General features: G+C 70.3%; 99 protein-coding genes and 5 pseudogenes. 52 read left to right on the plus strand and 52 right to left on the minus strand.

Annotation, left to right across the window (positions count from 1 at the left end):
- On the plus strand, positions 1-512 hold a 512-nt coding region (locus ACFVV1_RS10110; protein ID WP_389987348.1), incomplete at its 5' end, for a transposase.
- Here ACFVV1_RS10110 and ACFVV1_RS10115 read toward each other — a convergent pair.
- Positions 513-812 (minus strand): hypothetical protein, encoded by a 300-nt coding sequence (locus ACFVV1_RS10115; protein ID WP_389987350.1) that lies wholly within the window; start codon positions 810-812, stop codon positions 513-515.
- Between the two features lie 468 nt (positions 813-1280).
- On the opposite strand from ACFVV1_RS10115, the gene ACFVV1_RS10120 reads away from it, so the two are divergent.
- A complete protein-coding gene (locus ACFVV1_RS10120; RefSeq protein ID WP_389987352.1) occupies positions 1281-1688 on the plus strand; it encodes a molybdopterin-binding protein in 408 nt (135 codons plus the stop codon).
- A 261-nt stretch (positions 1689-1949) separates the two neighbouring features.
- On the opposite strand, the pseudogene ACFVV1_RS10125 reads toward ACFVV1_RS10120, so the two are convergent.
- A pseudogene (locus ACFVV1_RS10125) lies at positions 1950-2207 on the minus strand (hypothetical protein); the annotation flags it as partial.
- Between the two features lie 173 nt (positions 2208-2380).
- Here ACFVV1_RS10125 and ACFVV1_RS10130 point away from each other — a divergent pair.
- Positions 2381-4009: an IS200/IS605 family accessory protein TnpB-related protein gene (locus ACFVV1_RS10130; RefSeq protein ID WP_389987355.1), complete on the plus strand. Its 1629-nt coding sequence runs from the start codon at positions 2381-2383 to the stop codon at positions 4007-4009.
- Between the two features lie 5 nt (positions 4010-4014).
- Here ACFVV1_RS10130 and ACFVV1_RS10135 read toward each other — a convergent pair.
- Positions 4015-4230 (minus strand): annotated as a pseudogene (locus ACFVV1_RS10135) (molybdopterin-dependent oxidoreductase); the annotation flags it as partial.
- 138 nt (positions 4231-4368) lie between these two features.
- Here ACFVV1_RS10135 and ACFVV1_RS10140 point away from each other — a divergent pair.
- The 5 genes from ACFVV1_RS10140 to ACFVV1_RS10160 all read left to right on the plus strand — a co-directional run bounded on the left by ACFVV1_RS10140 (position 4369) and on the right by ACFVV1_RS10160 (position 8126).
- Entirely contained in the window at positions 4369-4755 is a 387-nt protein-coding gene (locus ACFVV1_RS10140; protein ID WP_389987358.1) for a molybdopterin-binding protein, read from the plus strand.
- Positions 4756-4787: 32 nt separating this feature from the next.
- The gene (gene modA, locus ACFVV1_RS10145) at positions 4788-5609 is read left to right on the plus strand and encodes a molybdate ABC transporter substrate-binding protein (RefSeq protein ID WP_389987361.1); all 822 of its coding nucleotides are present in this window, start codon (positions 4788-4790) and stop codon (positions 5607-5609) included.
- On the plus strand, positions 5606-6466 hold the full coding sequence (gene modB, locus ACFVV1_RS10150; RefSeq protein ID WP_389987364.1) for a molybdate ABC transporter permease subunit: 861 nt from the start codon (positions 5606-5608) through the stop codon (positions 6464-6466). Before modA ends, modB begins: the two co-directional genes overlap by 4 nt.
- Positions 6463-7539, plus strand: coding sequence for an ABC transporter ATP-binding protein (locus ACFVV1_RS10155; RefSeq protein ID WP_389987367.1), 1077 nt, complete (start codon positions 6463-6465; stop codon positions 7537-7539). The genes modB and ACFVV1_RS10155 overlap by 4 nt, the downstream gene beginning before the upstream one ends.
- A gap of 167 nt (positions 7540-7706) precedes the next feature.
- Entirely contained in the window at positions 7707-8126 is a 420-nt protein-coding gene (locus ACFVV1_RS10160; RefSeq protein ID WP_389987370.1) for a molybdopterin-binding protein, read from the plus strand.
- A gap of 240 nt (positions 8127-8366) precedes the next feature.
- Here the strand turns inward: ACFVV1_RS10160 and ACFVV1_RS10165 are convergent, their stop codons facing one another.
- Positions 8367-9872 carry a VCBS repeat-containing protein gene (locus ACFVV1_RS10165; protein ID WP_389987373.1) on the minus strand — a complete coding sequence of 502 codons (1506 nt, stop codon included), beginning with the start codon at positions 9870-9872 and terminating at the stop codon, positions 8367-8369.
- A 239-nt stretch (positions 9873-10111) separates the two neighbouring features.
- On the opposite strand from ACFVV1_RS10165, the gene ACFVV1_RS10170 reads away from it, so the two are divergent.
- The 5 genes from ACFVV1_RS10170 (at position 10112) to rhaS (ending at position 15332) form a co-directional block, all read left to right on the plus strand.
- On the plus strand, positions 10112-10366 hold the full coding sequence (locus ACFVV1_RS10170) for a hypothetical protein (protein WP_389987376.1): 255 nt from the start codon (positions 10112-10114) through the stop codon (positions 10364-10366).
- Positions 10367-10568: 202 nt separating this feature from the next.
- A complete protein-coding gene (locus ACFVV1_RS10175) occupies positions 10569-12080 on the plus strand; it encodes a sugar ABC transporter ATP-binding protein (RefSeq protein WP_389987378.1) in 1512 nt (503 codons plus the stop codon).
- On the plus strand, positions 12077-13132 hold the full coding sequence (locus tag ACFVV1_RS10180; protein ID WP_389987381.1) for an ABC transporter permease: 1056 nt from the start codon (positions 12077-12079) through the stop codon (positions 13130-13132). Before ACFVV1_RS10175 ends, ACFVV1_RS10180 begins: the two co-directional genes overlap by 4 nt.
- On the plus strand, positions 13116-14177 hold the full coding sequence (locus ACFVV1_RS10185) for an ABC transporter permease (RefSeq protein ID WP_389987384.1): 1062 nt from the start codon (positions 13116-13118) through the stop codon (positions 14175-14177). Before ACFVV1_RS10180 ends, ACFVV1_RS10185 begins: the two co-directional genes overlap by 17 nt.
- Before the next feature lie 69 nt (positions 14178-14246).
- Positions 14247-15332 (plus strand): rhamnose ABC transporter substrate-binding protein, encoded by a 1086-nt coding sequence (rhaS, locus tag ACFVV1_RS10190; RefSeq protein ID WP_389987387.1) that lies wholly within the window; start codon positions 14247-14249, stop codon positions 15330-15332.
- Between the two features lie 87 nt (positions 15333-15419).
- On the opposite strand, the gene ACFVV1_RS10195 is transcribed toward rhaS, so the two are convergent.
- From ACFVV1_RS10195 to ACFVV1_RS10225, 7 genes are all read right to left on the minus strand, one after another.
- Positions 15420-15878, minus strand: coding sequence for a DUF1772 domain-containing protein (locus tag ACFVV1_RS10195; protein WP_389987390.1), 459 nt, complete (start codon positions 15876-15878; stop codon positions 15420-15422).
- A 186-nt stretch (positions 15879-16064) separates the two neighbouring features.
- Entirely contained in the window at positions 16065-17663 is a 1599-nt protein-coding gene (locus ACFVV1_RS10200; protein ID WP_389987393.1) for a von Willebrand factor type A domain-containing protein, read from the minus strand.
- Between the two features lie 129 nt (positions 17664-17792).
- Entirely contained in the window at positions 17793-18668 is an 876-nt protein-coding gene (locus ACFVV1_RS10205; RefSeq protein WP_389987396.1) for an ABC transporter permease, read from the minus strand.
- Positions 18665-21334 (minus strand): alpha/beta fold hydrolase, encoded by a 2670-nt coding sequence (locus ACFVV1_RS10210; protein WP_389987399.1) that lies wholly within the window; start codon positions 21332-21334, stop codon positions 18665-18667. The genes ACFVV1_RS10205 and ACFVV1_RS10210 overlap by 4 nt, the downstream gene beginning before the upstream one ends.
- A gap of 150 nt (positions 21335-21484) precedes the next feature.
- On the minus strand, positions 21485-22207 hold the full coding sequence (locus ACFVV1_RS10215; protein ID WP_389987402.1) for a DUF981 domain-containing protein: 723 nt from the start codon (positions 22205-22207) through the stop codon (positions 21485-21487).
- Between the two features lie 122 nt (positions 22208-22329).
- Positions 22330-22908 carry a DUF4291 domain-containing protein gene (locus tag ACFVV1_RS10220; protein ID WP_389987405.1) on the minus strand — a complete coding sequence of 193 codons (579 nt, stop codon included), beginning with the start codon at positions 22906-22908 and terminating at the stop codon, positions 22330-22332.
- Positions 22909-23277: 369 nt separating this feature from the next.
- Positions 23278-23748 carry a transglycosylase SLT domain-containing protein gene (locus tag ACFVV1_RS10225; RefSeq protein WP_389987408.1) on the minus strand — a complete coding sequence of 157 codons (471 nt, stop codon included), beginning with the start codon at positions 23746-23748 and terminating at the stop codon, positions 23278-23280.
- A 546-nt stretch (positions 23749-24294) separates the two neighbouring features.
- Here ACFVV1_RS10225 and ACFVV1_RS10230 point away from each other — a divergent pair.
- A complete protein-coding gene (locus tag ACFVV1_RS10230) occupies positions 24295-24714 on the plus strand; it encodes a hypothetical protein (protein WP_389987412.1) in 420 nt (139 codons plus the stop codon).
- A gap of 88 nt (positions 24715-24802) precedes the next feature.
- Here ACFVV1_RS10230 and mmsA read toward each other — a convergent pair whose 3' ends face one another.
- Genes mmsA through iolC form a run of 5 tightly spaced genes read right to left on the minus strand, consistent with a single transcriptional unit; the run spans position 24803 to position 31033 of the window.
- Positions 24803-26302, minus strand: a complete 1500-nt coding sequence (mmsA, locus tag ACFVV1_RS10235) for a CoA-acylating methylmalonate-semialdehyde dehydrogenase (RefSeq protein ID WP_389987415.1) — start codon at positions 26300-26302, stop codon at positions 24803-24805.
- A 24-nt stretch (positions 26303-26326) separates the two neighbouring features.
- Positions 26327-28207, minus strand: a complete 1881-nt coding sequence (gene iolD / locus ACFVV1_RS10240; protein ID WP_389987418.1) for a 3D-(3,5/4)-trihydroxycyclohexane-1,2-dione acylhydrolase (decyclizing) — start codon at positions 28205-28207, stop codon at positions 26327-26329.
- A complete protein-coding gene (iolB, locus tag ACFVV1_RS10245; protein ID WP_389987421.1) occupies positions 28204-29085 on the minus strand; it encodes a 5-deoxy-glucuronate isomerase in 882 nt (293 codons plus the stop codon). The genes iolD and iolB overlap by 4 nt, the downstream gene beginning before the upstream one ends.
- Positions 29082-30017 carry a deoxyribose-phosphate aldolase gene (locus ACFVV1_RS10250; RefSeq protein ID WP_389987424.1) on the minus strand — a complete coding sequence of 312 codons (936 nt, stop codon included), beginning with the start codon at positions 30015-30017 and terminating at the stop codon, positions 29082-29084. Before ACFVV1_RS10250 ends, iolB begins: the two co-directional genes overlap by 4 nt.
- Complete coding sequence (gene iolC, locus ACFVV1_RS10255) at positions 30014-31033, minus strand: 5-dehydro-2-deoxygluconokinase (RefSeq protein WP_389987427.1); 1020 nt, start codon at positions 31031-31033, stop codon at positions 30014-30016. The genes ACFVV1_RS10250 and iolC overlap by 4 nt, the downstream gene beginning before the upstream one ends.
- A gap of 131 nt (positions 31034-31164) precedes the next feature.
- On the opposite strand from iolC, the gene ACFVV1_RS10260 reads away from it, so the two are divergent.
- From ACFVV1_RS10260 to ACFVV1_RS10280, 5 genes are all read left to right on the plus strand, one after another.
- Positions 31165-32091, plus strand: a complete 927-nt coding sequence (locus ACFVV1_RS10260; RefSeq protein WP_389987430.1) for a sugar phosphate isomerase/epimerase family protein — start codon at positions 31165-31167, stop codon at positions 32089-32091.
- A 118-nt stretch (positions 32092-32209) separates the two neighbouring features.
- The gene (locus tag ACFVV1_RS10265; protein WP_389987433.1) at positions 32210-32632 is read left to right on the plus strand and encodes a peptidoglycan-binding protein; all 423 of its coding nucleotides are present in this window, start codon (positions 32210-32212) and stop codon (positions 32630-32632) included.
- 216 nt (positions 32633-32848) lie between these two features.
- Positions 32849-33046, plus strand: coding sequence for a helix-turn-helix transcriptional regulator (locus tag ACFVV1_RS10270; protein ID WP_389987435.1), 198 nt, complete (start codon positions 32849-32851; stop codon positions 33044-33046).
- Positions 33047-33628: 582 nt separating this feature from the next.
- Positions 33629-33937 carry a heavy-metal-associated domain-containing protein gene (locus ACFVV1_RS10275; RefSeq protein WP_389987438.1) on the plus strand — a complete coding sequence of 103 codons (309 nt, stop codon included), beginning with the start codon at positions 33629-33631 and terminating at the stop codon, positions 33935-33937.
- A gap of 130 nt (positions 33938-34067) precedes the next feature.
- Entirely contained in the window at positions 34068-36485 is a 2418-nt protein-coding gene (locus ACFVV1_RS10280; protein WP_389987441.1) for a heavy metal translocating P-type ATPase, read from the plus strand.
- Between the two features lie 471 nt (positions 36486-36956).
- Here ACFVV1_RS10280 and ACFVV1_RS10285 read toward each other — a convergent pair whose 3' ends face one another.
- Positions 36957-38246, minus strand: a complete 1290-nt coding sequence (locus tag ACFVV1_RS10285; RefSeq protein WP_389987444.1) for a citrate synthase — start codon at positions 38244-38246, stop codon at positions 36957-36959.
- A gap of 129 nt (positions 38247-38375) precedes the next feature.
- Entirely contained in the window at positions 38376-40676 is a 2301-nt protein-coding gene (locus ACFVV1_RS10290) for an ATP-dependent RecD-like DNA helicase (RefSeq protein ID WP_389987447.1), read from the minus strand.
- A 179-nt stretch (positions 40677-40855) separates the two neighbouring features.
- Between ACFVV1_RS10290 and ACFVV1_RS10295 the strand changes: the two genes are divergently transcribed.
- On the plus strand, positions 40856-41026 hold the full coding sequence (locus ACFVV1_RS10295) for a hypothetical protein (protein ID WP_389987450.1): 171 nt from the start codon (positions 40856-40858) through the stop codon (positions 41024-41026).
- A 104-nt stretch (positions 41027-41130) separates the two neighbouring features.
- On the opposite strand, the pseudogene ACFVV1_RS10300 reads toward ACFVV1_RS10295, so the two are convergent.
- Positions 41131-42006, minus strand: a pseudogene (locus tag ACFVV1_RS10300) (RNA repair domain-containing protein); the annotation flags it as partial.
- Positions 42007-42416: 410 nt separating this feature from the next.
- Here ACFVV1_RS10300 and ACFVV1_RS10305 point away from each other — a divergent pair.
- From ACFVV1_RS10305 to ACFVV1_RS10315, 3 genes are all read left to right on the plus strand, one after another.
- Entirely contained in the window at positions 42417-42923 is a 507-nt protein-coding gene (locus ACFVV1_RS10305) for a DUF6584 family protein (protein ID WP_389987453.1), read from the plus strand.
- 183 nt (positions 42924-43106) lie between these two features.
- On the plus strand, positions 43107-43406 hold the full coding sequence (locus tag ACFVV1_RS10310) for a hypothetical protein (RefSeq protein WP_351784582.1): 300 nt from the start codon (positions 43107-43109) through the stop codon (positions 43404-43406).
- Complete coding sequence (locus ACFVV1_RS10315; RefSeq protein WP_389987459.1) at positions 43403-43873, plus strand: hypothetical protein; 471 nt, start codon at positions 43403-43405, stop codon at positions 43871-43873. The genes ACFVV1_RS10310 and ACFVV1_RS10315 overlap by 4 nt, the downstream gene beginning before the upstream one ends.
- 281 nt (positions 43874-44154) lie before the next feature.
- Here the strand turns inward: ACFVV1_RS10315 and ACFVV1_RS10320 are convergent, their stop codons facing one another.
- Entirely contained in the window at positions 44155-44430 is a 276-nt protein-coding gene (locus tag ACFVV1_RS10320) for a hypothetical protein (RefSeq protein ID WP_389987462.1), read from the minus strand.
- Between ACFVV1_RS10320 and ACFVV1_RS10325 the strand changes: the two genes are divergently transcribed.
- Positions 44403-45227 carry a Scr1 family TA system antitoxin-like transcriptional regulator gene (locus ACFVV1_RS10325; RefSeq protein WP_389987465.1) on the plus strand — a complete coding sequence of 275 codons (825 nt, stop codon included), beginning with the start codon at positions 44403-44405 and terminating at the stop codon, positions 45225-45227. The genes ACFVV1_RS10320 and ACFVV1_RS10325 overlap by 28 nt on opposite strands.
- Entirely contained in the window at positions 45214-45438 is a 225-nt protein-coding gene (locus ACFVV1_RS10330) for a DUF397 domain-containing protein (protein ID WP_389987468.1), read from the plus strand. The genes ACFVV1_RS10325 and ACFVV1_RS10330 overlap by 14 nt, the downstream gene beginning before the upstream one ends.
- 53 nt (positions 45439-45491) lie before the next feature.
- Here ACFVV1_RS10330 and ACFVV1_RS10335 read toward each other — a convergent pair whose 3' ends face one another.
- From ACFVV1_RS10335 to ACFVV1_RS10355, 5 genes and pseudogenes are all read right to left on the minus strand, one after another.
- A complete protein-coding gene (locus tag ACFVV1_RS10335) occupies positions 45492-45821 on the minus strand; it encodes a hypothetical protein (protein ID WP_389987471.1) in 330 nt (109 codons plus the stop codon).
- Between the two features lie 29 nt (positions 45822-45850).
- Positions 45851-46060: a hypothetical protein gene (locus tag ACFVV1_RS10340; protein ID WP_389987474.1), complete on the minus strand. Its 210-nt coding sequence runs from the start codon at positions 46058-46060 to the stop codon at positions 45851-45853.
- A gap of 151 nt (positions 46061-46211) precedes the next feature.
- Positions 46212-46472, minus strand: a pseudogene (locus tag ACFVV1_RS10345) (ATP-dependent RecD-like DNA helicase); the annotation flags it as partial.
- 88 nt (positions 46473-46560) lie between these two features.
- Complete coding sequence (locus ACFVV1_RS10350) at positions 46561-47652, minus strand: CU044_5270 family protein (RefSeq protein WP_389987477.1); 1092 nt, start codon at positions 47650-47652, stop codon at positions 46561-46563.
- Complete coding sequence (locus ACFVV1_RS10355; protein WP_389987480.1) at positions 47649-48401, minus strand: RNA polymerase sigma factor; 753 nt, start codon at positions 48399-48401, stop codon at positions 47649-47651. The genes ACFVV1_RS10350 and ACFVV1_RS10355 overlap by 4 nt, the downstream gene beginning before the upstream one ends.
- 142 nt (positions 48402-48543) lie before the next feature.
- On the opposite strand from ACFVV1_RS10355, the gene ACFVV1_RS10360 reads away from it, so the two are divergent.
- Complete coding sequence (locus ACFVV1_RS10360; RefSeq protein WP_389987483.1) at positions 48544-50109, plus strand: serine protease; 1566 nt, start codon at positions 48544-48546, stop codon at positions 50107-50109.
- Positions 50110-50344: 235 nt separating this feature from the next.
- Here the strand turns inward: ACFVV1_RS10360 and ACFVV1_RS10365 are convergent, their stop codons facing one another.
- Entirely contained in the window at positions 50345-50671 is a 327-nt protein-coding gene (locus tag ACFVV1_RS10365; RefSeq protein WP_389987485.1) for a hypothetical protein, read from the minus strand.
- Complete coding sequence (locus tag ACFVV1_RS10370; RefSeq protein ID WP_389987488.1) at positions 50668-50955, minus strand: hypothetical protein; 288 nt, start codon at positions 50953-50955, stop codon at positions 50668-50670. Before ACFVV1_RS10370 ends, ACFVV1_RS10365 begins: the two co-directional genes overlap by 4 nt.
- 144 nt (positions 50956-51099) lie before the next feature.
- On the opposite strand from ACFVV1_RS10370, the gene ACFVV1_RS10375 reads away from it, so the two are divergent.
- Together ACFVV1_RS10375 and ACFVV1_RS10380 are read left to right on the plus strand one after the other, a co-directional pair.
- On the plus strand, positions 51100-51939 hold the full coding sequence (locus ACFVV1_RS10375) for a Scr1 family TA system antitoxin-like transcriptional regulator (protein WP_389987491.1): 840 nt from the start codon (positions 51100-51102) through the stop codon (positions 51937-51939).
- A complete protein-coding gene (locus tag ACFVV1_RS10380; protein ID WP_389987494.1) occupies positions 51911-52135 on the plus strand; it encodes a DUF397 domain-containing protein in 225 nt (74 codons plus the stop codon). Before ACFVV1_RS10375 ends, ACFVV1_RS10380 begins: the two co-directional genes overlap by 29 nt.
- A gap of 382 nt (positions 52136-52517) precedes the next feature.
- Here the strand turns inward: ACFVV1_RS10380 and ACFVV1_RS10385 are convergent, their stop codons facing one another.
- From ACFVV1_RS10385 to ACFVV1_RS10430, 10 genes and pseudogenes are all read right to left on the minus strand, one after another.
- On the minus strand, positions 52518-52751 hold the full coding sequence (locus ACFVV1_RS10385; protein WP_389987496.1) for a hypothetical protein: 234 nt from the start codon (positions 52749-52751) through the stop codon (positions 52518-52520).
- Between the two features lie 69 nt (positions 52752-52820).
- Positions 52821-53209 (minus strand): annotated as a pseudogene (locus ACFVV1_RS10390) (hypothetical protein); the annotation flags it as partial.
- Positions 53158-53490 carry a hypothetical protein gene (locus tag ACFVV1_RS10395; protein WP_389987499.1) on the minus strand — a complete coding sequence of 111 codons (333 nt, stop codon included), beginning with the start codon at positions 53488-53490 and terminating at the stop codon, positions 53158-53160. The pseudogene ACFVV1_RS10390 and the gene ACFVV1_RS10395, both read right to left, overlap by 52 nt.
- 12 nt (positions 53491-53502) lie before the next feature.
- Positions 53503-58161, minus strand: coding sequence for a putative T7SS-secreted protein (locus ACFVV1_RS10400; RefSeq protein ID WP_389987502.1), 4659 nt, complete (start codon positions 58159-58161; stop codon positions 53503-53505).
- The gene (locus tag ACFVV1_RS10405; RefSeq protein ID WP_389987505.1) at positions 58161-58808 is read right to left on the minus strand and encodes a hypothetical protein; all 648 of its coding nucleotides are present in this window, start codon (positions 58806-58808) and stop codon (positions 58161-58163) included. The genes ACFVV1_RS10400 and ACFVV1_RS10405 overlap by 1 nt, the downstream gene beginning before the upstream one ends.
- Positions 58805-59302 (minus strand): SseB family protein, encoded by a 498-nt coding sequence (locus tag ACFVV1_RS10410; RefSeq protein ID WP_389988243.1) that lies wholly within the window; start codon positions 59300-59302, stop codon positions 58805-58807. Before ACFVV1_RS10410 ends, ACFVV1_RS10405 begins: the two co-directional genes overlap by 4 nt.
- Positions 59303-59689: 387 nt before the next feature.
- On the minus strand, positions 59690-60517 hold the full coding sequence (locus ACFVV1_RS10415; RefSeq protein ID WP_389987508.1) for a sugar phosphate isomerase/epimerase family protein: 828 nt from the start codon (positions 60515-60517) through the stop codon (positions 59690-59692).
- The gene (locus ACFVV1_RS10420) at positions 60514-61662 is read right to left on the minus strand and encodes a dihydrodipicolinate synthase family protein (RefSeq protein ID WP_389987511.1); all 1149 of its coding nucleotides are present in this window, start codon (positions 61660-61662) and stop codon (positions 60514-60516) included. Before ACFVV1_RS10420 ends, ACFVV1_RS10415 begins: the two co-directional genes overlap by 4 nt.
- Entirely contained in the window at positions 61659-61781 is a 123-nt protein-coding gene (locus ACFVV1_RS10425; protein ID WP_389987514.1) for a hypothetical protein, read from the minus strand. The genes ACFVV1_RS10420 and ACFVV1_RS10425 overlap by 4 nt, the downstream gene beginning before the upstream one ends.
- A gap of 34 nt (positions 61782-61815) precedes the next feature.
- Positions 61816-62967 carry a Gfo/Idh/MocA family protein gene (locus ACFVV1_RS10430; protein ID WP_389987516.1) on the minus strand — a complete coding sequence of 384 codons (1152 nt, stop codon included), beginning with the start codon at positions 62965-62967 and terminating at the stop codon, positions 61816-61818.
- A 129-nt stretch (positions 62968-63096) separates the two neighbouring features.
- Here ACFVV1_RS10430 and ACFVV1_RS10435 point away from each other — a divergent pair, with 129 nt between their 5' ends.
- Together ACFVV1_RS10435 and ACFVV1_RS10440 are read left to right on the plus strand one after the other, a co-directional pair.
- Positions 63097-64179: a LacI family DNA-binding transcriptional regulator gene (locus tag ACFVV1_RS10435; protein ID WP_389987519.1), complete on the plus strand. Its 1083-nt coding sequence runs from the start codon at positions 63097-63099 to the stop codon at positions 64177-64179.
- A 112-nt stretch (positions 64180-64291) separates the two neighbouring features.
- On the plus strand, positions 64292-65080 hold the full coding sequence (locus tag ACFVV1_RS10440) for a sugar phosphate isomerase/epimerase family protein (RefSeq protein WP_389987522.1): 789 nt from the start codon (positions 64292-64294) through the stop codon (positions 65078-65080).
- A 54-nt stretch (positions 65081-65134) separates the two neighbouring features.
- Here the strand turns inward: ACFVV1_RS10440 and ACFVV1_RS10445 are convergent, their stop codons facing one another.
- Complete coding sequence (locus ACFVV1_RS10445) at positions 65135-66046, minus strand: EamA family transporter (protein ID WP_389987525.1); 912 nt, start codon at positions 66044-66046, stop codon at positions 65135-65137.
- 99 nt (positions 66047-66145) lie between these two features.
- Here ACFVV1_RS10445 and ACFVV1_RS10450 point away from each other — a divergent pair, with 99 nt between their 5' ends.
- Complete coding sequence (locus ACFVV1_RS10450; RefSeq protein WP_389987528.1) at positions 66146-67057, plus strand: LysR family transcriptional regulator; 912 nt, start codon at positions 66146-66148, stop codon at positions 67055-67057.
- 187 nt (positions 67058-67244) lie between these two features.
- The gene (locus ACFVV1_RS10455) at positions 67245-69110 is read left to right on the plus strand and encodes a glycoside hydrolase family 3 protein (RefSeq protein ID WP_389987531.1); all 1866 of its coding nucleotides are present in this window, start codon (positions 67245-67247) and stop codon (positions 69108-69110) included.
- A gap of 72 nt (positions 69111-69182) precedes the next feature.
- On the opposite strand, the gene ACFVV1_RS10460 is transcribed toward ACFVV1_RS10455, so the two are convergent.
- Together ACFVV1_RS10460 and ACFVV1_RS10465 are read right to left on the minus strand one after the other, a co-directional pair.
- Positions 69183-70652 carry a S28 family serine protease gene (locus ACFVV1_RS10460; RefSeq protein ID WP_389987534.1) on the minus strand — a complete coding sequence of 490 codons (1470 nt, stop codon included), beginning with the start codon at positions 70650-70652 and terminating at the stop codon, positions 69183-69185.
- A gap of 99 nt (positions 70653-70751) precedes the next feature.
- The gene (locus ACFVV1_RS10465; protein ID WP_389988246.1) at positions 70752-71189 is read right to left on the minus strand and encodes a hypothetical protein; all 438 of its coding nucleotides are present in this window, start codon (positions 71187-71189) and stop codon (positions 70752-70754) included.
- A gap of 163 nt (positions 71190-71352) precedes the next feature.
- On the opposite strand from ACFVV1_RS10465, the gene ACFVV1_RS10470 reads away from it, so the two are divergent.
- Positions 71353-71859 carry a hypothetical protein gene (locus tag ACFVV1_RS10470; RefSeq protein ID WP_389987537.1) on the plus strand — a complete coding sequence of 169 codons (507 nt, stop codon included), beginning with the start codon at positions 71353-71355 and terminating at the stop codon, positions 71857-71859.
- Between the two features lie 21 nt (positions 71860-71880).
- Here ACFVV1_RS10470 and ACFVV1_RS10475 read toward each other — a convergent pair whose 3' ends face one another.
- Both ACFVV1_RS10475 and ACFVV1_RS10480 read right to left on the minus strand, forming a co-directional pair.
- Positions 71881-75654, minus strand: coding sequence for an ABC transporter ATP-binding protein (locus ACFVV1_RS10475; protein WP_389987540.1), 3774 nt, complete (start codon positions 75652-75654; stop codon positions 71881-71883).
- A 341-nt stretch (positions 75655-75995) separates the two neighbouring features.
- The gene (locus ACFVV1_RS10480; protein WP_389987543.1) at positions 75996-76958 is read right to left on the minus strand and encodes a serine hydrolase; all 963 of its coding nucleotides are present in this window, start codon (positions 76956-76958) and stop codon (positions 75996-75998) included.
- A gap of 217 nt (positions 76959-77175) precedes the next feature.
- Between ACFVV1_RS10480 and ACFVV1_RS10485 the strand changes: the two genes are divergently transcribed.
- Positions 77176-77547, plus strand: a complete 372-nt coding sequence (locus ACFVV1_RS10485; protein ID WP_389987546.1) for a hypothetical protein — start codon at positions 77176-77178, stop codon at positions 77545-77547.
- A 19-nt stretch (positions 77548-77566) separates the two neighbouring features.
- On the opposite strand, the gene ACFVV1_RS10490 is transcribed toward ACFVV1_RS10485, so the two are convergent.
- From ACFVV1_RS10490 to ACFVV1_RS10500, 3 genes are all read right to left on the minus strand, one after another.
- Positions 77567-79252, minus strand: a complete 1686-nt coding sequence (locus ACFVV1_RS10490; RefSeq protein WP_389987549.1) for a thiamine pyrophosphate-binding protein — start codon at positions 79250-79252, stop codon at positions 77567-77569.
- Positions 79249-80217: an agmatinase gene (speB, locus tag ACFVV1_RS10495; protein WP_389987552.1), complete on the minus strand. Its 969-nt coding sequence runs from the start codon at positions 80215-80217 to the stop codon at positions 79249-79251. The genes ACFVV1_RS10490 and speB overlap by 4 nt, the downstream gene beginning before the upstream one ends.
- A gap of 167 nt (positions 80218-80384) precedes the next feature.
- Positions 80385-81851 carry a sodium:solute symporter gene (locus ACFVV1_RS10500; protein WP_389987555.1) on the minus strand — a complete coding sequence of 489 codons (1467 nt, stop codon included), beginning with the start codon at positions 81849-81851 and terminating at the stop codon, positions 80385-80387.
- 132 nt (positions 81852-81983) lie between these two features.
- On the opposite strand from ACFVV1_RS10500, the gene ACFVV1_RS10505 reads away from it, so the two are divergent.
- The 6 genes from ACFVV1_RS10505 to ACFVV1_RS10530 all read left to right on the plus strand — a co-directional run bounded on the left by ACFVV1_RS10505 (position 81984) and on the right by ACFVV1_RS10530 (position 89776).
- Positions 81984-83483 (plus strand): PucR family transcriptional regulator ligand-binding domain-containing protein, encoded by a 1500-nt coding sequence (locus ACFVV1_RS10505; RefSeq protein ID WP_389987558.1) that lies wholly within the window; start codon positions 81984-81986, stop codon positions 83481-83483.
- Between the two features lie 293 nt (positions 83484-83776).
- A complete protein-coding gene (locus ACFVV1_RS10510; protein ID WP_389987561.1) occupies positions 83777-85516 on the plus strand; it encodes an Imm49 family immunity protein in 1740 nt (579 codons plus the stop codon).
- Positions 85517-85674: 158 nt separating this feature from the next.
- A complete protein-coding gene (locus ACFVV1_RS10515; RefSeq protein WP_389987564.1) occupies positions 85675-86079 on the plus strand; it encodes a peptidase inhibitor family I36 protein in 405 nt (134 codons plus the stop codon).
- A gap of 394 nt (positions 86080-86473) precedes the next feature.
- On the plus strand, positions 86474-87256 hold the full coding sequence (locus tag ACFVV1_RS10520; protein WP_389987567.1) for an alpha/beta fold hydrolase: 783 nt from the start codon (positions 86474-86476) through the stop codon (positions 87254-87256).
- A gap of 428 nt (positions 87257-87684) precedes the next feature.
- Entirely contained in the window at positions 87685-88842 is a 1158-nt protein-coding gene (locus ACFVV1_RS10525; protein WP_389987570.1) for an acyl-CoA dehydrogenase family protein, read from the plus strand.
- A gap of 19 nt (positions 88843-88861) precedes the next feature.
- Entirely contained in the window at positions 88862-89776 is a 915-nt protein-coding gene (locus tag ACFVV1_RS10530; RefSeq protein WP_389987573.1) for an acyl-CoA thioesterase, read from the plus strand.
- 112 nt (positions 89777-89888) lie between these two features.
- Here the strand turns inward: ACFVV1_RS10530 and ACFVV1_RS10535 are convergent, their stop codons facing one another.
- The 4 genes from ACFVV1_RS10535 to ACFVV1_RS10550 all read right to left on the minus strand — a co-directional run bounded on the left by ACFVV1_RS10535 (position 89889) and on the right by ACFVV1_RS10550 (position 94636).
- Positions 89889-90668: a phosphatase gene (locus tag ACFVV1_RS10535; RefSeq protein ID WP_389987576.1), complete on the minus strand. Its 780-nt coding sequence runs from the start codon at positions 90666-90668 to the stop codon at positions 89889-89891.
- A gap of 79 nt (positions 90669-90747) precedes the next feature.
- Positions 90748-92301, minus strand: a complete 1554-nt coding sequence (locus tag ACFVV1_RS10540) for a DUF6056 family protein (protein WP_389987579.1) — start codon at positions 92299-92301, stop codon at positions 90748-90750.
- Positions 92302-92366: 65 nt separating this feature from the next.
- Positions 92367-93836 (minus strand): glycosyltransferase, encoded by a 1470-nt coding sequence (locus ACFVV1_RS10545; protein ID WP_389987582.1) that lies wholly within the window; start codon positions 93834-93836, stop codon positions 92367-92369.
- A 194-nt stretch (positions 93837-94030) separates the two neighbouring features.
- On the minus strand, positions 94031-94636 hold the full coding sequence (locus ACFVV1_RS10550) for a TetR/AcrR family transcriptional regulator (protein WP_389987585.1): 606 nt from the start codon (positions 94634-94636) through the stop codon (positions 94031-94033).
- Between the two features lie 97 nt (positions 94637-94733).
- Between ACFVV1_RS10550 and ACFVV1_RS10555 the strand changes: the two genes are divergently transcribed.
- Genes ACFVV1_RS10555 through ACFVV1_RS10570 form a run of 4 tightly spaced genes read left to right on the plus strand, consistent with a single transcriptional unit; the run spans position 94734 to position 100573 of the window.
- Positions 94734-96341 (plus strand): carboxyl transferase domain-containing protein, encoded by a 1608-nt coding sequence (locus tag ACFVV1_RS10555; protein WP_389987588.1) that lies wholly within the window; start codon positions 94734-94736, stop codon positions 96339-96341.
- Positions 96342-96354: 13 nt separating this feature from the next.
- Entirely contained in the window at positions 96355-98442 is a 2088-nt protein-coding gene (locus ACFVV1_RS10560; protein ID WP_389988249.1) for an acetyl-CoA carboxylase biotin carboxylase subunit, read from the plus strand.
- Positions 98439-99377 (plus strand): hydroxymethylglutaryl-CoA lyase, encoded by a 939-nt coding sequence (locus tag ACFVV1_RS10565; RefSeq protein ID WP_389987591.1) that lies wholly within the window; start codon positions 98439-98441, stop codon positions 99375-99377. Before ACFVV1_RS10560 ends, ACFVV1_RS10565 begins: the two co-directional genes overlap by 4 nt.
- A gap of 29 nt (positions 99378-99406) precedes the next feature.
- Positions 99407-100573: an acyl-CoA dehydrogenase family protein gene (locus tag ACFVV1_RS10570; protein ID WP_389987594.1), complete on the plus strand. Its 1167-nt coding sequence runs from the start codon at positions 99407-99409 to the stop codon at positions 100571-100573.
- A gap of 29 nt (positions 100574-100602) precedes the next feature.
- Here ACFVV1_RS10570 and ACFVV1_RS10575 read toward each other — a convergent pair whose 3' ends face one another.
- Positions 100603-101154, minus strand: coding sequence for a GNAT family N-acetyltransferase (locus ACFVV1_RS10575; protein WP_389987597.1), 552 nt, complete (start codon positions 101152-101154; stop codon positions 100603-100605).
- A gap of 238 nt (positions 101155-101392) precedes the next feature.
- Entirely contained in the window at positions 101393-102154 is a 762-nt protein-coding gene (locus ACFVV1_RS10580) for a hypothetical protein (protein ID WP_389987600.1), read from the minus strand.
- A gap of 171 nt (positions 102155-102325) precedes the next feature.
- Between ACFVV1_RS10580 and ACFVV1_RS10585 the strand changes: the two genes are divergently transcribed.
- The 5 genes from ACFVV1_RS10585 (at position 102326) to ACFVV1_RS10605 (ending at position 108444) form a co-directional block, all read left to right on the plus strand.
- Positions 102326-103180: a siderophore-interacting protein gene (locus tag ACFVV1_RS10585; RefSeq protein WP_389987603.1), complete on the plus strand. Its 855-nt coding sequence runs from the start codon at positions 102326-102328 to the stop codon at positions 103178-103180.
- Between the two features lie 216 nt (positions 103181-103396).
- Positions 103397-104845, plus strand: a complete 1449-nt coding sequence (locus tag ACFVV1_RS10590) for a pyridoxal phosphate-dependent decarboxylase family protein (RefSeq protein WP_389987606.1) — start codon at positions 103397-103399, stop codon at positions 104843-104845.
- Positions 104829-106124, plus strand: a complete 1296-nt coding sequence (locus ACFVV1_RS10595; protein WP_389987609.1) for a lysine N(6)-hydroxylase/L-ornithine N(5)-oxygenase family protein — start codon at positions 104829-104831, stop codon at positions 106122-106124. Before ACFVV1_RS10590 ends, ACFVV1_RS10595 begins: the two co-directional genes overlap by 17 nt.
- Positions 106121-106666, plus strand: a complete 546-nt coding sequence (locus ACFVV1_RS10600; RefSeq protein ID WP_389987612.1) for a GNAT family N-acetyltransferase — start codon at positions 106121-106123, stop codon at positions 106664-106666. Before ACFVV1_RS10595 ends, ACFVV1_RS10600 begins: the two co-directional genes overlap by 4 nt.
- Positions 106666-108444: an IucA/IucC family protein gene (locus tag ACFVV1_RS10605; protein ID WP_389987614.1), complete on the plus strand. Its 1779-nt coding sequence runs from the start codon at positions 106666-106668 to the stop codon at positions 108442-108444. The genes ACFVV1_RS10600 and ACFVV1_RS10605 overlap by 1 nt, the downstream gene beginning before the upstream one ends.
- A 103-nt stretch (positions 108445-108547) precedes the next feature.
- On the opposite strand, the gene ACFVV1_RS10610 is transcribed toward ACFVV1_RS10605, so the two are convergent.
- The gene (locus ACFVV1_RS10610) at positions 108548-110182 is read right to left on the minus strand and encodes a beta-N-acetylhexosaminidase (RefSeq protein ID WP_389987617.1); all 1635 of its coding nucleotides are present in this window, start codon (positions 110180-110182) and stop codon (positions 108548-108550) included.
- Positions 110183-110313: 131 nt separating this feature from the next.
- Here ACFVV1_RS10610 and ACFVV1_RS10615 point away from each other — a divergent pair, with 131 nt between their 5' ends.
- The 3 genes from ACFVV1_RS10615 to glmS all read left to right on the plus strand — a co-directional run bounded on the left by ACFVV1_RS10615 (position 110314) and on the right by glmS (position 113532).
- Positions 110314-111267, plus strand: coding sequence for a DUF4429 domain-containing protein (locus ACFVV1_RS10615; protein ID WP_389987620.1), 954 nt, complete (start codon positions 110314-110316; stop codon positions 111265-111267).
- A gap of 116 nt (positions 111268-111383) precedes the next feature.
- Entirely contained in the window at positions 111384-111659 is a 276-nt protein-coding gene (locus ACFVV1_RS10620) for a hypothetical protein (RefSeq protein ID WP_389987623.1), read from the plus strand.
- A 43-nt stretch (positions 111660-111702) separates the two neighbouring features.
- Positions 111703-113532, plus strand: a complete 1830-nt coding sequence (gene glmS / locus ACFVV1_RS10625) for a glutamine--fructose-6-phosphate transaminase (isomerizing) (RefSeq protein ID WP_389987626.1) — start codon at positions 111703-111705, stop codon at positions 113530-113532.
- Positions 113533-113701 lie beyond the last annotated feature (169 nt).

Below are 113701 nucleotides of genomic sequence, written 5' to 3' on the forward strand. Positions count from 1 at the left end.
GGTTCGATGCGGGCAAGCGAACGACAGGGCGAAAGAGACACGTGATCGTGGACACGATGGGCCTGCTGCTGGTCGTCGCGGTCACCTCCGCGTCCATGCAGGACCGGGCCGGAGGCCGCATCGTCCTGGCCCGTCTCGCGAAGGGATTCCGCACGGTCAGTCTGGTGTGGGCCGACGGCGGATACGCCAACTCCGTTGATTCCAAGCTTCTTTCATGGGCCCGGGATGCGTTGAACATCGTTGTCGAGATCGTGAAGCGGACCGACGACGTCAAGGGCTTCAAGGTCCTGCCCCGCCGCTGGGTGGTGGAGCGAAGTTTCGGCTGGCTGGTCCGAAACCGTCGGCTGGCCCGCGACTACGAACGGCTGACCGCGACCTCCGAGGCCATGATCAAGGTGGCAATGATCCGCTTGATGCTCGTCCGGCTCGCCGGGCAGTCCCTGCGGTGGAGCCATGAATCCCACCGCAAGACCGCACGAGCCAACACCGTCGAGGACTACATCGCAGCGTAATCAACCGGCCACCCGACAGGCTCTAAGGCCCAGCGATTCACTGAGTCGTGCGATGGGCCCTCCGGTAGCGCCTTCGAGGACCTGGGTCGCGGGTAGGGCACCGCAGTCGACGGTCAACACCACGCCGGTTGGGATCGCGTCCATCGCACGGTCGCTAAAGGTCTCAAGCTGATCCCTGACCAGCTCGGGATCAGGCACGAGCTCAAGGACTGGACGCATGCGGGAGCGGACCCCCGGTGTTGCATGCTCAAGTGCCTGAAACTCGCCTGCCTTGGCCTTCAGTATTGGGACGTAAGCCACCGGCCACCCCCTAGTGCCGTGTGTACCCAGTCAACTGACTTACTGGTCGCTCTCCGACAGAGTGACCAGATGTCCTCAACACGGGTAGAGCACCAAACAAGCCAAGAGTCCGAAATCCGGCATTGGCCGCATGTTGCGGCAACCCGCGGACAACGGAATGACTACTTCCGGTGGGCTGGCGGGTGCGTACGGAGCTCAGGCAGGGCTACAACCGACCCGTCGCAGGTCAGAGCTACGACTGGGGGAACTAGATCAGTCTCTTCTAAGCGCTTGGCCGCAGGTTCGAGTCCTGCCGGGGGCGCTCTGCCCGCACCATCATGAGGCCCTCCGTGTCGGAGGGCCTTTTCGCTGGTCGCAGACACGTTGGCGAGCGCGCCGTAGAGACGGCGCAAGACCGGCGGATGCGCCGGCCCGACCGGACCGGTGCGGTGGGCACCGGCGTCCGTGGATGGGCCTATCTTGGCGCGTATGCAGTTCTACACAATCGGCCAGGCCGCCCGGCTCCTCGGTGTGAGCCCCGACACCGCACGGCGCTGGGCCGACGCCGGCCGGGTGGTCACCCATCGGGACGAGGGCGGGCGGCGGCTCATCGAGGGTAAGGACCTTGCCGTCTTCTCCGTGGAGCTGGCCAAGGGCGGTGGCAGTGGCAGTGGCGGTGAGGAGGACGCTTCGTACACCTCGGTCCGCAATGCCTTCCCTGGGATCGTCACCGCGGTGAAGCTCGGTGACGTCGCCGCCCAGGTGGAGATCCAGGCCGGCCCGCACCGGCTGGTGTCGCTGCTGACGCGGGAGGCCGTGGAGGAGCTGGGGCTGGAGGTCGGGATGGAGGCCACTGCCCGGGTGAAGTCGACGAATGTGCACATCGACCGCGTCTGACCGGGAAACGGTGGCCTCTTTGGGCCTCACCCACGAGGGCCGGGCCCTCGTAGCGCCGTCCGCGGCGGATGATCGGGACGTCCAGGTGAATGCCTTGCGCACGGAGGCCGGGCGAGGCGGACGTTCGGGTCGGGGGCGGACCCTCGTGCGGCACATGCCGGACGATCAGGACGCCCGTGGGTTCCGCTCGGCTCACAGGTCGCTCTTCGCCGTTGCCGTACGGGTATTGCTCGGTGTCACGCCCACGGGTATGGCCCGGTGTCACGCCCAAGGGGCGTAGCCACCGTCCACGCGAATCGCGTTGATGCCGCGGATGTGCCGGGCCCCGCAGCGGTCCTGGGGCAGGACGAGCTGGGCGCCGGCGCGGTCGAGCGACGTGCCGTCGATCGTGGCGGCGGGCAGTACGGGCGTGCGGCCGAAGTCGGGGTCGATCTCCGCCCAGGACAGCAGGGCATGGTGGCCGTCCGCGCCGGACACCGCGATCAGGAATCGCAGGCGGTCCTTGCGGCGGGCGGGGTTGTGAGCTGTTGTCGGTTTGCTCGTTGAAGTGCTTTGTAGTGAGCAGGAGTGAGTCCTGTCGGCGGGTTCGTTGGAGCGGGAACGGGGGTTCTGGGGCCGAATGGGTGACCTTGGTGGCTGCTGCTCGTTGGACTGGGTAGTGGGTGGCCGGTCGTGGGGGAGGGGGTGTTGTGGTGGGTGGTGTGCGGAAGCTGGCGGCACCCTTCGTGGCACCCGGGCCGTGCGGGGTGGCGATCCGGGACCGTCTCAAGCACCTCACACCCCAGGACGAGAAGGTCCTCCGCCTGGTCGGTGAGCATCAGGGACGTCTGGCATCGCGCGATCTGAAGGCCCGTTGTGCGGATGGTCTGAAGCACAGCGCGGACACCTGGGCATCGCGCAAGAGGGACCTGACCGCGCAGTCGTCGTCGCGGATCGCGGGTGCGATCACCAAGGCCACGCACGATCAGTGGGCGCTGGCGCGCCGTTGCCAGGCGGCGCACATCCGGAATCTTGAGGCCGGGATCGGAACGCTGCGGCACCGCATGTCCCTCCCCATCGGTGCGCCGGGTACGAAGCGGGCCGGGGGCGGCTACCGCTCCAAGGGTGAGTGGTTTCGCAAGTCCCGCCGTCTCGCGGCACTGGAAGCGCGGCACGCTGCCGCGGTCCGTGACCGGCAGGCCGGACGCGTCCGGGTCGTGCGGGGCGGCAAACGCCTCCTCAACATCCGCCACCACCTCACCCAGGCCCGGCTCACCGAGGAGCAGTGGCGGGAACGCTGGGAAGCGGAACGCTGGTTCATCGCCGCCGACGGCGAGTCCGGGAAACGGTTCGGGAACGAGACGATCCGCGTCACCCCGGACGGCGAAGTGTCGATCAAGCTGCCTGCCCCGCTCGCGCACCTGGCCAACACCCGGCACGGCCGGTACACCCTCACCTCGACCGTGGCGTTCGCGCACCGGGGCCAGGAATGGGCCGACCGCATCGAAGCGAACCGGGCCGTCGCCTACCGCATCCACCTCGACACCGACCGTCGCCGCTGGTACCTCACCGCCTCCTGGCAACGCCCCGTCGTGCAGACCGTGCCGCTGGAGGCCGCCCGGGCCCGGGGCGTGGTCGGCGTGGACACCAATGCCGACCACTTCGCCGCCTACCACCTCGACCCGCACGGCAACCCCATCGGCGAGCCCCGGCGGTTCTTCTACGACCTGTCCGGCACCGCCACCCACCGCGACGCCCAGATCCGCCACGCCCTGACCCGCCTCATCAACTGGACCAAGCAGGCCGGTGTCACCGCGATCGCCATCGAAGACCTCGACTTCACCACCGAGAAGACCCGCGAGAAGCACGGCCGCAAGACGCGGTTCCGCCAGCTCATCTCCGGCATCCCGACCGGCAAACTCAAGGCCCGGCTCGTCTCCATGGCCGCCGAACACGGCCTGAGTATCGTCGCGGTCGACCCCGCCTACACCTCGATGTGGGGTGCCCAGCACTGGCAGAAACCACTGGCCACCCCGCACCGCAGAATGTCCCGTCATGATGCCGCTGGCATCGCGATCGGACGACGCGCCCTCGGACACCAGGTCCGGCGTCGGACGGCACCGCCCCCACACGACCGGAGTGATCGTGCGGGGCATCGGACCGCCCAGGCCCCACCGGGCACCCAAGGATGCGACGGAATCCGCCCACCCGCAACGGACCACGCCCCTGGAGACGTGCTGCCGAGCAGGAAGAGAAAGCGGGGACCGAGTGCATCCAACACCGTTCGGGATGCGCCCAGTACACATCAGTGGGTCCAGGACCCACTCATGCACACTGGCTAGGAACGGTCGAAGACGGGACCGGCCGACGACAGGACGTCGTGCAGGAGCGGCCCGGTGAAGCGGTGGTGCTGGACGCCGCTGGTGGCGCACTCGAAACTGACGTCGGCCTCGTGCTGCGGCCAGGCGAGCAGGTCGGGCACCGTCAGGCGCGCCGGACGGGTCAGATCGCCGGCGAGGGCGAGTTCCGCCACCGTGTCCGCCACTGCGGGGGACTGACTCACGGGCTACCACCTCCTGGATATCCCTACCCGGACACCCATCCTGTACAAACGCACATGCCATCCAGAAGGATCAGCGATCCGGCTCATGCAAAGCCACAGAAGACTTTCCCCTCGCATCTGCGGCATTATGATCACAGCATGCACGCCTACCGGATCGGAGACGCGGCCGCCTTGCTCGGCGTCAGTGCCGACACCGTGAGGCGTCTGGTCGACGGCGGGAAACTCACCGCCGAACGCGACGGGATCGGCCGCCGGATCATCCCCGGGCCGGCCCTTGCGGCCTACGCCCGGCATTTGCACCGTGCGGAGCGGGAATCCACCGGCTCCTCGGCCCGCAACCGCTTCTCCGGCATCGTCACCGAAGTGATCCTCGGGGACGTGTCGGCGCAGGTGGAAATCCAGGCCGGGCCGTTCCGGGTGCCGGCGATGGTCAGCCGCGAGTCGGCTGAGGAACTGAGGCTGGAGCCCGGTGTTCCGGCGGTTGCCGTGATCAAGTCGACCAACGTGGTCGTCGACAGACCGTAGATGTGTCCGCCAGGACCAGAGGGAGTGGACCCGTGACAACCCGTACCGCACGCCGGACCCTGCAGGTGACCGGTGCAGGCACCGCCGCGCTGCTGGCCCTGAGCGCCTGCTCCTCGTCCGACGATTCCTCGTCGGCGAAGTCGGACTCCTCCGCCTCGGCCTCCTCGTCGGACAAGCTGTCCGGCACGGTGACCGTGTTCGCCGCGGCCTCGCTGAAGGAGAGCTTCACGACCCTGGGCAAGGAGTTCGAGAAGCAACACCCGGGTACGAAGGTGACGTTCAGCTTCGGCGGCAGCGACTCTCTCGCCGCGAGCATCACCGGCGGCGCGCCGGCCGACGTGTTCGCCGCGGCCAGCCCCAAGACAATGAAGATCGTCACCGACGCGGGCGACGCCTCCGGCACGCCCGCCACCTTCGTTCGCAACCAGCTGGAGATCGCCACCCTGCCGGGCAACCCCGACAAGATCTCCTCCCTCAAGGACCTCACCAGGTCGAGCCTGAAGGTCGTGCTCTGCGACAAGGAGGTGCCGTGCGGCGCCGCCGCCCAGAAGGCCCTCGACGCCGGCGGTCTCAAGCTCACTCCGGTGTCGTACGAGCAGGACGTCAGGAGCGCCCTGACCAAGGTCGGGCTGAAGGAGGCCGACGCGGCGGTCGTGTACAAGACCGACGTGAAGGCGGCCGGTGACAAGGTGACGGGCGTGGAGTTCCCCGAGTCGGCCAACGCCGTCAACGACTACCCGATCGCCCTGCTCAAGGACGCCCCCAACGCCGATGCCTCCAAGGCGTTCATCGCGCTGGTGCAGTCCGCCGAGGGCCAGAAGGTCCTGACCGGGGCCGGGTTCCTGAAGCCGTGACGTCGACCGTCAAGTCCAACCCCGCGACCGGCGCCCTCCGGGGTGGGCCGCGGCGTCGGCGTGTCCGGGCGGGGGGCGGCCGCGGCGTACCGCTGCCTCTGCTCGTGCCCGCGCTGATCGGCCTGGCGTTCCTGATCGTGCCGCTGATCGCCCTGCTCGTACGGGCCCCGTGGCGCAGCATGCCCGAGCAGCTGACCAGCGCCGAGGTGTGGCAGGCGCTCCAGCTGTCCCTGGTCTGCGCCACGGCGGCGACCGCGGTGAGCCTGGTCATCGGGGTGCCGCTGGCCTGGCTGCTGGCCCGGGTCGAGTTCCCCGGACGCGGCCTCGTCCGCGCACTCGTCACGCTCCCGCTCGTCCTGCCGCCGGTCGTGGGCGGCGTGGCGCTGCTGACGGCGCTCGGCCGCAACGGCATCGTCGGGAAGTGGCTGGACTCCTGGTTCGGCGTCACATTGCCGTTCACCACGGCGGGGGTCGTGGTCGCGGAGGCGTTCGTGGCGATGCCGTTCCTCGTCATCAGCGTCGAGGGCACCCTGCGGGCCGCCGACCCACGCTACGAGGAGGCGGCAACCACCCTGGGCGCGTCCCGCTTCACCGCGTTCCGCCGGGTCACGCTCCCGCTGATCGCGCCGGGCATCGCGGCCGGCGCGGTCCTGGCGTGGGCCCGCGCGCTCGGCGAGTTCGGCGCGACCATCACCTTCGCCGGCAACTTCCCCGGCCGTACCCAGACCATGCCCCTCGCCGTCTACCTCGCCCTGCAGAGCGACCCGGAGGCGGCGATCGCCCTCAGCCTGGTGCTGCTGGCCGTGTCCATCGCGGTGCTGGCCGGACTGCGCGACCGTTGGATGACCGCCGGATGACCAAGACTCACGACCTCCGCACCGGCACTGCCCCGGACGGGCTCGACGCCCGCCTCGTGGTGGACCGCGGCGCCTTCCGCCTCGACGTGGCGCTGACCGTGGCGCCCGGCGAGGTAGTCGCCCTGCTCGGCCCGAACGGCGCCGGCAAGACCACGGCCCTGCGCGCGCTCGCCGGCCTGACACCGCTCACCGGCGGTCACCTACGGCTGGACGGCGCGACGCTGGAGCGTACGCCGCCGGAGTCCCGCCCGGTCGGCGTCGTCTTCCAGGACTACCTGCTCTTCCCCCACCTGACCGCCCTGGACAACGTGGCGTTCGGGCCGCGCTGCCACGGGGCGACCAAGGCGGAGGCACGTGCGCAGGCCGCCGACTGGCTCGACCGCCTGGGTCTCGCGGATCACACCGGCGCCAAGCCTCGGCGGCTCTCCGGCGGCCAGGCGCAGCGCGTCGCCCTCGCCCGCGCCCTCGCCACCCGCCCACGCCTGCTCCTCCTCGACGAGCCCCTCGCCGCCCTCGACGCCCGTACCCGCCTGGAGGTCCGTGCCCAACTCCGGCGCCACCTGGCCGAGTTCGAAGCAGTCGCCGTACTCGTCACGCACGACCCGCTCGACGCCATGGTCCTCGCCGACCGCCTGGTCGTCGTCGAGCACGGCGAAGTCGTCCAGGAGGGCAGCCCGTCCGACATCGCCCGTCACCCTCGTACGGACTACATCGCGCAACTCGTCGGCCTCAACCTCTACCGAGGTCACTCGGACGGCCACACAGTCCGCCTCGACACCGGCCCCGCCATCACCACCACGGAGGCCCTGTCCGGGCCGGTCTTCGTGGCGTTCCCCCCGAGCGCCGTCACCCTCCACCGCAGCCGGCCCACCAACTCCAGCGCCCGCAACCTCTGGCGCTGCAAGGTCGCCGGCCTGGAGACCCACGGCGACCAGATCCGTGCCGCCCTCACCGGCGATCTCCCCCTCGCCGCCGATCTCACCACGGTCGCCGCTGCCGAGCTCGACCTGCACCCGGGTGCGGAGGTCTGGGCGACGGTGAAGGCGACGCAGACCCACGCGTACCCCGTCTGAGGACGCGCAGAGACCGGAGAGCGACCACGACCTGCGAGGCATCGCCCACCTCATCCACCGCAGATGCGACGGGTCCGACGCCCGCCCCGCCCGGCCCCGACTACGGTGGGGCCACAGCAGGACCGAAGCGTGACAAATCAACCCTTGTCTTCGTGAGGCGTTCCGCCATGAGCCTGAGCATCCGCAATCAGATCGCCGGCACCGTCACCTCCATCTCGCCGGGCGAGGTGATGGCGACAGTCAAGGTCCGCCTCGACGGCGGCCAGGACCTCACCGCGGCCATCACGCTGGAATCCGTCAAGGACCTCGGCCTCGCCGAGGGCTCCGCCGTCCGCGCGCTGGTGAAGTCGACGGAGGTATCGCTGGCCACCGGCCCGGTGACGGGCCTGTCCATCCGCAACCAGTTGCCCGGCACGGTGACCGCCGTCGCCACGGGCGGCGCCATGGCCTCCGTCAAGATCGCGGTCGACGGCGGCGAGCTGACCGCCGCGATCACCAAGGACGCGGTCACCGAGCTCGGCCTGGAGGCCGGCTCTCCCGTGGTCGCGCTGATGAAGTCGACCGAGGTCGCGCTCGCGACTGTGTGAGACGGCGCCGGAGACCCAGGCACCGCGAGTGAGTGCCGTCAACATACCCCCGGGGGTAATCGGTGCCAGTGGTTCGGCACAGAAGAAGCCCGGCTCCACGGTCGTCGTGGAGCCGGGCTTCTTCCGCCACCTGCCAGGGAGGACGGTCGGGCGCGCTGGGCCACGAGGGCGAGCACCTCGCGTTCTCCTACGCCGCAGGTGGCACCTGTCCTGCCCCCTGCCCCCGGAATTCGGAACGGGTCAGCGGTTGAACGATGAACCCAGTTGTGCGTCCGTTCCCACCGTGCCCAGCGTTCCGTGGCCGAACGTGAACGAGCCCTTGGCCGTCACGCCGGAGGCCGTGGCCGGGAAGACCCACAGGGAGCCTGCGTCGGCGTTCTCGCCGGGGGCGCCGACGGCCAGTTCGGTGCGGCCGTCGCGGTTGGCGTCGACCAGCCTGACGGCGGCGCCGAACCTGTCGTTCGCCTCGGCCACCCCGGGGACGTTCGCCGTGTCCTGGTTGAAGCCCACCGTGCCCGTCCCGGTCGGGCCGGACGCGGTGCCGGGAAGGACCAGGACCGAACCCGCGTTCTTCGTCGTACCGAGGTCCTCGTAGGGCACGCCGACGGCGATGTCGCCGTAGCCGTCACCGTTCATGTCACCGATCGACAGCGACGCGCCGAATCCGTCGTGCACTTCGGCGACACCAGGGACACCGGCGCTGTCCTGGTTGAAGACCTTGGCCCGGTCGCCCCGCGGGCCGGTGGCGCTGCCCGGTACGTAGGTGATCATGCCGCCCAGGGCGAGCGGATAGTCCAGATCGCTGTCGTAGCCCTCGATCGTGCGGCCCACGACGAGGTCGGCGTACTTGTCACCGTTGATGTGGCCGGCCGCGACGGTCTCGCCGCCCTGGAGGCGGTAGCCGTCCGCCCGGTTGACAACGGTGTACTTCTCGCTGAGGCCGGTGGCACCGCCGTTACGGACGAGGATGCGCCGGGCGTCGAACTCGTCGCCGTCGTGGACGACGGCGGCCAGGTCGTCGCGGCCGTCGCCGTTGAAGTCGCCCGCGGCGAGGTCCAGGTACCGCAGATCGTCCATGTCGCGGATCACCCTGACGGCCGCCGCGCTGCCGTCGCGCTCGAACGGGCCGGACAGGATGTGCATGCCGTTCATTCCGAGGGTGACGACGTCCATGGCTCCGCCGCCGTCGAAGTCTCCGACGGCGGCCTTGCCGCCGATCCCGTCGTACAGTTGACTGCCCGTCAGGCGGGTCGCGCCACCCGACAGTCCGTGCGCGCCGCCCCAGATGACGGTGAGCGAACCGGCCGACTTGAATGAGCCGATCGCCTCCTTCGGCGCGCCGACCACGAGGTCGCTGTACCCGTCCCGGTCCAGATCGGCGGAGACCATCGAGCTGCCGAACGCGTCACCTGCCTCGGCGGTGTCCGGGATTCCGGGCGAGTCCTGGGTGAAGACCTGCCTGGTGGAGGTCTGCAGACCGCTCTTGGAGCCGTACACCACACCCACGTACCCGGCCTTGGCCTTGCCCCCGACGGTGGCACCGGGCGCGGTGAACGCCAGGTCCGGGTAGCCGTCCCCGTTGAAGTCGTCGCGTCGCGGGGTCGGGGCGGGCACGGCCCGCGTGGGGGTCGCGGAGGCTGTCGCGGGGGCGGACGTCGACGCCTGGGCGGCGGCGGGGAAGGTGATCACGGCGGTCGCCACGGTGATGGCGAGAACCACGGTGATTCCTGGAGCGCGGATTGCCACGTGGGCTCCTTCGTTCGATCAGCGATGAGGGGGCGGTGCGGGACTCGGCGGGTTTCCGGGATGTACGGGAGTGCGGGGCCATGCGCCGCACCGGCACTTTGCAGACTCAGACCAGTGGTGTCGCCCGAGGGTTGCGTTCCCCCTGGACTGTCACAGCTCTTCCACCCCGAATCCCGGCGGAGGCCTGATCCGATCGTCCGTCATTTCGGCGCCCCGGCACCCGTGCCACAGTCGGAGCCATGCACGCCGACGAGGCGCAGCCCACCCCGCTCCTCCTGGACCGCTTCATCGTCGACGCCGGTGACGCCGTGCCCCTGGAAGCGGTCTGGGCGCACGGCTCCCTCGCACCGGGTGCGCCCGCCGAGGTGGTCGCCGACGTACGCGGCCGCCGGTACGACAACGATCCGCGCCGGGCCTCGCTGCCCTGGCGCACCAGGCGGGGACACCTCGCGCGCACCTTCGTCCGGGCGGGCATCGAGCGGACGTTGTCGTGACGGCCGCGATCCCGACGCGTGGCACCCACCGGCCCCGCGAAGTGCCGTAGCAACATGAATCGATTCATATTTTACCCTCGCCCCGGCCGTTCCGGCCCTCCATGTGTGTGAAGTTCCCTTCGCCGATCCATTGACTGTGCCCGTGATCGCCGTCTAGCTTCCGAGCTACCTCGTTGAAACCTTTCACGGCGTGGAGCGCAGCATGAACGAACCCGCCCCGATCCTGGCGCTGAAGAACGTGAGCAAGTCCTTCGGTGCCGTACGTGCCCTGCAGGACGTGTCCCTGTCCCTGTACGCCGGCGAGGTCCACGCGCTCGCCGGGGAGAACGGTGCGGGCAAATCCACCCTCATCAAAGCGCTCGCCGGAGTCCATCGCCCGGACAGCGGGCAGGTGTTGCTCGACGGCGCGCCCATCGTCTTCCACGGGCCCGCCGATGCCCGCGATGCCGGGATCGCCGTCATCTACCAGGAACCGACGCTCTTTCCCGACCTGTCGATCGCCGAGAACATCTTCATGGGCCGCCAGCCCCGGCGCGCCCTCGGCCGGATCGACCGCCGTGCCGTGCTCGAGTCCACCGCGGGACTGCTGCGCCGGCTCGGTGTCGACCTGGCGCCCGAGCGGCCGGCCCGGGGGCTCTCCATCGCCGACCAGCAGATCGTCGAGATCGCCAAGGCACTCTCCTTCGACGCCCGGGTCCTGATCATGGACGAGCCGACGGCCGCGCTCACCGGCAGCGAGACGGCCCGGCTCTTCTCCGTCGTGCGGACACTGCGCGCCGAGGGCGCGGCCGTGCTGTTCATCTCGCACCGGCTCGACGAGATCTTCGAGCTGTGCGGACGGGTCACGACGCTGCGCGACGGCCGCCACATCTCCTCCGAGCCGCTGGCCGGGCTCACCGAGGACGATCTGGTGCGCCGGATGGTCGGCCGCGATCTCGACGACCTCTATCCGAAGCAGGACGCGGCGGTCGGCGAAGTCGCCCTGTCGGTCACCAGGTTGACCCGCGAGGGCGTCTTTCGCGATGTGTCGTTCGAGGTCCGGCGCGGCGAGATCGTCGCGCTCGCCGGGCTGGTCGGAGCCGGCCGGACCGAGGTTGCCCAGGCCGTCTTCGGCGTCGACCGCGCGGACGCCGGGGAGGTGCGGGTGGGCGGCACCGTGCTGCGACCGGGGTCGCCGACCGCCGCGATGGCCGCCGGGCTCGCGCTCGTACCCGAGGACCGCCGTCAGCGCGGTCTGGTCATGGAGCTGTCCATCGAACGCAACATCGGCCTCACCGGCCTCGGCGAGGTCCGCAGGGCCGGGCTCGTCCGCCGGGCGCTGGAGCGCGAGAGGGCCGCCGACTGGGCCGTACGGCTCCAGCTCAAGTACAACCGGCTGGCCGACGCCGTCGGCGTGCTGTCCGGCGGCAACCAGCAGAAGGTCGTGCTCGCCAAGTGGCTCGCGACCGAACCGTCCGTACTCATCGTCGACGAGCCGACCCGCGGCATCGACGTCGGCACCAAGGCCGAAGTGCACCGGCTGCTCTCCTCGTTGGCGGCCGAAGGGCTCGCGGTGCTGATGATCTCCTCCGATCTGCCCGAGGTCATCGGGATGGCCGACCGGGTGCTCGTCATGCGCGAGGGCCGGCTCGTCGCCGAACTCCCGCGCGAGAGCGCCACCGAGGAGACGGTCATGGCCGCGGCGACCGGACTCGGCGAAAGGACCGCGGCATGACCACCACCGCCGAAACCCCGCCGGGCATCCGCGCCGAGGCGCCGGCCCGCAGCGCCGCCTCGCTCGTGGACGCGGTCTTCCGGGCCCGGGAGATCTCCATCGCCGGGGCGCTCGTCCTGCTGGTCCTCGGCACCTACCTCGCCAACCCGCGGTTCCTGTCCGCCCAGGGCATCAAGGATCTGCTGCTCAACGCCTCGATCCTGGTGCTGCTCGCGGTCGGCCAGTCGGCCGTCGTCATCACCCGCAACATCGACCTGTCGGTCGGTTCCGTCGTCGGTCTCTCCGCCTTCGCCTGCGGCAAGTTCGTCGCCGGGACGGACCACGGTGTCCTCACCGTGACCCTGCTCGGCCTGTCCATCGGGGTGGTCTGCGGGCTCGTCTCCGGCGCCCTGGTCAGCTTCGGCAAGGTCCCGGCGCTCGTCGTGACACTGGGCATGCTCTACATCATTCAGGGCGTCGACTACTGGTGGGCGCAGGGCGACCAGATCGGCGCCGCCGACGTTCCGGACCAGATCCTGGGGCTCGGCAGCGGCAGCGTCCTCGGCGTGCCGTATCTGCCGCTGATCGCGCTGGTCCTGCTGGCCGCGACCGCGTACTTCCTGCGCGGCTACCGCTCGGGCCGGGAGCTGTACGCGATCGGGTCGAGCCCGGAGGCCGCCCTGCTGGCCGGGGTGCCGATCCGGCGCCGGATCCTCGCCGCGTACGCCTTCTCCGGGGCCGTCGCCGGTTTCGCGGGCGCCCTGTGGCTGGCGCGCTTCGGCACGGTCGTCGCGGACAACGCGCACGGCTGGGAACTGACCGTCGTCAGCGCCGTCGTCGTCGGCGGTGTCGCCATCACCGGCGGTACGGGGACGGTCTGGGGCGCGGCCCTGGGGGCTCTGCTGCTCACCACCATCGGCAGCGTCCTGGTCGTCCTGAAGGTCGACTCCTTCTGGCAGGGCGCCATCACCGGTGCACTGCTCCTGCTGGCCATCAGTGTCGACCGGATCGTGAACCTGCGGATGACCGCCGCCCTGAGGAAGAGGAGCGCCCGGCATGGGAATGGCGCCTGAGACACGGAAAGCGGTGCCCGGTGTGCGGGGGGCCACGGGGGCGACCGGGGCCGGTGGCGGTCCGGTGCGGAGCCCGGCACTGCGCTGGGACACCGCGGTCGGGGCGCTGCTGGTGGCGGTCTTCGTCATCGGGCTCGGCACCACGGACGGCTTCGGCTCCGCCGAGAACCTCGCCTTCGCCTTCAACGACATCGCCGAAGTCGCCCTCATCGCCCTGCCGATGACGCTGCTCGTCGTCGCCGGTCAGGTCGATCTGTCGGTCGCCTCGATGCTGGGCCTGGGCAGCGCGCTGACCGGTGCGCTGTGGGACGCGGGCTGGGCGTTCGAGACGATCGTGCCGGTGGTGCTGGTGGCCGGGGTCGCGGGAGGGCTGCTCAACGGGTGGCTGGTCACCCGGGTGGGGCTGCCGTCGCTGGCCGTCACCATCGGCACCCTGGCCCTCTACCGCGGTCTGGCGTCGGTGGCGCTCGGCAGCGACGCGGTGACCGACTTCCCGCAGACGTACGCCGATTGGGCCGTCGACACCACCACCGTGCCCGGCACCTTCCTCACCTACCCGGTCCTGCTGTTCATCGTCCTCGCGGTGATCACCGCGATCGTGCTGCACGCCACGGGCCTGGGGCGTTCGCTGTTCGCGATCGGTGCCCAGGAGGAGGCGGCGTACTTCGCGGGCATCCGGGTCAAGCGGATCAAGCTGCTGCTGTTCGTCGTGACCGGGCTGTTCGCCTCGTTCACCGGTGTCGTCTTCACGCTCCGGTACGGCAGTGCCCGCGCCGACAACGGACTCGGCTTCGAAATGCTCGTCATCGCCTCCGTGCTGCTCGGCGGCATCGACTTCGACGGCGGAAAGGGCACGCTCTTCGGCGCGGTCGCCGGGGTGCTGCTGATCGGGGTGCTGAAGAACCTGCTGACGCTCAATGACATCGCCAACGAGGTGCAGGTGATCGTGACCGGTCTGCTGCTCGTGGCGTCCGTCCTCACACCTCGGGTGATCGCCACCGTCGTCGAACGACGACACCGGCGCGCCGCGAACGCCCGGACCTGACCCGCGTCTCCTCCCCCGTACCCCGTCGGACCCTCCTCCTCGTACCTCTCCGAAAGGCATACCGCCGCCATGATGCTCCGCAACGCCGCCGGGCGCCGCGCCGCCGCGACCGCCGCCACCGCCGTATCGCTCGCTCTCGCCCTCTCCGCCTGTTCCGGCACCACGAAGGACAACGCCGACAAGGGATCCGCAAAGGCCGGCACCACGACGAAGGCGGACCCGGGCGCACCGCTGAAGAAGGGGCTGAAGCTCGCCTTCCTGCCCAAGCAGATCAACAACCCGTACGAGAAGATCGTCGACGACGCGGGCATCAGGGCCACCGGGGAGTTCGGCGGCACGGGCAAGGAGGTCGGCCCGTCCGACGCCAGCGCCTCCTCGCAGGTCAGCTACATCAACACACTGATCCAGCAACGCCAGGACGCGATCCTCGTCGCGGCCAACGACCCCAACGCGGTGTGCGGCCCGCTGAAGCAGGCCATGAAGAAGAACATCAAGGTCGTCGCGTACGACTCCGACACCGCGAAGGACTGCCGCCAGCTCTTCATCAACCAGGCGAGCTCCGAGGAGATCGGCCGCAGCCTGGTCCAGCACCTCGGTGAGCAGATCGGCTACAAGGGCAGGATCGCGATCCTCTCGGCCACGCAGAACGCCACGAACCAGAACACCTGGATCGAGTTCATGAAGGACGAACTGAAGCTGCCGAAGTACCAGAACATGCGGCTGGTGAAGGTGGCGTACGGGGACGACGCGGACCAGAAGTCGTTCCAGCAGACGCAGGGCCTGATGCAGGCGTACCCGGACCTCAAGGGCATCATCTCGCCCACCACCGTCGGCATCGCGGCGGCCGCCCGGTACCTGAGCTCCTCCTCGTACAAGGGCAAGGTCGTCCTGAACGGCCTGGGCACCCCGAACCAGATGCGCACGTACGTGAAGGACGGCACCGTCGAGCAGTTCTCGCTGTGGAACCCGGAGGAGCTCGGCCGCCTCGGCGCGTACGCGGCCGCCGCGCTGGCGTCGGGGCAGATCAGCGGCGCGGAGGGCGAGAAGTTCAAGGCGGGAGAGCTGGGTGAGTACACGGTCGGCAAGGACGGCGAGGTCATCCTCGGCGAGCCGACCGTCTTCGACAGGAAGAACATCGACACGTTCAACTTCTGAGCGAGCACGGGCGGCCGAGGTCTTCCACCCCGTGCGACGCGCGGCCGGGCCTGCCCCGCCGGTACGGGACGGGGCCGGCCCGTTCGCCTACCCGGCGGCCACGGCCAGCAGGGCGAACGCGGCGAGGGACAGGGTCGTCCGGACCCGGTGGAGGGCGTTCCAGCGGGACTCGAACGCCTCGCGGGCCGCGCCGTCGTCACCGCCCTCGGACGCCGCGAGCGCCTTGTTCAGCGGGATGTTCCCGGCGATCGTGACCAGGTGGCTGCCGACCGCGCAGACCAGCGCCGCCACGGCGAGCACCCGGTCCGTGTCGTCGTCGGCTCCGGCGACCGCGGCGGCCGGGAAGGCGATCACGCCGAGGAAGAGGACCAGGAAGACCGGTCCGGGCACCTTCTCGTTGAAGCGGCGCATCGCGGCCGCGAACCGCTCGTCCGGCAGTGCGGCGATGCCGGGCATGACCGCTAGCAGGAAGGTCAGCAGGAAGCCCGCGTAGAGGCCGGTCGTGATGACGCCGAGCGCCAGGAGCAGGGCGGGGAGAGAGGACATGGTGCACATCATGGCGTCGGCGGGCGGGCCGCACAGCCGACTTTCGCAGGATCGCGCGGCCGACGGCCGACGGCGGGCGGCGGGTGGTGGGTGGTGGGCGGCCGCCGGCGGGTGGTGGGCGGCGGGCCGCGGGGCGGTGCGGGCCGTTGCCCCTCCTCCCTCGGCCCCCGGCCCCTCGGCCCCCGGTCAGTCGATCTCGCCCTCCGGCGCTCCCCCGGTCCCGTTGTCGTCCCCGCCGCCCTTGAGCCGGTCCGCCTGTCCGATCGCGGTCGCCAGCTTCCGTACCGAATCGTCCTCGGTCTGCGATGCCACCTTCTCGGCCTGCCTTGCGAGTTCGGCGAGGCCAGGTGCGCCCGGCAGCCGGCCGCCGCGCAACGCGTCGGCGAAGTAGGCGGCGACCGCGGTCACTTGGAGCCGCTTGCTGTCGCCGCCCCACAGCGGACCGTCGATCGCGTTCGTCGCGACCGACCCCGTCCGCTCGTGCGGCGCCCGGGTCTTCGGGTCCAGCCAGCGTACGGTCGCGGTCGCCACATGCCCGGCGGCGCCGTCCTTGAGGTGGACGGCGTAGAGCGCCGTCACCGTGTGGCCGGGGCCGACCTCGCCGCCGTCGACGCGGTCGTTGCGGAAGTCCTCGTCGGCGACCTTGCGGTCCTCGTAACCGATCAGCTTGAACTGCTTGACGGTCTCGGGGTCGAAGGCGACCTGGGCCTTGGCGTCGCGCGCGGTGAGTTCGAGGTGTGCGGGCAGCTGGTCGACGAAGACCTTCCGGGCCTGGGTCTCGTCGGCGATGTACGTGGTGTGGCCGTCGCCCTTGTTGGTGAGCTGTTCCATCAGCGCGTCGCCGTAGTCGCTGCCGACGCCGACGCCGAAGAGGGTGATGCCGTACTCGCGGCGGGCGGAGCCGATGCGTTCGAGGATGGCTTCGGCGTCGGTCGCGCCGGTGTTGGCGAGGGCGTCGGAGAGCAGGACGACCCGGTTGCTGGCGCCCTTGACGCGGCCGTCGACCGCCTCGTCGTATCCGCGGCGGATGCCCGCTTCCAGGTTGGTGGAGTCGGTGGGTTCCATGGAGTCGACCCGGTCGCGGATCGTGCCGCGGTGGTCTCGCAGCCGGGTCATCGGCAGCAGCGTCTTCGCCTTGTCGCTGAAGGTGACCAGGGAGACCGAGTCGTCGTCGCGGAGTTCGTCGGTGAGGATGCCCAGGGACTTCTTCACCAGGTCGAGGCGGCCCGTTTCGGCCATCGAGCCGGAGATGTCGACGACGAAGGTGAGCGCGGCGGGCGGGCGTTCGTCGCGGGCGGGGGCGGCCCGGGTGGCCAGGCCAACCCGCACCAGCGACCAGCCGTCCGCCCCGCCGCGGGCCCCGTCGATGTTCACGGTGAAGCCGTTGCCGGCCGGGCGCCGGTAGCCCTGGCGGAAGCTGTTGACGAACTCCTCGGGCCGCACGGTGGACGGTTCCGGCAGGGTGCCGTAGGCGAGGGTGCGGCGCGCGTATCCGTACGAGGCGGTGTCGACGTCCAGCGCGAAGGTGGACAGGTAGTCGGGCGGCGCGGACTCCCGGAGCCCGTCCTGCTTTTTCGCGCCCTTCGCGCCGTCGCCGTCGCCGTCGGCGACACCGCCCGCCACGGGGGCGGGGCCGGGTGCGCCCCCGCGGTCCATGGCGGAGTTCTCCTTGGTCGTCGTGGACGAGCAACCGGTGAGCAGCACCCCGCCCGCCAGCAGCACCCCGAGTGCCGCGTGCCATGTCCGCGCGCACCTCGCTCCGTACTTTCCTGTCCGGCGTTCCATCCCCAGCCCCCAACGTCGTGTCAGCACTTGTCAATGTGACGTGCGAGACGGTGCCGAGGAGCAGACGAAGACGTTGCGGATGGATCTCGATGCGGCAACGGAGGCCGGGAAACCGGCGGAACATCAGGCTCAGGACACGATGTCCTTACGGCTGAACCCCCGGAAGGCGAGGGCGAACAGGATCAGGGCATACGTCACCGAGATCGCCGCGCCCTTCACCATGCCGCCCCATTCCAGTTCGGGCTGGAGCGCGTCCGCCCAGGCGAACTGCCAATGTGCGGGCAGGAATTCGCGCCAGGAACCGAGCGCGGTGACGGCGTCCAGCACATTGCCGACGATGGTCAGCCCGACCGCCCCGCCGACCGCGCCCAGCGGGGCGTCGGTCTTCGTCGACAGCCAGAACGCCAGCCCGGCGGTGACCAGTTGGGAGACGAAGACGAACGCGACGACGAGCGCCAGCCGGGGCACGGTGTCCGAGGTCGCGAGCGCCCCGCCGGTGGGGAGTTCGAGCGGCCCCCAGCCGTACGCGGCGGCTCCCGCGGCCAGCGCGACGAGCGGCAGCAGCACCATCGCGGCCAGGCTGAAGCCGAGCGCCACGACAAGCTTGCTCCACAGCAGCCTGGCCCGCGGCACCGGCGCCGCCAGCAGATAGCGCAGTGAGGACCAACTGGCCTCGGAGGCGACTGTGTCCCCGCAGAACAGTGCCACCGGGACGACGAGCAGGAACCCGGCGGACACGAAGAGGCACGTCGCGGCGAAGTTCGCGGCGGACGCGGTCGCGGTGTCCATCAGGGTGAGCCGGTCGCCGCCGCCCCGCGAGGACGGTGTGCCGCCGATCGCGAACGCGGCGATCAGGATGAACGGCAGCGCGGCCAGCACCCCGCCCATGAGCAGTGTGCGGCGCCTGCGCAGCTGGCGTACCGCCTCGACGCGCAGCGGCAGGGTGTGCCGGGCGCGGTAGCCGGGGGCCCCGGCGGCTTCCGTGACATCGACTGCGGCACTCATGCGGAGCCTCCGGAGATCAGGGTGAGGAACGCGTCCTCCAGGCGGCGGTGCGGCCCGACGCCGGTCAACGGCACGTCCAGCCGGACGAGTTCGGCGATCAGCTCGGGCGAGGTGGCGCCGTCGAGCCGTACGAGCAGGCCGCGGCCGTCGTCCGTACGGGCCGCCGAGCCGATCCCCGGCAGTGCGGCGATCTTCTCCACGAGGGGTTCGGCGAGCTCGCGCGCGCTGGTGACGAGCAGCATGTCGCCGGAGCCGGTGATCTCGGCGACCGGGCCGGCCTGGACGAGCCGGCCGCGGTCCATGACCACGAGGTGGGTGCAGGACTGTTCGACCTCGGACAGGAGGTGGCTGGAGACGATGACGGTCCGGCCCCCGGCCGCGTACCGGATCATCACGTCGCGCATCTCGCGGATCTGGGGCGGGTCGAGCCCGTTCGTCGGTTCGTCGAGGATGAGCAGGTCCGGCATGCCGAGCATGGCCTGGGCGATGGCGAGCCGTTGCCGCATGCCCTGCGAGTACGTGCGGACGGCGCGGGCGAGCGCCTCACCGAGCCCGGCGATCTTCAGGGCCTCCTCGATGTGGGCGTCCTCGGCGGGCCGTCCGGTGGCCTGCCAGTACAGCTCCAGGTTGGCGCGCCCGGACAGGTGCGGCAGGAAGCCCGCCCCTTCGACGAACGAGCCGACGCGCGACAGCACGGGCGCGCCCGGCCGGACGGCCTGTCCGAAGACGCGGATCTCGCCGTCGTCGGGCGTGATGAGGCCCATCAGCATGCGCAGGGTCGTGGTCTTGCCCGCGCCGTTGGGGCCGAGGAGCCCGAGCACCTGCCCCCTCTCGACCCGGAAGGACAGTTCCTTGACGGCGTATCGGTCGGCGGACGTGGCGTACTTCTTCGACAGGCCGGTGATCTGGAGGGGCACCTCGGCGAGCGCCGGATCGGGTGCGGGGGTCGCGGTGCGGCGGCGGGCGATGAGCAGCAGCGCGGCGGCGATCACCACGGCGGCGGCCGGGAGCCCCCAGGTCCACCAGGGCAGGGTGGCCGGTGCGGTCTTCAGGGCGGGTGCGGTGGGGACGGTCAGCGGGCCGGTGGGGGTCACGGTGTACGTGGTCGGCTCGGCCGGTGAGGCGTAGCCGAGGTCGGTGGCGGAGAGGACCAGGCGGAGCCGGTGTCCGGCGTCGAATCGGTGGTCGACGGCGGGGAGGGCCAGGGTCACGGCCTCGCCCTGCCGGGCCTGCGGGATCCGGAAGGGCGCGACCAGCTGGGCGGGCAGCACCTGCTGCTTGCCGTCCGGCGACACGTCGTACACCTTGCCGAACAGCACGGCGTCGCCCCGCTCCGCTGTCACCCTGACCCGCACGGTCGGCGAGCCGGTGACGCGCAGGGACGTGTCCAGCGGAGCCGAGTCGAAGCGGACGTACTGGCCGGGGAAGTCGAGCGAGAGGCCGACGCCGAGGGACGACAGCCGGGAGAGCCCGCCGCCGACGCCGGGGACGGCCGAAATGGCGGGCGGGTTGGCCCCGGCGGGGTTACGGAACGTCTTCGTCCGCCGCCCCAGGTCGATCGTCTCTCCTTGGCTGTTCAGCCCCGGGTACGTGGCGCTGCTCGCCCCGCGGGTGAGGGCGGCGCCGTCGGTGGAGTCGATGCCTCCGGCCCGGGTGACGCGGAATGCGGGCCCGGTGTCGGCGCTCTTGTCGCCCTTGAGATACCGGTCGAACCATCCGCCGATGCGCCGGTGTACCCGGTCGGTCTCCGGGTCGCCGCCGTCGTGCCCGCCGGCGATCCAGTCGACGGCGACCGGTGCGCCGTTGCCGCTGATCGCCTCGGCCATGGCGTCGGCCTGGCCGAGCGGGAAGAGGGAGTCGGACTGGCCCTGCACGATGAGCGCGGGCACCTTGATGCGGTCGGCGACGGCGCTCGGGGAACGTTCGGTCAGCAGCGCACGCGCGGCGGCGTCCGGCTTTCCGCTGACGGCGACCCGTTCGTACATGTCGCAGAGCCGCTTCTCGAACTTCCGGCAGCCGCCGCCGGTGGTGACGAAGATTCCGGCCCAGAGCTTCTTGAAGACGCCGTCGGGGAACAGGGCGTCGGCGAGGTTCCAGTAGGTGATCTGCGGTGCGATGGCGTCGACGCGCTTGTCGTACCCGGCGGCGAGGAGTGAGACGGCTCCGCCGTAGGAGGCTCCGGTGACCCCGACCCGGGGGTCGCCCTCGGCGTCCAGCTGCACCTCGGGCCGGTCGGCGAGCCAGTCGATCAGCCGGGACACGTCCTCGACCTCACGGTCGGGGGCGTTGAGCGAGATCTCCCCGCCCGACTTCCCGAACCCGCGGGCGGACCAGGTCAGTACGGCGTATCCGGCGGCGGCCAACTGCTGGGCCTGCACCCGTACATCGTCCTTGCTTCCGCCGAACCCGTGCCCGATCAGCACGGCCGGCCGACGCCGCGTACCGCCGGTGGTGAAGTACGAGGTGTCGAGGGACACGCCGTCGATCCGCATCATCCGGTCCTGGCGGTGCACGGCGGGCCCGCCGTCGTCGGCCGCGGCGGTCCAGGTACCCGCACCGGCCAGCACGGCGAGCGCCACGAGGCCCGCGGCCCACCGGCCGCGGCTACGGGGCATACGGGGCAGCAGCCGCCGCCACCGGGACGTACGCGCATCAGGGGTCTCCATGGTTCCCGACCCTAAGCGGACCACCGCGGCGTGCGGACAGCCGCCGGGGGGAACTCTCCGGCCTCCTTTCGGCGTACGGCACTCACCCGCCGTACTCCGTACGCGGTATGCCGAGGAGCCCTGGCCGGGCCCACCGGGGTTCTGCGCGGGTCACATGGTGTTGATGATGAGGCCGATGTGGGTGAAGTAGTTGAGCCCGCCGAAGAACAGGAACACCAGTCCGGCCAGGCCCCAGACGACTCCGATGACCGGGCTCAGCCAGCTCCTGGGCCGGCGCAGGGCGAACGGGAACAGGAGCGCCCCGATGCCCACGAGGACGTACAGCCCGGACATGAAGCTCGCTTCCAGAATCGGCCACTTCGCGAACTCGCCGGAGATGGGTTCCTCGGGCGGCGCCGCGAACAGGGTGTACTTCCAGCCCGCGGCGGCGATCCCGAAGCAGGCGAGCCCGAGGCCGAAGACGAAGACGGAGATGGGTGAGGCGACGCGGGCCGTGTGAACGATGCGGTCGGCACTGTTGAGTTCGGCACCGCGTTTCCAGAGATAGCAGGATGCGGCAAGCAGGAAGACGCCGAAGGCCAGTGCCGGTTCGCCGAAGATGATGTTGTCGAACGGGAAGCCCTGTCCGGCGAGCGGCCAGGTCAGGGTCATGTGGAGGCCGGTGGTGACAAGCGTGAAGCCGACGGCACCGAACGCCAGCACCCAGCCTTCGGGGATGATGGTGCGGTCGGGCGCGAGAAGCAGGCGCCCCAGCGCGACCACGAGCAACAGCCCGGCTCCGGCGGCCACCGCCATGATCGTGTTGTACGTCGGCATCTTGGCCCAGTCGATCTTCAGACCGGATGCCGCCAGGAGGATGGCATGGTGAGTCATGCGCGGAGCGTAATGCCCGATATGCTCACTGTCGGGTAATTAGCCCTTTTGCCCGAGTCGTGAGTGCCAGGCCGCCTACGGGGATGCGGAGGCGGCCGGTTCGGGGCCGAAGGGGCCGAGTGTCACGCTCCCACGGGATACGGCACCTCCGACGGCAGGAGTTCCGCCGCGTCGTCGAGCTGCCCGGCCGACACCAGTTCGTGGATCCGCCGGGCGAGCGGGGTGACGTCACGGATCGAGACCGTCCACTCGTCCGCGTACCGCCGCGCCGCCTCGCCGGAGAGGCCGAGTTGCAGGGAACGGTAGGTGAGCCGGTTCAGACGGAGGTCGCGCTCGGGGTCCCACTGGACGCGGGCCGGGCTCCGGCGCAGGCTGTGCTGCCAGGTGCCGCGGTCGGGGTGAACTCCCCGCACATAGTGGGAGAGTTCGGAGTTGGCCAGCGCCCAGTCGAAGCCCTCGCGGGTGATCTCGACGGCCAGGACGGTCCCCTGCCCCTCCTTCGTGGCCCAGCCGCAGCGGTACATCATCCACAGGAAGCTCGGCTTGATCCACGTCATGCGGTCGCGCTTCCAGGCGTCCGGGAAGCGCCCGTCGCGCACAGCGGGCAGCCCGATGAACGGGGCGTACGCCTGGTAGACGGTGATGGCCGTGTCCGTGTACTGGGCGCGGATCTCGTGCTGTGGCCTGGCCGGGGCGGTCATGGCCCCATCACAGCACCGGTCCGGCCGGTGAGGCGACCGAGTTACGGGCGCCGCGAAGGCCCCTGCCGTGTCGTCGGCCCCTGCCGCGTCATCGGCCGGGGCTGACATTCGCCATACGGACCTCGGTACACGCGGCTCTGTCGGGCACCGGGCACCGGGCACCGGGCCCTGGTGCCGCTCGCCTCGTACGCCGAGGCGGTCCGCCCGGAGAGGGCGACGGACTCGGCACGTCGACGCCGAAGCCGAGGAGAAGCCGGGAAAACCGAAGAAGCCGATGAAGGGGAGCCGTGACGGCTCCCTTTCTTCGGCTTCTCTTCGGTCCCGTCCCGGGACGGCCCTCGGCACGGTCATGCAACGTGAATGCCCCGGTCAGTAGGCGGAGTTGACGTTGTCGATGGAACCGTAGCGGTGGGCGGCGTAGTTGGAGGCGGCGGTGATGTTGGCGACGGGGTCGTAGATGTTCTTGGAGGTGCCGCCGACGTGGTACGCCTTGAAGGTGGGGTCGATGACCTGGAGCAGCCCCTTGGACGGGATGCCCTTGGCAGCGTTGGAGTCCCAGTTGTTGATGGCGCTCGGGTTGCCGGCGGACTCGCGCATCAAGTTGCGGTGGATACCTTCGTACGTGCCCGGGATGCCCTTCGCACGCATGACCTCCAGCGCCTGCTTGATCCAGATGTCCACGTTGCCGCCGGTGGCCTTGGCAGGGGTGGCGGCCGAGGCGCCCGGGGCGCCGGCGACGGTACCGGCCACGATCGCCGCACCGGCAGCGAGCATGCCCAGCGAAGCCTTCTTGGTCCTGGTCATACGGGCGAACTTCTTGGGCATCGCGGTGATCTGCATTCGGAAATTCCTCTTCTGTCGGGGAGCGATGCCAAGAATTGTTATGCGAAAAGGAAATCCAGGTCAATGATGGCCTTTTACTAAAAGGAATCGTATGTGGCGCCGGAAATGATCCATGAATGCACCATGAGAGCCGGTGCGACAGCGCCGATCATCTACTATTCCGCATCATAGTGACGCCCGTCACGTGGCCCACCACACACGGCATATACGCCAAATCGCTACAAGAGTGGCGCACGTCACGTGGTCTGCGCCACATAAAGGGCGGTCCATTTACTCACCGTAATGCTGAATAAGCACGCCGCATTGGCTGCGAGCGGTGAATCGCCGGCCCCTGCAACGGTCTCCGCCGGGCTCGCTCGTCGGCCCGCCCCGGGCGGCCATGACCTCAGAGGTAATTGAGCGGGTGCCTGCCCGTCCTTACCGTTCGCGTACAGGCATGCGCTCCACCGGACCGAGCGTTCGGCGGCGGCTCCCGCTCGGACCGTCGGCGGCGTTGCCTGCGTGACCTGAACGACCGCATGACAACGACAGGAGGACCCAGTGATGTCGTCCCAGAACGCGAGTACGGTCCCGGCGACGGGCACCGCCCGCTCCGACGGCCTTCTCCGGGCAGCTCTCGTGGCAGATGTGATCCTCACCGGTGCGAACGGCATCGGCTATCTCGCGCTCGCCACTGTCCTGGACTCGTTCCTCGGCGTGCCGCTCCCCGTCCAGTACGCGGTGGGCGTCTTCCTCACGGTGTACGCGCTGTGGGTGCTGGCCGTCTCGCGGCAGGAGAATCTCAGCCGCGGCGGGGTCACCGTCGTCATCGCCCTGAACGCGGCCTGGGCCGTGGCCGGTGTCGTGACCGTCGCCCTGGACGCACTGACCGCCACGACGGTCGGCAACGGCTGGATCGTGTTCCAGGGCCTGGTCGTAGCGGCCATGGGCGCGCTCCAGTACGCGGGGCTGCGGCGCATGTGAGAGCGCGGGGCGACGGCCCGTACGAACGCGGCGACGGCCCGTACGGACGGGGGATGCGTCCGTACGGGCCGTCGGCCGGGATGAGGGATCAGTGGTTGCGGGGGAAGCCCAGGTCCACGCCCTCCGGGGCGTCGGCCGGGTCCGGCCAGCGGGTGGTGACGACCTTGCCGCGGGTGTAGAAGTGCACGCCGTCGTTGCCGTAGATGTGGTGGTCGCCGAAGAGCGAGTCCTTCCAGCCACCGAAGGAGTGGTAGCCGACCGGCACCGGGATCGGCACGTTGACGCCGACCATGCCGGCCTCGATCTCCAGCTGGAAGCGGCGGGCGGCGCCGCCGTCGCGGGTGAAGATCGCGGTGCCGTTGCCGAACGGCGAGGCGTTCATGAGGGCGACGCCCTCCTCGTACGTCTCGGTGCGCAGGACACAGAGCACCGGGCCGAAGATCTCGTCCTTGTACGCGTCCGAGTCGGTGGACACGTGGTCGAGGAGGGAGAGGCCGATCCAGTGGCCGCCCTCGAAACCGTCGACGGTGTGGCCGGTGCCGTCGAGGACGACCTCGGCGCCCTGGGCCGCCGCGCCCGTGACGTAGGAGGCGACCTTGTCGCGGTGGGCCGCGGTGATCAGCGGACCCATCTCGGACGTCGGGTCGTTGCCGGGGCCGATCTTGATCTTCTCGGCCCGCTCCTTGATCTTGGCTACGAGCTCGTCACCGATGGCACCCACCGCGACGACCGCGGAGATCGCCATGCAGCGCTCACCGGCGGAGCCGTACGCGGCGGAGACGGCCGCGTCGGCGGCGGCGTCGAGGTCCGCGTCCGGCAGCACCAGCATGTGGTTCTTCGCACCGCCGAGCGCCTGGACGCGCTTGCCGTTGGCGGAGGCGGTGGTGTGGATGTAGCGGGCGATCGGGGTGGAGCCGACGAAGGAGACCGCGGCGACGTCCGGGTGGTTCAGCAGCCCGTCGACGGCGACCTTGTCGCCGTGCAGGACGTTCAGCACGCCGTCCGGCAGACCGGCCTCGGCGGCCAGCTCGGCCAGCAGGTTGGCGGCCGACGGGTCCTTCTCGCTGGGCTTGAGGACGAACGTGTTTCCGCAGGCGATGGCCAGCGGGAACATCCACATCGGGACCATGGCCGGGAAGTTGAACGGGGTGATCCCGGCGACGACACCGATCGACTGACGGATCGAGGAGACGTCGACCCGGCTGGAGACCTGGGTGGACAGCTCGCCCTTGAGCTGGGTCGTGATGCCGCAGGCCAGCTCGACGATCTCCAGACCGCGGGCGACCTCGCCCAGCGCGTCCGAGTGCACCTTGCCGTGCTCGGCGGTGATCAACGCGGCGATGTCGTCGCGGTGGGCGTCGAGCAGCGCGCGGTAGCGGAAGAGGATCGAGGTGCGGGTGGCCAGCGAGGACGTGCCCCAGGTGGCGTAGGCGCCCTTGGCGGCGGCCACCGCGGCGTCGACCTCTTCGAGGGAGGCGAGCGCGACCTGGGTGGTGACGGCGCCGGTGGCCGGGTCGGTGACGGGGCCGTAGTTGCCCGACGCGCCCTCGACGGTCTTGCCACCGATCCAGTGGTTGACGGTCTTCATGACAGAACTCCTTCAGTGGCGTCTTCAGAGGTGGCGGCGTCGGTCGGCGACGTGTCGGTCGTACTCTTCCCGGGCTTTCACGGCCGACGGCCGGGTGGCCGTTTCGGCTACGGGAACATCCCACCACGCATGCGCCGGAGGCGGGCCCGACACTGTGTCTGCCGTTTCGGTCTCGACGTAGACACAAGTGGGACGGTCCGCGGCGCGCGCCTCGGCAAGGGCTTCGCGCAGGTCACGCACGGTCTTGGCGCGCAGTACCCGCATCCCGAGCGAACCGGCGTTGGCCGCGAGGTCGACGGGGAGCGGGGGGCCGGTGAACGTGCCGTCGGCGGCGCGGTGACGGTAGGCGGTGCCGAAGCGTTCGCCGCCGACCGTCTCGGAGAGACCGCCGATGGACGCGTATCCGTGGTTCTGGAGGACGACCAGCTTCACGGGGAGTTCCTGCTGCACCGCGGTGACGATCTCGGTGGGATTCATCAGATACGTGCCGTCGCCGACGAGGGCCCAGACGGGGCGGCCGGGGGCGGCCAGCTGGACCCCGATCGCGGCCGGGATCTCGTAGCCCATGCAGGAGTACCCGTACTCGACGTGGTACTGGTGCGGGGAACGGGTCCGCCAGAGTTTATGCAGGTCGCCGGGGAGCGAGCCGGCCGCGTTGATCAGGATGTCGTCCTCGGTGACGAGCGCGTCGAGCAGGCCGAGGACCTGGACCTGGGTGGGGCGGGCGTGCGGGTCGTCGGCGGTGAACGCGGCGGTGACACGCTGCTCCCATTTCTCCTTGGCCTCGGTGTACTCGGTCTCGTAGGACGGGTCGACACGGTGGTTGCGTGCGGCGAGCGCGGCGGTGAGGGCCTCGAGGGCGGTGCGGGCATCGGCGACGAGCGGGAGCGCGCCGAGCTTGTGGGCGTCGAAGCCGGTGATGTTGACGTTGAGGAAGCGGACGGCCGGGTTCGAGAAGAGCGTGGCGGAGGCGGTGGTGAAGTCGGAGTAGCGGGTGCCGATGCCGATCACCAGGTCGGCGGTGCGGGCCAGTTCGTCGGCGGTCGCGGTGCCGGTGTGGCCGATGCCGCCGACGTCGGCGGGGTGGTCGTGGCGCAGGGAGCCCTTGCCGGCCTGGGTGGAGGCGACGGGGATACGGGTCGCGGCGGCGAACGCGGCGAGGGTCTCCTCGGCCGCGCTGTGACGGACGCCGCCGCCCGCCACGATCAGCGGCCGGCGGGCGCCGCGCACGGCCCGTACCGCCCGGTCGAGCTCGTGCGGATCGGGGGCGGGGCGGCGTACGTACCAGACGCGCTCGGCGAAGAACTCCTCCGGCCAGTCGTACGCCTGGGCCTGTACGTCCTGCGGCAGCGCGAGGGTGACGGCGCCGGTCTCCGCCGGGTCGGCGAGGGTCCGCATCGCCTGGAGGGCGGCCGGGATCAGGGCCTCGGGGCGGGTGATCCGGTCGAAGTAGCGGGAGACGGGGCGCAGACAGTCGTTGACCGAGATGTCGCCCGCCGCCGGCACTTCGAGCTGCTGGAGCACGGGGTCGGCGGGCCGGGTCGCGAAGGTGTCCCCGGGCAGGAGGAGGACGGGGAGGTGGTTGATGGTGGCGAGGGCCGCGCCGGTGACGAGGTTGGTGGCGCCGGGGCCGATGGACGTGGTGACCGCGTGCGCGGAGAGCCGCCCGGACTGGCGGGCGTAGCCGACGGCGGCGTGCACCATGGCCTGTTCGTTGCGGCCCTGGAGATAGGGCATGGCGCGGCCGGACTCGACGAGCGCCTGGCCGACTCCGGCGACGTTGCCGTGGCCGAAGATGCCCCAGGTGGCGCCGATCAGCCGCTGCCGCCGGCCGTCGCGCTCGGTGTACTGGCGGGCCAGGAAGGACACCAGGGCCTGGGCGGTGGTCAGACGGCGGGTACTCATGCGGGTGCCTCCGTCCCGTACAGCGGGAGTCTGGGGTCCACCGGCTGGGCGGGCCAGGTGTCGCGGATCCAGCTGTGGTCGGGGTGGTCGGTGATCAGCCACTCCCGCTGCTCCCCCGGGCCCGCCATCACGTTGAGGTAGTACAGGGTGCGGCCGGGGGCGGCGATGGACGGGCCGTGCCAGCCGTCGGGGATGAGGACCGCGTCGCCGCTGCGGACCTCGGCGAGGACGTCCGTACCGCCCGCCCGGGACGGCGACACCCGGTGGTAGCCGAGGCCGTCGTCCGCCACCTCGAAGTAGTAGATCTCCTCCAGCACGGATTCGGCGCCGGGGCGGTACTCGTCGTGTTTGTGCGGCGGGTAGGACGACCAGTTGCCGCCGGGGGTGAGGACCTCGACGGCGATCAGCCGGTCGCACGCGAAGGTGTCGGCGGCGGCGAAGTTGTTGACCTGGCGGGAGCAGTTCCCGGAGCCGCGCAGCTCGACGGGTACCTCCGGCGCGGGGCCGTAGCGAGCGGGGAGTCGTCGCTCGCACTTCGCTCCTGCCAGGGCGAAGCGGCCTCCTGCGCCGGAGGCGATCTGTGCATGGGCGTCACGCGGTACATAGGCGAAGTCGGATACCCCGCTGAACACGCTTTCCCGGCCCAGCAGTTCAAAGATCTCACCTGAGGTGTGCACCGTACAGCCACCGGTCAACGGCAGAACGATCCACTCGCTCTCCCCGGTGACAAGTGTGTGAACTCCGCCCGGCTCCAGCTCCAGCACGCGCAGGCCCGACCGGTCCCAGCCGGCGCGCTCCGGGCCGATGTCGAGGGCGTAGGGGCCGCGCGCCGTGGATCCCGCGCGGACGTGGTACCGCGGTTCTTCGTACGTCGTCATACCCATCCCCTACCCGATACCCGGTCCCCACCCGTTCCTCTCGGCTCCAGCAGCGATACGGCCGTGTCGACGGCCGCGGCCACTTTCCCGTCGGCCGGGTAGAGCAGCGAACGCCCCACCACCAGGCCCTGGACCGTGGGCAGTCGCAGCGCCGTGCGCCACTTCTCGAACGCGCCGTCCAGGTCGTCGCCCACCTCGCCGCCCAGCAGCACGGCGGGCAGCGTCGAGGCCTCCATCACCCGGGCCATGTCGCCGGGGTTCTCGGTGACGGGCACCTTGAGCCAGGTGTACGCGGACGTCCCGGCCAGCCCCGAAGCGATGGCGATCGAGGTGGTGACCGCCTCCGCACCGAGGTCGTTGCGGACGTGGCCGTCCATGCGGCGGCAGAGGAACGGCTCGACGAAGACCGGCAGCCGGTACGCGGCCATGGCGTCGATGGCCCGGGCGGTGGCGTGCATGGTGTCGAGCGAGCCGGCGTCGTCGTAGTCGATACGGAGGAGCAGCTTGCCCGCGTCGAAACGGAGCCGGTCGAGGTCCTCGGGGCGGTGGCCGGTGAAGCGGTCGTCGAGTTCGAAGGCGGCGCCCGCGAGCCCGCCGCGGTTCATCGAGCCGATGACGACCTTGTTCTCCAACGCGCCGAGCAGCAGCAGGTCGTCGAGGATGTCGGCGGTGGCGAGGACGCCGTCGACGCCGGGGCGGGAGAGGGCGAGGCAGAGCCGTTCCAGGAGCTCGAAGCGGTTGGCCATGGCCAGTTCGCGGTCGCCGACGGCGAGGGAACCGCGGGCCGGATGGTCCGCCGCGATGATCATCAGGCGTCCGCCGTCGCCGACGAGGGGACGTCTGCGGCGGTGCGCGGCGGCCTCGGCGACGGCCTCGGGGTGGCGCATGCGCAGCTGGACGAGTTCGGAGACCGAGGAGGCCGGGGGCGTCATGGGGTGGCTCCGGTGGGGCGGGAGGTGACGGCGCCTGCGGTCAGGGCCGCTTCTACTTCGTACGGGAACGGCATGGCGGACGAGCAGGCGAGCCGGGAGGCGACGATCGCACCGGCGGCGTTGGCGTACCGCATGACGCGTTCGGTCTCCCAGCCGGCGAGAAGCCCGTGGCAGAGCGCCCCGCCGAAGGCGTCACCGGCGCCGAGGCCGTTGACCACCTCGACCGGCAGCGGCGGCACATCGGCCACCGTGCCGTCGCGGTGGACGGCGAGGACGCCCTTGGGGCCCTGTTTGACGACGGCCAGCTCGACACCCGCGGCGATCAGGGCGCGGGCGGCCGCGTACGGTTCGCGCTCGCCGGTCGCGATCTCGCACTCGTCGAGGTTTCCGACGGCGACGGTGGCATGGGCGAGGGCCTCGCGGTAGCGGGCAGTTGGGGTGGAGGAGGTCATGGAGTCGGTGGTGGCGGAGTCGGTCGTGGAGTCGGCGTCCCAGAACATCGGGCGCCAGTCGAGGTCGAAGACGGTGATGCCGTTCCGGTCGCGGGCGCGGAGTGCGGCGAGGGTCGATGCGCGGCTCGGTTCGGCGCACAGCCCGGTGCCCGTCATCCAGAAGACCCGGGCGGAGCGGACCGCGTCGAGGTCCAGCTCCGAAGCGTGGATCTCCAGGTCGGGAGCCTTGGGCCGACGGTAGAAGTAGAGCGGGAAGTCGTCGGGCGGGAAGATCTCGCAGAAGGTGACCGGCGTCGGATACGCGTCGACGGGCGTCACCCAGCGGTCGTCCACCCCGAACTCCCGCAACTGCTGGTGGAGATAATCCCCGAACGCGTCCCGGCCGGTACGGGTCACCACCGCGGCCCGCCGGCCGAGCCGGGCCGCGGCGACGGCGACATTGGTGGGTGAGCCGCCGAGGAACTTCCCGAAGGTGTCGACCCGGGCCAGTGGCTGACCGGTCTGCAGGGGGTAGAGATCCACACCGATCCGGCCCATGGTGATCACGTCGTACAGCTCAGGCATCTGCGTCCCTTCGACCGGCGACCGGGCGGCTGCTCCCAGGTCTAGCCCTCCCCCGCACCCCTGTCAACGCTTTGTCAGGACATACGGACGAATCATTGACACGGTTCCCCGGGGCCGGGAGGCTGGGCGGCATGACCTCCTCCGCAGCGGCTCCGGCCCGTATCCGTATCGGTTCGGCACCCGACTCGTGGGGGGTGTGGTTCCCCGACGATCCGCGGCAAGTGCCCTGGCAGCGCTTCCTCGACGAGGTCTCCGCGGCGGGTTACGAGTGGATCGAGCTCGGTCCGTACGGCTACCTCCCGACCGACCCGGCCCGTCTCGCCGACGAGACCCGCCGCCGCGGACTCACGGTCTCGGCCGGGACCGTCTTCACCGGATTGCACCACGGCCCCGGCGTCTGGGACCGGACCTGGGCGCATGTCGCCGATGTCGCGGCACTCACCCGGGCGATGGGCGCCGGGCATCTGGTGGTCATCCCGTCGTTCTGGCGCGACGACAGGACGGGCGAGCTCCTGGAGGACCGGGAGCTGACCGCGGAGCAGTGGCGCGACCTCACCACCCTGACGGAACGACTGGGCCGCGAGGTGGGGGACCGGTTCGGGCTGCGCATCGTCGTCCATCCGCACGCCGACACCCATATCGACAGCGAGGAGAACGTCGCCCGCTTCCTCGACGCCACCGATCCCGACCTGGTCTCGCTCTGCCTCGACACCGGCCACTACGCCTACTGCGGCGGCGACAGCGTCAAGCTGATCGAGACGTACGGGGAACGGATCGGCTATCTGCACCTCAAGCAGGTCGACCCGGAGATCCTGGCCCAAGTCGTGGCGGACGAGGTGCCGTTCGGGCCCGCCGTGGCGCGCGGCGTGATGTGCGAACCGCCGGGCGGGGTGCCCGCGCTGGAACCCGTGCTCGCCGCCGCCCGCGAGCTGGACGTCGATCTCTTCGCCATCGTCGAGCAGGACATGTATCCGTGCCCGCCCGACAAGCCCCTCCCCATCGCCCGCCGCACCCGGGACTTCCTCCGCACCTGCGGCGGCCCGCACCGGGTCCCCTGACACGCCGAGGCGCGCCCAGAAGTGACGTAGGGGCGGTACGCGGTGTTGTCCTCGATGAGAAGCCGGTGCGCGGCCCCGGCCGCCGCACCCCACCACGCCGCACGAGGAGCAACTCACCATGATCCGGAAGATGCTGTCGTCCCGCAGGACGGCCGGGGCCCCGGCCCTGGCCGCGGTCGCTCTGACCGCCGCCCTCGCCGCGGGCCCGGGTACCTCGGCCGCCTCGGCCGACGAGCACAACCCGCCGCCACCGCCCGGCTCCAGCCCGGTCTGCGCCTTCTACGACGGCGACGGGCCGACCATCTACGGCGAGCAGGGCGAGCAGGTCTCCCAGGTGCAGTGCATGCTGGCCAACCGCCACTATCTGCCGTGGTCCGCGGTCGACGGAACGTTCGGACCGCAGACTTTCCTCGCCGTGCAGCGCTTCCAGGCGGACCACCCGCCGCTCAGGCCGGACGGCCTGGTCACCGCGGCGACCTGGTCGGCGCTCTGGCACGCGGGGCCGAGTCGCACGACGCCTCTCCCCTATCCGCCGGTGTGACCACGGCGCACACCGCCCTCCCCCCGGTCTCCCGTAACCACTTCGTCACACATGTCCGCGTTACGCGGCTCTTCCGTCACAGGCGCACGACAGCCCCTCCCCGGGACCGACTCCCTCTCGTTGCACCGAGGGCAGGCTGAGTGATCGTCAGCGTCCGTGCCGCGGCTCCCTCGACGGCCTTCCCGGCTGCCGCCGCGGTGCAGAGAGGTGACACCTATGACGGACAGCAGGCTCTGGTCCTACAAGGACATCGCGGCGCACATCCGGGTGCGGCCGGACACCGTCCGCTCGTACCGAAAACACGGCCTCCTCCCGTCACCGGACCATGTGGAGAACGGCAGACCCTACTGGTACGCGGACACCATCCGCGCCTGGGTCGCCTCAAGACCCGGCAACCGAGGACGCGGGGACTGACACCCGAGGCCCCGTACGGCGAGCGCGCCCGGAAGCCCGCCCGCCGTACGGGGCCTCCTCTTCCGCCGGATGTGCACCCTTCTGCTCCGCCAGGTGTGCACCCCTTCTGCGCAACGTGACACTTCCCCCTCCACCTGTCACGTTCACGCCGCCCCCTGCCGCCGCCGGCCGGCCCCGGCCACGGCTACCCCCCTCCGCACAACGTGACACTCACCCCCACACCTGTCACGTTACGTAACACTCCCTACGTGGGACCGGGGCGAAACCGCCGGTTCGGGCACGGCTCCTGGACGGCGATCACCGGTGGCGTCCCACTCTCTCCTTCCGGAGGCCGAACGGGCGTTTCCACCCCGCCGCGCCCGCGATCGCCACCTGTCCCGGCATCACCGTGCTGCACTCGCTCCGGGACTCGATGCACGGCGTCACGATCCGGCCGGCCACCCGGGCACCGACACCCGCCTGAACCGCCGGCGTTCGCATTCATACCCCCTAGGGGTATAATCTGAAGAGTGTCGAGGGACACCGGGTCTTCCGGGGCCCCTGCCGCCACACCCTTCTGCGCTCATCGAAGAGGAGAACACCATGACCGCCGAGACCCAGCTCCCCCAGGCCACCGGTTCCTGCTGCTCGCCGAGTGGCTCCTGCCACGGCAGCACGGACAGCGGCGACGGGTCGGGCGCGGTGACCACCGTCTACCAGGTGTCCGGCATGACCTGCGGCCACTGCGAAGGTGCCGTCTCCGAGGAGATCTCCGGTATCGAGGGCGTCACCTCGGTGAAGGCCGTCGCCTCCACCGGCCAGGTGACCGTCGTCTCCCGGGCCCCGCTGGCGGAGGACGCCGTGCGCGCCGCGGTGGACGAGGCCGGTTACGAGCTCGTCGGCCGGGCCTGAACACCATCGGGACCCACCCGCCACACCCGGAAACACCGAATCACCCGCATCACCCCCCTTTGCCGCCGGGCCGGACCGACCAGCAGATACTGGTGGGGTACGGCCCGGCAGGCGTTTCAGGAGTTCGGACATGCACAGTGCGACAGAGGCCGAGACCCCGGCGGCCGAGAGTTCACGGGCAGAGCTCACGATCGGCGGGATGACCTGCGCCTCCTGCGCGGCCCGCGTCGAGAAGAAGCTCAACCGGATGGACGGCGTCACCGCCAGCGTGAACTACGCGACCGAGAAGGCCCGTGTCTTCTTCGGTCCGGGGACCGATCTGGCGGACCTGATCGCCACGGTCGAGAGGACCGGTTACACGGCGCAGCCCGTACGCCGCCCCGAACCGGCACCGCCCGCACCGCCCGCACCGCCCGCACCGCCCGCCACCGCGCGGGTCGCACCCGCCACGCCCGCGGACACCGTCGAAGGCTCCCCCGAGGTCGGCACCGAAGCCGGACCCGGCACCGGGACCGAACCCCGGGCCGACGACGGCAGCACCGAAGCCGAGAGCGACCCCGCCGAGCGGCGCGCCGCCGTCGCACTCGCCTCACTGCGTCAGCGCCTGATCGTCTCGGCCGTCCTCGCCGCGCCCGTCGTCGTGCTCGCGATGGTCCCGGCGCTCCAGTTCGACAACTGGCAGTGGCTCTCCCTCACCCTCGCCGCCCCCGTCGTCGTCTGGGGCGGGCTGCCCTTCCACCGCGCCACCTGGGCCAACCTCCGGCACGGCGCGGCCACCATGGACACCCTGGTCTCGGTCGGCACCCTCGCCGCCTTCGGCTGGTCCCTGTGGGCGCTGTTCTTCGGCGACGCGGGCACGACCGGGATGCGGCACGGCTTCGACTTCACCGTCTCGCGCGACGGAGCCTCCTCCACCATCTATCTGGAGGTCGCCGCCGGTGTCATCACCTTCATCCTGCTGGGCCGCTATCTGGAGGCGAAGTCCAAGCGGAAGGCCGGTTCCGCCCTGCGGGCGCTGATGCACCTGGGCGCCAAGGACGTCGCCGTCCTCAAGGGCGGTACGGAGGTACGCGTCCCCGTCGGCCGGCTCACCGTCGGCGACCGCTTCGTCGTCCGCCCCGGCGAGAAGATCGCCACCGACGGCACCGTCGTCGAGGGCACGTCGGCCGTGGACGCCTCCATGCTCACCGGCGAGTCCGTCCCCGTCGATGTGGGCGTCGGCGACTCCGTCACCGGGGCCACCGTGAACGCCTCCGGCCGGCTCGTCGTCGAGGCGACCCGGGTCGGCGCCGACACCCAGCTGGCCCGGATGGCGAAGCTCGTCGAGGAGGCGCAGAGCGGCAAGGCCGAGGTACAGCGCCTCGCCGACCGGATCTCCGCGGTCTTCGTCCCCGTGGTGCTGGCACTGGCGCTGGCCACCCTGGCCGGGTGGCTGTCGGTCACGGACGACGTGACGGCCGCGTTCACCGCCGCCGTAGCCGTACTGATCATCGCCTGCCCCTGCGCCCTGGGCCTCGCCACCCCGACCGCCCTCATGGTCGGTACCGGGCGCGGCGCCCAGCTCGGCATCCTGATCAAGGGCCCGGAGGTCCTGGAGACCACCCGCCGCATCGACACGATCGTCCTCGACAAGACCGGCACGGTCACCACCGGCCGGATGACCCTGCTGGACGTACACACGGCGGACGGTACGGACGAGAGCGATGTGCTGCGGCTCGCGGGCGCCCTGGAACACTCCTCCGAGCACCCCATCGCCCGGGCCGTCGCCGCCGGAGCCGCCGAACGCACCGGTGCCGCCCTCCCCACCCCCGAGGACTTCACCAACGTCGCGGGCCTCGGCGTACGCGGCACGGTCGAGGGCCACCGGGTACTGGTCGGCCGCCCGCAGCTGCTCGCCGACGCGGGCATCACCGTCCCCGAGGCCCTGTCCGGCGCCGTGGCGGACGCGGCGGCCCGGGGCCGTACGGCGATCGCGGTCGCCTGGGACGGCCGGGCGCGCGGCGTCCTCGCCGTCGCCGACGCGGTCAAGGAGTCCAGCGCGGACGCCGTCGCCGAACTGCGCGCGCTCGGCCTCCATCCCGTCCTGCTGACCGGCGACAACCGGGCCGTGGCGGACGCCGTGGCCCACGCCGTCGGGATCGACGAGGTCCACGCCGAGGTCCTGCCCGAGGAGAAGGTCCACGTCATCGAGCGACTCCGGGCCCGGGGGCGTTCCGTCGCCATGGTCGGTGACGGGGTCAATGACGCGGCCGCCCTGGCCACCGCCGATCTCGGCCTGGCGATGGGAACCGGTACGGACGCCGCGATCGAGGCCGGCGATCTCACCCTCGTTCGTGGAGATCTCAAGGTGGCGGCTGATGCGATCAGGCTCTCCCGCCGCACCCTGACCACCATCAAGGGCAACCTCTTCTGGGCATTCGGTTATAACGTAGCTGCCCTGCCCCTTGCGGCATTTGGCCTGCTCAACCCTATGATTGCCGGAGCGGCGATGGCGTTCTCATCGGTCTTCGTCGTGACGAACAGCCTGCGGTTGCGCGCCTTCACGTAACATCCACAAAGAGATTTAGATCACACCGGTTTCAGGGTAACCATTCGGTGGGTTCGCGAGTCTAAGAGTGCGATGCCAAGGATGTCTTGGGGGACGTCCGTCGAAGTGTCTTGGGGGATGCTTCGGGCAAGCGTTGGCCGGGGCACGTGCACCGGGGAGCTTTGAGCGGCCCTCCCGTGCGTACGTACCCCGGCAGACCGCACCGGAAGTACAAGTGAAGAGCGCGCAGCGTGCCCAGGAGCTTCGGCTCCCACAGACGCCCGGCCGGATCCCGTGGGGGGAATCCGCTCCGGGACATGGGAAGCGCCTCGCTGTCGGCCCGTGGGGGGATCGATGGCGGGGCGCTTCTCGCTGCCCGTGCCCCTCGGGCATGCAAATCGCCCCGGACACCGCGCTCTGTGCGAAAGCGCGGTACACGGGGCGAAGACAACCGGCCGGGCGGCCGGGGGTGGTACGGCGTCGGTACGAGACTCAGCGGCTCTCGACCGGGACGAAGTCGCGCAGGACCTCGCCGGTGTAGATCTGGCGCGGGCGGCCGATGCGGGAACCCGGCTCCTTGATCATCTCGTGCCACTGGGCGATCCAGCCGGGGAGTCGGCCGATCGCGAAGAGCACGGTGAACATCTCGGTCGGGAAGCCCATGGCCCGGTAGATCAGACCCGTGTAGAAGTCCACGTTGGGGTAGAGGTTGCGGGAGACGAAGTACTCGTCGGAGAGCGCGTGCTCCTCCAGCTTCAGCGCGATGTCGAGCAGCTCGTCGGACTTGCCGAGCGCGGACAGCACGTCGTGCGCCGCGGCCTTGATGATCTTGGCGCGCGGGTCGAAGGACTTGTAGACGCGGTGGCCGAAGCCCATCAGCCGGACGCCGTCCTCCTTGTTCTTCACCTTGCGGATGAAGGAGTCGACATCGCCGCCGTTGGCCTGGATGCCTTCGAGCATCTCCAGCACCGACTGGTTGGCGCCACCGTGCAGCGGGCCCCACAGCGCCGAGATACCGGCGGAGATCGAGGCGAACATGTTCGCCTGCGAGGAGCCGACGAGACGCACGGTGGAGGTCGAACAGTTCTGCTCGTGGTCCGCGTGCAGGATGAGCAGCTTGTCGAGCGCGGAGACGACGACCGGGTCCAGGTCGTACTCCTGGGCGGGGACCGAGAAGGTCATACGCAGGAAGTTCTCGACGTACCCGAGGTCGTTGCGCGGGTAGACGAACGGGTGGCCGATCGACTTCTTGTACGCGTACGCCGCGATCGTCGGCAGCTTGGCCAGCAGCCGGATCGTCGAGAGGTGGCGCTGCTCCTCGTCGAACGGGTTGTGGCTGTCCTGGTAGAACGTGGACAGCGCGCTGACGACCGAGGACAGCATGGCCATCGGGTGGGCGTCGCGCGGGAAGCCGTCGAAGAACCGCTTGACGTCCTCGTGCAGCAGCGTGTGCTGGGTGATCTCGTTCTTGAAGGTCGACAGCTCGTCGACCTTGGGAAGCTCGCCGTTGATGAGCGTGTACGCGACCTCGAGGAACGTCGAGCGCTCGGCGAGCTGCTCGATGGGGTAGCCGCGGTAGCGCAGAATGCCCTGCTCACCGTCGAGGTAGGTGATGGCGGATTTATAGGCGGCGGTGTTGCCATATCCGCTGTCCAGCGTCACCAGACCGGTATTGGCCCGGAGCTTCCCGATGTCGAAGCCCTTGTCGCCGACGGTGCTGTCGATCACCGGGTAGGTGTACTCGCCGTCGCCGTACCGCAGTACTACAGAGTTGTCGCTCACGTCATCCCTCACCGACGTAGTGCCTCTTCTTCGAGGTTCCCTGACTGTCTCCACCCTCCCCCATTTGGCTCAGGAGAGTGCACTCGGGGTCATCCATTGGACCTACTCGCGGCACTGAGTGCCGCGAGCTTACTCATCCTGCCCCCTTGACTCCGGTTCCGGAAGGGCTCCGTGATGTTTCCCACCGATTTGATCGATCATTTTTTCGGCGGATCCTCCGCCCGCGCCCCCTGCCAGCCGGTAATCCAGCGCCGTACAGCGCCTGCCTGCGGAAACCGTGCGGACGGCCTGGCCGATCGCCTGTCGCGACCCGACCAGCACGACAAGCTTCTTGGCCCTGGTCACGGCGGTGTACAGGAGGTTCCGCTGCAGCATCATCCAGGCGCTTTTGGTGACGGGGATGACGACGGCCGGGTACTCGCTGCCCTGGGAGCGGTGGATCGTCATGGCGTACGCGTGGGCCAGCTCGTCCAGCTCGTCGAAGTCGTAACCGATCTCCTCGTCCTCGTCCGTGAGGACGGTCAGCCGCTGTTCGTCCAGGTCGAGGGCGGTGACGACGCCGACCGTGCCGTTGAAGACGCCGTTCTCCCCCTTGTCGTAGTTGTTGCGGATCTGGGTGACCTTGTCGCCGACCCGGAAGACCCGGCCGCCCACCCGCTTCTCGGGGAGGTCGGGGCGGCCCGGGGTGATGGCCTGCTGGAGCAGCCCGTTGAGCGTGCCCGCGCCGGCCGGGCCGCGGTGCATGGGGGCGAGGACCTGGACGTCACGCCTCGGATCGAGGCCGAACTTGGCCGGGATACGACGGGCGGCGACGTCCACAGCGAGGACGCCGGCCTGCTCCGTCTCGTCCTCGACGAAGAGGAAGAAGTCGTCCAGGCCCTGGGTGAGGGGCGGCGTCCCGGTGTTGATGCGGTGGGCGTTGGTGACGACGCCGGACTTCTGGGCCTGCCGGAAGATCGTCGTCAGCCGGACCGCCGGAACGGGTCCGCCCTCGGCCAGCAGATCGCGCAGCACCTCCCCCGCGCCGACCGACGGCAGTTGGTCGACGTCCCCGACGAGCAGCAGATGGGCACCGGGTGCCACGGCCTTGAACAGCTTGTTGGCGAGCAGCAGATCGAGCATCGACGCCTCGTCGACGACGACCAGATCGGCGTCCAGCGGCCGGTCCCGGTCGTAGGCCGCGTCCCCGCCCGGCTTGAGTTCGAGCAGCCGGTGCACGGTGGACGCCTCGGCCCCGGTCAGCTCGGAGAGCCGCTTGGCCGCCCGCCCGGTGGGCGCGGCCAGCACCACCTTGGCCTTCTTGGCGCGGGCGAGTTCGACCACGGAGCGGACGGTGAACGACTTCCCGCAGCCGGGCCCACCGGTCAGCACGGCGACCTTGCGGCTGAGCGCGAGCCGGACGGCGGCCTCCTGCTCGGGGGCCAGCGTCGCCCCCGTACGGCCCGCGAGCCAGGTCAGCGCCTTGGCCCAGTCGACGTCCTGGAAGGCGGGCATCCGGTCCTCGGGCGTCCGCAGCAGCCGCTGCACCTGCGCGGCGAGCGCGACCTCGGCGCGGTGGAACGGCACGAGGTACACGGCGGTGACCGGTTCGCCGCCCTCGGGCGACGGCACCTTCTCCCGTACGACGCCCTCCGGGTCCTCGGCCAGTTCGGCGAGGCACTCGATGACCAGCCCCGTATCGACCTGGAGGAGCTTCACGCCGTCGGCGATCAGCCGCTCCTCGGGGAGGAAGCAGTGCCCCTGGTCGGTGGATTGCGACAGTGCGTACTGCAGCCCGGCCTTGACCCGCTCCGGACTGTCGTGCGGAATGCCGACCGCCTGGGCGATCTTGTCGGCGGTGAGGAAGCCGATGCCCCAGACGTCGGCGGCCAGCCGGTAGGGCTGGTTCTTCACGACGGAGATCGAGGCGTCCTCGTACTTCTTGTAGATACGGACGGCGATGGAGGTGGAGACCCCGACCCCCTGGAGGAAGACCATCACCTCCTTGATCGCCTTCTGTTCCTCCCAGGCGGCGGCGATCATCTTCGTCCGCTTCGGTCCGAGCCCCGGCACCTCGACCAGCCGCTTCGGCTGCTGCTCGATGATGTCGAGGGTGTCGACCCCGAAGTGGGTGGTGATCCGGTCCGCCATGACCGGGCCGATGCCCTTGATCAGCCCGGAGCCGAGATAGCGGCGGATGCCCTGGATGGTGGCGGGCAGCACGGTCGTGTAGTTCTCCACCGTGAACTGCTTGCCGTACTGGGAGTGCGAGCTCCAGCGCCCCTCCATCCGCAGCGACTCCCCGACCTGGGCACCGAGCAGCGACCCGACCACCGTGAGCAGATCACCGCCGCCCCGCCCGGTGTCGACGCGGGCGACGGTGTACCCGTTCTCCTCGTTGGCGTACGTAATGCGCTCGAGCACACCTTCGAGGACGGCCGTGTTGGACATGTTCCGACGGTATCGGTTCCCACCGACAACGCATTCCCGGCCTCGGAGGCCGCCCGTTTCCTGTGATGACGGCGCCTGAGCAGCGCTGTCCGGACCGCCGGGAACACAGCCGGGCCGGGCCTGTTGCGCCCATGGTCAAGGATCGGAATGATCAGCAACTCCGGTGTGAGGAGGACGCCTTGGAATACGCCGATGGTCCGAGCGTGCACAGTGCTGTCCCTATCGAGGCAGCCGTGCCACGGGTCTGGGAGCTGGTGACGGACATCCGTCTGCCGGCCCGGTTCAGCCCGGAGTTGCGGCGCGTCGCCTGGCTCGACGGGGCGAACGGGCCCGTGGTGGGAGCACGCTGAGGAGGGCGGTCGGAGCGGCTGGGAAGCTGTTGTCCGGCGGCGCTCTGACCCAGCCGGCCATGGCCTCATCTGTCGGTGATCCCGGAGAGCCATGCCGTGTCCTCCGGGCCCGGCGCTCCGAGGCCGGGCGCGGGCAGTCGGCGGACCTCGCCCGTGCGCAGGGCGACCGTGGCCCGTGGCCGCATCGGCCCGTCGCCCGTGCGTGAGAGCAGGACGAGTTCCCAGACTGTCGCCGCCATGGTGTCGAGCCGGGTGACACAGTCGGCGGTGACTCGCCGCGGATCCCGGGTCCGGCCCAGGGACAGATGTGGGGTGAAGTTCTTGGCGGGCCCACTGCAGCGCGGGAACCGCTGCTGCAGCAGGCGGTGCAGGTGGGCCCACGGCGCCTGGCCGGCTGCCGTCGGGTCGAGCCACACGGTGAAGTACGCCCTGTGCCGGAAGGTGCGCACCCCGTCCAGCCGGGCGGTGAAGACCGGCGAATCGGACGTCGCCGCGGCGAGCAGCGGGGCGGCCCGCTCGAAGTCGGACTCCGGCACGAAGCCGAAGAGCACATTGACGTGCGGCGGCCACCGGTGGATCTGCGGATCGTAATCCCGGCGGATGCCCTGGATCGGCGGCCACAGCTCCGCAGGCGGGATCCAGGCCACCGCTGTGCGGGCCGTCGGGGGCACGTCGAGGACGCCGATGGGATCGCCCCTGCCGGAGCTCGTATCGAAGCTCAGGTCCGCTTGCGGGTCCCGCACCCGGCCGGCGCCCGGCGCATCGATGCGGTCCACGCCCGTGGCCCGGTCCCAGACCACCTCGCCGTCCGCCTCGATGAACACCACCCGGTGCCACGGGATGTCGCCCCCGGGCACGAAGGAAGGCAACGGGATGCGTTTGCAGGCATCCCCGCGCCGGCTGATCCCCAGCACGAACCGGGCCGGGTCGAACCGCGGATCCCAGCGGACCCGGTGATAGATCTCGTCGCTGGTTCGCATCACGCCTCCTCGCCCACTCACGCCGCGACCGGCCGGACCGCCGCTTCAGTGCGGCTCCACATACTCCACCTTCACCACATCCGGCACGTCGGGCAGCTTCTCCCGGTCGGCTGCCGCCGCCTCACACACGGCGGGGCTCGGGCTGGATGACGTCCTTCGTCAACGGCCACGGAGTCGCGGATGACCAGCCGACAACTGGCATGGTCTTGTTATCGAACTCGTCGTAGAAGCCCAACAGCCCCAGCACCGCACCGACCTCCCCCTACGCATGTGCGCCCACGTCGTCGGACCGCCCTCTGCCGCATCGAGCGCACTCCCGGCCAGGCGCAGAAGCTACAACCGGTCGGTCTCCGGGGCACCTTGAAATAATTCGCTTACACATATCCGCGGGCACGCCCGATGATGTGCGCATGGCACTGAAGGAGACGCTGGAGCGCGTGGACGCGGACCTTGCTGCGGGACGTGTGCCCATGGCCCGCCAACGACTGCGCGGACTGGTCTCGTCCTACCCGCACTACCCGGCTCTGCGCCGACGCCTTGCCGACGTCTACCGGATGTACGGCGACCCTGCCGAGGCCGGCCGTTGGACGTACCTCGAAGAGGACAGGCTTCCGGACGAGGTCGCCGCGTTCGAGAAGAGGTACTGCGACCCGGTGAGCCGGATGCGCGCCCTTGCCTGGCAGGGCGCGGAATCGGCGGCCGACTCCCCCTTCGTCGAGGAACAGTTGGCGACAGTGCGGACCGCCGCCTCCAAGGCCCTCGGCCACCCGGTCACCTGGGACACCCTCGCCGAGGTCCGGAGTGACGCGCCGGAGGCCGGGTCGCTTCGCCGGCCCCTGGCGGCCGTGGGCTGCGCGCTCCTGGCTATCGTGTTCGTTGCGATCTGGGTGAACGGGTTCCTCGACCTCTTCCGCTGACGGCGAGTGCCTCGACGTCGCCCGTGGCTACGCCACCGTCCCTGTCCGCGACAGCAAAGCGCCCCGCGGCCCGGCGCTCGTCTTCTCCGCTTCTCCGCCGACGTACTCCGACGGTACCGGGCGGGTACGACATCCCCCACCGGACCTACGACACCCCGTAACACTCGGTGTTACCGTAATGGCATGGCAACCGAGCGCTTTTCGATCAGCATGCCGGCCGAGGTTCGGGACCGGATCAGAGAACATGCCGCAGACGCCGGACTCGACGTCTCCACGTTCCTCACGATCGCCGCACAAGCGCAGATGGACCAGCAGGACCGCGTCAGGAAGATCTTCAAGTCGTTCGAGGAGGCCCGCGCGGAGGCCGAGGAGCAGGCGGGCACCGGCACCTGGGCAGGCGACGAGATCGAGCTGACCAGCGAGGAAAGGGCGAAGGTCGACGCTATTCTCGGCCGCACCTCGCACGATGAGGCCGCCGCGTGAATGTCGTCGTCTACGACACGGGGATGCTGATGGCACTGGTGAGCCAGGACCGTCGGGCGCACATCCTGCACAAGGGCTTCATCGCGGCCGGTGGACACCAGCCGATCGTCCCTGGCCCGGCCCTCTCGCAGGCCTGGCGAACGAGCCCGAAATCCGCCTACGCCTGGAAGCGCCTTCTCGCCGACGTCGTGGTATATCCAGCAGCCGGGGCCCGCTACCCCGCCGACCTGGCGCCCCGCTGCCTCCCCTGTGCGGGGGGAATGGCCATCGAAGGCTGGAAAACGATCGGCGACATGATCGGCGCGGCCGCACTGCCCCCCAAGAAACGACCCGACCCGGTGGATGCCCTGGCCGTCCTCATCGCGGCCGTCCACGGAGGAGGCAGCGTGCTCACCTCCGACACCGACGACATCGAGGCGTACGCCGCCACACTGCCCGAAGCCAATATCTCGGCCGTAGCCGTCTGACTCGCGGGTCCGGTCAGGGACCGCCCACCTCCGGCCCCTGACGGGATGGCGGCGCCAACCACGCCTCGCCCCCGGTCCGCGCCGGGCTCAAGTGCGGCCCCCAGATACCGCCCGGCATCGACCATCTTGCGGGCGTAGGCAATGTTCGTGGCGAACGCCTCGAACTGACTGGTCTGCGGCCTGGGAATGGCCATCGTTGAGCCCCCGTACTGTCACATGTTCTCCGAGCTGCGTGAGCAGGTTTCGTGACGGTCCGGGAGCTCGTCAAGCGGGTTGCCGACTCACCGGCTGTCGATGTCCGGTTCTCGGTGCCCCAGCCTGTCACTGTCCGGAACAGGCCCGCTCGCGTTCAGCCGCGAACCCCGGCTCTCCGCCACCCGCTTGACCTCCTGCAACGACTCGCTCAGCCGGCTGGCGAGGAAGTGGAGCTCCGCGCCGGTAACCCGTCGGTCTGCCAGCAGGTCGGCGGCGTGGCCGAGCAGGTCGTCCGCCATGCCGAGTTGGATGCTCTCGATACCGTCGGCCATCCGTGACACGTAGCCGGTGCCGTCCCCCACCGAGGGAGAAGTACGGGGAGGAGCTGAGGCTGCGACGGACGGCGGCGGGGCTGACCCAGGAGGCTCTGGGCGATGAGGTGGTGTGCTCGCCGACGTTGATCAGTCATTACGAGGCGGGGCGGCGGCTGCCCAACCCGGACGACACCCAGCGGGTCGACCGGGCGCTCGGGACGGACGGATTCTTCGCCCGATGGCTGGAGGACCTGGAGACGAAGTACGCCGATCACTTCGCCGTAATGGCGGAGTTGGAGCGGCAGGCAACGCTGATCCAGCAGTTCGCCCTCTCTCTGGTGCCTGGCCTGCTTCAGACGGACGGTTACGCGCGTGCGCTGTTCCGCGCGTACCGGCCGAACCATCGGCAGGAGGACCTTGACAGAGATGTCGTCATCCGAACGGAGCGTGCCCGGATCCTCGACGAACCGTTGAACCCTGTCCTGTGGACCATGCTGGACGAGGCCGTGCTCAGGCGTCAGGTCGGTGGGCCACAGGTCATGGCGGAGCAACTGCGCAAGATCGCGGACATGGCCGAGGCCGGACGGCTGCGGCTGCATGTGCTGCCGTTCGGTGTAGGGGCACACGCACTTCAGCAGAGCCTTCTTTCCCTGCTGGGCTTCGCGGATTCTGCGCCGGTGGCTTATGTCGAAGGCTTCTTGACGGGCAATTTGATGGACGATCCGGCTCTGGTGAGGTCCAGCCAGACGGCCTACGATCTTGCCTTGAGCGATGCGATGTCACACCAGGAATCACTGGCCCTTGTGCGGGCAGCAGCAGAGGAACACGAACATGGTCAGCAATAAGCACAGCGTCACCGACTCGTCCAAGCTCACCGGGTGGTTCAAGTCCAGCTACAGCGGTGGCGACCAGGGCGAGTGCCTTGAGGTCGCCGACGGCTACGCCAACATCCCCGTCCGTGACAGCAAGACCCCGAGCGGCCCCGCACTCGTCTTCTCCGCCGACGGGTGGTCGTCGTTCGTCTCGGCGGTCAAGGACGACAGCATCAACGCCTGAACCAGGCTGTGCCTCGCAACTGGTCGGTAATGACGGCCGAGTTGCAAGGCACCTCATGCGTGCGAAAGGAAGCCCTCACGCAGGGCCGGGTCGCGTAACAGGGAGAGGATCTCTTCCTCACCATCGAAGAGCAGCTCCGCGGCCGGGTGTTCCGACTGGTGAAACATCGCGGCCAGTACATCGGCAAGTGGACGGTTCCAAGCCACTCGCACCACTTCGGCCGCCTTGCTGTGCTGGTTCCTGTCCGTAGCGATACGCCACAGTTCGACCGATTGCTTGGCCGTCCCGTAAGCCGTCCTGCGTCCCTCGACGAGGACTCCCCGATCATTGAGGCCGAACACCTCTGTACATGCCTCGCCTTGGGCGGTCAGACCCTTGTACATGCAGAGCGGCAGCACCAGCCGCAGGTGGTTCAGCGGGTCCTGAAGTGGATGCCTGTCCGTGTGACGAGATCCTCGGCCAGGACTTCGCCGAACTGGCTGGCCTGGACCTGGGCGGCGTTCGGATTGCTGAAGACGTTGAGCTCGGCCTGGGCTCCGTACAGGGCGAGAAGCGGCTGATGCTGATAGAGCACTCCGAAGTTCGGAGATGCCTTTGCCAGGTCCCGAAGCCAGTCGTCCACGCTGTTCCCACCCCGCTTGTACAGATCGTCAAGATGGTCGAGTTTACGAGGTGTGGAGTGATCGGGCTTTGCGTTTTGCCAGGTTCTTCATACCGGTAGCAAGAGCCGGTCGGCGCGCCCGGCATCACCTTGACCTTCTTGGTTCGGGTCGGCGGCGGATGCCTTGGATGGTGGCGGGCAGCACGGTCGTGTAGTTCTCCACCGTGAACTGCTTGCCGTACTGCGCGTGCGAGCTCCAACGCCTCCCCATCCGCAGGAACTCCTCCACCTGGGCGCCGAGCAGCAAGCCGACCACCGTGAGCAGATCACCGCCGCCCCGCCCGGTGTCGACGCGGGCGACGGTGTACCCGTTCTCCTCGTTGGCGTACGTGATGCGCTCGAGCACACCTTCGAGGACGGACATGTTGGACATGTTCCGACGCTGCCGGTTCCCACCGACAGCGCGGTTCCCGGCCTCGAAGGCGCCTCGTTCACGGGGTGGAGGTGCCGGGGCAGCCGCGCTACGCCGTCGTCGGCACGGGCTTGTCGCCCGCCCGGTCGACCGCGGCCTTGGCGAGGACCGCCGAGGTGCCGACAACGGTTCCGGCCGGGCCTGCGTCACCGGCCTCGGTGAGGACCGTGCGCTCGCCGAGGAACGCGTACGTGGTCCGGTCGAAGACCCACTGCGTCTGCTGCCCGTGTGCCGTACGGGCGACGGCGACGCCCTCACGTCCCGAGGCGTCCGTGGCCGCACGGACCACCGTGACCCCGGGGATCTTCGCGGCGGCCTTGTAGAGCGCGGCGCCGACCTTCGGCGGCGCCCAGGTCTCGGCCAGCAGGTCACCGATCGCGGTGAATGCCCGCTGGTCCGCGCCCCGGCCTTCGCCGCGGGTCTCGTCCCGGATCAGTTTCAGCAGCGCGTCCGGGTCGGTGGGCAGCGACGCGACGTACTCGTGGGTCGGGTTGTCGATCGACGGGCCCCCGTCCAGGGTGCCCGGCCGGGGCGTCGCCCCCCGGCCGTCGAGGTGGCCGACCGGTCCGTCGGCGCCGAGCAGGGAATCGGGCTCGCCTTCCTCGCGCAGCAGGCCGGGACGGCTGCCGTCGGCGGCCAGCCAGACCTGCCGCGTGTGCGCGGGCGGCATGGTCACGGGGCCTCCCCAGGCGCTCTGCCCGGCGTAGGCGACCCTGCTCTCGATGTATACGAACTGGTCGGCGCGGACCGACGGTTGCTTCCCGTCGCCGGCGGCGAGCGCGATGCGGTCGAGGAGCTGTACCGCTTCGGGCACGCTCCGGGTGCGGCCGTCCGCGACAGCGCCGGAGCCACGTCCTGACGTGTCCGGGAGGTTCACCACCACGACGCCGCCGACCGCCAGGGCGCAGGCGACGGCCGGCACCATGACCCGGACCAGACGCCGGCGCGGGCGCGGGACCCGGCTGCCGAGACCGCCGGTGCTTTCGGCGGAGGTGGCCTTGCGCAACAGCGCCACCTTCAGCAGCCGTTCGCGGTCGGGGTCCAGGCCGGGGACCGGAGGCGGGGGCAGCAGAGCGGCGAGATCGAAGCGTTCGGCGTCCTCGGACCGGTGAGGTGTACGGCGCCGCGAGGTGATGTTCATCCGTGGTTCTCCTGGATCAACGGCCGGGCTGCGGAAAGGCGGCCCGGTACTGACTTGTCGGTGATGGCGGAGGGTCCCCTGCTCCCCGCCGCGGTCGGCCGTTCGGCTCCGGCCTGCGTGAACTGCGTGGCCTGTGTGTTCTGTTCGGCCTGCGGTGGCTGCGCGCCGTGCATACCTCGCGCGTCGTGTGCGCCTCGCGCGTCCTGCGAGCGTGCGGCGCGGGCCTCGGCGTCGGCGAGCTCGCGCAGTCGGGTACGGGCGCGGGACAGACGCGACCGCACGGTGCCGACCGGAACGCCGAGCGCCTCGGCCGCGGCCGCGTAGTCCAGGCCGGCCCACACCACGAGGGTGAAGACCTCCCGGTCACGGGACCGCAGGCGGGCGAGCGCGGTGTGCGCGGCGCGCAACTGCTCGGCATCCGCGAGGTTCGTGACGAGATCGTCCACGAAGTCCGGAATCGAGCCGCGTTCCGGAACACGGGCGAGCGCGATCTCGCGGAGCCGCCGCGAGCGTGCGTTGCGGCGCATGATGTTGGTGGCGATTCCCAGCAGCCACGGGCGCAGACCGTCCCCGTCGGGGCGCAGCTTCTCCCGGCTGCGCCATGCCTCCAGGAAAGTCGTCGAGACGACGTCCTCGGCCTCCGCCCAGTTGCCCGTCACCCGCAGGGCATAGCGGTACAGCACCTGGGCGTGCTCGTCGTACAGCTCTCCCAGGGCGTCGCGGTCTCCGCGGCGGAAGCGATTCCTCATGAGTGATTCCACACTCTGCTCTGCCGCGCCCGTTGCGCCGGTTCCGGTGACGTGCGCCACACCCTGCCGCCCCGGCCCCGGTGCCACATCCGCTGTGACGCGGCTCACGGGAACGCCGGCGCCCCACGACGCAGTGCAGATCATGAACAGTTCTTCCGCACCCCGCCGCAACGTCCTGCGGACGCTGGCTCTCGCCGTCGCCCTGGTCGGCAGCGCGACGCCCGTATGGGACACCGCCGCCATCGCCGCGGAGCCGGCGACGTACGCCCTCACGATCACCCACCTCGACCGCACGGGCCACAAGACCGGGGACTACGAGACCAACGTCACCGGGATCTCCGGCCCGGGTGCCGACGAGGCCGTCCATCCGTACGACGCCTCCGGCACGACCACCGTGCGTCTGCCCAAGGGCCGGTACCTCCTGGACAGTTCGCTGACCAGCGGCAACAGGGCGGACGGCACGGACTGGATCGTCCAGCCGCGCCTGGACCTGAACCGCGACACGACCATCACCGTCGACGCGCGGACCACCGCCCCCGTGGACGTACGGCCGCCCGACAGCTCCGCGGGCTTCCTGCACAGCGCGATGTTCGTCGAGGTCACGCACGACGGCACCACCCGCATGGCCAACATCATCAACTCCACGCCGACCCTGCGCGTCGCCCACCTGGGCCCCGACACCGAAGCCGGATCGGTGAAGCAGTGGTTCGACGCGTACTGGAAGACCGGGACCGCCGGCTACGCGCTCGGCCAGACCTTCACCGGCACCCGCGCCCTGACCGGGCTCACCCGGCAGTACTCCGCGCAGGAACTGGCCACCCTGCAGATCCGCGGCGCGGCCCTGCCGGGCACCACAGGGACCGCGTCCTTCGACCTGCAACCGACCGCCGGACCGACCGCCGGCGTCTCCGAAACCCTGGCGACCCCCGGCACCGCCACCTTCCTCGTCACGCCCCAGCGCGGCACCTGGGACGTCAGCTACGCGCCCGCCAGTGGTCCCGGCGCGGCGTCGACCCGCTACTTCGCCGACCGCATCGCGGTGCGCGCCGGGACCACGACCACGCACACCTTCGACAACGCCGTCTTCGGCCCCGACCTCACCGGCCGCCCCGGCGTCGAACGCGACGGCGACAAGATCACCGTCAACGTCCCGATGCTCGCCGACAGTGACGGCCACGTACCGTCGTCACCGTCCTTCGACACGGCCTCGACCACCCTGCACCGCAACGGCGTGCTCGTCGGCACCCGGTCCGGCACCCCCGGACGAGCCGAGTTCACCGCGCCGTCGGCACCGGCCGCATACCGCATGACCAGCACCGTGAACCGCAAGGGTGCGGCCGGCAACGCCACCCGCGTGACCGCGTCATGGACCTTCAACTCGGGCACGACGACCGGTCCGACCCCGACGCCGGTGAGCGTCGTCCGCTTCTCGCCCGAGCTCAGCCCGACCGGCACTGCGGCGGCGAACACGGCACTGCGTGTCCCGGTCACCGTGCAGGGTGCCGCCGCGAACGGACACACGCGCTCGTTGACGGTCTCGGTGTCCACCAACGGCGGCGCCTCGTGGACCCGGGTCCCCGTCGACCGCGGCGCGGTCACGATCTCCAACCCGAAGGCGGGCACCGGCGTCTCCCTGCGCGCGGAGCTGACCGATATCGACGGGAACACCCTCACCCAGACCGTCATCGACGCCTACCGCACACAGTGACCGCGTAGATCCGGGCGGATGTCCGGGCGGATGTCCGGGCGGATGTCCGGGCGGATGTCCGGGCGGATGTCCGGGCAGATGTCCGGGCAGATGCCCGGCGGCGGCACCGGGCCGTGACATCACCTCCGCCGGGCAGGACGGACTCAAGGGCCGCTACGAGGCCGTCGTCTCGTAGCGGCCCTCCACGCGTGGCCGCAACCGGCACCATCCACATGCCCATATGCGCACCCTTCTTCTACGGACCGCCTGCCTCCGGCCCCCGCCGGGTAGCTTGCCCCAGCCGTGCGCCGCGGCTCTCCGCGACCCGTTTCACATCACGCAGCGACTCCGTCAGCCTGGAGGCCAGAAAGTGCAGTTCACTTCCGGTCACCCGCCGGTCCGCCAGGAGGTCGGCGGCGTGGCCGAGGAGATCGTCCGCCATGCCGAGCTGAACGCTCTCGATGCCGTCGGCCAGCCGTGATACGTAGCCGGCGCAGTCCCCCAGGACGTAGCACGGCTTTCCCTCCGCCCCCGCCCAGGGCAACAGCCGTGCGGTGCCGGGCTCATCCGTCCGCCCGGTCATGCGACGGCCCTCGCCGCCCGGCGCACGTAGCGCACCTCATCGTCCACACCGCGCACGGCGATCCACAGCGTGCGCCGCCGACGCTGCGCCTCGGCCACCCGCCGTTCGTGCGCCACGAGATACGGACGCACCAGCAGGCCGTCCTCCCCGCGCAGCGGAGGCTCACCGGTACGGCGGACGGTGGGGCCGGCCACGTATACGCAGGAGTACGGATGGACGATGCCGGAAGCCGGACACACCAGCCGCACCAGCGACTCGGTGAACCGGCGGACGAGATCCTTCATGTCGGCGTGCTCTCCCTCTCGATGACTCACCCACGAACGGATGCGTTCTGTGGCGAACTCATCACAGAGTGGGGTCGGGCGTGGCTACGCTGCCAGGGGTTCGGGCTTGACAGCCCGCCGGTCAGACAAGGGAGCTGGGGCTGGATGGCGTTGAACCATAAGCCGCGCACGCCGAGGGAGAAGTACGGGGAGGAGCTGAGGCTGCGACGAACGGCGGCGGGACTGACCCAGGAGGCCCTGGGCGAACAGGTGGTGTGCTCGCCGACGCTGATCAGCCACTACGAGGCGGGGAGGCGGCTGCCGAAGCCGGATGACGCGCATCGCCTCGATGTCGCGTTGAAGACCGACGGCTTCTTCGTCCGTTGGTTGGGCGACTTGGATTCGAAGTTCGCCCGGTACTTCGCGGTGGCTGCCGAGTTGGAGCGTGAGGCTACGGAGATCCGCCAGCACGCCGCGTCCCTCATCCCTGGCCTGCTCCAGACGGAGGCGTACGCCCGTTCCGTGTTCCAGGCATATCGCCCCAACTACTGCACGGAGGAACTTGACGAGTTCGTTGTCAACCGCATGGAGCGCGGCCGACTACTCACCAAGTCATCGACTCCAGTTGCTTGGACACTGCTCGACGAGGCGGCACTTAGGCGCTGCGTCGGCGGGCCGCGCGTCATGGCGGAACAACTGCACAAAGTGGCAGGCATGGCCGAGTCCGGTCGTCTGCGTCTGCACGTGCTGACTTTTGCATCGGGAGCACACGCACTCCTGGAGAGCATGGTCTACCTGTTGAACTTCGCGGATGCCGCGCCGGTCGCATACGTCGAGGGTCTTCAAACCGGACATCTGATGGACGATCCGGCCCTGGTTGAGGCATGCCAGACGGCCTACACTCTCGCCCTGGGGGACGCGGCCCCGCACCGGGAGTCAGTGGTCCTCGTCAGAGCCATCGCGGAGGAGCACGAACATGCACAGCACCGAGCCCACCATCGCTGACGCCAGGACGCTGACCGGGTGGCGCAAGTCGAGCTACAGCGGAGGCGGCAACGGAGAGTGTCTTGAGGTCGCCGATGGCTACGTCGCCGTCCCCGTCCGCGACAGCAAGACCCCGCGCGGCCCCGCGCTCGTCTTCTCCGCCGACGGCTGGTCGTCGTTCGTCTCGGCGGTCAAGGACCGTCGCATCGGCGCCTGAGCCGCCGCGGTACCCCGAGCTCCGCAACCACCCCCTTCCCGGCCCGGTTACGGGGCTCGTCCCGTACGCACAAGGAGCATCCGCAGCGTGGGCGCGCCATGCATCCGACGTCTTACCCCGTAGGCCTTCCTCACGCCGCCGTGGAGACAGAGGCCCCTTGATGTGACACACCTGATATCCGCTCCAGCACAACTGCCGGTGCGCACAGAGCACTGCCTCTCCTGCCGCCTGGCCCTGCTCCACGAGCGGCTCACGAGCAGAGCGACGTTTCGGCGATAGACACTGAGTGTGTTCGAACCTGGGGCGGATGTGGTCAGGCCACGTCCTGGAGCCGTGCAGTGGGACCGACGGCGCCCTGGCATGCTGATGACCTAGGACGGGATCAGAGTTCAGGTGTCACCTCCCCGAGCCGGATCTCCCGCAGCTGTGAGATGTGGTCAAGGCTGACATGGCCGGTCGACATCAATTCGAGGATGGCATGGAGCTCGGCCTCCAGGGCCGAGCTCTCCTTCTCGGAGGCCGCAGCCGCCGACAGCAGCGTTGCCAACGCGGAAGCCTGAGCAGGTGAATAGGTGCTCAACCGATCGGCGACTTCGTCGGCCGCGCGTTCACGCACCCCGATGCTGCATCCAGGACCTTGCGCGCCATGTTGATAAATTCACGGGATTCCATGCGCTCAACCTATTGCGGCGGTGATGCGTTCTCTCTGAGCCAGGGACTGCAGGCCCTTGTGGTCCCAGGTGAGGGTGACCGGGTGGGGCAGCACGGTGGACGTGGTGGTCTGCTCGCACAAGGTCGTTTCGTCCCAGGTGAACACCACCCGTTCGACGACGGTTTCTCCGTCCTCCGCCAGGTGTCCGGTTTGCGGGACAGACGGGTCTTCTGCCGGAGGGTGATGCGGTCGAGGGCGCCGTGTTCGTAGCGGATGTTGCCCGCGCGATTGATGGTCGTGCCTGTGTACTCACGTGTGCCGAGCGCTTCCTGACCGGGGTGCGAGGCCGGCCAGGATGCCTCGCATCGGATCAGTTCTCCAATTGCGTCGCTCGCGCTCTCAGTCCTTCTGCGATTCCATCCCAGTCGGGACCAAAAGAGAACAGGTCGGCTGCCGCTTCGCGTAGCAGTTCGGGATCGTCTGGGCGCTGCAAGCATACAAGTCTGTAAGCGAGATTGCGGGCCCAAACCGGCATCGCCATCCAATCCTCCGCCAGCACGTTATGCACAGCAGCAAGAATATCCTCTGGTTTGGCGAATGTGATTTTCTCGATGAAATCTCGCACTAGATCAGGGATCTTTTGGGCGTTTTCCTCGTACGTCGATTCAATCAAATCCCGGGTCAATCGAGTCAGGTCAGACATGAGCCTTTTTCTTTAGGGGTTGAGCCAGTATGTAACCACACGGTACACGTCATCGGGCGTCTGGGAGACGCGATATCCAATACTGTGTCCTTCTATTCGCATCTCCCCGTCCAACGGTCCGGTGAACCCGGGGCCAACGCGGGGTACGGTTCCTCCATTTTCTATGTGGTCGTACACAGAGTTAACGATTCCCTGCTCGATCTGGTCGGGCGTAAGACCAGTGGTTCGCAGGTCGTTCGGAACTCCATCGCGCCCTGTATGGACGCGATCAAATCCATGGCCGGTATTGAACTGCCACTCATCGTTGCCAACCGTGGCCGAACGCTTGAGGTCCTGACCTTCGCCCTTCGACTTGCCATAAGCAATTTTCTTACACTCTGATGGCATCAGACCCAGAGGGTCACAAATGGTGTGAGGGTTAATGACGTATGCCGAAGAATTTGGGGCGGCACCTAGCCCCAGAGGGTCTGGTGAGGCGTATCTTCCTACACCTGGTTCGTAATAGCGGTGAAGATTGTAGTAAAGCTCGGTTTCGAAGTCGTGATATTGACCAGGGAAGCGGAGCGGTGTGTGAGCGGTGCTTTTTTTCGTCCACGTAGTGGAGCCCCAGAGTGTGGCGCGGCTATGCCAGACAAGGGTTCCTTCCTCGTCAACGAGTTGGGTTGGGGCACCGATCAGGTCCGTGATGATGCCGAAAAAGCGCGAGTCAATCTCATGTTGACCCGCTTCAGCAGCGGTTATTCGTTCGGTTTGGGTGAGGAGCTTGAGCCCCTGGTGGTTCCAGGTGAGGGTGACGGCGTTGGGCATGTCCTCGGCGTGCGTGGTTTGTTCGCAGAGGGTGGTGCCGTCCCAGGTGAAATCGACTTGTTCGGCGACGGTCTCGCCGTCGACAGCCAGTCGCTGCTTGTCGATTCGGCGGGCCAGTGGATCGTAGTGGTAGCGCCAGAGGGTGCCGTCCGGGGTGATGACCGAGGTGAGGCGGTCTTCGGCGTCCCAGGTGTAGCGCCAGGTATCCGGCTTGCGGGACAGACGGGTCTTCTGGCGCAGGGTGATGCGCCCGGCGGCGTCGTGTTCGTAGCGGATCGCGCCGGCGCGGGTGATGCGGGTGCCCTCGTACGTGCGCAATCCCCTTGCCTCGGCTCCTGGGTGGGCGTCGGGCCAGCTGGCGTCGGTCTGGTTGCCGGCGGCGTCGTAGGCGTAGGACTCCGACCAGGTGGCGGCACGGACGGAGGTTACGCGGCCGGTGGGGTCGAGGCCGTAGTGGCGGGTACCGCCGAGGTGGTCGTCGATGCGAGTGACGTAGCCGTCGGGGCGGTAGGTGTACGCGCGATGTTGAATCAGACGGTCGACGGGACCGTTGACGGTCTGGGCGGTGAGGCGGCCGACGGTGTCGTAGGCGTTGGTGAAGGTCACCTCGCCCAGGCGGCGGCAGGCTTCGCGACCGGCCGCGTCGTAAGCGAACGTGAGGGTGTGGCCGTGGGTGGTGAGGGCCGTCGGGTTGCCCAATACGTCGTACGCCCACGTGCTTTCCGTGCCGGTGGGTGTCGTCCGGATCGTGCGGCGCCCCAGCTCGTCGTAGCTGTGCCTGAGTGTACGGCCGTTGACGGCTTCCGAGATGAGTCGGCTCTGCCGGTCGCGCAGCAGCATCAGGGTCGCGTCGTCGTTTGTGGCCTGGGCCAGCTGGTCGGTGAAGTCGTACTCGTACGTCGTCGCCTTGCCGTCGGCATTCTTGCGGAGAACCTGGCCGAGTTCGTTGCGCTCGAAGGTGATCGTCTGGCCGAGGGGGTTGGTGCGGGAGGCCAGGCGGCGGGCGTTGTCGTGGGTGTAGAGCTGGACGCGGTCGTCGAAGTCGGTCTCGCGGATCAGGCGGCCGGCGGCGTCGTATTCATACGTCCAGGTCAAGTCCTGGGGGTTGGTGACCTGAGTGAGGCGAAGGGTGGCGTCGTGCTCGAACCCGTAGCGAACGCCGTCGGGGCCGGTGCGGGCGGTCAACAGGTCGAAGTGGGTGTAGTCGAAGCGGGTGACGCCGCCGATCCGGTCGGTGTGGGTGGTGCAGTTGCCTTCGCCGTCGTACGTCCAGAACTGTTCGCTGCCGTCGGCATCGATGCGGTGGGCGAGCTTCCCCTCCGTGGTCCAGGCGAACCGGGTGATGGCTCCCAGGGCGTCGGCTACCGAGGCCGGGCGGCCGTAGGGGTCGTGCTCGTAGCGCGTCGTTGCGCCCTGCGGGTCGCTGATCTCGGCGGGCAGGCCAGACATGTCGCACCGCACCGTGGAGCAGTGTCCAAGTGCATCCACAACGGATACGAGGTGTCCGGTCTCGTCGTACGTGTAGGTCGTTGTCGCGCCGGAGGCGTCGGTGACCGACGTGCGGTTGCCCCGCTCGTCATACGTCTGTCGAGTGACCGTCCCGTCCGCGCCCTTGACCCGCACCGGCAGGCCGAGGGCGTTGTATTCGGCGGTCAGTTCCCGACCGTCCGGGCGGACCACCGAGGTGAGGCGGCCGTCCTCGTCGTATGTGGAGCGGGTGATGTGTCCGAGCGGGTCGGTAACGGACAGGAGCCGGTGGTAGCGGTCGTGCTCGAAGCGGGTGACCGCGCCCAGTGGGTCGATCTCGGCGATGACCTGGGAGCGGTCGTTGATCACATATCGCGTGGTGTGGCCGAGGCCGTCGGTCATGGACGTCATGTGCAGGCCGGTGGTGGGGTCGGTGTCGTCCCAGGTGAAGTGGGCTTCGAGGTGTCCGTTGGTTCCTGTCTGGTACACGCAGCGGTCGTGTTCGTCGTAGACGTACTCGTACCGGCTGCCGTTGGTGTCCGTCCACGAGGTGATGCGGCCGAGTTCGTCGCAGCCGAAGCGCAGGGGCTTGCCTGAGGAGTTGGTGACTTCGGTGAGGTGGCCGTCGGTGTAGCCGTAGCGGAGGATCTCCTGGTCGGTGCCGTCCGGTGCGGCGCCTGCCAGGTGCAGTGCGGTAACCCTGCCCTCGTTCGTGGTGAGTTTCAGGTGGTAGCCGCCGTGGTGCACGATCGACGTCGGGGCACCCGTCTCGTCGTACTCGAAGGTGATCCAGCGGCCGTTGCGGTCGTCGATCTGGGCCAGGAGCGCCAGTTCTCCGTCGGGGTGGTCGACGAAGTGCCGGACCAGGCCGGTTTCCGGGTCGGTGACGGTGTAGCCGTCGTCCACCCGGTCAAGCGGCCAGCGCCGACCATGCGTGGGCATGACGGGAACTCCGGGCGCGGGATGCGGGTAGGCCAGCCGGCTGCCCTCGGCGCAGCTGAACACCACGCCTTCCGCGTCGATCTCGAGGCGCTGGTCGACCGTGCTCGACCAGCCGGTACCGAACCAGCGGCCGGCTCGGTACGAGGAGTCGAAGACGCGCTCGAAGACAAGGGGCAGCGATCCCGGTAGCGCGATGTCCGTCTGCGGGAGCAGCATGCGCCCGGTCGCGACGTCGACGGGGTCTCCGGCGCACTTGACCTCGCTGCACTTCTTGGCGTTGGAGTCGGGGGCCTTCTCGTGTCCGTGCCGGTTCTTGCCCTTGGGGTGTTTGAGGAGGTCCTTCATCCCGGCCCGCAGGCCGCCCCTGATCAGACCGCCGCCCTTGGTGCCGGCCAGTTCGGGTAGCAGTCGGCCGAAGAATTCGGAGGGGTCGCCCTTGGCGGCGTCCCAGGCGTTCTTGAGGGCGCGGTCGGGGTTGGCGGCGGTGGAGACGAGGCCGGCGAGCGTCATGTTGACGCCCTTGTAGTACTCGGCGGGGTGCGTCAGGTTGTACGGGTCTTGCGGGTTGACCGAGCGGACGAAATTCAGCAGTCCCGCGGTGCCCTTGATGATTCCGCCGCCGAAGTGGGCCAGCTCGATGCCCCGGCCGACCCCGTAGTCGAAGAACTCCTGCTTGGCGCGGTCCAGGCCGGTGGGTTCCTTCGGGGCGTGTGCCATCGCCGCGGTGACTGCGCCTTTGGCGGCTTCGGCGGCTTCGTTGCGCGCACGCCGGGCGTTCTCCAGCATCTCCTGAGCATGCTGTCGTTTGGCCACGCTCGGATCGGAGAACGTTCCCGGATGCGGGAGCGGATGATCGGTGGTGCGGACCGCGTTGTACGCCGCCGCCTCCTCCCGGAACGCGGCAGCAGCCCTCTCGTAGTCCTGCTTGCCCTCCTTGTAGAGGGCGATCGCCTCACCGGCCTTGGCCTGCGCGCTCGTGACCGTCCCGGCATACGTCTCCAGCGCCTTGGCCGCGTCCTCGAACGCATCCGCCGCACGCAGCCAGTCGGTCGGCAGGGTCTCGAACTTCGCCCGGAAGGCATCGGCGGCCTCACCCTTCCAGTGACCGGAGTCGAGCTTCTTCATCCCGCCGCCGACGAGATCGAACGCCTTCTGGAAGTCCCGGAGGTTCTTCACCGTGGCGGCGATCTTCTCCGGCCTGCCGTGGATCAGCTCGTTCGCTTCCTCGCTCTGCCCGAGCTGCTGCTCCCCGACCTCCGCCCCGAGCGAGGACGCGGTTTCGTCGCCCCAGTCCTCGACCGCGTCCGCCCACTCGTCAGCGCCGAGCTTCTCCAGACCGGAGCCGACGAAATCGGTGCCCTTGTCGATCCCCTCGCCGACGATCTCCTTGCCCTTGTCGACGAGCTTGCCGGCACCGTCGTAGAGATCTCCGCCGAGCTTCCCCCAGCCCACCATCAGCGGCTCTCCCCCCACCGCGGCTGCTCGGCCTGACGAATCGTCTCCTGCGACGGATCAAGCTGCTCCTTGAGCCGTTCATCCGCCGCTGCCCGCACCTCCGGGTCGACCAGCCCGTTGCGTTCCATGGAGTCGAGCGCGGCGTCCTCCACGTCGTAGGCGGTGTTCTGCCAGTTCTGCTTCACCTCTTCATTCGCCTTCAGCATCGACTCCCCGCTCCAGTCCGGGTTGTCGTACGCAGACTGCTTACTGATCGTGTCCCAGCTCATCGTCTTGACCTCGTCCTCGGACAGGTGCGGATTCCCGTTCAGGGAGTTCACCCCGACCTTGAACGAGTCCTTGATGTACTGCTCCTGCTCCGCAAAGGAACCCGCCGACAATCCGACCCCGAGCGCGAAACCATTCCCCTTCTGCGTCAGCGCCCGCACACCCCACTCCCAGCGGTTGCAGAACGTCTCGAACTCCGACGTCAGCCCGCCGTGCCCCAACTCCAGCCCCGACAAAGCAAGATCCGAAAAGCCCCGGCCCGTCGACGCCTGGCCGATGAACCCGAGATCCTTCAACTCCGCATGCGCCAGATCGATCCCCTTCGCGATCGCCGCCAACGCCTCAGGCGGCACCTGGAGATCAGAACTCTCCCCGCTCACTGCATCACCCCGAGATCCACCGCAACCGCATCCGGCACGATGCCCGCCACCGGCGGAAACAACATCCCGTCCTCACTGCCCGCATCCAGCGCCACCCCCGCCGGCCCCGGCAACAACGGCACCATCACATCCAACAACCGCGCACCCAACACCGCCTGATACGTCCACTCCCGCCCGGCATCCCCCCGAGCCCGCGCGAACCGGGCCAGTGCCGCCTCGTCCGAGAACGCACAGATCCAGCGCACCCCGTTCTGCTCCGCCGACCACAGATCCCCGGCCTCATCCAGCGGCACCAGCACCGCCGTACGCCGGAATTCACCCAGCAACACAGCAAACTCATGCCGGGCCACCGCTGTCGGATCACGTTCCGGCGTCTTGGCAGGGGTTGGTTCCGGTGCCTCACGCGGTGCCGGCAGCGGCTCGGGAACAGGCCAATCGGCCAAGTCGGCGATCTTCGAACGCCGGACAGGCTCTGCTATGTCATCCCCGCTCATGCCATCCCCGTTATCGAACACGCGCCGAATGCTGTCACGGCACGCTTTCCGAGAGCAACGAACAAAACTGGCCAGCCGGACACGGTCCGGACTGACACCGACGCCGCATGTTCGCGAGTGAGGCTCTGGAGTTGTCCACAAAACCGAGTAGGCGCTCGCAGGGCCTGCCCTCCGAGGTGGCGTTGGCCGACGACGGTGGGCGGAGCCGGCGCAACGAAACGGGGCCCGGTCAGAAGACCGGACCCCCCTCGCTATCCCCCTCCGTCAGGGCTTCCCGATTCCCCCCGGATCCCTCCCCGGAAGCGCCCGACGAGAGATACGACTCAACAGGGTGCCGAACGGTTGCACGCCTTGACGATCTCTTTACCCTGGCGGCAAAAAGCTTTCTCAGCAGGCGTGTTCGGCGTAGCGGGCCGCGACCTCCGCGAGGGCTTCGGCGCCGTCGCGGGCCCAGAGGGCCTCGTTGAAGATCTCCACCTCGAGGGGGCCGTCGAAGCCGGTGGCCTCGACCTGTGAGCGGAACGCGCGGAAGTCCACGGCTCCGTCGCCGAGTTGGCCCCGGCCGAGCAGGACTCCGGCCGGAAGTGGGGTGATCCAGTCCGCCAGTTGGAAGGAGTGGATACGGCCGGCCGCGCCCGCGCGGGCGATCTGGGCGGGCGCCTGGTCGTCCCACCAGATGTGGTACGTGTCGACGACCACCCCGACCTGGTCGGCGGGGAAGCGCTCCGCGATGTCCAGGGCCTGGGAGAGCGTGGAGACGACGCAGCGGTCCGAGGCGAACATCGGGTGCAGCGCTTCGATCGCGAGACGTACGCCGCGCTCGGCCGCGTACGGCGCGAGTTGCCCCAGGGCGTCCGCGATGCGCTCGCGGGCGCCGTGCAGGTCCTTGCTGCCCGCCGGGAGGCCGCCGGAGACGAGGACCAGGGTGTCGGTGGACAGGGCCGCCGCCTCGTCGATCGCGGCGCGGTTGTCGTCCAGGGCGCGGGCCCGTTCCGCCGGGTCGAGTGCGGTGAAGAAGCCGCCCCGGCAGAGGCTGGTGACGGACAGGCCGGAGTCGGACAGCAGTTGAGCGGTGCGCTCGATGCCGTACTCCTGGACGGGGGCCCGCCACAGGCCGACCTTGTCGATGCCCGCCTTGACGCAGCCCTCGGCCAGCTGGGGCAGCGACCACTGCTTGATGGTCTCTTGGTTGATGGAGAGACGGCCGTCGCTCATCGGGTGCCTCCGTTGACCGTGAGCAGGGCGCGCATCCGGGATTCGGCCAGCTCCGGGTCGGGGAACAGGCCCAGCCGGTCCGCGAGTTCGTACGCCTTCGCCAGGTGCGGCAGCGAGCGGGCGGACTGGAGGCCGCCGACCATCGTGAAGTGGTCCTGGTGGCCGGCCAGCCAGGCGAGGAACACCACGCCCGTCTTGTAGAAGCGGGTCGGGGCCCGGAAGAGGTGGCGGGCCAGCTCGACCGTCGGGTCGAGGAGGTCCCGGAAGCCCTGGACGTCCCCGGTGTCCAGGACCCGTACCGCGTGCGCGGCCAGCGGGCCGAGCGGGTCGAAGATGCCGAGCAGGGCGTGGCTGAAGCCCCGGTCGTCGCCCGCGATCAGCTCGGGGTAGTTGAAGTCGTCGCCGGTGTAGCAGCGGACCCCGCCGGGCAGGCGGCGGCGTACGTCGATCTCGCGCCCGGCGTCCAGGAGCGAGATCTTGATCCCGTCGACCTTGTCCGGGTGCTCGGCGATGACCTTCAGGAACGTGTCGGTGGCGGCGTCGAGGTCCGGGGAGCCCCAGTAGCCCTCCAGCGCCGGGTCGAACATCGGGCCGAGCCAGTGCAGGACGACCGGTTCGGTGGCCTGGCGCAGCAGGTGTGCGTACGTCTCCAGGTAGTCCTCGGGGCCGTTCGCCGCGGCGGCGAGGGCGCGGGAGGCCATCAGGATGGCCTGGGCGCCGCTCTCCTCGACCAGGGCGAGCTGCTCCTCGTACGCGGACCGTACCTGCGCGAGCGTGGCGGGCCCGGCGGGCAGCTGGTCGGTGCCGACGCCGCACGCGATCCGGCCGCCGACCGCCTTCGCCTCGGCGGCGGAGCGGCGGATCAGTTCGGCCGCGCCGGCCCAGTCGAGGCCCATGCCGCGCTGGGCGGTGTCCATGGCCTCCGCGACGCCGAGTCCGTGCGACCAGAGGTGGCGGCGGAAGGCGAGGGTGGCGTCCCAGTCGACGGCCACGGGGTCGTCGGGGCTGATGTCGGCGTACGGGTCGGCGACCACGTGGGCGGCGGAGAAGACCGTACGGGAGGCGAGCGGTGCCCCGCCGGGGGCGGCGAGGTCGAGTGGGGTGGTGCGGGGCTCGTACGGGCCCTGCGGGAGGTGGATGGTCACGGGATCAACTCCGATGCGCCGTGCGTGGGGTGGATCGACACGGGGCCGACTCCGGCGCCGTACGCGGGGTGGATCGACACGGGACCAACTCCGGCGCCGTACGCGGGATGGATCGTCACGGGATCAGCTCCGATGTGCCGTACGTGCGGATCGTCACAGCGTCAGCTCCGGTACGTCGAAGCGGCGGCCCTGGGCGGAGGACTTCAGGCCCAGCTCGGCGAGCTGGACACCGCGGGCACCCGCCATCAGGTCCCAGGTGTACGGCTCGTCGAGCACGATGTGGCGCAGGAAGAGCTCCCACTGGGCCTTGAAACCGTTGTCGAAGACGGCGTTGTCCGGGACTTCCTGCCACTGGTCGCGGAACGGCTCGGTGACCGGGAGGTCGGGGTTCCAGACCGGCTTGGGGGTGGCCGAGCGGTGCTGGACGCGGCAGTTGCGAAGACCCGCGACGGCGGAGCCGTGCGTGCCGTCGACCTGGAACTCGACGAGTTCGTCGCGGTTGACGCGGACCGTCCAGGAGGAGTTGATCTGGGCGACGGCGCCGCTCTCCAGCTGGAAGATCCCGTACGCGGCGTCGTCGGCGGTGGCGGCGTACGGCTTGCCCTGCTCGTCCCAGCGCTGCGGGATGTGCGTCTGGACGTGCGCCTGGACGGTGGCGACCCGGCCGAACAGCTCGTGGAGCACGTACTCCCAGTGCGGGAACATGTCGACGACGATGCCGCCGCCGTCCTCGGCCCGGTAGTTCCAGGACGGACGCTGGGCCTCCTGCCAGTCCCCCTCGAAGACCCAGTAGCCGAACTCGCCGCGCACGGAGAGGATCTCGCCGAAGAAGCCGCCGTCGATGAGGCGCTTCAGCTTCAGCAGACCCGGCAGGAAGATCTTGTCCTGGACGACGCCGTGCTTGATCCCGGCGCCGCGGGCCAGCCGGGCCAGCTCCAGGGCGCCGTCGACGTCCGTGGCGGTGGGCTTCTCGGTGTAGACGTGCTTGCCCGCGGCGATCGCCTTCTTGATCGCCTCGACGCGGGCCGAGGTGACCTGGGCGTCGAAGTAGATGTCGATGGTCTCGTCCGCGAGGACCGCGTCGAGGTCGGTCGACCACTCGGTCAGGCCGTGCCGCGCGGCGAGCTCCTCCAGCGCGTGGGCGCGGCGGCCGACGAGGACCGGCTCGGGCCACAGCACGTCGCCGTCGCCGAGATCGAGGCCGCCCTGCTCCCGGATCGCGAGGATCGAGCGCACCAGGTGCTGCCGGTACCCCATGCGACCCGTGACGCCGTTCATGGCGATGCGCACTGTCCTGCGTGTCACGAAGTTCCCTCCATACAGCTTTAGCAAGCGCTTTCTATGCCGTATGACGCTAGCCTGCCGACAGCGGCCCGGACAAGAGGGGGCGCGCCGATAACTCCTCTCACTCCTCATCACCCTCGGAGGAAAGCGATGACAGTCACCCTGGCGGACGTGGCGGCTCGCGCCCGGGTGTCCCCGGCCACCGTCTCCCGCGTGCTGAACGGCAACTACCCGGTGGCCGCGTCCACCCGGGAACGGGTCCTGCGCGCGGTGGACGACCTCGACTACGTGCTCAACGGACCGGCCAGCTCGCTCGCGGCCGCCACGTCCGACCTGGTCGGCATCCTGGTCAACGACATCGCCGACCCGTTCTTCGGGATCATGGCGGGCGCGGCGCAGACGGAGATCGGCGGTCCGCGTGACGGCTCCGGGCGGGCCGGCGGCGAGAAGCTCGCCGTCATCTGCAACACCGGCGGCTCCCCCGAGCGCGAACTGACCTATCTCACCCTGCTCCAGCGCCAGCGGGCCGCCGCTGTCGTCCTCACCGGCGGCGCGGTGGAGGACCCGGCGCATCAGGCGGCGATCTCCGCCAAGCTGGCGAAGCTCGCGGACGCGGGCACCCGGGTGGTGCTGTGCGGGCGGCCCCCGCTGCCGGACAGCGAGGCGATCGTGGCCGCGCTCGCCTTCGACAACCGCGGCGGCGGGCGTCGGCTCACCGAGCATCTGCTGTCGCTGGGCCACCGGCGGATCGGCTATGTCGCGGGCCCGTTGGAGCGGACGACGACCCGCCACCGGCTCGAAGGCCACCGCGACGCGATGAGGGCGGCGGGACTCGGCGACGAGGCGGGCGCCGGGGAGCAGGAACGCCTCACCGTCCACGGCCCCTACGACCGCCGCTCCGGCTACGACGCCACCCTCGAACTCCTGCGCCGCGAACCGGAGGTGACGGCGATCGTCGCCGCCAACGACACCGTGGCCCTGGGAGCGGGCGCGGCGATCCGGGACCGCGGTCTGCGCATCCCCGAGGACGTCTCGGTGGCGGGCTTCGACGATCTGCCGTTCTCGGTGGACGCGGTCCCGGCACTGACGACCGTACGCCTGCCGCTCTTCGAGGCGGGGGCCCGGGCGGGGCGGCTGGCGATGGGCAAGGAGGCCCCGCCGCCGGGAGGCATCGCGACGATCCCGGCGGAGCTGATGGTGCGGGGGTCGACGGCGCCGCCGCGGGTGGGCTGAGGGTGTGGCCCCGGGCCGGGCTACCCACCACGCGTACCCCGGGCCCATGATGTGCCGGCCGCTGTCCGGTGCGTACGGCGCGGTGGCACGTACCGACGGAAGGAACCCGCACGTGAAGCTCGCTTTCTCGACCCTCGGAGTACCGGGGATGCCGATGGCCGACGTCGTCCGGCTCGCCGCGGAGCACGGCTATCAGGGGGTGGAGCTGCGCGCCCACCCCGAGGAGCCGGTGCACCCGGGCATCTCGGCGCTCGAACGGGCCGGTGTCGTCGAGGAGTTCAAGAGGGGCGGCGTCGAGATCCTGACCGTCGCCGGGTACGTCCGGGCCGCGGGCGAGGGGGATGACCGGCCCGTGCTGGACGAGCTCGCCGGGCTGGTGGAGCTGGCACACGACCTGGGGGCCCGGAACGTCCGGGTCTTCCCGGGCGGCGGTGGCCAGGAACCCGCCGTGGCCGACGCGACCGCCGCCCGCCGGCTGGGCGCCGCCGCTCCGCACGCCGCGGACCTGGGCGTACGCATCCTGCTGGAGACCCACGACTCGCACCGCTCGGGGGCCGACGTGGCACGGGTGGTGGGGGCGGTGGGGCACGGCAGCATCGGTGCGCTGTGGGACATCATGCACACCTGGCTGGCGGGCGAGGAGCCGGCCGCGAGCCATGCGGTGCTGGCCCCGCACCTGGGGTACGTACAGGTGAAGGACATCGCGTCGGCCGAGGACACCACGCCGCTGGCGCTGGGCGCGGGGGTGCTGCCGCTGCGGGAGTGCCTGGACACCCTGGACGCGGACAGCTGGGTCTGCTGGGAGTACGAGAAGCGCTGGCATCCGGGGTCCGCGGAGCTGCCGGGGCTGCTGGCCGCCGGGCGGGAGTATCTGCTGGGGCCGGGCGCGCGCAGGCAGTAGGGCGGGCGGGCCTGTTCGGACGACACGCGCCCCCCGACAGGCGGCCAGGACCGTTCAGCGCGCCCGCGCCATCCGCGGCTCCGGGGAATCCGGGGCCGCGGGCCGGGGCCGCCGCGCCCCCGCCAGTGACGTCAGCGCCACCCCTCCCACCAGCAGCGCCGCCGCGCACCACCGCAGCGGGCTCACCGACTCGCCGAGGAACAGCGCGGCCGCGGACATCCCGAAAACCGGGACGAGCAGGGTGAACGGGGCCACCGACGAGGCCGGGTGGTGGCGCAGCAGGAAGCCCCAGGCCCCGAAGCCGAAGACGGTGGTGATCCAGGCGACGTAGACGATGATTCCGGCACCGCTCCAGTCGAGCGCGGCCAGGGCCTCCGCGTCGCGGTCCCAGCCCTCGAAGAGGAGGGAGAGGCCGAGCAGCGGGAGCACGGGCACGGTCGATACCCACACCATGAAGTTGAGGGAGTCGGGCGGGGCGGCCTTGCGGGTCAGCACGTTGGACACACCCCAGCAGGCCGCCGCCGCGATCACCAGGACGAAGGCGAGCACGGGCCCGCCCGCGCCCTCGTCGACCGCCGCCACCCCGATGCCCGCGAGAGCCACCCCCATCCCCAACACCCGTATTCTGCCCGGTCGTTCGTTGAGGGCGAGCGCCGCGAAGAGAGCCGTGAAGACCGCCTGGACCTGGAGCACGAGGGAGGAGAGACCGGCGGGCATGCCGCGGTCCATGCCGATGAAGAGCAGCCCGAACTTCGCCACTCCGAGGACGAGCCCGACACCGACGATCCACTTCCACGCGACCTTGGGCCGGCCGACGAAGAAGACCGCGGGCAGCGCGGCGACCAGGAAGCGCAGGGCGGAGAAGAGCAGCGGCGGGAAGTGCCCGAGGCCGACCTCGATGACGACGAAATTGACACCCCAGACGGCGGCCACCAGGGCGGCCAGGGCGATGTGGAGGGGACGCATGCACCGAGGATCACCCGCGCCGACCATGTAGCACCAGCGCGGATTTCTTCATGATGGAATTGAGCGTCGCTAACGAATCACCAAGGACCGGAGGTTCCGGTGCTCGATCTGTCCCGGCTGCGCGCGCTGCACGCCGTCTCCGTCCATGGCTCCGTCGCGGGCGCCGCCGCCGCGCTCGGCTACACCCCGTCGGCGGTCTCGCAGCAGATCACCAAGCTGGAGCGGGAGACCCGTACGACCCTTCTCGAACGGCGCGGGCGCGGCGTCGCACTGACCGAGGAGGCGCTCCATCTCGCCACCACCGCCCAGCAGTTGCTGGCGATCATGGAGCGCGCGGAGACGACGCTGGAGGAGCGCAGGGGGCTGCCGACGGGGCGGCTGTCGATCGGTGCGTTCGCGTCCGCGGCGCGCGGGCTGCTGCCCGGTGTGCTGGCCGGGCTGGACCGGGACCATCCGGCGCTGGAGGTCCGGCTGACCGAGGTCGATCCGCATCTCTCGGTCGACCTGGTGGCGAAGGGCGTGCTCGATCTGGCGGTCGCGCACGACTGGGACATCGCCCCGCTGCCCGCCCCGGAGGGCGTGGCGCAGGCGGTGATCGGTGACGACCCGTGCGATCTGCTGGTGCCGGCGGGCCATCGGCTCGCCGGCCGGGAGGCGGTGCGGCGCGAGGAGCTGGCGAAGGAGCGGTGGATCTGCCAGCCGCCCGGGACGGTCTGCCACGACTGGCTCGTACGGACGCTGCGCGCGGCGGGCTGCGAGCCGGACATCCGGCACCAGGCGGAGGAGAACCACACGCAGCTGGCCCTGCTCGCCGCCGGTCTCGGGGTCGCGTTGATCCCGCGGCTGGGGCGGGGGCCACTGCCGCCCGGGGTGGTCGCGGTGCCGCTCGATCCCGTACCGGTGCGCCGGCTGTACGCGCTGTGGCGTACGGAGGCGGCCCGGCGGCCCTCGATCACGGCGGCGGTGTCGGCGCTCCAGGCCCACGGGGCCGCGATGGGGCTGACGAGGTAACGGCCGCCCGGCGCCGCGCCCCCTGCCACCGCGCCCCGGCGCCGAGCCCACGAGCACCGGACAGGCTCAAAACGGTCCGGACTCTTGACCGGAAGTTATTTTCTGGATATCCGTGCTCCTTGGAAGTTACTTTCACCATCGTTTCTTTCACCACCTCTCGTCCCCGAGCACGGCCGAAGGAGCTCACGTGCACCACCGCACCTCCAGACGCACCCTTCTCACCGCCACCGCCGCGACCGCCGCGGCCGCCGTCACGGGCGGCGTCGTCGCCCCCGGCGCCGTCGCCGCCCAGCGGTCCGCGAGCAGCGGGCAGAGCAGCGGGCAGCAGAATTCAGCCGCCGCAACCAAGCGCCTCAAGGGGCTCATCTCCCGGATGACCCTGGAGGAGAAGGTCGGGCAGCTCTTCGTGATGCGGGTGTACGGGCACTCCGCCACCGAGCCCGACCAGGCCGACATCGCCGCCAACCTGGCCGAGATCGGGGTCCGTACGGCCGCCGAGCTGATCGCCAAGTACCACGTCGGCGGGATCATCTACTTCGCCTGGGCGCACAACACCCGCGACCCGCACCAGATCGCCGACCTGTCCAACGGCATCCAGCGCGCCGGTCTCGCCGGCCCCACCCCCCTGCCGCTCCTCGTCTCCACCGACCAGGAGCACGGCATCGTCTGCCGCGTCGGCGAGCCGGCCACCCTGATGCCGGGCGCGATGGCGCTGGGCGCGGGCGGCTCGCGCTCCGACGCCCGCCGGGCCGGGCAGATCGCGGGCGCCGAACTGGCCGCGATCGGCATCAACCAGAACTACGCCCCGGACGCCGACGTCAACGTCAACCCGGCCAACCCGGTGATCGGCGTACGCTCCTTCGGCGCCGACCCGCAGTCCGTGGCCGGGATGGTCGCGGCGCAGGTGAAGGGGTATCAGAGCAGCGGCATCGCCTCGACGGCCAAGCACTTCCCGGGCCACGGCGACACCAGCACCGACAGCCACACCGGTCTGCCGGTCATCGGTCACACCCGGGAGCAGTGGGCGGAGCTGGACGAGCCGCCGTTCCGGGCCGCGATCGCCGCGGGCATCGACTCGATCATGACCGCGCACATCGTCGTCCCGGCACTGGACCCGGCCGAGGACCCGGCGACGCTGTCCCGCCCGATCCTCACCGGCATCCTGCGCGAGGAGCTCGGTTACGACGGTGTCGTGGTGACCGACTCGCTCGGCATGGAGGGCGTGCGGACGAAGTACGGCGACGCGCGCGTGCCGGTCCTCGCGCTCCTGGCGGGCGTCGACCAGCTGCTCAACCCTCCGAACCTGGACGTCTCCTGGAACGCCGTCCTGGAGGCCGTGAAGAGCGGTGAGATCAGCGAGGCCAGGATCGAGGAATCGATCCTGCGGATCCTGCGGCTGAAGACGAAGCTCGGCCTGTTCGACGACCCGTTCGTCAGCCACGCGGGGGTGGACCGTACCGTCGGGACGCGGGCCCATCTCGCCGCCGCCGACCGGATCGCCGAGCGCACCACCACGCTGCTCGCCAACGACGGCGCGGTGCTGCCCCTCTCCCGCCGCTCCCACAAGAACCTCCTCGTGGTCGGCGCCGATCCGGCCTCGCCGTCCGGCACCACCGGGCCGCCGACCACCACCCTGGCCACGGCCTTCGGCGAACTGGGCCACACGGCAACGGCGTTGTCCACCGGCACCGCCCCCACCAGGGCGAAGATCGACGCGGCGGTGGCGGCCGCACGGGGCAAGGACGCGGTGATCGTGGCCACGTACAACGTCTCGGCGACCAGCTCCCAGCGCACCCTGGTGAGCGCGCTGGCGGCGACCGGCGTCCCGGTGATCACGGTCGCGATCCGCAATCCGTACGACATCGCCCAGCTGGCCGGGACCGGGTTCGCGGCGAACCTGGCCACGTACTCCTGGACCGACGTCGAACTGCGGGCCGCCGCGCGGGTGATCGCGGGCCGCGCCGAACCGCAGGGCACCCTGCCGGTGCCGGTGCAGCGCGCGGACGATCCGGCGCGGGTGCTGTACCCGGTCGGGTACGGGCTGACCTACTAGAGATCCGGTGACCGGGAAGGGGCTGTGCACCCGCACAGCCCCTTCCTTGGTACGGCTTCGGTCAGGGACCGGTTACGGCCGCAGCCCGCGCTCGTTCATCACGTCCCGCTTGTCGAGCCGTGCGTCGAACTTCGCGAGCGGCTTCGCCTTCGCCGGGTCGTCCCGCACGGCGGCCGGGGCGACGCCCGCCCAGCGCAGGATGGCCGCCGTGGCCTTCGCCTTGTCGTCGGCGGCGAGGCCGGCCACGTTCGAGCCGTGGTTGCCGCCCGCCACGGTCATGACATAGCTGTCCCGGGCGCCCGCACCGAGCCGGAAGGGCTCCGCGCCCCACGGGTCGTTCTGTCCGTACACGTACAGCATGTGGTCGGCGTGGTGCTTCACCCAGCTGTCGACGTCGCGCATCACCGACGGCTCGAACTTCATCGGGATGGAGCGCGGCACGAAGGTGCGCGGCGGCTGGTATCCGTACCGGCTGAGGTTACCGAGCCACGGCTGCTTGATGTTCGGCGAACCGAGCTGGGTGCCCGCCTGGTAGTAGTACGGGGTGTACTTCTCCAGGCCCTGGTCGGCGTACGTGGAGAAGCCGGAGATCGAGTCGACCGAGTCCCAGATCGCCTGGTCGGGGGCGTTCTTGGCGTCGGCCGGTATGGTGTCGCAGTCGGACAGCAGGCTGTACTGCCAGAACCCCCAGACGTAGTCCATGACGACGGCTTCGTAGGCCTTGTCGAGGGAGCCGGTGGTGTTGAAGGTGTAACCGCGCGCGGCGGCGTACTCCTGGTACTTCTTCTCCAGCGGCTCACGGCGGATCAGCGCCTCGCGCTGCACCCCGTTCAACTTGTCGCGGCACTCCTTGGTGCCGACGTTCTCGAAGAACCGGTCGTACGCCGAATCCTCCTTGTTGACCACGTCGTTGGGCGCGACGTACGCGACGACGCCGTCCATGTCCTCGGGGTAGAAACGCTCGAAGTACGTGGCGGTCATGCCGCCCTTGGAACCGCCGGTGGTCAGCCAGTTCTTGGTGTAGATCTGCTTCAGCGCGGTGAAGACGCGGTGCTGGTCGCTGGCGGCCTGCCAGATGTCGAGCTTGGACCAGTCGGCGGGCGACGGGCGGGACGGGGTGAAGAACCGGTACTCCAGAGAGACCTGGTTACCGTCGACGATCCGGGTCGGCTCGGAACGGCCGGGGTTCGTGGAGACGTTGTAGCCGCTGGTGGAGAAGACCGTCGGGCGGGACGTGTCCTTGTGCAGCAGGGTGATGCGCTGCTGGAAGGTGCCCTCGGACGGGTGCCGGTGATCGATCGGCTGGGTGTAGTCGAGGACGAAGTAGCGGTAGCCGTCGTACGGCTTCTCCTCGATGAGACGCATTCCCGGGATGGCCAGGATGCGGTCCTTGATGTCCGTGCTCGTGCCGCTGTCACTGCCGGCCGTGCTCCGGAACGCGGCCGGTTCCGCGGCGGTGGCCGCCCCGGCCGAGGCACCCGTCGCACTCACCGTGCCGATGAGCACCGCGAGCGACAGGAACCCTCTGAGCGCCTTACGCATGCACCCTCCCCATGATTCACAACAGACGCCGTGAACCTAGCGGGGCAACACCCGCGCCGCCAGACCCCGTCGGCCCGGGAAAATCACGGGCCGGGGCCGTCAGCAGAGAATCCAGCCCGTGGAACCGGACTTTCCGGCGATCGTGGCCGAGGCCCGGACGCACCGGTTCAGCGCGTGGACCGTCACCGGGCCGGCCCGCCGGGTGTACCGGCCGCTGTCGACGACGGGGCTGCCGCCGCGCGGCTGGAGCGTCACGGACATCGCGCGGCGCGAGCCCGGCTTCTTGGCGACCGCGACGGCGCAGGCATAGGAGCGGCTCTTGAAGACGCGCAGCTCACCGGTCTTGAACGTGACCGTCTTCGCGGGGCGCCCGGCGCAGACCGTTGCGGCGACCGCGCTGTTCGCCGCGGTACCGGTCAGCACCAGACCGACGACGGCCACCAGCGGCAGGACGAACAGCCGCGCAAGCGTCCGGCGTGGTCCGCCCCGTCCGCACCTGCCGGCCTTTCCGGTCCCTCTGATCACCAGCAGTCCCATCGTCAGATCGAACACCGACGCCCACGTTCGACACATGCGCGTACATGCGTACGACGCAGGAGGCCATCCGGAGGTTCCATCGGGCTCGCTCCGCCACCAGGACAACCACATCGCCACAACATGGGTCCAACGGGGCAGAGCCATACGAAAGGCAGGAACTGTCATGCTCCAACTCCCGAGCGCCCAGGCCCCCCGCGGCCGGCACGTCATCGGCCGGATGCTGTTCGCCACCGCTCTCCTCACCGCCGTCACCGCCGTCGCCGTGGTCCCCGCCGCCACGGCCGCCCCGCAGGCCCCGGTTGCCGCGGCGCCGGTCCGCAGCGACGCCGGCACCCCGGCCTTCCAGCAGGTTGCCCACTTCTACGCCGCTTACATCGATGCCGTCACGGCGAAGGGCGGCGGCAAACTCGCCACCGCCCTGAGGTCGTTCTATCTGACCCCCCGGCTGCGCACCCAACTGGCCGCCTGGGAGAAGCGCAACCACGCGGACGGCGTGCTCCGTGCCCAGAACACCCCGCTCGCCTTCCGGGTCACCTCGGGCGACAGCGGCGCGGGTCACACCTGGTCGACGGTGCGGCTCACCTGGAGCAACGGCAAGCACCCCACGTACTCGCACCTGACCGTGCGGTCGGATCTGCGGACCGGCAAGATCTCCGGCATCGGCGAGTGACACCGGGGGCGGGCCCGGCGCTCACACCCCGGCGGGCTCGTCCTCCCCGATGAAGGTGCGCCACAGCACGGCGTAGTGCCCTTCCCTGGCGAGGAGTTCGTCGTGCGTGCCGTCCTCGACGACCCGGCCGCGGTCCATCACCACGACCCGGTCGGCGCGGGCGGCCGTGGTCAGCCGGTGGGCGACGACCAGGGTGGTGCGGCGGCCCGTGAGCCGGTCGGTCGCCTGGTTGACCAGGGCCTCACTGGCCAGGTCCAGGGAGGCGGTCGCCTCGTCGAGCAACAGGACGTCCGGGTCGACGAGTTCGGCGCGGGCGAGCGCGATCAGCTGGCGCTGGCCGGCCGAGAGGTTACGGCCTCGCTCGGCCACCTCGTGCAGGTAGCCGCCGTCCAGCGTGGCGATCATGTCGTGGGCGCCGACCGCCCGCGCCGCCGCCTCCACCTCGGCGTCGGTGGCCTCGGGCCGCCCGTACGCGATGGCGTCACGGACCGTACCGGCGAAGAGGTACGCCTCCTGCGGTACGACTCCGAGCCGGTGCCGGTACGCGGTGAGGTCGAGGCGGCGCAGATCGGTGCCGTCCGCCGTGACCCGGCCGCCCGTCGGGTCGTAAAACCGGGCGACGAGCTTGACGAGGGTGGACTTCCCGGCACCCGTCTCCCCCACGAACGCGACCGTCTGACCGGCCGGGATCCGCAGGTCGACACCGCTGAGGGCCTCCTCGGCGTCGTCGCCGCTCCCGTACGCGAAGGACACGTCCTCGAAGGCGATCTCGCCGCGCAGCGACAGCACGTCCAGCGGTTCGTCCGGGGCGTCGGTGGAGGTCGGCTCCCGCAGGAGTTCCTGGATGCGGCCGAGGGAGACGGTGGCCTGCTGGTAGCCGTCGAAGACCTGGGAGAGCTGCTGCACCGGGGCGAAGAACAGGTCGATGTACAGGAGGTACGCGACCAGCGCACCGGTGGTGAGCGTGCCGTTGTCGACCCGGCCCGCGCCGACGATCAGGACGCCCGCCGCGGCCACCGACGACAGCAGCTGCACGAACGGGAAGTAGATGGAGATCAGCCACTGACCGCGGACCCTGGCCTCGCGATAGTGGTCGCTGCGCTCCGCGAACCGGTCCGCGCCGTCGCGCTCGCGGCGGAAGGCCTGCACGATCCGCAGCCCGGAGACGGACTCCTGGAGGTCGGCGTTGACGGCGCTGATGCGCTCCCGGGCCAGTTCGTACGCCTGGACGCTCTTGCGGCGGAAGAAGAACGTACCGATGACCAGCACCGGCAGCGTCGCGAAGACGACGAGGGCCAGCTGCACGTCGAGGACGAGCAGCGCGACCATGATGCCGAAGAAGGTGACGACGGAGACGAAGGCCGTGACCAGACCGGTCTGCAGGAACGTCGACAGCGCGTCCACGTCCGTCGTCATCCGGGTCATGATGCGGCCGGTCAGCTCGCGCTCGTAGTAGTCCAGGCCGAGGCGCTGGAGCTGCGCGAAGATCTTCAGCCGCAGTGAGTACAGCACCCGCTCGCCGGTGCGGCCCGTCATCCGGGTCTCGCCGATCTGGGCGGCCCACTGCACGAGTACGACCACCAGGGCCAGTGCGGACGCCGCCCAGACGGCGCCGAGGGCGAGCTGCGAGACCCCCTTGTCGATGCCGTGCCGGATCAGTACGGGCAGCAGGAGCCCGGCGCCCGCGTCCACCGCCACCAGCGCCAGGCTCACCAGGAGCGGCAGCCCGAAGCCGCGCAGCAGCCTGCGCAGCCCGTAGGACTCCTCGGCGCGGACGGCAAGTGCCTCGTCTATGCCGGGAGTGTCGGTGGCCGGTGGCAGCGCCTCGACCTGGGCGAGCAGCTCGGGGGTGGCGGGCATGCCGGCCGCCCCGGTGTCGCGCGGCTCCTCCTCGCGGATCCACAGGCGGGGGCTGATGCCGCGCTCGGCGTCGAATTCCGCGTCCAGTTCCTCCTGGAGCGCGCGGTCGTCCTCGGGGGTGGTGTCGGCGGTGGTGGTCACCGGCTGGTGTCCGGGCGAGGTGCCGCCCAGCTCGTCCGGGTCGGTGAGCAGCCGCCGGTAGAGCGCGGAGCGGCGCTCCAGCTCCTCGTGCGTACCGATGTCGGCGAGCCTGCCGTGTTCCAGGACGGCGATCCGGTCGGCGAGGCCGAGGGTGGAGCGGCGGTGGGCGATCAGGAGGGTCGTCCGCCCGGCCATCACCTGGCGCAGCGCCTCGTGGATCTCGTGCTCGACGCGGGCGTCGACGGCGGAGGTGGCGTCGTCGAGGAGGAGGAGCCGGGGGTCGGTGAGGATGGCGCGGGCGAGCGCGACGCGCTGGCGCTGGCCGCCGGAGAGGGTGAGTCCGTGCTCGCCGACCTTGGTGTCGTAGCCCTCGGGCAGGTCCGCGATGAACCGGTCGGCCTGGGCGGCGCGGGCCGCTCCCTCGATCTGTTCCCGGGTGGCGTCCGGGAATCCGTAGGCGATGTTGGCGCGGATGGTGTCGGAGAACAGGAAGCTGTCCTCCGGTACGAGGCCGATGGCGCCGCGCAAGGACCGCTGGGTCAGCTCGCGGACGTCGTGGCCGCCGACCAGGACGGCGCCGTGCGTCACGTCGTAGAAGCGGGGCAGCAGGAGCGAGACGGTGGACTTGCCGCTGCCGGAGGCGCCGACGACGGCGACGGTCTCACCGGGCTCGATGGTCAGCGAGAAGCCGTCGAGGACGGGGCGGTCGTCGGCGTAGCCGAACCGTACGTCGTCGAACTCGACGCTCGCGGGGGCGTCGGCCGGAAGCTCCTTGGTGCCGTCCTTCATGGTCGGCTCGGTGTCGATCAGTTCCAGTACGCGTTCGACGCCGGCCCGGGCCTGCTGTCCGACGGTGAGGACCATGGCGAGCATCCGGACCGGGCCGACGAGCTGGGCGAGGTAGGTGGAGAACGCGACGAACGTGCCGAGGGTGATCTCGCCACGGGTGGCGAGCCAGCCGCCGAGGGCCAGCATCGCGACCTGGCCGAGCGCCGGGACGGCCTGGAGGGCGGGGGTGTAACGGGAGTTCAGCCGGATCGTCCGCAGCCGCCCGGCGAAGAGCCTGCGCCCGACCTCGCGCAGCTTGCCGGTCTCCTGCTCCTCCTGCCCGAACCCCTTGACGACCCGGACCCCGGAGACGGCCCCGTCGACGACTCCGGCGACGGCGGCGGCCTGCCCCTGGGCGTACCAGGTGGCGGGGAAGAGCCGGGCGCGGGAGCGGCGGGCGATGTACCAGAGGGCGGGGGCGACGGCGACCGCGACGAGGGTGAGCGGCAGCGAGAGCCACGCCATGATCACCAGGGAGATGAGGAAGAGCAGCACGTTCCCGATGGTCATCGGGAGCATGAACAGGAGCCCCTGGATCAGCTGGAGGTCGCTGGTGGCGCGCCCGACGACCTGCCCGGTGGACAGCTCGTCCTGGCGCTTGCCGTCGAGGCGGGTGATCGTCCCGTACATCTCGGTACGGAGGTCGTGCTGTACGTCGAGGGCGAGCCGGCCGCCGTAGTAGCGGCGGATGTACGTGGCCGCGTACACCAGCACGGCGGCGACCACGAGGAGTCCGGTCCAGACGGCGAGGGACCGCGTGTGGTCGCCGACGACGTCGTCGATGATCACCTTGGTGATCAGCGGGACGAGGGCCATCACCGCCATGCCGGCGAGCGAGGAGCCGAGCGCCAGCAGCACATTGCGCCGGTAGCGCCACGCGTAGCCGCTCAGCCGCCGAGCCCAGCCCGGCGCCCGTACCGCGCCCGCTGTGCCTCTTGCGTCCACAGCGTCTTCTGCGTCCGTCACCGATGCCTCCCCGTTCGACCTGGTCTCCCGGATGGCACCAACGCGGTGGGCAGCGGATTTCATCCCGCCGTTACAAAGACGGGTCCTTCGGCGTAGGCGGGTCCGTCGACCGGTCTACGCCCAGCGCGCGGCCCGGCCCGCCCGATGCGGGTGGCGTTCACCGCCCACGCGGGATCCGGGGCGGAGGCGGATTCCCGAACGGAGGCGGAGGCGGAGGCAGCGGCCGGTGCCGGTGCCCGGGCGGTCGGCGGGTGACCGGGGCCGGGCCGCTGACGCCGTCTCCTCGGCCGCCGGACGGGCGCGCCGCGTCCGGCGGCCGAGGACGGCCCCGGCCGTGTCGGCTACGACTGCGGCGTCGCGGTGAGCATGCGTACCGCCGGAGCCTCCGGTACCGCGGGCACCGCTTCCTGCGGGGCGGCGGGCGGTGCGACGGTCGCCGACGCGGCGGCGGCCGGGTTGAGGTCCTTGTGCACGGCGCGGGCGACGGCCTGAATGGTGTTGACGCCGTCGTTCATCGTCTTGTTGTCCTGGGTGAGGACGGTGATCGCGTAGTCGTGTCCCTTGCCCGTGAACGCGCCGATGCTGTGCACCCGCCAGCCGTGGGTGGTGCGCGGCAGCCAGCCGTTCTTGACCTGGACGGTCACTCCGGACGGCGCACCGGCGGGCGTGCCCCAGCGCTGGGAGGAGATGACCTTGCGCATCAGACCCAGTTCGTACGCCCGCGAGCTGTCGCTCAGCACGGAGTTCTTGGCGGTCAGCAGGGTCAGCAGCCGCAGCTCGTCCTGGGCGGTGATCTGCGTGAGCCCCCAGTAGCCACCCAAGCCGGGCACGGTGTGCGTCATCCCGGCGGCCTTCAGGAACGCCTTGACCTTGGTCACCCCGAGCTGCTTCCACAGGCTCGTGGTCGCGTTGTTGTCGGACTTGGTGATCATGGCGGTGGTGAGGTTTATCTCGCGCTGGGTGAGATAGCGGTTGTGCTTCTTGTTGTCCCAGAGCAGCGTCGCCAGCACGGTCGCCTTCACGACGCTGGCGGAGTCGTACTTCGTCGTCGCCCGCAGAGAGCAGTTCGTCCTGGTGGTCCGGTCGTAGAGGGCCACGGCCGTCGTCGACGCCCGCCCCTTGAGCGCGGCGGCGATGTCCTTCGACAGCTTGGCGGCCAGTCCCGCCTTGCCGGACGTGCAGCTCGCCGTCGGCGTCGCGGCGACGGCGGGCGCGGCGCCGAGCGCCACGGGTGCGAGCACGCCCGCGGCGAGCGCGACGGACAGCGCGCCCCGCGCACGGCGAGTTATATGGGATCCAGTCATGAGGCTTCCGTCCCCTGAGTCATCTGTACGGCGCGCCCCCGGCACGCCCATACAGATGACTCCCGGCGGACCGGAAAGTTGTACGCAACACGGTCCAATTGGTCAGGACTTGACGCTCGGAGGCCCGGTGACCCCGCCGGGAAGTTCACAGCGTGCGCGCCGGGGGTAGTCAGTGATCGCAGTCGTCGGCCGGCCCTTTGAGGAGGATCACGAAGTCATGTCCGATGCCCAGCCGAGCACCGCCTACCGTTGCGGTCAGCTGTACGCGGCCCTGCACGTCCTGCGTTACGTCGGTACCGGCGACCGGGCGCTGGACAAGCAGGAGGCCCGGGACAAAGTGCTGAAGCGGCCGAAGGAGCATCTCGGACCCCCGCTGAGCAAGGCAGCCCACTACTTGATCGAGGCCCGGCAGAAGGGGTCGGAGCGCGGAAAGGCCGCAGCCGAACTGTTCCGTGCCATAGCGGACTTCATACCGGCCGACGGCAAACTCCCCGCCACTCTCCGGGAAGGAGAGAAGGGGGAGTTCACCAAGGGCTTCCATCAACAGATGGCCGAGTACGCGCCCGCGCACGGCCGTCTGATGACATGACGCACGGGGACCGGCGCGGTCACAGGTGCGTCGGCTCGAACATCCTCAGCAGGGCCGGGAGCACGACCACCGAAGGGCCCGGCTGCGCGAGGGACTTCGCCAGGTCGTCGGCGAGCGTCTCGGGGGTCGTACGGACCGCCGGGACGCCGAAGGACTCGGCGAGGGCGACGAAGTCGGGGCGGGCGAGCTCGGTCGCCGTGGCCTCGCCGAAGGCACCCGTCATGTACTCGCGCAGGATGCCGTAGCCGCCGTCGTCGACGATCAGCCAGGTGACCGGGAGGTCGTACTGGCGGGCCGTGGCCAGTTCCGCGATCGAGTACATCGCGCCGCCGTCGCCGGAGACCGCGAGGACCGGCTTCGTACGGTCGGCGGCCGCCGCGCCGAGGGCGGCCGGGAAGCCGTAGCCGAGGCCGCCCGCGCCCTGGGCCGAGTGCATCGTGTTCGGGCGGCGGGCGTCGAAGGCGGACCAGGCCCAGTAGGCGAGGATCGTCATGTCCCAGAAGCTGGGCGACGCGTCGGGCAGCGCCTCGCGGACCGCGGCGACGAGCTGCTGCTCCAGGGTGAGTTCCTGGCCGGCGATCCGGTCGCGTACCGCTTCGAGGACCGTGCGGACCCGGTCCGGCGCCGACGGGTCCGCACGGCGGTCGACCGCGTCGAGGAGGTCGGCCAGGGCCTCGCGGGCGTCGGCGTGGATGCCGAGTGCGGGGTGGTTGGACTCCAGCTTTCCGGCGTCGGCCTCGATCTGGATGACCCGGCCGCGCGGGGCGAACGTGTGGTAGTTCGAGGAGAGTTCACCGAGTCCGGAGCCGACGACCAGCAGCACGTCGGCGGACTCCAGGAAGTCCGTCGTGTGGCGGTCCTCCAGCCAGGACTGGAGTGAGAGCGGGTGTTCCCACGGGAAGGCGCCCTTGCCACCGAACGTGGTGACGACCGGGGCGTCGATCTTCTCCGCGAGCGCGAGCAGTTTGCCGGACGCGTCGGACCGGACGACTCCGCCGCCCGCGATGATCGCCGGACGCTCGGCCTTGGACAGCAGATCGGCCGCGACGGCGGTCAGTTCGGGACGGGCGTGCAGGGCGCGCGGGGTGGCGTCCATCGCCGTGACGACGGGCAGGGTGGTCTCGGCGAGGAGTACGTCCTGCGGGATCTCGATCCAGACCGGGCCGTGCGGGGCGGTCAGCGCGGACTCCCAGGCGGCGGCGATCGCCGACGGGACCTGGGAGGCCGTACGGACGGTGTGGACCGACTTCACGACATCGCGGAACGACGCCTTCTGGTCGCGGAGTTCGTGCAGGTAGCCGTGGCGGCCACCGCCCAGGCCCGCGACCGGGATCTGGCTGGAAATGGCCAGCACGGGAGCGGAGGCCGCCGCCGCCTCCTGGAGCGCGGCGAGGGAGGTGAGGGCACCCGGCCCGGTGGAGAGCAGCAGAGGCGCCACTTCCCCGGTGATGCGGCCGTACGCGTCGGCGGCGAAGCCCGCGTTGTTCTCGACGCGCAGCCCGACGTACGAGAGGGAGGAGCGGCGCAGCGCGTCGAACATGCCGAGCGCGTGCTGGCCGGGCAGGCCGAAGACGGTGGTCGCGCCGAGGCCCTGGAGGGTCTCGACGACGAGGTCGCCGCCGTTGCGCCCGGCCGGGGGCTTCAGAGCGGCCGCGATCTGCTCGGGGGTGAGCTGCGGCCGCTCGTCGTGGTGGTCGTGGGTCACTTCGTACGGGCCTCTGCGATCTGGCGGGACATGATCGTCGTCAGTTCGTACGCCGTGTGGGAGGCGGCGACGGAGGTGATCTCGGCGTGGTCGTACGCGGGGGCGACCTCGACCAGGTCGGCGGAGACCAGGTTGCAGGAGGACAGCCCGCGGACGATTTCGAGCAGCTCGCGGGAGGTCAGTCCGCCGGCCTCCGGGGTGCCGGTGCCGGGCGCGTGCGCCGGGTCGAGGACGTCGATGTCGATGGAGATGTAGAGCGGCCGGTCGCCGATGCGCTGACGGAGCTGGTCGGCGACCTCGTCGACGCCGCGGCGCATGACGTCGGCGGAGGTGACGATGCCGAAGCCCATCTTCGCGTCGTCGTCCAGGTCCTGCTTGCCGTAGAGGGGGCCGCGGGTGCCGACGTGGGAGAGCGCGGAGGTGTCGAGGATGCCTTCCTCGACGGCGCGGCGGAACGGGGTGCCGTGGGTGTACTCGGCGCCGAAGTAGGTGTCCCAGGTGTCGAGGTGGGCGTCGAAGTGGAGCAGGGCGACCGGGCCGTGCTTCTTCGCGACGGAGCGCAGCAGCGGCAGCGCGATGGTGTGGTCGCCGCCGAGCGTCATCAGGCGGGCGCCGGTGGCCAGGAGGTCGTCGGCGGCGGCCTCGATCGTCTCCACGGCCTCGTTGATGTCGAACGGGTTCGCGGCGATGTCCCCGGCGTCGGCGACCTGCGCGAGGGCGAACGGCGAGGCGTCCTGCGCCGGGTTGTACGGGCGCAGCAGGCGCGACGCCTCACGGATCGCGTTGCCGCCGAAACGGGCGCCGGGCCGGTAGGAGACACCCGTGTCGAAGGGCACGCCGACGACGGCGACATCGGCGGTGCCGACCTCGTCGAGGCGGGGCAGCCGGGCGAACGTCGCGGGTCCGGCGTACCGCGGGACGCGGGAGGAGTCGACGGGGCCGCGCGGCGTTTCGTTGCTGCTCATGTGGAGTGCCTTTCTTCGGGCGATACGAGTGGTGCACGCTTCGTGGGCGTTCATACGGTATTCAGTGTGCGGGGTGCGGTGGAGTGCGGGCCCCCACCGCAACGGTTACGTCCTCAATCGCCGGACTGGCCGGAAAATCAAGCCCGTCCGGCGATTGAGGACAAGTGTCAGACGGTGACCGGGTCCGGGGCGGACTCCGTGGGCTCGGAGCCCTTCCCCGCCAGCCGCTCGCGCCAAGCGGCAAGCACCGCCGCGTCCGTCGGCTTCGTGGCCAGGGACACGATCACGTACACCGCGAGCGAGGACAGCAGCCCGTAGTAGACCGGTTCGTTGGCGAGGATTCCGTACGACGCCATCAGACCGATCACCGCGAGGCCACCGACGGACACCGCGGCCAGCGCACCGGCGGCCGTGCCGCGACGCCACAGCAGACCACCGAGGATCGGCACGAGCAGCCCGCCGACGAGCAGGTTGTACGCGACGGTCAGGGCCTCGACCACGTTGTTGAGCGCGATGGCGATGGCGATGACGGCGACACCCATGATGAGGATGAAGGCCCGGTTGCCCTTCACCTCGTCGTGCTCCTCACCGCCGCCCCGCGACACCACGCCCCGCAGCCTCGACCAGATGTCGTTGTTGGCGACGGTGGCGCAGGCGATCAGCGCACCGGAGGACGTGGACATCACCGCGGCGAGTGCGGCGGCCAGCACCAGTCCGCGTACACCCACCGGCAGTTCGTCCTTGACGATGGTCGCGAAGGCCGCGTCCGCGCTGGGCAGCTTCGGATACATGACCTTGGCGGCGGTGCCGATGACGGCTCCGGCGATCGCGTACACCAGGCAGTACGTACCGGCGACGGTGCCGCCCCAGCGTGCGGTGCGGTCGCTGCGCGCGGTGAACACGCGCTGCCAGATGTCCTGGCCGATCAGCATGCCGAAGGTGTAGATCAGCACGTAGGTGAAGATCGTCTCGCCGCCGATGCCCAGCGGGTCGAAGTACTCGGTGGGCAGCTTCGCCTTCATCTCGCTGAAGCCGCCGGCCTTGATGACGGCGATCGGCAGGAGCAGCAGCAGGACGCCGATCGTCTTGACGACGAACTGCACCATGTCCGTGAGCGTGATCGACCACATGCCGCCGAGCGTCGAGTACGCGACGACGATGGCGCCGCCGAGGATGATCGCGACGGTGCGGTTCATGTCGAAGAGGACGTCGAAGATGGTGGCGTACGCGATGGTCGAGGTGACCGCGAGCATCAGCGTGTACGCCCACATGACGACACCGGAGATGAGTCCGGCCCGGCCGCCGTAGCGCAGGTCGAGCATCTCGGAGACGGTGTAGACCTTCAGCCGGGCGATGCGCGCCGAGAAGAAGACGGACAGGGCGAGCAGCCCGAGGCCGATGGTGAAGACCATCCAGGCGCCGGAGAGTCCGTACTGGTATCCGAGGCCGACGCCGCCGATGGTGGAGGCACCGCCGAGGACGATCGCGGCCATGGTCCCGGAGTACATCCAGGGGCCGAGGCGGCGGCCCGCCACCAGGAATTCGCTCTTGGACTTGGCGCGGCGCATGCCCCACCAGCCCATCGCGAGCATGCCGGCCAGATAGACGATGATCACTGCGTAGTCGACAGCCATGGGCTTACCTCCGTCTCGGTCACTTCGCGAAATGTTGCGGGTATGTGTTTCGTGAAGACGGTAGGTGGCCCACAGGCGGCGCTGAAGTGTACGTTTCATCCATTCTCGCCGTAGCCAATGGATGGACCATCCATGCCGGACACTCCCACCGGGCCCCCTTCCCCTTCCCCCACCGGACCCACAGCCACCACCGGGTCCGCTCCCCCCACCCCGCCCGTCCCGCTCGCCGAGCTGCTCGCCCGCGAGGAGCTCCGGCTGCGCCGGATCGCGGGACCCGACCACGCGGACCTGTTCTGGGTGCACACCTCGGAGATGGCCGACCCGTACCCGTATCTGCTCGGCGGTGAGCTGCTGCTGAGCGCCGGGGTTCTGCTCAAGGACCCGGACACCTATGTCGCCCGGCTGGTGGAGGCGGGGGCGGCGGCGCTCGGTTTCGGGGTCACGCCGGTGCACGACGCCGTGCCGCAGGCGCTGATCGAGGCGTGCGACCGGCACGGGCTGCCTCTGGTGGAGGTGCCGCCCGAGACCCCGTTCACCGCGATCGCCCGAGCGGTGTGGCGCCTGATGGCCGAGGCCCGGCACCGGGAGCTGCGCCGGGTGACGCGCGCCCAGCAGGCCCTGGCCACGGCGGCGGCCCGGCCGGATCCGGTCCCCGCGGTGCTGCACCAGCTGGCGGCCCAGCTGGGGGGCCGGGCGGTGCTGCTCTCCGCGGACGGCGAGGAGCTGCACGCGGCGGGCCGCCGCCCGGCCCCCGACATCGGGGCGGCGCTGGCCCGGCTCACCCGGGTGGTCTCCGCCGTGACGCGCCCCGCTCCGACGTCCGCCACCGACACACTGCGGGAAGCGCACCTGTCGGCGTACGCATTGGGCGGCGGCCAGGGGCTCGTCCTCGCGCTGGCGACGGACCGGCGCGAGGCGGGCGACCACACGATCGCCGGGGTCGCGGTCGTCCTGCTCTCCCTGCTGGCCGCCCCGCATCAGGGCGCCGACGCGGCGGGCCGGTCGGCCGCGCTCGTACGGATGCTGCTGGGTACCGACCCGCAGGATGTCGCCCCGCTGCTCGGTGGCGCCGAGCAGTGGACGGTGGTGCACGCGCTCCGCAGCGGCGACGGCCCGGTCGACCCGCTGACCGCCGGTGCGCTGGGCGCGTCCCTGGGCTCGGCCCTGGTCGACGCGGGCCGGGGCCGCGACGCCGTCCGGGTGCTGGTCCCCGGCGGCGACCGGATCACCCCGCAGCCCGGCTGGACGCTCGGCGCCTCCGCCCCCGCCCCCATCACCGCGCTCGACCTCGCCGACGGCCAGGCATCCCGCGCCCTGGGCCGCGCCGTGGCCACCCGCACCCCGCTGGCCCACCACCACACCGACGCCGGCCTCGGCCTGTCCGCCCTGATCCCCCCGGACCAGGCCGAGGCCCACGCCCGCGCCCTCCTCGCCCCGCTCACCGAGCCCCTGACCGAGACCCTGCGCTGCTGGCTGAGCCTGCACGGCAGCTGGGACCGCACGGCCACCGCCCTCCAGGTCCACCGCAACACGGTCCGCCAACGCATCGCCCGCTGCGCGACGCTCCTGGACGCGGACCTGGACGACATGGACGTACGCACGGAACTGTGGTTCGCGCTGCGGCAGGGGTGAGGCGGTGGCGCGGCAGGACGCTCCCGTCACCCGCTACCGCAGGGCAGCCGGTCGCGGGAGGTGTTGTGGGTGGCGGTGAGGAGGGCGCTCAGTGCACCGGGGGCTCCGCCGAGCAGGGCGGTCCGGGGTGCGCCGGGGGCTCCGCCGGGAAGGGTCCTCGTTCGTCAAGGCGGTCGACCCGGCGAGCCGCCGGCCTGACACACCCCGGACCCGGGGTCCCCGCCAGGCACCGCCTAGGCTGGCCACCGGAACGTGAACACGGGGGCGGGGCAGTGCGGATAGAGCGACACCAGGTGGGCCAGGCAGCGGTTTCGGCGGCTCTCGACGACTTCGCCAACAGGATCGGCTCACAGGTCCACTCCATGTCGAGGGCCGGACGGATATCCACCTACGAGTGGTTGCAGATCTCGGAGGAATTCCTCGAATACCTGGGCGCGCTCTCCGTCGGGACTCCCGATCTCGGCACCCCGGAGGCGAAGGCCGTGCTCGACAACGCCGCCGAGGCGGCCGCCGGTGCCGTGGCGTACGCCGCGTACTACCCGCACAACAGCTTCGATGTCTTCCTCGACTACGTGAACTTCGGGATGGGCTACGAGTCCGGGGCCGAGGGCGATCCGGAGTCCATCAGCGCGTACCAGTGGCTCGACGCCTTCTGCCTGGCGATCCTCGCCGGCAAGGCGGAATGGCACGGCGAGGCCTTTCACTTCGCCCGCGCGACGCCTCAGGAGGGCGGGGCCGGACGACCGGCCGTCGAGCTCATCAACGGCTTCATGGCGTACGTCATCGGGGACACCGGGGACGACGACGCGAACTTCCCGCCGTCCAGGGAGGAGAAGCTCGCCGCGCTCGACGCCGCGATCGCCCGCGTCCGGGCCCTGGACGACGAGATCGGCGCGGGCCTCCTCGACCACCCGCAGAGCACCGCGCTCCACGCCCTGCGCGCCTTGACCACCGGCCGGCAGGAAGCCTTCCGCGACGAGCTGGCCAGGCTGCTGCTTCGGCCCAGCGCCGTTCCCGGCCCCGGGGCCACGCCCCGCTCCCTGCTTCCTCTGCTCCCGCTCGCCCTGGCGGCTCTCGCCCACCGCCGCGAGGGCTGGCCGCCGTCCATCGACACCGGTTATCTCCCCCGCGCACTGGTCACCGGGTTCGAGACCGCGGGGCCACGGGTCGCGGAGTACGGCCGCGACAGGCGTCCGGACGCGGTCGCCGAACTGGCCGCCGGGACCGTGGTGTTCGAGCGCCCCGACAACCCCCGGCCCGTCGACCCGCAGAGCGAGGCCCTGTTCGAGCAGTCCACCGGGAAAGCCTTCACCCCGGTGGACGGAGCGCCGCCCTCGGCCTGGCGGCTGACGCGGGCCGTCGACGACCAGGTCATGCTCTTCAAGGCGCGCGCCACGATGTCCGCCGACGTCACGGACCCGCAGATCGAAGGGCTGCGCCTCGCCTCCCGGTTGGGCGCCGTGCTCTTCCGTACGACCCTCGCCGAGCCGGGCACCGGCGTCGAGGCGACGATCGACGGGCGCACGCTCACCCACCCCGCGTACCGCGGTGCCGACGCCGGGCCCGGCCAGTGGCACACCGCGGCGAACCTCGCCCTGATCTCCGGGAGCCGCGAGGACCTCGCCGCGCTCGTCCTCAGCGGCTCCGCCGTTCTCGGCGAAGACGGCTCCGCCTTCGCCTCGTACCGCCGCGCCCTGCACGACTACCTGCGGTGCGCGGACCCCGAACCCGCCACGGACCGGGCCCTGACCGACTGCGAGAAGGCCCGGGGCTGGGGCTTCCTCCCCCCGCCGGCCGTCCTGTTCTCCCAGCTCGTCGAGGGCGACGAGGAGAGTTTCAACCTCGCTCTCCTGGACGCCCTGGAAGCCCACCACGACCATTACCGGGTCGCCGACCGCGCCGACGACCCCGACGCCGCGATCAACCTCGACATCCTGGCCCTGACCTGCCACGCCCGACGCCGGGGCTGGAACATCCGGGTCACGTCCGCGTACCTGCCGGAGCGCATCCTCCGTGCGGCCGAGCCCTTTTAGACCCTGCTTTCGCGCCGGAGTACGGCGGAGCGCCACGATCTACGACGCGGGCTTCGAGCGCCCCCGTTTCCGCCTGCCTGCGCAGGTTGCGGCCGTGCCACGCTGCTGGTGATCAGGCAACAGAGCCTTGATCACCGGCAGGAGAAGAGGTTTCCGTCATGAACCGCATCACCGCGCTCGCCGTCACCTCGATCGCCATGACCCTGGGGCTCGGCACCGGGCCCGCCGCGGCCGGGGCCGCCGAAAACGCCGTCGCCAAGAATGCCGCCGTCGAGAGCGCCAGGGCTTCCTACAGCTGCAGCCCCGGCTACTTCTGTATCTACAGCGACTGGAACGGAGGTGGCACCCGCTGCCAGTGGTCGGACAAGAAGCGGGCGAATACCGCCGACGACTGCTCCTTCATCCAGCGGGGCCAGAACGTCCGCTCCGTGTGGAACGCGACCGGGCACCGCGTTCAGTACTACACCCAGACCAACTACAACGCCCGGGTCGGATCCACCCCTGCCGGAAGCGGCGGCAACCTCCAGGGGAGCTACCAGATCCGCTCCTTCAAGCCCCAGTAGCCCCAACCTCAGTGAGCCGCATGCGCCGCGCCAGGCAGTGCGGGTGAGGCCCACAGCAGGCACCCCCCGGTCGGCCGTCCGGGGGGTGCCTCCACGTCTTTCGTCAAGCCCGTGTTGCCGGATTTCTATGACGGAAAGCCGGTCGAGCCAGTGCTTTACGCACGGCACTGGGCGGTCATCGGAATGCACACAGCTCACGCCGTAGGTTCTGCAAACCCGTTGGCTCCCGCGTTCACTCCCATGGCCCACTTCTGTGACCCGGTCGGAGTGCGTGGCCGCGCCTGCCGGTGCGGATGCCTGAACACTCGGTGCGGCAGATCCAACGGAAGGCGAGGACGACATGGCAGCACTTCGAAGCACCGGCTCACGGCGCCGAATACGTCGCGATCATGTCATGGCAGCCGGGTGCGCCATGGTCATGTGCACGCCCGTGGCGGCCTCTGCCGCCACGGGCGGCGGCAGGACCACGACCAAACCCACCATCGTGCTGGTGCACGGGGCGTTCGCGGACGCCTCCAGCTGGAACGGGGTCGTCCAACGGCTCGAACACCGCGGCTACACCGTCATCGCCCCCGCCAACCCGCTGCGCGGGCTGTACAACGACTCCGCCTACATCGCTTCCGTCCTGGACAGCATCAAGGGGCCGATCGTGCTGGCGGGGCATTCGTACGGCGGCGCCGTGATCAGCTCGGCCGCCGCGGGCAACCCCCGGGTGAAGTCGCTGGTGTACGTGTCGGCGCTGATGCCCGACGTGGGCGAGAGCGGAATGTCCCTGGGCGCCAGGTTCCCCAGCGAACTCGGCACCGCCACGAGGTCCGTTCCCTACCGAGCCGGCGGCGGGGCCGTCGGGACCGACCTGTACCTCAAGCCCGACAGGCTCCATCAGGTCTTCGCCGCCGACCTGCCGGAGAGCACCGCGAGGGTCCTGGCGGTGACCCAACGGCCCGCGGCGACGACCGCGTTCTCCGAGAAGGCCAAGGTGGCCGCCTGGAAGCACATCCCGTCGTGGTTCCTCGTCGCGAAGCAGGACAAGACCATCAACCCCGACCAGGAACGCTTCGAGGCGAAGCGCGCGGGTTCGCACACGGTGGAGATCGACTCGTCCCACGTGGCGATGATCGCCCACCCCGAAGCGGTCACCGACCTCGTCCTCCAAGCCGCCACGGGCAGCCGATGACACCCGGCCTGCACCGGCCGCCACCGGGTCCGCCGAAGACGCCCGGGCCGAGACCGGCGCCGGCATCGCCGCCGCCTCGTCGACCGCGGGGGCGGGAGCCGTCATCGTGGGCCGCTGCCTGAGGCGCCGCGCGCTCTGACAGAGCTCCAGGACGGCGTTCCTTCCCACGCGTCCGACGCAGCTCCGCCCCAACCGCTCGGACCGGGGCCGGAAAAGGATCAAGTAACCCCGGTAGAAAGCCTGATGAGCCCTTCCCGGCCGGCGGCCGGGAAGGGCTCTTGTGTGTATCCGGCCGAGCCGTCCACGCGGGCGTGCCGAGCATCACCCTGGACAGCCTCGGTGACCGCCGGGTAACTTTTGACCAGGACTGAGCAAGCGCTTAGCCAGTTCGGCCGAAACCCGCCCGAAGCTGACCAAGGAGGCACCCCGTGCGCCGTACGGTATTCAACGAGGACCACGAGGCGTTCCGGGAGACCATCCGCGCCTTCATCGAGGCCGAGGTCGCCCCCGTCCACGACGAGTGGTTCGCGGCCGGCCAGGTGCCCCGCGACTTCTACTACAAGCTCGCCGAGCTGGGCATATTCGGCATCGAGGTGCCGGAGGAGTACGGCGGCGCCGGGGTCGAGTCGTTCAAGTTCGAGGCGATCATCTCCGAGGAGTGCGCCCGCGCGGCCGTCAACTTCGGCGGCTCCGGTGTGCACGTCCTGCTCTGCCTGCCGTACATCAAGGCGTACGCCACCGAGGAGCAGAAGAAGCGCTGGCTGCCGGACTTCGTCAGCGGCAGGACGATGTACGCCATCGCCATGACCGAGCCGGGCACCGGTTCCGACCTGGCCGGCATGAAGACCACCGCCAAGCTCTCCGAGGACGGCACGCACTACATCCTCAACGGCGCCAAGACGTTCATCACCGGCGGCGTCCACGCCGACCGGGTCATAGTCTGCGCCCGCACGGACGCGCCCAAGGCGGACGACCGGCGGCACGGCATCTCCCTCCTCGTCGTCGACACCAAGGCCGAGGGCTACTCGGTCGGCCGCAAGCTCGACAAGCTGGGGCTGCGCACCTCCGACACCGCCGAGCTGGCGTTCGTCGACGTCAAGGTGCCGGTCGAGGACCTCCTCGGCGAGGAGAACAAGGGCTTCTCCTACCTCGGCCAGAACCTGCCGCAGGAGCGCCTCGGCATCGCCGTCGGCGCGTACGCCCAGGCCAAGGCCGCCGTCCGGTTCGCCCAGAGTTACGTGTCGGACCGCACCGTCTTCGGCAAGACCGTCGCGTCGTTCCAGAACACCAAGTTCGAGCTGGCCGCCTGCCAGGCCGAGGTGGATGCCGCCGAGGCCGTCTGCGACCGCGCCATCGAGGCCCACGACGCCGGTGAGCTGACCGCCGCCGAGGCCGCCTCCGCGAAGCTGTTCTGCACCGAGGTCGCGCACCGCGTCATCGACCGCTGCCTCCAGCTGCACGGCGGCTACGGCTACATGAACGAGTACCCGATCGCCCGCCTGTACGCGGACAACCGGGTCAACCGCATCTACGGCGGCACCAGCGAGGTCATGAAGTCGATCATCGCCAAGTCCATGGGCCTGTGAGAGCGGTTACGTTCTCTCCATGAGCTCAGCACTCGACTCCTTGCTCGATCTGCTCGACCTGGAGCAGATCGAGCGGGACATCTTCCGGGGTACGAGCCGTTCGGCGGTGGTGCCCCGCGTCTTCGGCGGCCAGGTCGCGGCCCAGGCCCTGGTCGCCGCAGGCCGTACCGTCCCCGCCGAACTTCCCCGAGCTCTCGGCTCCGCTCGAGCAGGGGAGACCCCATCCGCCCACTCGCTGCACTCCTACTTCCTGCGGATGGGCGACCCGGGCGCGCCGATCGTCTACAGCGTCGACCGCATCCGGGACGGCCGTTCCTTCACCACCCGCCGGGTCGTCGCCGTCCAGCACGGCCAGCCGATCTTCCACCTCTCGGCGTCCTTCCAGACGCACGAGGAGGGCCTGGAACACCAGGCGGCCATGCCGTCCGCCCCGGACCCCGAGACGCTGCCCACGGCCGCGCAGATGCTGCCCCGGTACGCGGACCGCTTCAGCGACCCGGGCATCGTGGACCGGATGATCGAGGCACGGGCCGCGGTCGACCTGCGGTACGTGGACGCGCCGCCCTTCGGTACGGTCGGCGAACCGCGCGAGCCCCGCTCCCAGGTGTGGTTCCGCACCAACGGCAAGCTCGCGGACGACCCGCTGCTGCACGTCTGCATGGCGACGTACGTCTCCGACATGACGCTGCTCGACTCGGTGCTCCTCGCCCACGGGCGCGGCGGCTGGACGGTCGGCGACGTGGTCGGGGCGAGCCTGGACCACGCGATGTGGTTCCACCGGCCGTTCCGGGCCGACGAATGGCTGCTGTACGACCAGGAGTCGCCGTCCGCGTCCGGCGGGCGGGGGCTCGGCCAGGCCCGTATATACACGCAGGACGGACGGCTGGCGATCACCGTGATCCAGGAGGGCGTGGTCCGCGTGCCCCGGGACTGACCCGTCGCCCCGTTCCGAACAGGCCACGGTCCGGCGATTCGGACCTGCTCCCCACCATGAGTGACGAGAAATCCGGTGGTGGGGAGTCTCGCCCCGCCACACCCCGTCGGCGTCAGATCAGCCCCGCCGCGTCCAGCAGATAGTCCGTCAGCGGGTCGTAGAACCGCGGGTCCACCACGTGGTCGTCCAGCGGTACGGCCACCTGGAGCGTCCCCTCCGCCTCGCCGAGGAACAGCGCCGGGTCGTTGCAGTCCGCGTACCCCACCGCGTCCAGCCCGCGCTGCGCCGCGCACCCGGCCCATCCGTGGTCGGCGACCACGAGGTCCGGCAACGGCCGGCTCTCCCGCTCCAGACCGTCCAGGATCGCGGCCATCGGGGCGGGCGAGTGCGTGTGCCAGAGCGTCGCGCCGCGTTCCTGCACCGCGACGTCCGCGAACTGGAACACCATCCCCTCGTCGGCCACCAGCCCCGAGGGGATCCGTACGATCTCGCACCCGGCGGCCCGCAGCGCCTGCGCGGTCTGCCGGTGCACGTCGAGGAGCCCGCCCGGGTGCCCGGTCGCGAACAGCACGCGCTGCGCGCCCGCCGCCGCCTTGCGCAGCCGTGCCGCCATCCGCTCCAGGGCGTCGACCGTCAGCTCCGGGTCGATGGTGTCCTGCCCGAACCGGTGCTCCGGGTCGTCGCTCACTCCGCACCGCTCGGCCATCACGGCCAGCACGTCCTGCTCGTCGCGCCACCGGTCCCCGAGTTCCAGACCCAGCCAGAAATGGCGGTCGCCGTTGGCGAGCTTGCGGTAGTGGGAGAGGTTGTTGTCGCGGGGGGTGGCGACATCCCCGGCGATACGCGTACGGACGAGGTGTTCGACGAGGGCGGCACGGCTGGGTATCGGCATGAACCCATTGTGCCGTCAGGTGTGCGCAGTGTGCCGGGTGTCTTGTACGACGGACCGTCCGGCCACGGCGGCCGGACGATCAGGGAAGCTTGGTCGAGTAGGTGATCTTCTTGAGGTGGTAATACTGGGCGACGCACTGTCCCGGCCACAGCTTCTTGCCGTGGTCACCGAACGGCTCCCCCATCCCGCTGACCGACACCGGTGTGTACGGAAGCACCTGGGCGCCGCGCGCCGCCTGTTCCCTCAGCCACCGGTCCTGCCGGTCCCAGCGCTGGGCGCGCACGTCCATCTTCCGCTCCAACTGGAGCAGCGGGACGGCAAGGCCGGCGCAGACCACGGCGCATACGGCTCCGGCGGCCACCGCCGTCGCCGCACGGGTCCCCCACCGGACGGTGCGCAGCGCCCGTCCCAGCAGGGCGCCGACGCCGACCAGGAGCAGCACGTACAGCAGGAGGAAGTCGCCCCAGATGCGCGACGCGGTCATCACGCTCGCCCCGAAGACGGGGTAGGCGACGACGGTGCAGAGGTAGCCGGAGACCAGGAAGGCGAGGAATCCGACGACGACCGGAAGGAAGGGCCTGCGGCGCAGGGACCCCACCGGCGCGTTCTCTCCCTGCTGTCCACCGCCGCGCACCAGGAGGCCCAGCAGTACGCCGACGGCGACCGCTCCCACGTACTGCCAGGTCGTGAAGATCGTCCCGAGGATGTGCGCGAACGCCCGCAGCGCCGTGGTCAGTTCCTCCGGCCCGAACATGGAGGCGCCGTCGGCGCCGAACCGTGCACGCCGGGTGCGTGCGCCGGGCGACTGGTACAGCATGGCCGTCCCGACCGCGACTCCGGCGAAGGCGACGACGCACCAGATACGCGTGTGGGTCCGGCCGGGACCGGGAAGGGCCCGGCAGCTGATCAGCAGGACGGCGGCGAGCAGGGTGAACGCGACGACCGACGTCTCCTCCGACAGGGTGCCGATGAAGATCCCGGCCAGGTACGCGACGCCCAGCGCGAGGGCGCGTCCCCGCCCGGTCCGTGCGCGCAGCAAGGGGATCACGGCGGCGCAGGCCAGCACCGGTGAGACGGTGTGCGAGACGGAGTTGGCGGGCCAGTAGAACGCCTTGTACGGGTTGGCCGTCGCGAGAAAGAAGATCACCGCCGTCATCGCGCCCACCAGCAGCGCGAGCCCGCGCGGCGCGGTCAGCCCGGCCCTCTTGAGCACGGAGGCGATGAGCGCCCAGAGGATGCCCAGCATGAGCACCCCGCTGACCAGGGCGAACCACTGATGGCCCGCGACGCCGAAGGCCCCGTACGCGACGACGAACAGCGCGTTGGCGATGCGTCCGTTGTCGTGGAGGAAGAACTTCGCGATCATCCCGGAGGCGCCCTCGTCCCGTACGACCGGGAGGAAACACCAGTCGTCCCCTCCCGGACGGACCAGGCGGCCGATCCAGAAGGCCGCGCCGAGCAGGGCGAGCGGCGGCAGGGTGAGGGCCATCGTCCAGATCGTCGCCCACCGCCGCGCGGGGCCCGGGCGGGCTTCCGGCCGGTGGGAGTCCTCGCTCTGCGACTGTGTGCCGACGGCCTCCGGCGTATCGGCGGTTTTCGACGTGTCTGCGGATTTCGACGTGTCTGCGGTCATGTGCACTGGGTGTCCTTCGTACGGTGCTCGCGTCTTGCCCGCCGAGAGGTTCGGGCGGTGTGGTTTCACGGTGTGGTGTGTCCGGCACGGCTCTCGGCCGGGCCGGCGCTCTGCCGGGCCAGGGCGGTGCCCGAGTCGATGGCCCAGCGGGCGAGGAGGAACGAGAAGGGGGTGGCGAGGAGTCCCGCGGCCACGGCGGCGATGTTCTTGTCCATGCCCAGCCTGCTCACGCCGAGGTAGAGCAGAACGCCGGTGAGTACGAGATTGACGACGCTCGACAGCGGATACCGGACGAAGGCCTGCCAGGTCGGCTTCGTACGGCAGGTGATGTACGAGTTGAGCAGGAACGATCCCACGATGCTGACCACATATCCGATGACGTGCGCGGCCAGATAGGGAATCCAGGTATTCAACGTGGCGTATACGGCCAGATATACCGCCGTATTGATGACTCCGATCAGCCCGAAATCGATGAACTGGCGCACGGTGCGGAACCTGGACGCCCCGAGCGCGGTCGACCCGGTAGGCCCCGTCAACGGTCTTCCGCCCGCGGGGGCGGACGGACCCGAACGCACTTCCGCCGGAATGTCGACCGGGAGAACATGCGGAGATTCGTTCGTTTCGCGTACCACGTAGTGCGGGCGGCGTTTCGCCTCGCAGTAGATGCGTCCCACGTATTCACCGATGACGCCGAGCGTGGCGAGCTGGATTCCGCCGAGCGCCACGATGGCGGTCAGCAGGGTGGTGTAGCCGGGTACGGCGACGCCGTGGAGCACGACGCCGGCGATGGTCCACAGGGCGTATCCCAGTGCCGCCAGCGCGAGCGCGAGGCCGCCGTGGATGGCCAGGCGCAGCGGACGGCTGTTGAAGGAGATCAGCCCGTCGATCCCGTAGTTGAACAGGCGTCTGCCGCCCCACTTCGAACGACCCGCCGCGCGCTGGGCGTTGCGGTAGGTGAAGCTGACGGTGTCGAAGCCGATCCAGGAGAAGATCCCCTTGGAGAACCGGTTGGCCTCGGGGAGCGCGAGCACGGCGTCCACGGCGGTGCGCGACAGCAGCCTGAAGTCGCCCTCGCCGTCGACGACCTCGACGTCCATGCACCGGCCCATCGCCCGGTAGTACGCGGCGCTGAGAAAGGTGCGCAGGGCGCCCTCTCCATCGCGGTCGCGCCGCGCGACGACCTGGTCGTAGCCGCGCTGCCGCAGCTCCAGCATGCGGGGCACCAGTTCGGGCGGGTGCTGGAGGTCGGCGTCCATGAGGACGACGGCGTCGCCGCGGGACATGCGCAGCCCCGCGAGCATGGCGGCCTCCTTGCCGAAATTGCGGCTGAAGGAGGTGTAGCGGACTCGCCGGTCCGCGGTGGCGAGTGAACCGATCCGGAGCCTGGTCCGGTCACTGCTGCCGTCGTCGACATAACAGATCTCGAAAGTCCGCCGAGTGGGTTCGAGGGCGGAGATCAGCGCACGGTGAAATGCCTCGATGACCTCGTCCTCATTGAAACAGGGGACAACGATCGAAACCTGACATGTTTTCATTTAAATTCCCCATCAGGCGTGGGTGAGACAGCTCAAACCATATGCCTGGGGGCGCCGCGACACTCCGACCGACGGAGCCCGTCGAGGAAAAGGAAAGAGAATCTGAGGAACTTCCTGGCCCCTCTATCATCAATTCATATATTCAAGGCCGAGCAGAATCGGGTGCCCCTGCGCCGGGCACCCGCCCGCAGGCCTTACGGGCGGGCCGCCGCCTCGAACGCCCCGCGCGCCAACCGGTGCAGCAGCGCCGCCGTGCCGGCACGGTCCGGCTGCGCGCCGGGGCGGCCCAGGTGCGGGGTCGAGTTCAGCAGCCCGAAGACGGCGTGGACGGCGGCGCGGGCCTCGTGCTCGGGCAGGTCCGGATACACCTCGCGGACCACCTCCACCCACACCTCGACGTACTGCCGCTGAAGCTGGCGGACCCGCTTGCGGTCGGCGTCCCGGAGGCGGTCCAGTTCACGGTCGTGGAGGGTGATCAGGGGGCGGTCGTCGAGGGCGAAGTCGATGTGGCCCTCGATGAGCGCGTCGAGCAGGTCCTGCGGCGAGCTGTCGCCACAGGCCGCGTCCTCCGACACCCGCAGCTGCCCGCCCGCCAGCAGCCGCTCGCTGATGCCGACCAGCAGCTCGGCGAGCATCGCGTCCTTGCCGGGAAAGTGCCGGTACAGGCCGGGGCCGCTGATACCGACGGCGGCACCTATCTCGTCGACGCCGACACCATGGAAGCCCCGCTCGGCAAAGAGGCGGGCGGCCTCCTTGAGGATCTGCTCGCGGCGGGTGGGGGCGTCCGTCCTGATGGTCATGGATTCGATTCTAGACAGCCGGGTTAGCGATCGTTAACCTGAAGGTATACGTTAACGCTCACTAACCACTGCGGTACGGGCAAGGGGGCTCGACAGGATGCAGCAGGCACCGGTTCTGGCGAGCGCGGCCGATCCCGCCTCCGAGGCCTGGCAGGCCAACGAGGCGGCGCATCACGCGCTCGCCGACGAGCTGCGCACGCGGCTCGCCACGGCCAGGCTCGGCGGGGGTGAGAAGGCGCGCGCCCGGCATGTGGCGCGCGGCAAGCTGCTGCCCAGGGACCGGGTGGACACCCTGCTCGATCCGGGTTCCCCGTTCCTGGAGCTGGCCCCGCTGGCGGCCGAGGGGCTGTACGGGGGCGCCGCCCCGGCGGCCGGGGTGATCGCCGGGATCGGCCGGGTCAGCGGCCGGGAGTGCGTGATCGTCGCCAATGACGCGACCGTCAAGGGCGGCACGTACTACCCGATGACCGTGAAGAAGCACCTGCGCGCCCAGGAGGTGGCGCTGGAGAACCGGCTCCCCTGCCTGTATCTCGTCGACTCGGGCGGCGCGTTCCTGCCGATGCAGGACGAGGTCTTCCCGGACCGGGAGCACTTCGGGCGGATCTTCTACAACCAGGCCCGGATGTCGGGGGCCGGCATCCCGCAGATCGCGGCCGTGCTGGGGTCGTGCACGGCGGGCGGGGCGTACGTCCCCGCGATGAGCGACGAGGCCGTGATCGTACGGAACCAGGGCACGATCTTCCTGGGCGGTCCGCCGCTGGTGAAGGCCGCGACCGGCGAGGTCGTGACGGCCGAGGAGCTCGGCGGCGGCGAGGTGCACTCCCGTACGTCGGGGGTCACCGACCATCTCGCCGAGGACGACGCGCACGCGCTGCGGATCGTGCGGAACATCGTCGCCACGCTGCCGGAGCGCGGGGCGCTCCCGTGGTCCGTGCGGCCGGCCGAGGAGCCGAAGGTCGATCCCGCCGGACTGTACGGGGCCGTCCCGGTCGATTCCCGGACGCCGTACGACGTCCGGGAGGTGATCGCCCGGGTGGTGGACGCCTCGCGGTTCGCCGAGTTCAAGGCGGAGTACGGGACGACGCTGATCACCGGCTTCGCCCGGATCCACGGCCACCCCGTCGGGATCGTCGCCAACAACGGCATCCTGTTCTCCGAGTCCGCCCAGAAGGGCGCCCACTTCATCGAGCTGTGCGACCAGCGCGGCATCCCGCTGGTCTTCCTGCAGAACATCTCGGGCTTCATGGTGGGGCGGGACTACGAGGCCGGCGGCATCGCCAAGCACGGCGCCAAGATGGTGACGGCGGTCGCCTGCACCCGCGTGCCGAAGCTGACGGTGGTCGTCGGCGGTTCGTACGGCGCGGGCAACTACTCGATGTGCGGCCGCGCCTACTCCCCCCGCTTCCTGTGGATGTGGCCCAACGCGAAGATCTCCGTCATGGGCGGCGAGCAGGCCGCGTCCGTCCTCGCGACGGTCAAGCGCGACCAGCTGGGCGACGACTGGAGCGCGGCGGACGAGGAGGCGTTCAAGGCCCCGATCCGCGAGCAGTACGAGACCCAGGGCAACGCGTACTACGCCACGGCCCGGCTCTGGGACGACGGCGTGATCGACCCGCTGGAGACCCGGCAGGTGCTCGGGCTCGCCCTGACCGCGTGCGCCAACGCCCCGCTGGGTGAACCCGGCTTCGGCGTCTTCCGGATGTGAGGAACAGATGACGATGTTCGACACCGTTCTGGTCGCCAACCGCGGCGAGATCGCGGTACGGGTCATCCGTACGCTGCGCGAGCTCGGCGTCCGCTCGGTCGCCGTGTTCAGCGACGCGGACGCGGACGCCCGGCACGTACGGGAGGCCGACACCGCGGTACGGATCGGGCCCGCGCCCGCCGCCATGAGCTATCTGAGCGTGCCCGCGCTGCTGGACGCGGCCCGTCGCGCCGGCGCGCAGGCCGTCCACCCCGGGTACGGATTCCTCGCCGAGAACGCGGGCTTCGCGCGGGCGTGCGCGGAGGCGGGGCTGGCCTTCATCGGCCCGCCCGCCGACGCCATCTCCCTGATGGGCGACAAGATCCGGGCCAAGGAGACGGTCGCGGAGGCCGGGGTCCCCGTGGTGCCCGGCTCCTCGGGGAGCGGGCTCACCGATACCCAACTGGGCGACGCGGCCCGCGAGATCGGCACGCCGGTGCTGCTGAAGCCCTCGGCGGGCGGCGGCGGCAAGGGCATGCGGCTGGTCCGCGACGAGACGCTGCTCGCGGACGAGATCGCCGCCGCCCGGCGCGAGGCGCGGGCCTCGTTCGGCGACGACACGCTGCTGGTGGAGCGGTGGATCGACCGGCCCCGGCACATCGAGATCCAGGTCCTGGCGGACACCCACGGCAATGTGATCCACCTCGGTGAGCGCGAATGCTCGCTCCAGCGCCGCCACCAGAAGATCATCGAGGAGGCGCCGTCCGTCCTGCTCGACGAGGAGACCCGGGCGGCCATGGGCGAGGCGGCCGTCCAGGCGGCCCGCTCCTGCGGATATGTCGGCGCGGGCACGGTGGAGTTCATCGTCCCGGGCAACGACCCCGCCTCGTACTACTTCATGGAGATGAACACCCGCCTCCAGGTCGAGCACCCGGTCACCGAGCTGATCACCGGTCTGGACCTGGTGGAGTGGCAGCTGAGGATCGCGGCGGGCGAGCGACTCCCGTACGAGCAGCGGGACATCCGGCTCACCGGCCATGCGGTCGAGGCCCGGATCTGCGCCGAGGACCCGTCCCGCGGCTTCCTGCCGTCCGGCGGCACGGTCCTCGCACTGCACGAGCCGCAGGGCAACGGCGTACGGACGGACTCCGGGCTCGCCGCGGGCGGCGAGGTCGGCAGCCTGTACGACCCGATGCTGTCGAAGGTCATCGCGTACGGCCCCGACCGCGCCGCCGCCCTGCGCGGGCTGCGCGCGGCCCTCGCGGACACGGTGATCCTCGGCGTCCCGACGAACGCCGGCTTCCTGCGCCGGCTGCTCGCCCACCCGGCGGTGGTGGCGGGCGATCTGGACACCGGCCTGGTGGAGCGCGAGGTGGCCGGACTGGTGCCGGAGGGGGTGCCGGAGGAGGTGTACGCGGCGGCGGCGCTGCTGCGGCAGTCCGGCGCACCGGCCCCCTCCCCCGCGGACGCCGCCGGCTGGGTGGACCCGTTCTCGGTGGCGAGCGGCTGGCGGCTGGGCGGCACCCCGGCCCGTACGGTGCGCCACTTCCGGCTGCCGGGCCATGATCCGGTGCAGGTCTCGCTGCGCTCCTGCCCGACGGGCACCGAGCTGACGTTCGGCCATGTCGGGGAGGGCGCACAGCCGCCGGAGCCCGCGACGGGCCCCTGTGGCCCACTGGCCCCGCTGCCCGGCGGCAAGGAGACGGCGAACACGGCCGAGCTGTCCGCGCATCGCATCGTCATCGAACTCGCCGGTGTCACCCACACGTTCACCCATGCCGCGTCCCCGGACGGGACCTGGCTGGGCCGCGACGGCGACACCTGGCACGTACAGGATCACGACCCCGTGGAGGCGTCGCTGGCCGGCGCCGCCCGCTCCGGGGCGGACACGCTCGCCGCGCCCATGCCCGGCACCGTCACCGTCGTGAAGGTGGCGGTCGGGGACGAGGTCGTGGCCGGTCAGAGCCTGCTCGTCGTCGAGGCGATGAAGATGGAACACGTCATCTCCGCCCCGCACGCCGGGACCGTGACCGAGCTGGACGTCACCGCCGGTACCACGGTCGCCATGGACCAGATCCTGGCCGTGGTGGCCCCTGCCGCGACTCCCGGGGAGGACGCATGACACCCCGCACCCTGCCGATGACCTTGCCCGCCCAGGACCTGCCCCCGCGCGTACGCATCCATGAGGTCGGCGCCCGCGACGGTCTGCAGAACGAGAAGGTCGTCGTACCGACCGAGGTGAAGACGGAGTTCATCCACCGCCTCGCCGCGGCGGGCCTGACCACCATCGAGGCGACCAGCTTCGTGCGCCCCGAGTGGGTGCCCCAACTGGCCGACGCAGAAGACCTGTTCCCCCGCCTCGCGGACATCGGGGGCGTGGCCCTGCCCGTACTCGTACCGAACGAACGCGGCCTGGACCGGGCCCTGGCGCTCGGCGCCCGGCGGATCGCGGTGTTCGGCTCGGCGACCGAGACGTTCGCCGCCCGCAATCTCAACCGCACCGTCGACGAGTCGCTCGCCATGTTCGAGCCGGTCGTGGCTCGTGCCAAGGCCGACAAGGTGCACGTCCGCGGCTATCTGTCGATGTGCTTCGGCGACCCGTGGGAGGGGCCCGTCCCCGTCCACCAGGTCGTCCGCGTGGCCAAGGCGCTGATGGACCTCGGCTGCGACGAACTCTCCCTCGGCGACACCATCGGCGTCGCCACGCCCGGCCATGTGCAGATCCTGCTCTCCGAGCTGAACGAGGAGGGCGTGCGCACCGACACCATCGGCGTGCACTTCCACGACACGTACGGCCAGGCCCTGTCCAACACCCTCGCCGCGCTCCAGCACGGTGTGGCCACCGTGGACGCCTCCGCGGGCGGCCTCGGCGGCTGCCCGTACGCGAAGAGCGCTACCGGAAATCTCGCCACCGAAGACCTCGTGTGGATGCTCCAGGGTCTCGGTATCGAAACCGGGGTCGACCTCGACGCGCTCACCGCCACCAGCGTGTGGCTCGCCGAACAGCTGGGCCGACCCAGCCCGTCCCGTACCGTCCGCGCGCTCTCGGTGCGATAACCACCGTCCCACAAGGAGTGACACCTGCCATGTCCCTGGACCACCGGCTGACCGCCGAGCACGAGGAACTGCGCCGCACCGTCGAGGAGTTCGCGCACGATGTGATCGCCCCGAAGATCGGCGACTTCTACGAGCGCCATGAGTTCCCGTACGAGATCGTGCGGGAGATGGGACGGATGGGCCTGTTCGGGCTGCCGTTCCCGGAGGAGTACGGCGGCATGGGCGGCGACTACCTCGCCCTCGGGATCGCCCTGGAGGAGCTGGCCCGGGTCGACTCGTCCGTGGCGATCACCCTGGAGGCCGGAGTCTCGCTCGGCGCGATGCCGGTCTACCGCTTCGGTACGGAGGAGCAGAAGCGGCAGTGGCTGCCGAAGCTCTGCTCGGGCGAGGCGCTCGGCGCGTTCGGCCTGACCGAGCCGGACGCCGGTTCGGACGCGGGTGGCACCCGCACGACGGCGGTGCGCGACGAGGCGACGGGCGAGTGGGTGATCAACGGCTCCAAGTGCTTCATCACCAACTCCGGTACGGACATCACCGAACTGGTCACGGTCACGGCGGTGACCGGCCACAAGGCGAACGGCGCCCCGCTCATCTCCTGCATCATCGTGCCGTCCGGCACCCCCGGCTTCACGGTCGCCGCCCCGTACTCCAAGGTCGGCTGGAACGCCTCGGACACCCGCGAGCTGTCCTTCTCCGACGTCCGCGTCCCGCTGACGAACCTGCTGGGCGAGGAGGGCCGCGGCTACGCCCAGTTCCTGCGCATCCTGGACGAGGGCCGCATCGCCATCGCCGCCCTGTCCACGGGCCTGGCGCAGGGCTGCGTCGACGAGTCGGTGAAGTACGCCAAGGAGCGCCACGCCTTCGGCAAGCCCATCGGCGTCAACCAGGCGATCCAGTTCAAGATCGCGGACATGGAGACGCGCGCCCACATGGCCCGCCTCGGCTGGCGCGACGCGGCGTCACGCCTGGTAACGGGCGAACCCTTCAAGAAGGAGGCGGCGATCGCGAAGCTGTACTCGTCGACGGTCGCGGTCGACAACGCCCGCGAGGCGACGCAGATCCACGGCGGATACGGCTTCATGAACGAGTACCCGGTGGCCAGGATGTGGCGCGACTCCAAGATCCTGGAGATCGGCGAGGGCACCAGCGAGGTCCAGCGCATGCTGATCGCCAGGGAACTGGGCCTGCCGGCCTGACGGCCACCGGGCGTGGGCCGGGCGGGCGATCAGCTCGTCGCGCCCGGCCACTCCTCGCGCAGCATCCCGAACAGCACGGTGTCGTACCGCTTGCCCGCCACCAGCACGGTGCCCCGGCGTCGGCCCTCCTCGCGGAAGCCCGCCTTGGTGAAGGCGCGGACGGCCCGTTCGTTGCCGCTCCAGGTGTCGAGCTCGATCCGGTGCAGCCCGAAGGCCCCGAACAGGTGCCCCACCAGCAGGCGCAGTGCGTCGGAACCGTGGCCGCGGCCCCAACGGTCCCGCTCGCCGATGGTGATGCCGACGGTGACCAGCCCGGCGAACGGGTCCAGGTCCCGGTAGTCCGCCATGCCGATCACCGTGCCGTCGGTCAGGTCCTCGACCGTGAACACGGCCGACTCCCTCGGGTTCAGCCGCAGCATCGTCTCGAAGCCGAGCCCGACGGCCTCCGCCGTGACCGGGCCGAAGCACGGGTCACCGCTGGTGGCCCAGTGCACCACCTCCGGGTCGTTGCGCCACCGGAGGTGATGCTCCGCATCGTCCGCACACAGTGCGCGGAGCCTTACCAACGTGCCTTCGATCATCCGGAGATCCTATTCCGCCCCGCCGGGCCGGTTCGCAGGAGGTTCCGGAAGCCCGGACCTTTTCGCGGTCCGGTCACCCGGCCAAGCCCTTGTGCCGCAGCCGATGCAGCGCCTCGATCGCCGTCAACTGCCGCCGCTCGTAGGCCGTACCCGGCCCGCACGGAGGCCGAACGGCGTTGCCAGGTGCGACCGGTGGGGCGCGACAGTGATCCGGACACCGGCCGTTGAGTGCGGCCGATCAGTAGCGATCTCCCCGCCAGTGCGGGTCTTCCCAGCGGTCGGGGCCGGTGAGGCCGAGCAGCCTTATCCGGTGGAGCAGTTCATCGGATACGCCGTGGGCGGCCAGCCGGGACCGTGCGTGGCCGACCAGCCAGGCCGTCAGCTCCGCGCATTTCTCCTCCTCGTTCTCCCAGGCGTGCCAAGGGAGTTCGTCGACGAGCAGGTCGCGCTCCCAGTGGGCGGCGGCTTCGGCGAGGTGCTGGTCGGCCGGAGTGCCGGTCTGCGTTTCCCAGTGGGCGAGCCACGGGCCCAGCGTGGCGGATGCCTCGACGTTCACCGCGAGGAGCTCGTGGGCGGGGACGGCGAGAGCCGGATCGGTGAGCGTGTGGGCCCACCAGGCGTGGAGGAATTCCCGAACCGCGGCGGCCTGCTGGTCGGGCCACTGCTGCCAGTGGCCGCGGGCGAACGAGCGGCCCACCTCATCCGTGCCGAAGAAGCGCTCGATGCCGCCGCCGACGAGGGCCCTGGCGAACTGCGGCAGGATCCTGCGCAGCACGGCCGGGTGGTCGCTCCAGTCGGGGGCCCGCCAGGTGCGCTGCAGGAGGTCGGGGTCCAGCTCCCTGTCCGGCACCTTGAGCTGGGCCAGCTCCTGTGCGCTGCCCCAGTGGCACTCGCAGTTGCTCTCGTCGGGGTGAGCCGTCATTCCGCGGAAGATGACGGCCAGGCCGTCCAGAGCGGCATCGAGGCGAAGTCGTGCGGGGTGCGGGGCCGGCTGTGTCATGGGCGTTCGCCTTCGGGACTCCGGGGGCTCGCGCCGGCCGAAGATTGACACCTTACCGGGCGGCGGCCCGGACGCACCCTCGAATATTCAATGAGGTTAGGCTAACCTTCCTTCGAACGTACCGGCGACCGGTTCCCGGCTTCGCCTCCGGTTCCCGGGAGGACCCCCCGCATGACGACGTCCGTCGCACCCCCTATCGCCCCTTTCCGGTTCTTCGGTCCGACCGTCCTGCGGACCCGGCGCCTCGGGCCCTCCAGGCTCCGCGTCACCTTCGGCGGACCCGGGCTCGACGGCTTCGCCGCCGGGGGCCGTGACCAGAGCCTGTCGCTGTTCCTGCCGCACCCCGGGCAGCCGGAACCAGTCGTTCCGGTCGATGAGGACGGCAACTGGTTCGCCGCCTGGCGCGCACTTCCGGACACCGTACGGGCCGTCATGCGCTCGTACACCGTGCGCGCTCAGCGCCGCACACCCGGCGGCGCGACCGAGGTCGACATCGACTTCGCGCTGCACGGGGACGGCGGGCCCGCCTGCCGCTGGGCCGCGGGCGCCTCCCCCGGCGACCGGCTCAAGGCGCTGGGCCCGGCCGTCGAGGACAACACCGCCGTCCGCTTCCGCCCTCCGCAGGACACCGACTGGGTGCTGATCTGGGCCGACGAGACCGCGCTGCCCGCCGCGTCCGCCGCCCTGGAGTGGCTGCCGGCCGGCCTGAAGGCGCGGGTCTGGCTGGAGGTCCAGCACACCGAGGACCGCCAGGCCCTCAACACCGCCGCCAAGGCCCGGATCACCTGGCTCGTACGGGACGAGGGAGCGCCCACCGCCCTGGAGGCCGTCCGGGCGGCCGAGCTGCCCGAGGGGACGCCGTACGTCTGGATCGCGGGCGAGTCGTCGCAGGTACGGGCGCTGCGCCGGCATCTCGTGCAGGAACGCCACATCGACCGCAGGCGCGTGACGTTCGTCGGGTACTGGCGGCGCGGGCTGAGCGAGGAGCAGCTGCGCGAGGCGCCGACGTCCCGCGCGGACGAGTAGGCAGCAGGCGGCAGCAAGCGACAGGCGCGGAACGCAGTCGGCCGACCGGCCGGAAGTCGCCATTCCGCACGCGCGAATCAGACAACCTTCGCACCTTCGGGGGCGAGGATTCGAGTCGAAGTTAGGTTAGGCTAACCTCACTTCGACATCGGGTCCTCGCCCCGCCTTCTGCCCTGAGGGCCGATGAAGTTTCCCCGCATCCGGGAGGACCCCTTCATGCGTTCGCACCTGCTCAACGGCACGACCGCGGAGCGCTACCGGCGCTCCGTGACCGCAGGAGTCGAACGGGTCGCAGCCAAACTCGCCACCACGGACCGGCCGTTCACCGGAGTCTGCGCCGACGAGCTCTCCCCCGTCGTCGACGCGATCGATCTGGACCGGCCGCTGGGCGACGCGTCCGCCGCCCTCGACGAGCTCGACCGCGTCTATCTCCGTGACGCCGTCTACTTCCACCACCCCCGCTATCTGGGCCACCTCAACTGCCCGGTCGTCATCCCCGCCGTCCTCGGCGAAGCCGTTCTCTCGGCCGTCAACTCCTCGCTGGACACCTGGGACCAGAGCGCCGGCGGCACCCTGATCGAGCGCCGGCTGATCGACTGGACCGCCGCCCGGATCGGGCTCGGACCGGCCGCGGACGGCATCTTCACCAGCGGCGGTACGCAGTCCAACCTCCAGGCCCTGCTGCTGGCCCGGGAAGAGGCCAAGACGCCTCCGCACCACTTCACCCAGCTGCGTGTCCTCACCTCCGAATGCAGCCACTTCAGCGTGCAGAAATCGGCGAAACTCCTCGGCCTCGGGCCGGACTCGGTCGTCCCCGTCCCCGTCGACCACGACAAGCGCATGCGGACCGTGGCACTGGCCCGCGCCCTGGAGCAGTGTGTCGCCGAGGGCGCCGTCCCGATGGCGGTCGTCGCCACGGCGGGCACCACCGACTTCGGCTCCATCGATCCGCTGCCCGAGATCGCCGCGATCTGCCGGCGGTTCTCCACCTGGCTGCACGTCGACGCCGCGTACGGCTGCGGTCTGCTGGCCTCCCTCGACCGCCGCCACCTCCTCGACGGCATCGAGCACGCCGACTCGGTCACCGTGGACTACCACAAGTCCTTCTTCCAGCCGGTGAGTTCGTCCGCCGTGCTGGTGCGCGACCGGGCCACGCTGCGCCATGCCACGTACCACGCCGAGTACCTCAACCCGCAGCGGATGGCCGCCGAACGCATCCCCAACCAGGTGGACAAGTCGCTGCAGACCACCCGCAGATTCGACGCCCTGAAACTGTGGATGACGCTGCGCGTCATGGGCGCGGACGGTATCGGCCGGCTCTTCGACGAGGTCTGCGACCTGGCCGCCGAGGGCTGGCGGCTGCTCGCCGCCGACCCGCGCTTCGACGTCGTCGTCGAACCCCGGCTGTCCACGCTGGTGTTCCGCTACGTCCCGTCCGGCATCACCGCGCCCACCGAGATCGACCGGGCCAATCTCCACGCCCGCAAGGCGCTCTTCGCCTCCGGAGAGGCCGTCGTCGCCGGTACGAAGGTCGACGGGCGCCAGTACCTGAAGTTCACCCTGCTCAACCCCGAAACAACCACGCAGGACATGGCCGCGGTACTCGACCTGATCTCCGGCCACGCCGAGCAGTACCTGGGAGACTCCCTTGACCGCGCTTCCTGAACCCCGCGGTCCGCGGGCCCCCCACGACTTCATCGGGATCGGGCTCGGCCCGTTCAATCTCGGGCTCGCCTGCCTGACCGAGCCGATCGACGAGCTGAACGGGGTGTTCCTGGAGTCGAAGCCGGACTTCGACTGGCACTCCGGGATGTTCCTCGAAGGGGCCCATCTCCAGACGCCGTTCATGTCGGACCTGGTCACGATGGCCGACCCGACCTCGCCCTACTCCTTCCTGAACTATCTGAAGGAACGCGGACGGCTGTACTCCTTCTACATCCGGGAGAACTTCTACCCGCTGCGGACCGAGTACAACGAATACTGCCGCTGGGCCGCCGCCAAGCTGAGCAGCGTCCGCTTCGACGAGACGGTCGAAGCGGTCACGTACGACGAGGGCGCCGCGCTCTACACCGTCCGTACCGCGGGCGGCGGCGTCCTCCGGGCCCCACGGCTCGTGCTGGGCACCGGCACTCCCCCGTACATCCCGGACGCCTGCCGGCAACTGGGCGGCGACCTGCTGCACAACTCCCGTTACCTGGACGGGAAAGCGGCCCTCCAGGCGAAGAGGTCCCTCACCCTCGTCGGCAGCGGACAGAGCGCGGCCGAGATCTACTACGACCTGCTCTCCGAGATCGATGTGCACGGCTACCAGTTGAACTGGGTGACGCGATCGCCGCGGTTCTTCCCGCTGGAGTACACCAAGCTGACGCTGGAGATGACCTCCCCGGAGTACGTCGACTACTTCCACGCCCTGCCCGAGGAGACCCGCTACCGGCTCGAATCCGGGCAGAAGGGCCTCTTCAAGGGCATCGACGGCGAGCTGATCGACGCGATCTTCGACCTGCTCTACCAGAAGAACCTGCCCGGCCCCGTCCCGACCCGGCTCCTCACCAACTCCTCGCTGACCAGCGCCCGTTACGAGGAGAGCAGTGGTACGTACACGCTGGGGCTGCACCAGGACGAACAGGGCAAGGACTACACCCTCACCACCGAGGGCCTGATCCTCGCCACCGGTTACCGGTACACCGCGCCCGCCTTTCTGGAGCCGATCGCCGACCGGCTGCGTCACGACGGCCGGGGACGCTTCGACGTGGCCCGCAACTACTCCATCGACACCACCGGACACGGCGTCTTCCTACAGAACGCGGGCACGCACACCCACTCGGTCACCTCGCCCGACCTGGGCATGGGTGCCTACCGCAACGCGTACATCATCGGCGAGCTGCTCGGCCGTGAGTACTACCCCGTCGAGAAGTCCACCGCCTTCCAGGAGTTCGCCGTATGACCGCCGACCTCGGCACCTTCACCATCCGTCCGCTGGACGCCCTCGCCGACGCCGAGCTGGTGCACGGCTGGGTCACCCACCCCAAGGCCGCCTTCTGGCTGATGGGCGACGCGAGACTCCAGGACGTCGAGCGGGAGTACCTGGCGATCGCCGCCCACCCGCACCACGACGCCTTCATCGGTCTGCACGACGGGGAGCCCGCCTTCCTGATGGAGCGGTACGACCCCGCCGAGGCCGAGCTCAAGGGGCTGTACGAGGCCGAGCCCGGCGACCTCGGGATGCACTTCCTGGTCGCCCCGGCCGGCACCCCGCTGCACGGCTTCACGCTCGCCGTGATCACCACCGTGCTGGAGGCGCTGTTCGCCGACCCGTCCGTACGCCGGGTCGTCGTCGAACCCGATGTACGCAACAGCGCGGTGCACGCGCTCAACAAGGCGGTCGGCTTCGAGGTGCTGGGCGAGATAGCCAAACCGGAGAAGAACGCCCTGCTCAGCGCCTGCACACGGGAACAGTTCGCCGCAGCGACCGGGGGTAGTGCCTGATGTCCGCCACCATCGACAGCATTGCCCACCTCACCCCCGAGCGCTGGGCCACCGCCAACCGGCTGCTGATCCGCAAGGCGCTCGCCGAGTTCAGCCACGAGCGGCTGCTGGTCCCGGCGCCGCTCGGGGACGACCGCTACTCGGTGCGCGGCGACGACGCGTCGACCGAGTACCGCTTCACCGCACGCCTCTTCGCCCTCGACCACTGGCAGGTCGAGGCCGACTCGATCACCCGGCACCGGCACGGTTCCGAACTCCCGTTGGACGCGGCCGAGTTCTTCGTCGAGCTGCGCTCCACGCTCGGCCTCTCGGCGGAGATCCTGCCCGTCTACCTGGAGGAGATCTCCGCCACGCTGGCCGGTACCGCGTTCAAGCTGACGAAGCCGCCCGTCACCTCCGCCGAGCTGGTCCGGGCCGGGTTCCAGGCGATCGAGACCGGCATGACCGAGGGCCACCCCTGCTTCGTCGCCAACAACGGGCGGCTCGGCTTCGGCGTGGACGAGTACCGGGCGTACGCCCCCGAGGCCGCGTCCGGGATCCGGCTGGTCTGGCTCGCCGCCCGCCGCGACCGCGCCACCTTCACCGCGGGCGCCGGGCTCGACTACGAGGCCCTGATGGAAGGCGAGTTGGGCGAGGAGACCCGGACCCGGTTCGCGGCCACGATGAGCGGACTCGGGCTCGACCTCGACGACTACCTGCTGATCCCCGTCCACCCCTGGCAGTGGTGGAACAAGCTGGCGGTCACCTTCGCCGGGGAGCTCGCGAAGCGGCATCTGGTCTGCCTCGGCGAGGGCGAGGACACGTACCTCGCGCAGCAGTCCATCCGCACCTTCTTCAATACCAGTACCCCGGACCGGCATTACGTCAAAACGGCGCTGTCCGTCCTCAACATGGGCTTCATGCGCGGTCTCTCCGCCGCGTACATGGAGGCCACCCCGGCGATCAACGACTGGCTGGCCGGGCTGATCGAGCGCGACGAGGTGCTGCGCGCGGCCCGCTTCTCGATCATCCGGGAGCGGGCGGCCGTCGGCTACCACCACCGGACGTACGAGACGGCCACCGCCAAGGGCTCCCCGTACCTGAAGATGCTCGCGGCGCTGTGGCGGGAGAGTCCCGTCCCGGGTCTCGCCCCCGGCGAGCGGGTCGCGACCATGGCCTCGCTGCTCCACACCGACCACGAGGGCGGCTCCGTCGCCGCGGCGCTGATCGCCGAGTCGGGGCTGGACCCCGCGGTGTGGCTGCGTCACTACCTGGACGCGTACCTGGTGCCGGTGCTGCACAGCTTCTACGCGTACGGCCTGGTGTTCATGCCGCACGGCGAGAACGTCATCCTCGTCGTCGAGGACGGGGTCGTACGGCGCACGGTCTTCAAGGACATCGCCGAGGAGATCGCCGTCATGGACCCGGACGCGGTGCTGCCGCCGCGGGTCGAGCGGATCCGGGCCGAGGTCCCCGAGGACATGAAGCTGCTCTCCGTCCTCACCGATGTCTTCGACTGCTTCCTGCGCTTCCTGGGCGCGGGGCTGGCGAGCGAGGACGTCCTCGCTGAAGAGACGTTCTGGCGGACGGTCGCGGACTGTGTCACCGGGTACCAGGACTCGGTGCCGTACCTCTCCGGGAAGTTCGAGCAGTACGACATGTTCACGGAGGAGTTCGCGCTGTCCTGTCTGAACCGGCTGCAGCTGCGGAACAACGAGCAGATGGTCGATCTCACCGATCCGTCGGGGGCGCTGCAGCTGGTCGGCACGCTGAGGAACCCGATCGCGGGGCGGGCCTGAGGCCGGGGCCGTCCCGCGACCGGGAACGCGGGCGGTCGCAGGGCGGCCCCGTCCGGGACGGCCCCGGTCCGGGGCGGCCCCGGTCCGGGGCGGCCCCGTCAGCTCACTCCGCGGCCCAGGGAACCTGCGGCGCGCGGTAGTAGTTGATGCCGAGCGCGGAGAACCTCGGCCCCTGCGCGCCGAGCCGCACCTTGTACGCGTCCCAGTCGTGCGTGGCCGCGGGCGACCACCCGAGCTCCGCCACGCCCGGCAGCCTCGGGAACGCCATCTGCTCGATCTCGTCGCTGTTGGTCAGGGTCTCCGACCAGAGCGGCGCCTCGATGCCGAGGATGGAGCCCTCCGGGGCGCCGTCCAGGTACGCCGCCGGGTTCCAGTCGTAACTGCGCTGGACGGAGACGTAACCGGCCCAGGCCAGGCCCAGTTCGGTGTCCTTGTCGTACTTCATGTCGAGGTAGCTCCGGTCGGCCGGGGACAGCACCAGCTTCGTGCCGTTCACGGCGGCGTCCGCCACCTGCTTGCGCTCGGCCGCGCCCGTCCGGTCGTAACCCCAGTACTGGGCGACCGCGCCCTCGACCGGTGTGGCCCCGGTCAGCTGGTGCCAGCCGATCACGGTCTTGCCGTACTTGGCGACGACGGCCTGTGCCTTGTTCATGAAGGTCACATAGTCCGCGTGGCTGGTGGAGTGCGCCTCGTCGCCGCCGATGTGGAGGTACGTGCCGGGGGTGAGCGCGGCCAGCTCACGGACCACGTCGTCGACGAAGTCGTACGTGATGGCCTTCGGGACGCAGAGCGAGCTGAAGCCGACGCCGGTGCCGGTGTAGAGCGGCGGCGCGACGCCGTCGCAGTTCAGCTCCGCGTACGAGGCGAGCGCCGCGTTGGTGTGGCCGGGCATGTCGATCTCCGGCACGACCTCCAGATAGCGGGAGGAGGCGTAGCGGACGATCTCCTTGTAGTCGTTCTTCGTGTAGTAGCCGCCGGCGCCCCCGCCGACCTCCGTCTGCCCGCCGTACGTGGCGAGACGCGGCCAGGAGTCGATGGCGATCCGCCAGCCCTGGTCGTCGGAGAGATGCAGGTGGAGCTTGTTCATCTTGTAGAGGGCGAGCTGGTCGATGTAGCGCTTGACCTCGGTGACGGAGAAGAAGTGCCGGGAGACGTCCAGCATGGCGCTGCGGTACGCGTAGCGGGGCGTGTCCTTGACCGTGCCGCCCGCGACCTCCCACGGGCCCTCCTGGCGGCCGTTCTTCTCCACATCCGCCGGGAGCAGCTGGCGGAGCGTCTGGACGCCGTGGAAGAGCCCTGCCGGGGCGCGCGCGGTGATGGTGACGGAGCCGGGGCTCGACTTCAGGGTGTAGCCCTCGGCGCCGGATCCGCTGTCGTGGGCGTCGAGCCGGAGCCGGATGCCGTCACCGCCGCGGCCGGTGACCGGCAGGGCGTAGCCGGTGGACGGGCGGAGCACGCCGGCCAGGTAGTCGCCGACCTGCCGGGCCTCGCGGGAGCCGTCCTCGACACGGATCCTGGTGTTCGCGGTGATGCTGTACGGGGGGCCGCCGGGCTTCGCCTCGGCGGGGGCGGGAAGTATCTGCCCGAGCGGGCGGGGCGAGGGGGCGGCGGACGGGCCGCGGCTCGCCGCATTGCCGTCCGGTGCCGCGCCGACGCCGGCGATACCGGCCGCTGTGACGAGCAGCAGCGAGCCGAGCAGACGGGGAAGGGCGGTGCGCTGTGTCCTGTGCAGTCTCACAAGCCGGGTCCCTTTCGACGGGTTCACACCTGTGGAATCTCCTGACCGAACCATCACCATGCGTATCGCCTGTCTCACACATGGTCAAGGTGTAGACCACTTCCCCTTGTGCGGCTGAGAGAATCTGCCTCATGGCGGAAATAATCCAGCGCGACGGGACGTGGACCTTCGACGGCGAGACGGTGCGGGTCGTGCCGGGCCGGGGGAAGGGCATCCATCCGCTGCGGCAGGAGTTGGGTGAGTGTGCCGTCCCGCTCCGGGCGCTGTCGGGCATCGCCTTCGAACCGGACCGCAAGGGCGGCCGGCTGCGACTGCGGCTGCGCGAGGGCGCCTGCCCGGTCCTGCGCGCCGCGAACGGACGGCTCAAGGACGCCTCGGATCCGTACCGGCTGGCCGTGGAAAAGGACCGCAGCGGCGTAGCGGAGTACTTCGTCGAGGAAGTGCGCAGCGCGCTGCTGATCGAGCAGGTGCCCGCCGGGCCGGTGGACGGCTTCCTGCTGCCGGGGCCCGCGGTGCCGGTCGCCGGGGGCGGCGGGGACGGCACGGCCTCGTTCGACGGGAAGGTCGTCCGCCTCACCTGGAACTGGAAGGCCAAGGAGGTCAAGACCTCGGGCGGTCCGGTCGACTTCCCGGTGTCGGAGGTGACCGCGGTGCACTGGCTGCCCGCCATCGGCCTGGAGAACGGGCATCTGCGCTTCGTAAGGGACACGGGGCCGGCGTCGGCTCCGGTACCGGCGGCCGAGTACGACCCGTATTCGCTGGATCTGTGGGGGCTGTCCAAGAAGGAGTACACGGCGGCACTGGTCGCGGCGGCGGTGCTGGTCCGGCTGCCGGGCGCGGCGGCGCGGACAGGGGCAGGAACCGGGACAGCGGGAACCGGGACCGGGGCGGGCACGGGGGCCGGGGCGGGCACGGAGGCCGGGGGCGTCGTCGAGGGCGCCCCGGCAGAGATCGCACCGCCGCCCGCCGACGACCACGACGTGCTGCTGCGCCGGCTGCGGGAGCTCGGGGAGCTGCGCCAGGCGGGGATTCTCACCGACGACGAGTTCACCGCCGCCAAGCAGGCCGTCCTGAAGCGTCTGTAGGCGCACCCGGACCGGTGACCTCATCCGGGCCCGTCCGAGAGCCTCATCACACACACTCTTGCCCGATATCGGGCAGAATTCTTGCGTAAGCGTCCCATCCACAGCAATATCAACGAGTGCTCGAACGCCGCCCGTCGCATGACGACCTCATCGATCACCTGGTGCGCAGCACCGCGCTCCAGCGCGGCGAAGCCGCCCGGGTGGTCCTTGACGTGCTGGCGTACTTCGACGAGACGACCGATGAATTCGTCCGCCGCCGCCACCGCGAACTGCAGTCCGGGGGCCTGGTGAACACGGAGATCTTCGAGCGGATCGCGGCCGAACTGCCGCACCGGGCAGTCGCGCCGCCGGAGCTTTCGCTCCGCCAGCTGCGCCGCATCGTCTACGGCTGAGCAACGGGCACCACAGGTACATCGATGGAGGGGCAGAGACTTTATGTGCGGAATCGTCGGATATATCGGGAAGCGTGATGTGGCTCCGCTGCTGCTGGAAGGGCTGCAGCGGCTGGAGTACCGGGGTTACGACTCCGCGGGCATCGTCATCACCGGCAAGGCGTCGGCAGGGAAGCCCGCCGCCCTGAAGATGGTCAAGGCGAAGGGCCGGGTCCGCGAGCTGGAGGCCCGCGTTCCCAAGCGTTTCACCGGCACCACCGGTATCGCCCACACCCGCTGGGCCACCCACGGCGCCCCGAGCGACGAGAACGCGCACCCGCACCTGGACGCCGACAACAAGGTCGCCGTCGTCCACAACGGCATCATCGACAACGCCTCCGAGCTCCGTGCGAAGCTCGTCGCCGACGGTGTCGAGTTCCTCTCCGAGACCGACACCGAGGTGCTGGTCCACCTGATCGCCCGCGCCCAGGCCGAAACCCTGGAGGAGAAGGTCCGCGAGGCGCTGCGCTCGGTCGAGGGCACGTACGGCATCGCCGTCCTGCACGCCGACTTCAACGACCGCATCGTGGTCGCCCGCAACGGCTCCCCGGTCGTCCTCGGCATCGGCGAGAAGGAGATGTTCGTCGCCTCCGACGTCGCCGCGCTGGTCGCCCACACCCGCCAGGTCGTCACCCTGGACGACGGCGAGATGGCCACCCTCAAGGCCGACGACTTCCGTACGTACACGACGGAGGGCTCGTCCACGACGGCCACGCCGACCACCGTCGAGTGGGAGGCCGAGTCGTACGACATGGGCGGCCACGACACGTACATGCACAAGGAGATCTCCGAGCAGGCCGACGCCGTCGACCGGGTGCTGCGCGGCCGGATCGACGACCGGTTCGCCACCGTGCACCTGGGCGGTCTCAACCTGGACGCCCGCGAGGCGCGCGGGGTGCGCCGGATCAAGATCCTGGGCTGCGGCACCTCGTACCACGCGGGCCAGATCGGCGCGCAGCTGATCGAGGAGCTGGCCCGCATCCCCGCGGACGCCGAGCCCGCCTCCGAGTTCCGCTACCGCAACCCGGTCGTCGACCCGGACACCCTGTACGTCGCGGTCTCCCAGTCCGGTGAGACGTACGACGTGCTGGCCGCCGTCCAGGAGCTCAAGCGCAAGGGCGCCCGGGTGCTCGGTGTCGTCAACGTGGTGGGTTCCGCGATCGCCCGGGAGGCCGACGGCGGTACGTACGTCCACGCCGGCCCCGAGGTCTGTGTCGTCTCCACCAAGTGCTTCACCAACACGGTCGTCGCGTTCGCGCTGCTCGCCCTGCACCTGGGCCGGATCCGGGACCTGTCGGTCGCCGACGGCAAGCGGATCATCGAGGGGCTGCGCAGGCTGCCCGCCCAGATCAGCGAGATCCTGGCGAACGAGGACGAGATCAAGAAGATGGCGGCGGAGTACGCGGACGCCAAGTCGATGATGTTCATCGGCCGGGTGCGCGGTTATCCCGTCGCCCGTGAGGCCTCGCTGAAGCTCAAGGAGGTCTCGTACATCCACGCGGAGGCGTACCCCGCCTCCGAGTTGAAGCACGGGCCGCTGGCGCTGATCGAGCCCGCGATGCCGACGGTGGCGATCGTGCCGGACGACGATCTGCTGGAGAAGAACCGCGCCGCGATGGAGGAGATCAAGGCCCGCAGCGGCCGTATCCTCGCCGTCGCCCACCAGGTGCAGGAGAAGGCCGACCACACCATCGTCGTGCCGAAGAACGAGAACGAGCTGGACCCGATCCTGATGGGCATCCCGCTCCAGCTCTTCGCGTACCACACGGCCCTGGCCATGGGCCGCGACATCGACAAGCCCCGCAACCTGGCGAAGTCCGTCACCGTCGAGTAGTCCCGGTCCGGCAGAGCGGCCCCGTACCCACCGCCACCGTGGGTACGGGGCCGCTCCCGTGCGGGCCGGCGCCTCTTCCCCTTGCCGCACCGGCCCGGTTGCTGCCTCGGAGGGTGCTGGAGATCTTGGCCGGATCAGCCGGCAGCCCGGCCAAGATCTTCAGTGCCCG

This window comes from Streptomyces sp. NPDC058092 (assembly GCF_042884935.1).
Lineage (GTDB): Bacteria > Actinomycetota > Actinomycetes > Streptomycetales > Streptomycetaceae > Streptomyces.

Excerpts from the sequence above, each read along its gene's own strand:
- ACFVV1_RS10120 (WP_389987352.1), top strand. The coding sequence starts at position 1,281 with ATGCAGTTCTACACAATCGGCCAGGCCGCCCGGCTCCTCGGTGTGAGC.
- ACFVV1_RS10140 (WP_389987358.1), top strand. The coding sequence starts at position 4,369 with ATGCACGCCTACCGGATCGGAGACGCGGCCGCCTTGCTCGGCGTCAGT.
- ACFVV1_RS10155 (WP_389987367.1), top strand. The coding sequence starts at position 6,463 with ATGACCAAGACTCACGACCTCCGCACCGGCACTGCCCCGGACGGGCTC.
- ACFVV1_RS10160 (WP_389987370.1), top strand. The coding sequence starts at position 7,707 with ATGAGCCTGAGCATCCGCAATCAGATCGCCGGCACCGTCACCTCCATC.
- ACFVV1_RS10170 (WP_389987376.1), top strand. The coding sequence starts at position 10,112 with ATGCACGCCGACGAGGCGCAGCCCACCCCGCTCCTCCTGGACCGCTTC.
- ACFVV1_RS10175 (WP_389987378.1), top strand. The coding sequence starts at position 10,569 with ATGAACGAACCCGCCCCGATCCTGGCGCTGAAGAACGTGAGCAAGTCC.
- ACFVV1_RS10180 (WP_389987381.1), top strand. The coding sequence starts at position 12,077 with ATGACCACCACCGCCGAAACCCCGCCGGGCATCCGCGCCGAGGCGCCG.
- ACFVV1_RS10185 (WP_389987384.1), top strand. The coding sequence starts at position 13,116 with ATGGGAATGGCGCCTGAGACACGGAAAGCGGTGCCCGGTGTGCGGGGG.
- rhaS (WP_389987387.1), top strand. The coding sequence starts at position 14,247 with ATGATGCTCCGCAACGCCGCCGGGCGCCGCGCCGCCGCGACCGCCGCC.
- ACFVV1_RS10195 (WP_389987390.1), bottom strand. The coding sequence starts at position 15,878 with ATGTCCTCTCTCCCCGCCCTGCTCCTGGCGCTCGGCGTCATCACGACC.
- ACFVV1_RS10200 (WP_389987393.1), bottom strand. The coding sequence starts at position 17,663 with ATGGAACGCCGGACAGGAAAGTACGGAGCGAGGTGCGCGCGGACATGG.
- ACFVV1_RS10205 (WP_389987396.1), bottom strand. The coding sequence starts at position 18,668 with ATGAGTGCCGCAGTCGATGTCACGGAAGCCGCCGGGGCCCCCGGCTAC.
- ACFVV1_RS10210 (WP_389987399.1), bottom strand. The coding sequence starts at position 21,334 with ATGGAGACCCCTGATGCGCGTACGTCCCGGTGGCGGCGGCTGCTGCCC.
- ACFVV1_RS10215 (WP_389987402.1), bottom strand. The coding sequence starts at position 22,207 with ATGACTCACCATGCCATCCTCCTGGCGGCATCCGGTCTGAAGATCGAC.
- ACFVV1_RS10220 (WP_389987405.1), bottom strand. The coding sequence starts at position 22,908 with ATGACCGCCCCGGCCAGGCCACAGCACGAGATCCGCGCCCAGTACACG.
- ACFVV1_RS10225 (WP_389987408.1), bottom strand. The coding sequence starts at position 23,748 with ATGCAGATCACCGCGATGCCCAAGAAGTTCGCCCGTATGACCAGGACC.
- ACFVV1_RS10230 (WP_389987412.1), top strand. The coding sequence starts at position 24,295 with ATGTCGTCCCAGAACGCGAGTACGGTCCCGGCGACGGGCACCGCCCGC.
- mmsA (WP_389987415.1), bottom strand. The coding sequence starts at position 26,302 with ATGAAGACCGTCAACCACTGGATCGGTGGCAAGACCGTCGAGGGCGCG.
- iolD (WP_389987418.1), bottom strand. The coding sequence starts at position 28,207 with ATGAGTACCCGCCGTCTGACCACCGCCCAGGCCCTGGTGTCCTTCCTG.
- iolB (WP_389987421.1), bottom strand. The coding sequence starts at position 29,085 with ATGACGACGTACGAAGAACCGCGGTACCACGTCCGCGCGGGATCCACG.
- ACFVV1_RS10250 (WP_389987424.1), bottom strand. The coding sequence starts at position 30,017 with ATGACGCCCCCGGCCTCCTCGGTCTCCGAACTCGTCCAGCTGCGCATG.
- iolC (WP_389987427.1), bottom strand. The coding sequence starts at position 31,033 with ATGCCTGAGCTGTACGACGTGATCACCATGGGCCGGATCGGTGTGGAT.
- ACFVV1_RS10260 (WP_389987430.1), top strand. The coding sequence starts at position 31,165 with ATGACCTCCTCCGCAGCGGCTCCGGCCCGTATCCGTATCGGTTCGGCA.
- ACFVV1_RS10265 (WP_389987433.1), top strand. The coding sequence starts at position 32,210 with ATGATCCGGAAGATGCTGTCGTCCCGCAGGACGGCCGGGGCCCCGGCC.
- ACFVV1_RS10270 (WP_389987435.1), top strand. The coding sequence starts at position 32,849 with ATGACGGACAGCAGGCTCTGGTCCTACAAGGACATCGCGGCGCACATC.
- ACFVV1_RS10275 (WP_389987438.1), top strand. The coding sequence starts at position 33,629 with ATGACCGCCGAGACCCAGCTCCCCCAGGCCACCGGTTCCTGCTGCTCG.
- ACFVV1_RS10280 (WP_389987441.1), top strand. The coding sequence starts at position 34,068 with ATGCACAGTGCGACAGAGGCCGAGACCCCGGCGGCCGAGAGTTCACGG.
- ACFVV1_RS10290 (WP_389987447.1), bottom strand. The coding sequence starts at position 40,676 with ATGTCCAACACGGCCGTCCTCGAAGGTGTGCTCGAGCGCATTACGTAC.
- ACFVV1_RS10305 (WP_389987453.1), top strand. The coding sequence starts at position 42,417 with ATGGCACTGAAGGAGACGCTGGAGCGCGTGGACGCGGACCTTGCTGCG.
- ACFVV1_RS10310 (WP_351784582.1), top strand. The coding sequence starts at position 43,107 with ATGGCAACCGAGCGCTTTTCGATCAGCATGCCGGCCGAGGTTCGGGAC.
- ACFVV1_RS10330 (WP_389987468.1), top strand. The coding sequence starts at position 45,214 with ATGGTCAGCAATAAGCACAGCGTCACCGACTCGTCCAAGCTCACCGGG.
- ACFVV1_RS10335 (WP_389987471.1), bottom strand. The coding sequence starts at position 45,821 with ATGTACAAGGGTCTGACCGCCCAAGGCGAGGCATGTACAGAGGTGTTC.
- ACFVV1_RS10350 (WP_389987477.1), bottom strand. The coding sequence starts at position 47,652 with ATGAACATCACCTCGCGGCGCCGTACACCTCACCGGTCCGAGGACGCC.
- ACFVV1_RS10355 (WP_389987480.1), bottom strand. The coding sequence starts at position 48,401 with ATGAGGAATCGCTTCCGCCGCGGAGACCGCGACGCCCTGGGAGAGCTG.
- ACFVV1_RS10360 (WP_389987483.1), top strand. The coding sequence starts at position 48,544 with ATGAACAGTTCTTCCGCACCCCGCCGCAACGTCCTGCGGACGCTGGCT.
- ACFVV1_RS10365 (WP_389987485.1), bottom strand. The coding sequence starts at position 50,671 with ATGACCGGGCGGACGGATGAGCCCGGCACCGCACGGCTGTTGCCCTGG.
- ACFVV1_RS10370 (WP_389987488.1), bottom strand. The coding sequence starts at position 50,955 with ATGAAGGATCTCGTCCGCCGGTTCACCGAGTCGCTGGTGCGGCTGGTG.
- ACFVV1_RS10375 (WP_389987491.1), top strand. The coding sequence starts at position 51,100 with ATGGCGTTGAACCATAAGCCGCGCACGCCGAGGGAGAAGTACGGGGAG.
- ACFVV1_RS10380 (WP_389987494.1), top strand. The coding sequence starts at position 51,911 with ATGCACAGCACCGAGCCCACCATCGCTGACGCCAGGACGCTGACCGGG.
- ACFVV1_RS10395 (WP_389987499.1), bottom strand. The coding sequence starts at position 53,490 with ATGTCTGACCTGACTCGATTGACCCGGGATTTGATTGAATCGACGTAC.
- ACFVV1_RS10400 (WP_389987502.1), bottom strand. The coding sequence starts at position 58,161 with ATGGTGGGCTGGGGGAAGCTCGGCGGAGATCTCTACGACGGTGCCGGC.
- ACFVV1_RS10410 (WP_389988243.1), bottom strand. The coding sequence starts at position 59,302 with ATGAGCGGGGATGACATAGCAGAGCCTGTCCGGCGTTCGAAGATCGCC.
- ACFVV1_RS10415 (WP_389987508.1), bottom strand. The coding sequence starts at position 60,517 with ATGAGCGACGGCCGTCTCTCCATCAACCAAGAGACCATCAAGCAGTGG.
- ACFVV1_RS10435 (WP_389987519.1), top strand. The coding sequence starts at position 63,097 with ATGACAGTCACCCTGGCGGACGTGGCGGCTCGCGCCCGGGTGTCCCCG.
- ACFVV1_RS10445 (WP_389987525.1), bottom strand. The coding sequence starts at position 66,046 with ATGCGTCCCCTCCACATCGCCCTGGCCGCCCTGGTGGCCGCCGTCTGG.
- ACFVV1_RS10460 (WP_389987534.1), bottom strand. The coding sequence starts at position 70,652 with ATGCGTAAGGCGCTCAGAGGGTTCCTGTCGCTCGCGGTGCTCATCGGC.
- ACFVV1_RS10465 (WP_389988246.1), bottom strand. The coding sequence starts at position 71,189 with ATGGGACTGCTGGTGATCAGAGGGACCGGAAAGGCCGGCAGGTGCGGA.
- ACFVV1_RS10470 (WP_389987537.1), top strand. The coding sequence starts at position 71,353 with ATGCTCCAACTCCCGAGCGCCCAGGCCCCCCGCGGCCGGCACGTCATC.
- ACFVV1_RS10480 (WP_389987543.1), bottom strand. The coding sequence starts at position 76,958 with ATGACTGGATCCCATATAACTCGCCGTGCGCGGGGCGCGCTGTCCGTC.
- ACFVV1_RS10485 (WP_389987546.1), top strand. The coding sequence starts at position 77,176 with ATGTCCGATGCCCAGCCGAGCACCGCCTACCGTTGCGGTCAGCTGTAC.
- speB (WP_389987552.1), bottom strand. The coding sequence starts at position 80,217 with ATGAGCAGCAACGAAACGCCGCGCGGCCCCGTCGACTCCTCCCGCGTC.
- ACFVV1_RS10500 (WP_389987555.1), bottom strand. The coding sequence starts at position 81,851 with ATGGCTGTCGACTACGCAGTGATCATCGTCTATCTGGCCGGCATGCTC.
- ACFVV1_RS10505 (WP_389987558.1), top strand. The coding sequence starts at position 81,984 with ATGCCGGACACTCCCACCGGGCCCCCTTCCCCTTCCCCCACCGGACCC.
- ACFVV1_RS10515 (WP_389987564.1), top strand. The coding sequence starts at position 85,675 with ATGAACCGCATCACCGCGCTCGCCGTCACCTCGATCGCCATGACCCTG.
- ACFVV1_RS10520 (WP_389987567.1), top strand. The coding sequence starts at position 86,474 with ATGGCAGCCGGGTGCGCCATGGTCATGTGCACGCCCGTGGCGGCCTCT.
- ACFVV1_RS10530 (WP_389987573.1), top strand. The coding sequence starts at position 88,862 with ATGAGCTCAGCACTCGACTCCTTGCTCGATCTGCTCGACCTGGAGCAG.
- ACFVV1_RS10535 (WP_389987576.1), bottom strand. The coding sequence starts at position 90,668 with ATGCCGATACCCAGCCGTGCCGCCCTCGTCGAACACCTCGTCCGTACG.
- ACFVV1_RS10540 (WP_389987579.1), bottom strand. The coding sequence starts at position 92,301 with ATGACCGCAGACACGTCGAAATCCGCAGACACGTCGAAAACCGCCGAT.
- ACFVV1_RS10545 (WP_389987582.1), bottom strand. The coding sequence starts at position 93,836 with ATGAAAACATGTCAGGTTTCGATCGTTGTCCCCTGTTTCAATGAGGAC.
- ACFVV1_RS10550 (WP_389987585.1), bottom strand. The coding sequence starts at position 94,636 with ATGACCATCAGGACGGACGCCCCCACCCGCCGCGAGCAGATCCTCAAG.
- ACFVV1_RS10555 (WP_389987588.1), top strand. The coding sequence starts at position 94,734 with ATGCAGCAGGCACCGGTTCTGGCGAGCGCGGCCGATCCCGCCTCCGAG.
- ACFVV1_RS10560 (WP_389988249.1), top strand. The coding sequence starts at position 96,355 with ATGTTCGACACCGTTCTGGTCGCCAACCGCGGCGAGATCGCGGTACGG.
- ACFVV1_RS10565 (WP_389987591.1), top strand. The coding sequence starts at position 98,439 with ATGACACCCCGCACCCTGCCGATGACCTTGCCCGCCCAGGACCTGCCC.
- ACFVV1_RS10570 (WP_389987594.1), top strand. The coding sequence starts at position 99,407 with ATGTCCCTGGACCACCGGCTGACCGCCGAGCACGAGGAACTGCGCCGC.
- ACFVV1_RS10575 (WP_389987597.1), bottom strand. The coding sequence starts at position 101,154 with ATGATCGAAGGCACGTTGGTAAGGCTCCGCGCACTGTGTGCGGACGAT.
- ACFVV1_RS10580 (WP_389987600.1), bottom strand. The coding sequence starts at position 102,154 with ATGACACAGCCGGCCCCGCACCCCGCACGACTTCGCCTCGATGCCGCT.
- ACFVV1_RS10585 (WP_389987603.1), top strand. The coding sequence starts at position 102,326 with ATGACGACGTCCGTCGCACCCCCTATCGCCCCTTTCCGGTTCTTCGGT.
- ACFVV1_RS10590 (WP_389987606.1), top strand. The coding sequence starts at position 103,397 with ATGCGTTCGCACCTGCTCAACGGCACGACCGCGGAGCGCTACCGGCGC.
- ACFVV1_RS10600 (WP_389987612.1), top strand. The coding sequence starts at position 106,121 with ATGACCGCCGACCTCGGCACCTTCACCATCCGTCCGCTGGACGCCCTC.
- ACFVV1_RS10605 (WP_389987614.1), top strand. The coding sequence starts at position 106,666 with ATGTCCGCCACCATCGACAGCATTGCCCACCTCACCCCCGAGCGCTGG.
- ACFVV1_RS10615 (WP_389987620.1), top strand. The coding sequence starts at position 110,314 with ATGGCGGAAATAATCCAGCGCGACGGGACGTGGACCTTCGACGGCGAG.
- glmS (WP_389987626.1), top strand. The coding sequence starts at position 111,703 with ATGTGCGGAATCGTCGGATATATCGGGAAGCGTGATGTGGCTCCGCTG.